Consider the following 109,284-nt stretch of genomic DNA (forward strand, 5'->3'; position numbering starts at 1 on the left):
TCGCGAGCAACTCAGGTTCGAGGTGCAAAAGCCGACCGATCAACACCTCGGCACTGGGTTCAATCTCCGCCGGGGTTCGGCGAAAGTCACTGTTCGGCACGGCCCTACCGCGACGCTTGTCGAGGTCGACAGGCGCTTCACGCATAGGCTCCCGGGCATTCGAAAGATCGAGCGAACTGATCGTCACCATCTCGACTGAAGGGCTGCGGGGTGGCGGCGCGGGCACCTTCATCATGGTGGCGACGGGCCGAAAGGACGGAAATGACAAGCCTTCCGTCGACTCTTCTTCGGTAATAACCTCATATGATCCGGCCGGTAATAGTCGTTCAGCGCTTGCGATCCGGAATGGGTGCTTGAACACTACCGTTTCGCTCCGCGATCGGGTCATCACCATGATCATTCTCGCAGATTGGCCGCGAGGTGCCGCCGTAACCACTAGCACAGGGGCGATGTTGCCGGGTGCGAGCGACGCCATTCAGCTCTTCGGGCGAATGCGTTTTGATTGAAAACTCAATTGGCCTCCACAGTGAGTGGAGAGCGCTGAAGCTATTTTTCTTTTTCTACGCTTCGTCCCGCTGGAGTACAGCTCCGCGCCAGCGTCACAATCGAACACTCGCAACGGTGCGCTCTTTGTGCCCGAATAGCTATCTCTTTCTTTTTACTCTGGACCAAACCCAGTCGTGAACTGGCAGCCCCCATTACTGATTCCAATCGGCTCTGGCTCTCCAAGGCGTATGCTGTTGGGCTCGTGAGCATCATGTCGACGTGAGGCAGTTTACACGCAGATCTCAACGGCTGGGCCGCACTGCACGACGAAAAAGGGTCTCCATTCAGAGCCTTCGGCCCTGAAGATCACCCTGATCGCGAGAGGTTGGCGTAAACTGACGTCTTGAAGTGCGAATACGACCTCGGTGGGGTATCGCGATGAATTGCCCCGATGTGGAAGTTATTCATTAGGCGCTCGAACGGAAACGGCGTAGGCTTGTTGGCTTGGCCGAGCGGATTGCTTGTCCGAGAGAGCTGCCCAAAAACGGCGACACACCGAAGTCGCCGCTTCTACCAAATGGCAGCCCAGTGCCGTCGGTAGGCACACGTCATCCTGAACATTGATATTCAAATCGCATCACGATGCGCTCGGGTGGTGCCTGCGTGCGTTGGGCGAGCAATTGGAAAGCAAGAAAGGAGAATATCATGAAAATGAGCATTGCAGTCGTTCTTAGCGCTTTGGCGTTTGGGGAGAGAAAGTTGACGAAGTACGCCCGCGTCGCCACTACCGCATGGTTCGGCCGCTCCGTGCTGATCAAATTGGCGCACATTCTCGAAAGAATCGGACTTGCCATGGTTGGGGCCGCGGGCGGTCTGTACGTGGCCGTAGGAATGATGCGCATGGACAATGATTTTTTTCGAAACGAATGGATCGTCTTGTTGATGATGCTTTACGGGGGCTTTGGCTTCTACGTGGGCATCGATCTGCCTAGCCGTCTTGCGCAGACAGTAGAATCCACCAGATCGGGAGAATGGAGCTTTGGCACCGACGCGGCGGCGATAGCTAGCGGGGCCGGAACTTTCTTTGCCGCGAATGCGGTGTTTCTCTCCGTTGGCATCATTGTCTTTGACTACATCATGCGGGATGGATTCAGCGTTATGGTGGCATGCTGTTGGGCGATAGGCACTTCGTTTCAAATTGCTGCCGGCGCCATAGGCCGCAGCAAAGTCATCGTCGAGGATGGTCAGTGAGGAGCAAGATGTGGGGGAAAGATAAATCAATGTCGCTTTGGACGCCCGAGAAGCTAGGCGAGAAAGCCAAGGCAGACGCTGAGAACGACAACTACAATCCGCCACATTCATGGTGGCCCGGCCGATACAGCGTTGGTACCGAAGCCCGCAACAAGTACGACAAAACTTTTAATCTTCATCACAGCGACAAGGACGAGTGCTAGGCTGTCCCAATTCGCGTTCTGGCGAGATGGTCGAATTTGCTCAGATTCGGTACCGCCATAGGCGTTACAAAAACCCTGTCCCCGCAAGGCCCTGGGCGTCTATCGGTGATGACACCGCGATCAGTCGATCTCGTCTGCCTGCTTGTCTGAATAGCCCGAGCCCCTATGGTGCTTTTGCCACTCGAAAGCGGACAAGATCTATACAGACAATGCCATTGGTGCCGTGCTAGCGTTTCGGCATCACCGCAAGGCCAGTAGCATATATCGGTGATTGAGAGCGGATATACGCTGTATGGCCCACAGAATTCCCGCGAGGCGCATGCTTGAGGTGAGGCTGGACGCTCTTCTCCCGCAGAAGTGGGAGTGGCAGGTTTGGGAAGACGACGCCTTGCTGATGAGCGGCCATGAGACTTCGCGGGAAACGGCTCAGATAGAAGGGAATAGCGCCCTGTTTTACCTACTTCGTACGCCGAAGTGACAATTCGAAGCGCCCTAACTCTTTCGACGAAAATCCCTGATGGAAAAATTGGAACACGAACTCGTGGGCTTGCGTGCTCGCGCCGCGGCTCTTCACAGCCGTCATAAAGCTGCTGAGGCGGCCTCCGTTGACGCTGAAGCGAAGCTCCAGCAGCATTTGCTGGAAGCAGACCTCGATGCCGACGAAAAGGCCCGCAACAAGCTGGAGGCTACGGTCGCAGCATGCGCATTGACGCGCGACAACTTCGCCAAGGCGATCGCTGCACAGCAGGCGAAGATCGTCGAGATCGAAGACAACATCACAGCCGAGCGCGCGGCCGTCGAACGCAAGGCCGCGAGCGACAAGCTGGCGCGCGACCTCGATGCGGTCGAGCGAGCACTGCCGGACCATCTGTCGGCTGCTCAGCGCTTGGTCGATGCCCTGGAGAAACTTCACTTTCATTTCGAGAGCGGCGCAATGGCCCGCTTCGTCAGCAACACGACCACGCAGGTCGAAGTCGCTGCCGGCTTCGCTCTCGCCGAACTGCGCGGGATGGTGGGCCCGATCCGCGAGGGCGCCGCGCCGATCCCCGCGGCCAAGCCCGCTGACACGCCGATCGCGGCGGCTGAGCCGGCGCCGCCGACGCAGACGGTGTTCATGCTGAAGTCCGCGAAGTTCCGTGAGCACGACGGCCGATCGCACTTCGCCGGCCAATGGGAAGACGCCACCATGCCGGTGGCGACGGCACAGCGCGCGTTGGGCATGGGCATCGCGGTCCCGGTCACCGATCCACGTCGCGCTCAGCTCCGTGGTACTCGGGGTGGCGACTTCAGTCCGCAGGCGGCCGATGTCGTCGATCTTGACGCCATGCCGCAGGTTGAAACTGACCCGGTAGAATTGTTTTGTGCGAAAAAGTTGGTGGAGAGATGCCGCAAGAGAGCGGAACAATGCCGCTTGAATGCGAGGTACGCACGAAGCGACTTCGATGAAGCTGCGTGGCTGGACCTATCTGACGACTGGACGAAGTTGGCTGAAGCCCTCAAACACGAGGACGATCCCAAGTGGACGCACTAAAGGGCCAACTGAGGCCGCCTCGCTGGATGTCGCCTGGTAGCCCGAAGGCGAAGTGGTTCAATCGGCCGTTGAGATCCGCTGTTAGTGGCAGATCGGACCTGCCGCTCCGCCTCCCGCTCCATCGCTGGATGGCTACGGTTTTTTACCTTTACCCAATGCTTGCTCCGCCCTGCTTGATAAGGGCGATCTCTTCTCTTTGACACCAGTCCAGCCCCTCAAGACCCATGTTGCCCGGCCCGAAACAGATCAGGCCCCAAGTCACCGCGCTCGAAGGGATTGACGAACACACCTTCAGGACGGCGCGCCAGCAGGCGCTCCAAGTTCGCCTTCCTCATCGACATAGGGAGCATGCGGAGGTCGTCGCCGCGATCGGCGAGAATATCAAGGCGCAGAAATGGACTTCATGATCGTGCTTGTGCGAGTGAAGTGCGTTGAAATCAGAGACGCCATCGGTGCCGAGAACGACCGCTTCGCCGTCGAGGACGAAGTGCTTCTGGCGGACCTTACGAGCGGCTTCCAAGGATCCATGGATAACGGCTGGCCCAATTGTAGCCTCCGCGCGTGATCAGGCGCACGCGGTCTCTATCGCGCTCCAAGCGGAGGCGGTAGCCATCGTATTTTACTTCATGAAGCCAATCGAGGCCGTTCGGGACCGCAATGCCCTTCGTCGGCAGGCAGAACTCAAAGGTATGAGGCATAGGGCGCAGATAAGCATCCGCCGACGAACTTCCATGGAGCAGCCTCAGTCGTCATTTCGGTCGTAGGCATCGTGATGATGGTAATGCTCGTGCACTTCGTCACCATGACGAAGTCACAACCAAGCGCATCCCCCGGAGGTTTGCCCGGCGGACCTCGCCGCTCGCAGTCGCAGTCGGGGATTTCGAGAGGAGATGTTCCAACAGAACTAGTTCCCTGGTCCTCACCTCCAGTTGGGCAAGCGCAGGGGCTGCATTCTTTCCTTCACAGATCAGTGCGGCGACTAGCTCAATCTGCTGGGCTGCTCGATGCGTGTGTCCCGGCTCACCCGATGGCCCAAAAAGAATGAATCAGTAGCTTAACATACAATGAAGGGGGCGGGGGAACCTTCTAACCGCGACCCTAAGCCCGTTGCTGGACATTGGAACTCGTCTGAAATGGCGATGTTGTTCCATCATCATCGCCCGGGGGCATTCCGGTAGGCGTCGGTGGCTGAGAGACCAATCGCGCTCCCGCCTGCAAAAGGGGAAAGCAGCGTGCCATGAAGCAACCTGCCCACATTACGACCGCTGAAGAGCGCTTTGCCGACGAGGCGAAGCGATTGCGAGCACAAGCCGAAAAGCTACCGCCAGGGCATGAACGCGACGTCATCCTGCGAAAGGCCAGTTTGGACGAAGCAGCCTCCCACATGTTCGAGTGGCTGAATTCGACGGGCCCAAGACCGCCGACCTGAAACCGAGGACGCGAACGGGAGTTGAGCCATATGGATGACAAAGAGCTGCAAGCCCGCAGTGAACAGGCTCTCGTGGTTGTGACGTTCAGTACAGCAACACTGATCGCGTGCGTTACCTTGTTGGTTTCTCAATTGTAAGGCCGCCTCAGTTGGCGGTCTCTTTCTTGATTAGCCGCACATAGGTGCCGCTCTCGTGCAGTTCGAGCCAGCCGCGCTCGACCGCCATCTTGATGCCGGCGCCGAACTCCGGGCCGCTGCTGCCGTGTTGGTACATGAAGGGCGCGTTGATCTTTTCGATAGGGATGCGGCCATCTTGGACGGGGTCGATGGTGGCGGCGAGTTCGACGAGCTTGCGGGCGGCAGTTTCAGGGTCTGCGTAAGGACGCTTGTCGACATACTTCATGGGACTGTCGATATGCTGAGTCGCCCCAGTTGACTATGCCCAGCACGTTGCCGCCCAAGGTGGTCGTCCACCACATGCCCTTCTATCCACACCCACGACACGCAGTGTGCCGCTCCGGGAGCCTCCCCAACAGATTGACAATTGGCGTTTCAGCCGCCGCCGCTCTTTCATAAGCGCATGGGTAGCAAGTCCCGAGAGAGGATCTATGGCGGTTCAGTCCGGGCATCGGCTGAGCGGGCGGCGGAGGCGCGCAAGGTAGCCGACCGGCTCGCCTGCGAAGCCTGGAACAAACGCGTGCTTGCCTTCCAGGGACCGGCCCAGCCATCCCCAGCGCTCGGTGACGCTCTCAACGCAGGCTTCACGTATCTGGAAGTGAAGTGCCTCGGCTGCGACACCCATCAGACCGTCGCGCTCGATGTCGTGCGGCGGCCGAAGACGACGCCGATCCACGATCTGGAGCGGTATATGCGATGTAAGGACTGTTCGGAGGTGCGCGGTTATCCGTACAAGCGGAGCCATCTGGTTGCGCTGCGGCCGACAAAGATTTCGGCGAGTGATCCGCCGTCGCATCGGTGGCCGGGGGAGCGGTAGGCACTGCTGGAACCATCGGAGGTGCAGCACATTGAGCGGTTATATTAGAGGACCGCTCAATGAACGAAATCGCCGTCATCTTGATCTTACTCGTTGGCGGCTCTTCGCTCGCCTTGGCGCAGAGTGCGGGTGGATCGAGCAGCGGCGGCTCGGCGGCGAGTGGAACTGCGGCTGCCGGCTCTAAAGGCTATGCGGGCAGCACCTTATCAACCGGGCACACCATAAGCGGCACTGGAGGCTCCTCCGGTCCCAACCTCGGCAACGCGCTCAGCCACGCAGCGACCGGCGACGCGGATGCTTCGTCGGTTAGTCCGGCTCCAACTTCCCACGACAACGCGGTGGATACGCCCGCCGCCGAACGCGCCATAGAGAACTTGGGCAACACCGATATTGGCATTCTAAAGAAGAAGTAAGAGCCATGCTGCAGGTCGGCCTCGGTGAGGACGTGGCCTTCCGGAACTCTTGCAGTCCGCAATTAGTTACAGAGCCGCCGACACGATGGAGCATGAGCGGTCGCGTGCGCGGTAGCACGTGACGGTTTCTTGATCGCGCCGGTCGGCAGCACTTGAACAGAGAGAGGCGACAATGAAGGCACCACTTCTTCTTGCTGGCGCATTGATCATCGGATGCGCCGCCCCAGCACTGGCCGATGAGTACTATGTCGTGCAAGGTCCGAGCCGCCAATGCACAGTTACCACCACACGCCCGGCGGACAAGGAGGTCGTAACTCAGATCGGTCCGATGGCGTTCAAGAGCCGCGTGGAAGCCGAAGACCGCATCAAGCAGACCAAAGTCTGCGAGGAAGGGACAGTTGGCAGTAGCAGCAGTACGACTGTCATCAAAGAGAAGTAAGTAAACGCTCGTTCCCGATCGAGTTTGGTGTCGAGAAAAGTCGCGCCCATTTTCTGTCGGCGCGACTTTTTGTGTTTTCCAGACAACTGACCCTTGGGTTCATTCCGGCGGCCTTTACCGAATTCCGCCACACCTACGTGAACAAAACCACTGCTTTGATCGAGCGCTCTCGGCCCGCACGTTCGATACCGGCGCATGTTCTTTTTGTTGGAGGCAAGAACAGCCCTGCTTCCGGTGTTCTCCCGAATTACCCGGTTGCTGTAGAAGCCAAGGTCCGCTTTGCCGGGGCGGCCATTTTATCCCGAACCCGATTTCGAACCGGCAAGGGGTCGCTGCGAGGCGGCCCCTTTCGTTTTACGCGCGCGGCGCCGTGTCACACATGGGTCCGGTATTCTTCCGGATGGGCGTGCCCCTCAAAAAGAATATCTTGTTAACCACTAGATATGACGCTGAAGCCGAATTGTTTCGCGTGGGCGTTGCAGCTATGTCCGCTGACTGGAAAGAGCAGCTTCAACAAATCATCGAACTGTCCCGTGACCGCATCCGGCGCTTAGAAGCCGGAGCGCCCGACGATGCGCCATCACTGCGCATTGACGCGACCCGCCAGATCGAAGCCGAAGAGAAGACCATCGCCCGGCTGCAACGAACGATTGATGCTCTGAACTGACGCGCCACCACGTCAGATGAATCGCGGCATGGCGGACGACATCCGCCGATCGGACATTGAAGGCCGGTGTGTGGGGCGCGCGGCAGGCGTGGCGCGGAGGTGCGGCCGGATTTTTCGACGATCAAGCGGCGGTGATGATCGGGCCAACGTGATGGGCCGGCCGCGCTCGGCCCCCAGAAGCAAGTCCTCCATCGACGCCTGCCACTCCGGAGCGCCGTGCACCACCTTGGGCAGCGTCATGATGTAGAGCGCAGCCAGTCCGGCCCTCCTCAGCCATGCGGACTCACTGGCACGGGTTCGGCAGAAGCCCCCGCAATTTCCGGGGATCAATCTTCCTGTCGCAACTTTCTTCGGTTGATATTTCGGTTTCCCATTGTGTCGAGCGATATTCCTGTATTACATCGCCTTTATCGATTAAGCGGGCGATCCCGGACTGAAGACCGTGCGCCCGATTGATCCGACAGGCGCCACGGAATGGCTTTGCTTGAGTGCCGTCGTTGTTCGCGCGAAGTACGGCGGCGACATCAACGGTTGGGTGCGCTCAATACTTTCGACGGCGGGCGTTCAGAACCCCACCGACCTTTACTGGCGTAATCTTCCCGACTATCGGAAGCGCATCGTTGTGAATGAACTCGTGCAGCATCCGATCCGTGGGTTTGTCCAAACTGCCAGCTGTCGCCCAAATCCGCAGGGTCTGGCCTTCCTCTTTCCCTCACGGTTGTGAGAGCTGGCGAACGCTCGCTTTGTTCGAGATCTGTTCCGAACCTCGGAGAACTACGGTAACCGACGTTGAATACAGGCGCGGCTAGTGAACGAGGCAAGAACGACCTAAGATGCCGCTCATTCCTGTTGATTTTTTTCGAGACGGCGGATCGGGACACAACGGGGGACACTTCAACCGTGGCGCATTGATTTATCTGTTGTTTTTGGCACCTGCGAAGCCCTGCGCAGTGGTTTTACGGCTTATGCCGCGCTCTCCTGGGAGCCGAATTCGTTCTGGCCTCCCTCGCCCTCGTGGAAGTCACCGACACCGCGCCGGTTGACGCCAATGCCGCATCCGCAAGAGCTTGACCGTAGCAACGACGGCCAGGACCACACGGTTTTGCCGTACGCGCGACTCGCCTGCGCCGCAGGGTTCGACGGCGTTGTGCACTTTGCCCTCGACATGCTGGCGCGACGAACCTGACAGCGCCGTGGCGAAGCTCAAGGGCTCACGGAGAGCAATCCGCCCTGCCCTTGGCCTCTCGCGCCCGACGCTGCCGCGTCCACCGCAAGCCCGGCTCCGCGATCATCACGACACATGATCGCCCCTCTCGGATGAGCCGGATGGGCGATACATACGTCATTTCCGAATTTCGGGTAAAGCGGAATATTTTTGCGCGAGGGGATTGACAGGCAGGCGACACATGAGACGGCCGGGAGAGCCGAGACCCGAAACAACAAAGGGGTGCAAAGCACCGCCCCTTCTTCGCGCGTTCCAGAAGCTTGCCGCAGATTTGACCGATGGACGTGCCGATCGCACCCGCGGCCTATGGCGAAAACGATCGCTTAATATGGCTGGGAATAGTAGCGCGGACCGTAATAAGGACCGCCGCCGTAATAACCCGGGCCGCCGTAGTAAGGACCAGGGCCATAATAATAGCGGTTCTCATAGTATTCGCGGCGCTGGCTCTCGGCGATTGCTCCTCCGATCAGGCCTGCCGCCGCGCCCATGAAGGCGAGGCCCGCTGCGTTCGGGCCGCGCCGGTAATAGCGATGACGGCGAGCGGCGCTGAAATCGGTGGCGCCCGACACGGCCTGGCCAGCGACGTCTGCCCTGGCGGGCGGTGCCCCGGCCGAAGCGGCCACGGATGGCGAGGCGGAGACTGCGATCAGGGCGAGACTTGCGAACGCGGCGACGAGCGCGCTGCGGCCGGCTGCGGGAATCATGGGTCTAATGCTCATTTTGACCTTCCTCTGTTCTCGCCCAAAGAGCCATAAGCAAACGACACGTAACGCGCAAACCACTGAAATGGTTTCCTGATCGCGGCGATCTGCCACGCTTTGAACGATTGTAAACCGAACGACTACGCCCAGCTTGAACCATCCAACCTGAGCGGATAATGAACAGCCGCGCCGTTTTTCGGTCGCCGTAAGCGTTTGACGTGAACCAACGCATCAACCGACGCCGTCGGGATCGATGCCATCTAAGGGTTCAACGTGATCGACGCGTCCTTTTCCTCGAAAGAAATCAGATGATTGCGGTTCGCAAACTGCCGGCGCGCTATGCGCCGATCGTAATGCCCTTTGTGCTGTCCGTCCTCATGACGGCGGTGGTGTCGGTCATTTCGACGCTGCGGAGCCTCGGCGCAACGCCGGCGTTCCTGGCAACCTGGCCCGGCGCCTGGGCGCTGTCATGGCTCGTCGCGTTTCCGACGCTGCTCGTGGTGCTGCCACTGGTCCGCCGGATCGTAGCCTGCCTCGTCGCCTCGCCACCTCGACAAGGCCAATAGACTACGACAGCGCCCCCAAAACCCCGCGCGTCGCCTTGTCGATTTCCTCGACATAGCGGCGGCGGGCAAAGGTCTCGGTGAGGAAGCCGACCACCTTGCGGCTGTCGGTGGAATCAACCACCGCCAGCATCTCGGCTTCCGCCTCGTCGAACACCGCCATCGCCGACTTCACGTTCATTTCCGGGATCAGCACGATATCGGTCAGGCGCGCCAGCTCGACCACCTGGATGTCGTCGGCGATGGTGTCGAGGTCGTTGGAGAACAAGTCGGGCAGCATGACGAGGCCGACATATTCGTCGGCATTGTTGACGACGACGATTCCGGGCCGTGACCCCAGCGCGAATTCGCGGCGCACGGCCGCGATCGTCGTGGTCGACGGCACCTTGCCGACGTCGGAACGCATCAAGCGCTCGACGGTGAGGTTGCGCAGCCAGCCGACGTCGTTGGCGCTGCGGATGGTCTCGCCACGCAGATGCAGGCGCCAGGTCGAGAAAGAATGGCCGAACATGAAGCGGACGCAGATCGAGGTGACGATGCAGCCGGCCAGCACCACGGCGGTGACGTCGACATTGCGGGTCATCTCCAGCACCAGGAACGACATCGTCAAGGGACCGCCGACGATGGCGACGCCAAGCGTCGCCATGCCGGTCAGCATCGCGACCAGCGGATCGATCACGAAGTTCGGACTGATCAAGAGGAGCACCGCGGCAAAGAACTTGCCGATCAGGCTGCCGACGAACAGCGAGGCGAAGAACAGGCCGCCCCGGAAGCCCGAGGCGAGCGAGATCAGGCAGGCTGTCACCTTCAGGGCGATGATCAGTGCGATCAGGCCGATCGTCATGTCATGAAAGAGATCGAGCACCATGGCGCCGTGGCCGGCTGCGAGCACCTGCGGTGTGACAATCGCGAAGCCGCCGACGATGAGGCCGCCGATCACCGGACGCAGCCAGACCGGCATCCACGCGAACAGGCGCTCGAACGTCGGCGAGGAGCGCATCACGGCGATGCCGATGCCGCTGGTGACGAGCGCAAGTCCGATCAGGGCGAGGTACTGCTCGACGCCGACGGCGCTGACCTTCGGTATCTCCAGCGAGTACGGCGCGCCCCCCAGCCATTGCGCGGTCAGGGCGCCGGCGAGCGAGGCCGCCAGGATCGGAGCAGCGCTACCGACCGAATAGACGCCGACGATCAGCTCGCAGGCGTAGAAGGCGCCGGTGATCGGCGCGCCGAACGCCGCCGCGATTGCGGCGGCAGCGCCGCAACCGACCATCAGGCGCAGATCGTTGCGGCGGAGATTGAAGAACTTGCCGAGCAGCGAGGCGATGCCGGAGCCGATCTGGGTATAGCCGGCTTCGAGGCCGACCGAGGCGCCGCAGCCGTTGGAGATCAGAGTCTGGCTCGACACCACCAAGCTGTCCCGCATCGACAGATTACCGCCGCGCAGTGCGTTTGCCTCGATCGGGTCGACCGCATTCGAGATCTTCATGCGCCGCCGCGACCATTCCATAATGCCGAGCGCGAGCCCGCCGAGTGCAGGCGCGATCAGCGCCGCCCAGGGACTGACGCTCGCATTGGACGAGAGGCGGACATCGACGGGGATGCCGTAGATCACGACGTGCGCGATCTGGGCGATCTCGGCCATCAGCGTCACGATCGCGCCCGCGAGCGTGCCGATCACCAGCGCGAGCGGGATCAGGTAGAACTCGTTGCTGCGCAGCAGGGCACGCAGCCGAACCATGGTGCGGTTCGTCCCCTTGCGATCGACGAGATGTCTGATCCGCACGAACACTTTCTGCCCGCCCTATTCTTCCGACAGGCCGTAGCCTGCCATGCGCTGGCGGACCCGTTCGATCTCGGCGCTCGGCAGCAGCGGCGGTTGTCCGATCTGGAGACAGCCGTGATATTGCCGCGCAAGTGTCTCGACCTCGACGGCGAGCCACATCGCCTTGTCCAGCGTCTTGCCGATCGCGATCATGCCGTGATGGTCGAGCAGGCAGGCAAGCCGGCCCTCCAGCGCCCGCACCGCATGTTCGGACAGCTCCACGGTGCCGAAAGTGGCATAGGGCGCGCAGCGGATGCTGTCGCCACCGGCGGCCGCGATCATGTAGTGCACCGGCGGGATCTCCATGCCCATGATCGCCAGGATGGTGCAATAGGTCGGATGGGCGTGCACGACGGCGTTGACGTCGGGCCGGGACTTCAGGATGTCGCGATGGAAGCGCCACTCGCTGGACGGCTTCTGCCCAGGAGCATGCGAGCCGTCCATCGCCATGAACACGATCTGGTCCGGCGTCATAGCGTCATAGGGCACGCTGGTCGGGGTGACCAGAAGCCCGTCCACATGCCGGATGCTGATATTACCCGAGGTGCCCTGGTTGATACCGAGCGCATTCATGCGGCGGCAGGCGTCGATGATGGCCTGTCTCTTGGCGAGCTCGTCCGCTGTCATCGACATCTCGATTTCTTCTCGGCTTCTTGGCGGTTTGTCGGCGCTGGGCGTTTGCTAGACCGGAAGTACGTCAAAGCAATAAGGCAGCGCAAGAGAAAGCGACCCGGACCGGCCCATGTCTTGCCGGCACGGCCGCAACGTCTGGAAATACATCGCAAAATCAAAGAATTACCAGATCGTCGCAGCCTCGCCGAAAGCCCGGCTGGACTGCCGCAATCCCGTTGTCGCGAATGGAGCCGAGCGGCCTGCGAGCAGCATGCCGAGCATGCGCGAGCGCACGGCATCTCCGGTGCGCTCGAGGATGCGGGGGATCAGATGAGCGGAGGCGAAGCACAGCAGCAGAAGCAGGCCCGAGAGCACGACCACGATGATGATCGCGAGCTTCGCAGCATCACGAAGGCGGACAGGGAGATGTCAATCGCTGCCGTTTCTTCCGGCCTGGCTTCTTCAAGTGCCGCGCCATAACAAAAGTTAACCCGCGTGCTATGTAAAACGATCGGGCAGCTCGATCGGACAGCAACCATTCTGCACGATTGCCGTTTCACTCAGCATCGACACACGAATAGAAGCAGCCGCGACAATTGCACGAGCACCGTTCCACAATTGACCCGCACGATCCCGTTGCCTGCAGTCACTGGGCGCTTCGATTAGGGACAAACGTCAGAGAGCTCAAGGCTGCCATTCATCAATTCGGTAGCGCTGCGGATGCGGTGGCCTATGGTCTTCAGCAATGGAGGCACAGCGCATCGCGTGGCCATTGGCAAGCCCGCAGCGGCGCGCCGCAGGTCGGTATTCTCTCCGATTCCATGGTCACGCGCGGCGAGCAACTCGCCTCGGTCGCCTTGATCTGCGTCAACGCCGTCGGGCTCGTCGCGGGCGCGGTGCCACGGATCCTTCCGGCAGCGCCTGAAGCAGACATCGATGCTTACCTCGACGGCCTCGACGGCATTTTCATCGGCGGCGGACAGACAAACGTCCATCCCTCCCGGTATGGGCAAATGGCCGACGAGGCGCGCGACGGTCCTTTCGATGAATTCCGCGACGAGATTGCGCTTCGCCTGATCCCGCGTGCATTGGCGCGGGGCATCCCCGCTCTTTTCATCTGCCGCGGAATGCAGGAGCTGAACGTTGCTCTCGGCGGCACGCTGGCAAAGGAGCCGGACGATATGCCCGAGGACCAGCGTCATGGCACGCCCGAGGCGGACAATGAGGATGCGCGCTATCGGTTGCGGCAGAAGGTGACGCTGCGTAAGGGTGGCGTCCTGCAGCAGATCTGTAGCGCAGAGGCCATTCCGGTGAATTCGCTGCATAGTTTCTTGATCGCCGATCTGGCCCCGGGCCTCGTCGCGGAAGCGGTGGCCGAGGACGGCTCGATCGAGGCCGTCAGCGTCAAGGGCGCGAGCGCGTTTGCGCTCGGCACACTCTTTCATCCGGACTATTGGGCCAGCACGGATCATGCCTCGGCCCGCATCCTCTCGGCGTTCGGAGACGCGGTTCGCAAGCATGCCAAGCCGCAAGGGGCAGCGTAGGCCATGCACCGTTACCGCTTCGGCATCGAGGAAGAGTATTTTCTGGTCAATCGGCAATCGGCGGCGCCTAGATCCGAGCTGCCCAAGCCCTATATGGCGGCGGCCCAGAAGCGCCTCGGCGAACGGCTGACCACCGAAATCCTGCAATCGCAGATCGAGGTGGCGACGCCGCCGCTGGCGTCTTCGGCCGATGCGATCGCCGAGCTCACGCGCTACCGCTCGGTTCTCGCCGAGGTCGGCAAGGACCACGGGGTCGGCATCATTGCCGCGGGGACGCATCCACTGGCTCAACCGCAGCAGCAGCGCATGACGCGCAAGCGCCGCTACAGCAAGGTCATCAGCGATCTCGGAATGGTCGGCCTCGGCAATCCTATCAGCGGCCTGCACGTTCACGTCGAGGTGCCTGAGCCGGACCAGCGCGTCGAGATCATGCACCGCCTGGTGCCGTTCCTGCCGCTGCTGCTGGCGCTCTCGACCTCGTCGCCGTTCTGGTGCGGCTGTCCAACGGGACTGCTGGGCTACCGCAATGCCGCAAACGACGCCCTGCCCCGGACCGGTTTCCCGGAGATGTTTCGCAACCTCGCCGAATACGAGACCTATGTGAAGACATTGGTCGACGCGGGCATCGTCCCCAATGCCACCTATGTCTGGTGGGCGCTGCGGCCGTCGCTTCAGCATCCGACCCTGGAGCTGCGCATCACCGACTGTTGCACGGCAATTGCAGACTCGGTAGCAATCGCAGCCCTGTTTCGCGCGCTGGTCCGGCGTGTCGTGCACCATCCCGATCTGAATGCCACCTATTCGCCTGTGCACCGCGCGCTGATCGAGGAAAACCGCTGGCGAGCCCAGCGCTATGGAACCGACGGCACATATATCGATCTGGCGTCCTTTGAGCCGATCTCATTCAGGAGCTGGCTCGAGGCGGTGATTGCCATGCTGGCGCCCGACATCGCGCATCTCGGCATCGAAAGCGATATCCAGCATTTGAAGATGATCCCGAAGCGCGGCACTTCGGCGCATCTTCAGCTCGAATATTTCCGTAGTTTGCGGAAATTCGGTCGCTCGCCGCGGGAGGCCATTGCCGACGTGACGAAATGGCTGCGGACTTCGACCGAGGCCGGCGACTTCACGGCGCGCGGCAGTGAGCCGAAGGGCACGCCGGTGCGGCAGCCTCTGGCGCATCTCGTCTGACATCTCCCGAGCGCGGCCGCATGGAACGACGTTTCGGCAGCCGACTTAGCTCAGCATGCCCGTAATGGACATCGGTGGAGACCAACTATGAGCGACAGCGGAGTTAGCATGCTGCTGGGTCACGCCTCGGCCCAGATGCTTTGGCTCTGGTTCATCGGCGCGTTCGTGCTCGGCGGCGTCCTCGTCTACGGAGTGATGAAGGCCGGCCGCCTGCGCCGCAGCGAGCGTGCGCGGCTCGATCGCGCGACCGAAGAGCGACAGCGCCAGGAAGACCCCTATAAGCGCCTGACCTGAGCGATCGCCACGAACCCCGGTTGCCAGTTTGGAACTTTCGTTCTCGAAAGGGTTTTGATCGCCTGAGGATTGAGGAAGGCGACGCCTTCCCGTGTCACCTCAAGAGGAGGACGTATGGCTAAACGAGCGAAGAAACGGACAACCAAGAAGACCGCGGCGCGGCGACCGCGTCAGGCGCCGAAGATGCTCAGTGACCTGTTCCTGGAGACGCTGAAGGACATCTATTTCGCCGAGAACAAGATCATCAAGACGCTGCCCAAAATGGCAAAGGCCGCAAACTCGAAGGAGCTTGCGGCGGCGTTCAACAAGCATCTGCGCGAGACCCAGGGCCAGGTCAAACGTCTCGACCAAGTCTTCAAAATGCTGGGCAAGCCGGCGCGCGGCAAGCCCTGCGAGGCCATCAACGGCATCGCGGACGAGGGCGCCGAAATCATGAAAGAGTTCAAGAACGCTCCCGCCCTCGATGCGGGCCTGCTCGCCTCGGCACAGGCGGTCGAACATTACGAAATCTCCCGCTACGGCACGCTGCGGACCTGGGCCGAGGAGCTCGGCATGCAGGATGCGGCAAGGCTGCTTCAGGAGACGTTGGACGAGGAAGAGGCGACCGACCGCGCGCTGACCGAGCTCGCCACCTCCGTGATCAACCTCGAAGCGGAAGAGGAGTACCGCGCAGCGGCCTGACGCTGTGCGTGGCCGATAACGGAACGCCGCGGTGCGAGCCGCGGCGTTTTCCTTTTCTGGATCGCAGGATCCGCATGGCACGTCCGCGCCGGCGGGCTGGAATTCTCGGGAACCAGCCCCATATGCAGCCTTTCCCATCGCCGAGTCCGCATCATGCAACCCAAAAATCCCCTCGACTGGATGCTGTCCGAAGCCCTGGACTCGTTGACCCGCGCCGAACGGCTGCGCCAGCAGTTCGGCCGCCAGGAAGCCTGCTGGGAGCCACCGATCGACGTGCTCGAAACCGAGCAAGAGCTCCTGATCCTGATCGCGCTTCCCGGCGTCAATCCGAGCAATGTCGAGACGGCGATCCATGACGGCGTGCTCGTGATCTCCGGCCAGCGCACCCTTCCCCCGGAGCTTCGCAACGCCCGCATCCACCGGCTCGAGCTGCCGCAGGGCCGCTTCGAGCGGCGCATCGCGCTTCCGCTTGGCCGCTATGCCATCAGCCGCTTCGTGATGGACGGCTGCGTCGCGCTGCGCCTCGCCAAATCCTGAGATTGATCATGGCTGCCGAACAGATGAATACCCAGCAAAACGGTTCCGACGTGAAGATTCCCGAGGACGCATTGATCATCATCCCCGTGCGCGAGATGGTGCTGTTTCCCGGTGCCATCGCGCCGATTTCGATCGGCCGCGCAAAGTCCATCGCCGCCGCGCAGCAGGCGCTGCGCGAGCAGCGGCCGGTCGGCATCGTCCTGCAACGCAGCCCCGAGATCGACGAGCCCGGCCCGGACGACCTCTACCGGGTCGCGACCATCGCCAATATCGTGCGCTACATCACCGCGCCCGACGGCAGCCACCACATCGTCTGCCAGGGCGTGCAGCGCGCCCGCATCCTCGACTTCCTGCCGGGCACACCTTTCCTGGCTGCGCGCATCCAGCAGATCCCCGAGCCGACCACGACCTCGCCTGAGATCGAGGCGCGCGCGCTCAACCTGCAGCGCCAGGCCATCGAGGCGATCGAGCTGCTGCCGCAGGCCCCGCCCGAGCTGGCCGCGATGTTCCAGGGCACCAGCGCGCCCGGTGCGCTGGCGGACCTCGCGACCTCGTTCATGGACATCAAGCCGCAGGACAAGCAGGAGGTGCTGGAGACCATTGACCTCGCCTTGCGGGTCGAGAAGGTGTCGAAGCACCTCGCCGAGCGGCTGGAGGTGCTGCGCATCAGCAACGAGATCGGCCAGAAGACCCGGGCCAGCTTCGACGAGCGGCAGCGCGAGGCGATCCTGCGCGAGCAGATGGCGACCATCCAGCGGCAGCTCGGCGAAGGCGACGGCAAGCAGGCTGAGGTCGCCGAGCTGACGGCTGCCATCGCCAAGGCTAACATGCCGCCCGAGGCGGACGCGCACGCCAAGAAGGAGCTGCGCCGCTACGAGCGCATGCCGGAGGCCGCCGGCGAAGCCGGCATGGTCCGCACCTATCTCGACTGGCTGATCGAGCTGCCCTGGGCCCTGCCCGCGGAGAAGCCGATCGACATCAAGGAGGCGCGCCGCATCCTCGATGCCGATCATTTCGGCCTGGAGAAGATCAAGAGCCGGATCATCGAATATCTGGCGGTGCGCAAGCTCGCCCCGCAGGGCAAGGCGCCGATCCTGTGCTTCGTCGGCCCGCCTGGCGTCGGCAAGACCTCGCTCGGCCAATCCATCGCACGCGCGATGGATCGCCCCTTCGTGCGCGTCAGCTTAGGCGGCGTGCATGACGAGGCGGAGATCCGTGGCCACCGGCGCACCTATATCGGCGCGCTGCCCGGCAACATCATCCAGGGCATCAAGAAGGCGGGCGCCCGCAACTGCGTGATGATGCTCGACGAGATCGACAAGATGGGCCGCGGTGTGCAGGGCGATCCTTCCGCCGCCATGCTGGAGGTGCTCGACCCCGAGCAGAACGGGACGTTCCGGGACAATTACCTGGGCGTGCCCTTCGACCTGTCGCGCGTGGTGTTCATCGCGACCGCCAATATGCTGGATCAGATCCCGGGTCCGCTCCTGGACCGCATGGAGTTGATCAGCCTCGCCGGCTACACCGAGGACGAGAAGCTGGAAATCGCGCGGCGCTACCTGGTGCGGCGCCAGCTGGAGGCCAACGGCCTCTCGGCCGAACAGGCCGAGATCGAGCCGGAGGCGCTGAAGCTGATCGTCAAGGGCTACACCCGCGAGGCCGGCGTCCGTAACCTCGAGCGTGAGATCGGCAAGGTGTTCCGGCATGCCGCGGTGCAGATCGCCGATGGCACGGCCGCAAAGGTCGTGGTGGGCCCGAAGGACATCGCCATCGTGCTCGGCCAGCCGCGCTTCGAAGGCGAGATCGCGCTGCGCACCAGCGTTCCGGGCGTTGCCACCGGCCTTGCGTGGACGCCGGTCGGCGGCGACATCCTGTTCATCGAGGCGACGCGCGTGCCCGGAAAGGGCGGGCTGATCCTGACCGGTCAGCTCGGCGACGTCATGCGCGAGAGCGTGCAGGCTGCGCTGACGCTGGTGAAGAGCAAAGCCGCCCAGCTCAGCATCGATCCGCAGCTGTTCGAGAAGAGCGACATCCACGTTCACGTTCCCGCGGGCGCGACCCCGAAGGACGGACCGAGCGCGGGCGTTGCGATGTTCACGGCACTGACGTCCCTGCTCACCAATCGCACGGTGCGCAGCGACACCGCGATGACCGGCGAGATCTCGCTGCGCGGCCTGGTGCTGCCTGTCGGCGGCATCAAGGAGAAGGTGGTGGCGGCCGCCGCTGCCGGATTGAAGCGCGTGATGCTGCCAGCGCGCAACAAACGGGACTACGACGAGATCCCGAAGAGCGCGCGGGACAACCTCGAATTCATCTGGCTGGAGCGCGTGGACGAAGCCATCGCCGCGGCGCTCGAGCCGGCTGACGCCAAGGTCGAAGCTGCGGAGTAACGGTGATGAGCGGATTGCTGGAAAGAGCGAAGCGATCGCGGACAACGCAGCGGCTGCGCCAGCTGCTCGATCGCGCCATCGACCGGGTGCGCGATGCGCTTGCGGCGCCAGGACCGCGGCTCGAGCCGGTCCCGGTCCGGGTGAAGCGCCGCAAGGGTTGAGCCCTCCGTCTCAAGCCCTCGCGGCAGCCCCAAATAAAAGGCCCCCTCGGACTGAGGGGGCCTTTGCGTTGTCAGGCCACGGCGTCCTTGGCAGCCTTGACCGGGCGGGCGCGGACGATCTTCCGGGCCGGCTTGGCCTTGAACATCATCTCTTCACCCGTGAACGGGTTGGTACCCTTGCGCGCCTTGGTCGCGGGCTTTTTGATGACCACGAACTTGGCGAAGCCCGGCACCAGGAACAGGCCGTTCTTCTTGAGCTCCTTGTGACCGACGTCGGTCAGCGTCTCCATAACGCTCTTGACGTCACGCTTGGAAAGCTCGGTGGCGGTCGCAATCTTTTCGATCAGCTGCGATTTCGACATTTGGGTTGGCATCGTGTCTCCTCTGATTCGTTGCCGGTTGCATATTAGACCAACCGGCGAAGGCCTATAGCCTTCTGCACAGTTTTGTCTCGGTTTTTACGGGCTTTTTTGGCCCTCTGTGACAAAAAACCCTGCATTTTAGCTGCTTCCGGAGCGAAAGGAGCCTCAGGCAGCGGTTTTTGCCTTGTTTCAAAGGCCCGCAAGCCACCTTGCTAAAGCTGATTCGATGCTTTCGACAAGCGACGACCGGCCTCTTTGCCGGAGGCCGGTCGCGATTCACCGTGAAATATAAGGGCTAGACGCGCTCGATGATGACCGCCGGCGCCATGCCGCCGGCGGCGCACATAGTGACGAGACCGCGCTTGAGGTCGCGCCGTTCGAGCTCGTCGAGTACGGTGCCGATCAGGATCGAGCCGGTCGCGCCGATGGGATGGCCGAGCGCGATCGAGCCGCCATTGACGTTGACCTTGGCGCGATCGAGCCTGAGATCGCGGATGTATTTTTCCGCAACCACCGCAAAGGCCTCGTTGATCTCGAACAGGTCAATGTCATCGACAGTCAGCCCCGCCTTCGCCAGCACCTTGCGCGTCGCCGGGACCGGCGCGTTCAGCATCAGGGTCGGCGAGTCCCCCATGTTGGCCATCGCCACGACGCGGGCGCGCGGTTTGAGGCCATGTGCCTTGGCGTAGGCCGGCGAGGCCAGCAGGATTGCGGCGGCGCCGTCGACCACGCCGGACGAGTTGCCGGCGTGGTGCACGAAGTCGATTTCGAGGTCGGGATATTTTTGCAGGATCAAGCCGCGATAGGTCGTGCCCTTATCGTCGAGCGCATAATCGGCGACGGCGGAGAACGCCGGCTTCAGGCTGCTCAGCCCCTCCATCGTGGTCTGCGGGCGCGGATATTCTTCATGGTCGAGCGCAAGGCTGCCGTCCTCGCGCTGGACGGGCACGAGGCTCTTCTTGAAGTGGCCGTTCGCGATCGCATGCGCTGCCCGTTTCTGGCTCTCCAGCCCGAGCGCGTCGACGTCCTGCCGCGTGATACCTTCCAGCGTCGCGATGGCATCGGCGCAGACGCCCTGATGCGACTGCGGGTGCCGCGCCCGCAGGCGAAGATTGCCGCTGTCCATCATCATCGGACCAGAGCCGCGCCGCCCCTCCATCGACATCATCTCGCAGCCGCCGGCGATGACGAGGTCTTCGGCGCCCGCCATGATCGAGCTGGCGGCCATGTTGACGCTGGTGATGCCGGAGCCGCAGAAGCGGTCGAGCGTCACCGCGCTCGCGCGCACGTCATAGCCGGCATCCAGCGCCGACATCCGCCCGAGATCACCGCCTTGCGTCGCGACCTGCGCGCTGCAGCCCCAGACGATGTCGTCGACATCGGCGGTATCGATGCCGGTGCGGTCGGCAAGCGCGCGCAGCACGGTTGCACCCAGTTGCTGCGGATGAATGCCCGAGAGTGCTCCCTTGCCGGCCTTGCCGACGCCCCGCGGGGTGCGGCAGGCATCGATGATGAGCGCGTCAACCATTGGCGTTGTCCTCTTGTTTATGGGTGTTGAGAGGCGTTGTGAATTAGGGGGCCAGGTGAGTCAATCCGTGGCGTGTGCACCCCTCCCCCGGATTTTCCGCTACGCGTAAAATCGGGCTAGGGGCATGCGATCTGAGCGATGGCGCGCGAAAGCCTCAGCGACGTCATGGACCTACACGGGAAGAAGGCGCTCACACACCCGCCGCGTTGTTCGCGATCACGTTGCGGTAGAAGCTGGCGCTGAGCTTTGGGGTGCGGACCTGGGTGTCGAAATTGACGTGATAGAGGCCGAAGCGCTTGTTCAACCCGTACACCCATTCGAAGTTGTCCATCAGGCTCCAGAGGAAGTAGCCGCGCACCGGCACACCCTCAGTGGTGGCGCGCTGGAGCTGGGCGAGATAGTTGCGCAGATACATGATGCGATCGGTGTCGTAGATCTTGCCGTCCGCCGTGACGACGTCATCGCTGGAGGTGCCGTTCTCGCTGATATAGATTGCGTCGGTCTTCCAGATCTTCGCAGCCAGCTTCGGGACCCAGTAGATCGTCTCGGGACCGACGCGCAGCCAGTCCGAGTTCATGTGCGGGAACGATTTCGGGATCGGCAGCGGCATGAAGCCGGCACCCTGGTCGGAAGCCACCACATAGTTCTGCGGGGCGTAGATGTTGAGGCCGAGGAAATCGACCGGCGAGGAGATGATCTTCAGCTCCGCATCGGTGTATTTCGGCGCGTTGGGCCCGGCGAATTTCAGGAAGGCGTCGGTATACTTGCCCGTCATGATGACGTTGAGATAACCGGCATTCATCTCGCGCAGCGCGATTCCCGCGGCGCGGACGTTCTCCGGCGTGTCGATCGCGGGCGCGCAGGCGTCGATGTTCTCGGCCGGCCCTACGCGGGTGCCGCGGCGGCCATGGGCGCGCACCGCCTGCACGGCGAGCCCGTGCGCGAGCGCGCTGTTGTGCCTGATCTGGTTGACCTCGGCCTGGGGCAGCGTCAAGCCCGGCGCGTCGATGCCGACGCCATAGCCAAAATAGACGAAGCGGCCGCTCTCGTTCAGCGTGAACACGTTCTTGACCCGGTCGGTCAGATGCTTGGCGACATAGGCGGCATAGTCGCCGAAGATCTTGCAAGTCTCGGTCGAGCGCCAGCCGCCAAAACGGTCCTGAAGCGATTGCGGCAGGTCCCAATGATAGAGTGTCAGCCACGGCTCGATGCCGTTCTTGAGGAGCTCGTCGATCAGGCGGTTGTAGAAGTCGAGCCCCTTCGGATTGGGCTTGCCGTCGCCGTCCGGAAACACCCGCGGCCAGGCCACCGAGAAGCGATAGGCCTTGCAGCCGAGCTCCTTGATCAGCGCGACATCCTCCTTGTAGCGTTGATAATGCTCGTTGGCGCGGTCGCCATTGGTGCCGTCCTCAATCTTGCCGGGGATGCGGACAAACTTGTCCCAGATCGAGGCCCCTCGCCCATCCTCGTTGACCGCACCCTCGACCTGATAGGACGACGTCGCCGTGCCCCAGAGGAAGCCTGCGGGGAAGCCGTTTCCGCGCGGCGGCGATGCCGGCTTGACCTCGAGAGCTTCAAGGGGACTCGCAACTCCGGCTGCGGACAATCCCGCCAGCTTGGCAAACTGGCGACGCGAGACCTTGTCCGACATTGATGCTGCTCCGCTTCTTCGTTTCGGCCCGGCACAATGAACAGTTCCGGGCCGTTTGAGAAGCGCATGCGGGAGGACCCAGATCCGGCAAGCGTTGGTGACGCAGCAGGCACGATGCCGTCCATTTTCCTGCGTCGGATGAACACCTCTCGTGTTCAGGGCCGGCGATTTTAGGGCCTGGCTGTTCCGACTGAACCGACCACAATCTGCATCAGCCAGGCGATGCCGGGGTCTCTCATCGCTGCCTTGGTTGCGATGGCCCGGATCGTATCCGGTTTGCGCGCGAAAGGCAGCTCGACAAATACCAAGCCGAAGCGGCCGGCATGGTGCTCCACCAGTCGGCGCGGCAACGCTGCGATCAGATCAGACCCAGAAAGCTGGACAAGCGCCATCATGAAATTCGGGACCGTCAGGGCGATGCGGCGTTCGAGGCCACGCTTGGCCAACATCTCGTCGACGAAACCACGCGGTTCACCGCTGAGAGACACCAGCAGGTGCTGTGATTGCGAGAATGCAACACGGGGTGAAGCTCTTTCCAAAGGATGTCCCCTGCGCATGGCCAGCACGAACTCCTCGTCATAGAGCCTGCGCGCCTCGAAACGCGGTGATACCGCCGGCAGCGGCAGCATTGCGATATCGAGCTCGCGTGTTTCGAGCATGTCGAGACTTTGGTGCCAGGGCTCTCCGATCGCGCCGCCGCGCGGCGCAGGCATCAAGTGGATCAGCCCGATGTCAATGTGAGGTGCCGCAGTCGCGATCGAACGCAAGATCGGAACGGTTGTGGAGACCAGGACGGCGTCGGGGGCGCCAATCGTGAACCGACGGCTGCTTTTCACAGGGTCGAACGGCGCAGCCGACCCGATCAGCTGTTCGACGCGAGCGATGATCTCGGCCACCGGCTCCCCAAGCTCCAACGCCCGCGCCGTTGGAACGACGCCCTTCGGTGTCCGCAGGAACAGCGGATCGTTCAGCAGAAGACGGAGCCGGCCAAGCGCATGACTGACGGCCGACGGCGTCAGGCTCAGCCGAGCGGCTGCGCGCGCGACATGACGTTCTTCCAGAACGACGCGGAAGAGCACGAGCAGATTCAGATCAATCCTGGATAGATCAATTTTCTTCAGCATATTGCTGAAATCATATCGCTGGATTCATCAAGATCAAGGCCGCATGGATTGGGCTCGCTCGTCGTTCGATCAGGAGTCCTGAAATGACCAAGAGACCGCCCGGGCTGAACAAATCGCCAGGCTCGCCGGAGACGATGTCGCGGCGCTCGATGATGACCGCTACGGCTGCGCTTCCTCTGTCCGTTCAGCTTTCGGCCGATGCCGCCGCCGGGAACGACGCGATAGCCAGCCTCATCGAACGCGCCCGCGAGAAGAATGCCGCCTTCATGCGTGGCGACATGGATCGCTGGTTCCAGCTTGTCCGCATTGCGCCGGATTTCACGCTGATGCAGCCCTTCGGCGGTCCTGCAAGTCGCGGATTCGACGCCAGCCCCAAGCGCTTGGCTGACCTATCGCGATACTTCAGGGAAGGCGAAACCGAACTCGAGGTTTTGCAAACCTATGCATCGAACGAGCTCGTCGTTCTCGTCATGGTCGAACACCAGCGGGCCGAGGTGGGCGGGTTGGCGGCTCAAGACTGGTCGCTGCGCGTGACTGAAGTCTACCGCAAGGATGGCACGGATTGGCAACTCGTGCATCGTCATGCGGATCCGCTGGTCCGAAGCATCACCTTGCAACAAGCGGCGATACTCGCCCGGGGTTGGAGGGAGGAAAAATGATTTTGCCTCGCCTCGCTGGAGCAGCCAACTGACTCAGGACGTCGCCGCATTCAGCGCGAAACGTCTCCCCCTGGTTGGTGAGCGCGGGGGATTCTGCGTCGCCATTCCTGAAGTTTGCAGGGCGTTAGGTGGCAAGGCTTCGACGAGCGGTTTCGTCGCGATGGCGCATGCGCTCAGCGCGAGCGCTTCGGCAACTTCGGCAGCTTGTCGGGATTGAACTCCGGCATCTGCCCGGCTCGTTCTCGTTCAGGTGCCGGTGGCTGCTGTTCGGTCAGGATGAGCGTGCCCTGGAGGATCATTCCCGGGACTTGTACGGCCGTCGCCGTGTAGCTCGCGATCTTGCCAGGGCAGCTTCCTTCGATGTGCAGCGTGAGCTCATCGTCGTTGCCGAAGACCGTTACACGGCCGTCGGTATGGCGCTTGGTCGATACGGTAGCGGTGAAGCGATCGCCATCGACGTGACAGGAGCCATGATACGTCATCAGGCTGTCGCGGCCCCAGATTTGTCCGTCTGCGACATGGACGATGCCGGTGCCCTGGTCCAGCGGCGTCTTGTACCAAGCCGCGTAGGTGCCGTCCTTCAGCATGGGAGCCATTTCCCCCTGGTATTCCCGAGGGGATAGTCCGCAGCATTAGTGCTAAGAAAGGGTTAATCGCGCGGCCCGTGCAAATCCGGTTGGTCCCTCCGCAGCTCGGCCTCGAGCTCCTCGATGATGCTGTGAAGCAGACATGCGGCGAGCGGATCTGTCACTTCCCGCTCCAGGCGCCGATAGCGCGCGATCTGGAACTCCTGCTCTCGCAACTGGTGCTCTGTCATCGGACGGGCCCTCCGACGAAACGACGCAGAACCGGCCGGGGAGTTTCGTTAAAATTTTCGGATCATTCGCGATGGTTTCTGCTTGGTTAAACATCAATACGGCGGCGATGAATTCAGGGTGGCGATCTTGTGCCGTCCGGCCGAAACCGGCGGCCGCTCTCGATTTCCAATCAAGCGATGTCACTTGGGAAGAGCAGACATGGAACGCCGACGCGCCGTCCGCTATGGACGAACAGGCGACATCAGAAGTTGCGAGTTAATTAGGAGAGTCAATCGGGCGGCGCCTCGAGCGCTCGCCCGTTCGCCTCGTTTCTCGCTACTTCTTTTTCACCGTCCCGAAATCCGGCTGCCAAGCGGCTTCCTTGCGGTTCGGCGCCGCAGCGATCACCTTGGCCTTTTCCTTCTTCGGCTTCTTGGCTTCGCGATTGCCGCGTTGCTGGCCCTTCGCCATGTCGCTCTCCTTTGGTGGTTTGAGTTCGTCGAGTTCGTTCGACTGCAGCACCCGTCCACGCGGAGTGCAGACCCTGACGTCCATGTAGCCTTCGCGCAGCAGTTTTCGCGCGAGCCGCAGCGCGACCGTTGCACTACCGCGGCCGAAATTGGAGCTGCCGTATTCGTTGGTTCCGCTGACCAGATATGGCACGCGGGTTGTCCTAGCCATTGAGGACGGCGGCTCCGCATACGAGAAGCAGCAAAAACAACGGAACGACCACCGGCGGCACGATCCATTCCGAGATGCGAACGCGCGACATCGAATGCTCCTGCGAGGCCTTCGGCGGGAGCACACGTGACCCTCAGTCACCGGTCGAAGCCGTTGAGATGTGCGGTGATGGTGGCGAGGCTACGCCCGCGCCGAGCCAATAGCGAGCGTTAAATGCCACGCGGGCGACGGCTCCGCCGCGACATCTTCATTTGCCGGCTGGTCACGATAGTGCTGGCTATTGCCATGCGAAGGGCGCATGGTCGCGACAGCCAGCATCGGTTGGGGCTTCACTTGCGAAAGGCAGGCGTGCATGACCATCCGCTCGCGGCGAGAAACCGTCAAGTTCAAGCATCCGTTCCGCATCCGCGGCATCGAGCGCACCTTACCGGCCGGCGCCTATGAGGTCGTCACAGACGAGGAGACGATCGAGGGCCTGACCTTCTCGGCCTATCGCCGCATTGCCACGATGATCACGGTGCCCGCCGAAGGCGCTTGCGGCGCCACGGAGATGCTGTCGATCGGCTCGATCGATCTTGCGAACGCACAAGCCGCGGACGCGAGCATCACCAATGACTGACCGGCCGGTCGATCTCGATAAGCATCGCGGCATGGCCGCGCAGAAGGCAACCGACCTGCGCCGTGCGTTGGCTGACGTCGAGGCGCATCTCCGCGAGCTGCGCGAGCGTGAAGCCGATCTCGAAAACCGCATGATGACGGTGCCAGCCGCGTCCTGGCCAGAGGCGGCAGTGAAGGCGCGCCATCTGCTCAACCTCTATGCTGCAAGTCTGCCTTCCGAGGATACGCGCCATCGCGCGCTAGTGGCAGCACTGTTCGACGATTTCGCCCGGCTGTCGGGCGAGGTCTGAGGCGAACGACGGCCGCCCCGCATTCTCGACATGCCGCAATCAGGTAACGGAGCAAGCCATGACATTGACCAGCGGCCGCTTTATTAGCCACGAATACGACCGAATGATCGTCCGGTTCTCGATGCATGACGGTGCCCGGGAGATTCCTTGCGCGATCTCGACTTCTGCGATGGACGACCTCGAGCGCGGCCCGCAAGTCAAACCCGAGCAGCGGGAGGCCCAGTTCAGCCGATTGCGGGATCGCATCGAAGCATGCGCGGCGAGCAAATATCGCGCGACGGAGTTCGAGGGCACGCCGCCAGGCATTGTGCTGCGAGGCATCGATTTCAGGTCATAAGCAACGACAGCACCGCGACCGGCCTTCTTGCGACGTCACAGGTGACGCCGCCATTATGTTATGAGACCGGACATGCCGTTGCTGCGGAATCTCCGGAACGAGATTCTTTCTACTCCGCGCGCGCCTTGATCTCCGGCAGTGGCGCCTTGCGCTCGAACGGCTTCTTCTTGGGCGGCGCGGGCAGCAAGCCCTCCCTGATCGCCTGCTTGCGAGCGAGCTTGCGGGCCCGGCGGATGGCCTCGGATTTCTCGCGGGTCTTTCGCTCCGACGGCTTTTCGTAGGAACGCCGCTGTTTCATTTCCCGGAAGACGCCCTCGCGTTGCATCTTCTTCTTGAGAACGCGGAGCGCCTGGTCGACGTTGTTGTCTCTGACAAGTACGTGCAATTGATCATCCTCGCGGGGGCTGCGAATGCGACACGTCCTGCAGGGCAGCCAATTGCGCAGGAGCTTCATTGCGATTTTTGAGGATAGCGGCGGCGACATTCGTCGCGGCTTCGGACGAGCCGATCTGCTTGTCACAGCGATGCAGCTTGGTGACACCAACGTGACCACTGTCGTGCTGTGCTGTCAATCGCTAACGTCTTGCTTGCAGGCCGGCAGACACACACGAAGTGCTGCGATCGGAACACCCGAGGAGCCTCGCAGAAACAAATTGGCTTGCTCCTTGCGAAATCGCGAATGTGATGTATATTGACCTTGTTCGATTAGCCGCTGTGCCTTGTTGAATGCGCCCGCGGGCTCCTTTTCCAAAGACATCGACGAAGTTGAAGATAACCGCGTGATTGTCGCGCGGAACGCGTTCGCGCGCTTTGGAGAAGAAAATGACGACAGGTACTGTGAAGTGGTTCAACGGCCAAAAGGGCTTCGGTTTCATTCAGCCGAACGATGGTAGCAACGATGTGTTCGTTCACATCAGCGCCCTCGAGCGCGCCGGTCTGGCGGGCCTCGGAGAAGGCCAAAAGGTCAATTTCGAGGTCAAGACCGACAAGATGCGAGGCAAAGTCAGCGCTGAGAACCTCTCGCTGGCTTGATATCGTGGCGCCGTTTCACGGATGTACTGAAACGGCCCCCCTGCCCGCTCGATCTTCTGATTGAGCGGGTTTTGTCGTTTGCCAGGCCGGGTGAGCAATGAGCGCCAAGAAATCGGCAGACCTGTCACCCGAAGGCATCGCGCGCCTAAATCGTAAGCAGCTGGCCGCCGAAGAGGGAGCGCGCGCATTGGCGGACGCCGAAAGACAGGCTATCGAAATTCGCAAGAACATGGCGCGGCTCCGCGAGGTGCGCGAGGCCAAAGAAGCGGCCGATGAAGCTGTTCGAATAGCTTTGCCGGCACCCAAGAAGCGTTCGAGGAAGCCGGCAAGATAGTCGCCCTCAACGCCATCGCCGAAACTTAAAGACGATCGCATGCCGGAAGTGCAGGTCGTGCCTAGAATCACGCCAGAACGATCACTTTCTTTCTCGCTTCCGGCGCAAATCGGCAGATGTGCCGGCTCGCGACGACATTTAACACGCGGAAGCAGGCCTTGCTATCTCCAGAAGCATCGAACGGAGTTCGAGCGCATGGCGCCGAGCGCGACATCGTTCTGTCAGGGCTTCGAGGGCTTTTGATCCCACGGGCGCTTGCCGTCCGCGTCACGATCCCAGGGCCGCGTTGTGGGTGCACTCTTTTCGGCCTCGGCCGCTTTCGCGCGGTCATGTTTAACCTGTTCGCGATCGGTAAAGGGCGGGTTTTGAGTGGAGCTGACTTGAGCGAGGACCGGAACTGTGGTGACCAGCGCAATCATAAGGAATTTCATCATCCCCGTGTCTAGCACCGATCTCGGAACGCGTCCGATTTAGTTTGTCCGCTCGCCGTTTTCAGGCTGCAGAGCTTGGCCTCTCTTCTCTTGGCTGTCGGCCCAGCGCCGGTATTCCTCCGCCAATTCCCGGAGAGCCGCAGTGCCGGTGCGAGTCCGCCTCAGGCCGTAGCGGAAGGCAGTGCATCGAGCACGCCTAGAACGTCACCCGCATGCCCGCATAGAACGCCCGCGGCCTTGCCGGGCTGAGCGAGCGCGGGTCAGTGAATTCTGCGCCGCCATTGGTGAAATTGGGCACGGCCTCGCGGTCGAAGAACTGTCCGTAGGTCGCGTAACGCTTGTCGAAGACGTTGTCGATGCGGCCGTAGAGCTGGACGTTCTTTGCGACCTGATAGGAAGTGTGGAGGTTAAAGACCGTATAGGACGGCAGCTTCGCGTATTGGTTGGACTCGTCGCCGACCAGATACTGGCTGGAGACGAACAGCGCGTTGCCGCCGACCTTCCAGACGTCGGTCACGGCGTAATCGACGCCGACCTTGACGCGATGGCGCGGGACCGCGGGGATCTGGTTGCCGGGCAGGACCCGGATGGTCTCGGTGGCCGGATCGGAAAACGGGCTTTCCGAGCCGAGTTCGAGCGGGTCAAGGAAGCGCGCGTCGACGAAGGCGTAGCTCGCCTGGACCTGGAGCGTCGGAGACTTGATGTTGACTTCGGCTTCGAGCCCCTGGCGCCGCGTCCGGCCGACATTGGAAAAATAACCGAAGCCTGTGCGCCCGACGGCGGGTACCGCAAGGATGTCGTCATGATTGGTGGCTCGGAAGCCGCCGATCTTCCATCCGAGCGTGCCGATGTTCAGCTCCCTGGTGCCGCGCAGGCCCGCTTCCACGGTCTTCGACACGACCTGGTTCAGCGGCGGATCGGAGACGAGAAACGCTGCGATCAGGCAGGGACGGGCTGGATCGGAGCAGCCGAGCTCGAGCGGCGTCGGCACGCGGTTGGCCTCGGAATAGCCGGCATAAGCAGTCAGCTCGGGCGTGATCTTGTAGGTGCCGCCGATCACCGGGTTGAAGCGGGTGAAGGTGTGATCGCCGTTGAGCGCAGTGCCGAGCTGATCTTCCAGCGTGATGCGCGCCACGTTGAAGCGACCGCCGCCGGTGATGGCGAAGGCATCCGTGACGTTGAACGTGTCCATCGCGTAAAGGCCGTTATATTGGTTGACGGTCCGCAGCGAGACAGGACCGGCAACGGGATTTGGTAAGCCGGTCGGCCCCAGGAAGACACCGCCGCCGCTGACGGCGTAATTTTCTGCAATCGAGCCGATCTCGGCGGTGGCGTTGTAGCGCGTGACACCGGCGTCATAGGTTGCGCCCATCACGAAGCGGTTGTCGTGCCCGAACAGCTGATCGGTGTTGGTGGCCTGTCCCGAAACGCCGAAGCTGCTCGAACGGATCGTGCCCCGGTCGATCTCGCCGAGGATCGTTCCCGGCGCAAACGGATTGGCAAGCTGCACGCCGTTCACGCCGTTTGCGGGCGTGGTGTCATCGCCGAAGCACAGCAGCGTCGGATCTGCACCGCACTCCTGCGCATCGGTCGGGTTTCCGTCGACGATCTTCTGCTCGTAGCGGCGCACATGCGCGGTGCCTTCGAGCGTCCAGGTCGGCGTCGCATCGACCTTTCCGGTCAAGTTGAGATAGCCAACGCGGTTCGAGGTGGTCTGCGGTGTGGTGTAGGTCGCGCCCCAATATTTTTCGAGCAGCTCGGCGGGAACAGTGGCGCTGGCGCCGAAATCGTTTTTGGCCACTCCCATGTTGGCGTGAAATTCGCTGTCGCCCGCCTTGTAGCCGACATCGCCGTAGAAGCGCCGCACGTCCGATCGGGAGAAGTTGCGGAAGCCGTTGTCGTGCAGGCCTTCGAGCGCGCCGTAGACGGCGTAATTCTTGTCGACCTGCTTGCCCCATTGCGCCGAGCCCTGGATGCGGCCGAACGAGCCCCCCATGACATCGAGCTCCGCACCCTGATAGGTGAAGCCGTCCTTCATTTGCAGGTTGATGGCACCGCCCAGCGCATTGAGACCGAAGGCGGGATTGTTGGTTACCAGCGTCACGGACCTGATCGCGGCGGTGGGGATCAGGTCCCAATTGACGGCGTCGGAGAAGGCTTCGTTGATGCGGACGCCGTTCTGGTACACCGCAAGGCCTTGCGGCGTGCCGGTCACGGGCGAAGCGACGAAGCCGCGGAATTCGACGTCGGGCTGAAACGGATTGCCGGTGACTTCGCTGATGTTGACGCCGGCGATGTTGTCGCGCAGTGCGTCGGTCACGTTCAGCGAGCCGGTGCGCTTGATCTGGCTGGCATCAACAGCGTTGATCGCCGACGGGACCTTGTCGACATCAAGACCTCTGCCGGTGCCCGGCGCGGTCGGATAGACGTAAATGCGCGTCCTGGGGCTGGCGGACCCCGGCGTCCCGATGCGTGCGACCGGTCGCGACGGCGTCGTGCGCCTCGTCGCCGACGGTGGCGCGGTCACCTCGACCGGTGGCAGGTTCTGAACGTTGGTCTCCTCGTCCTGCGCGGCCGCGGCAGGGTGCGCGAACAACCCGGACACCAGCCCCGTCGAGATCGACGCCATCAATAAACGACGCTTGAACCAGAGACCCTTGCCCATCCCCGCCTTCCCATCCGTGACGACCGGCTGTTGTGATTTTCCGCCGTTCGGTCGAGATGAGTGTATTCGGCCGCAATGAGTGCGCCAGCCACAAAAGATCGGACGATATCCGCTCTCGTTTTCCCGATGAAATCGGGAATTTTTCCCGATCGTTTTTCGGGCGCGATCAGGCCGCCGCCGTCGGAACCAGCGCCTCCACGGTCAAACCGTTCTCGCCAGAGACGACATTGAGGGTGCCGCCCAGCGCCAGGATCCGCTCGCGCATGCCGACGAGACCGAAGCCGAGCTTCTGACCCGGCTCCATGCCGTGGCCATTGTCGCTGACCCGTACCCGGGCGCAGACGCGGCCGTCGCGCCCGTGCTGCCCGGCCGGCTCGATGATGACGTTGACCGCGGTCGCGCCGGCATGGCGGAACACGTTGGTGAGCGCCTCTTGCACGATGCGGTAGATGGTGAGGTCGGCAGTCTCGCCCGTCGCGCCCAACGCCGGCGAGATCGAGGTCTCGATGCTGACCTCGGGATGCGACTCCCGCCATAGCCGCGATAGCGATTCGAGCGCCTGGCGCAGGCCAAGCTCGGCGAGGCCGACGGGCCGGAGGCGCTCCAGCACGCGGCGGGTGAACTGCTGGAGCGCGTTGATCTGCTCCAGCAAGGCGCTGCCGTGCTTTCGCACCGCCTCCGCACTCGGCGCCCGCCCGTCCGCCAGCTTCGCCAGCGCGCTGGCATGCGCGCGCAGCGAGAACAGATACGGTCCGAACTCGTCATGCAGCTCGCGCGCGATCTCCTTGCGCTCGACGTCCTGGAGCGACACCGCACGCTCGGCAAGGCGCCGCTTGTCCTCGACCGCCTCACCCAGCGCTGCTGCGAGATGATTGAGCTTGCCGCAGATCGCGGCGAGTTCGGGCGCACCGCCTGGGGTGACCCGCGCGTCATAATGCCCTCCCTCGATCTCGGCCATTGTCTCGGCCAACGTCTGGAGCGGCGCCAGAGCCCGGCCGACCACATTCATCATCACCAGGAACAGCACCACCGCGATGACCGAGCCGACCTCGAGCTGGGTCACGATGCTGTCCCAGATCTCGGCAATCTCGTCGTTCGGATGCGAGGTGATCACGAGCGAGCCGGGCTTGCCATGGATCGAGACGGGCACGCTGACCGCGGTCTGCTCGGGATGAACCAGGCTGACGAACCAAGCCGGCGGTCCGCGCGTATCGGCGTCGGCATCGGCCCGGGGCGGCGTCAGCGGATTTCCGCCGGCGTCATGGAGCGCGATGCTGACATGGCGCAGACGACTGAGATCGCGCGCAATCTGTTTCAGCCGGGCGTCCGGATCGGGCGCCTCGTTCAGGTCCGCCACAATCATCTCGATGAACTCGCGTGCGAGCCGGATCACGCTCTGGTCCTCGGCCTGCACGCGCGGCCCCGCCTCCGCGACTTGACGGCCGATATTGACGGCCAACCCCAGCGCCAGCAGCAGCGCCAGCAACAGGTTGATGCGCCCGCGCAAGGAAAGATTTTGCCACATTGGTATCGCTCGTGCCCCGCGAAGGTTCTGCCCCGCCTCTCCGATGACGTTGACAGAGGCGAAGCGGCGGATATCTAATCGGAAGCGTACAGCAATCCCGGCCGGGTTGCATGAGGCGACATGAGACGCGCGCGTCTTGCCTGGTCGGCCTCATGCGGCGCAGAACAGGCAGTTTCTATCAGGGAGAACGCGCTGTCGCGGGGAACGCCTATGCGCATTCTGATCGTCGACGATCATCCCATCGTCGCCTCCGGCTGCCGTGCCGTGCTGGCCGACGAGGGCGAGATCGAGATTTTGGAGGCTGCCGACGCGGAAGACGGCGAGTGCGTGTTCATCGTCGAACGCCCCGACCTCTGCATCATCGACATCAACCTGCCGACCGTCTCCGGCTTCGAGCTCGCGCGCCGCATCCTCGAGCGCGCGCCCGAGGCCCGCATCATCATGTTCAGCATGAACGACGATCCCGCCTTTGCCGCGCGGGCGATCGAATGCGGCGCCAAGGGCTACGTCTCCAAGACCGGCGACCCCGACGACCTCGTCGAGGCGATCCGCGCCGTCGGCGGCGGCGGCACGTACCTCCCGAGCGCGATCGCGCGCAGCATTGCCTTTGCGGGACCGGCGCTGGCGCAAAGCCCGCTGTCGAAGCTGAACGCACGCGAGATGGAAATCCTGCGGCTGCTCAGCGCCGGAAAAAGTCTGTCCGAGATCGCCTGGCTGGTGCAATCGTCCTACAAGACGGTGGCCAACACGTCCTCGATTATGCGCCAGAAGCTGGGCGTGAAGACCTCGGTCGAGCTGGTGCGGCTGGCGATCGACAGCGGCGTTGCCTGACATCGCCACAAATTTCGGTCACACAAGCGTTGCAAATCTTGATGTGGCGAGATGCCACGGAGCTTTGGGCATGACGATTCAGACTGTCTCGACCAACAAATCCTATGGCGGCGTCCAGGGTGTCTATCGCCACGCGAGCCAGACGACCGGAACGGACATGACGTTCTCGGTCTATATTCCGCCGCATGCGGACGGCGCCAAGCTGCCCGTGGTCTGGTATCTTTCCGGGCTCACCTGCACGCATGCCAATGTCACCGAAAAGGGCGAATTCCGCAAAGCCTGCGCCGAGCTCGGCCTGATCTTCGTCGCGCCCGATACCAGCCCGCGCGGGCCCGACGTGCCGGGTGATGCCAACAACGCCTATGATTTCGGCCTGGGCGCCGGCTTCTACGTCGACGCGACGCAAGAGCCGTTCTCCCGCAACTATCGCATGTGGAGCTACGTGACGGACGAGCTGCCGAATCTGGTGGCGGCGAATTTTCCGGTCGACGCCAAGCGGCAGTCGGTGATGGGCCATTCGATGGGCGGCCACGGTGCGCTGACGGTAGCCTTGCGCAATCCGCACCGATTTCGCGCGGCAAGCGCTTTCGCCCCGATCGTGGCGCCCTCGCTCGTGCCCTGGGGCATCAAGGCGTTGACCGGTTATCTCGGGCCGAACAAGGACGCCTGGCGCAGCCACGACACGGTGGCGCTGATCGAGGACGGCGCCAAGTTTTCTGGCTTCCTGGTCGATATCGGGGAAGCCGACAATTTCCTGAAAGAGCAGCTCAAGCCGGAACTGCTCGAAGCCGCCTGCACCAAGGCGAGCATCCCGCTGACGCTGCGGCGTCAGGCGGGCTACGACCACAGCTATTATTTCATCTCGACCTTCATGAGCGATCATCTGCACTGGCACGCGGAGAGATTGACGGCGTGATCCTTCTTACCCTCCCCTGGAGGGGCCCTGGAGGGGAGGGTAAGAGCCCTTACTCCGGCTTGCCGTAATTCGGCGCCAGCAGGCGGTTGCGGATCAGATAGCTCATCGTGCGCGTCCACGCTTCGTCGCTGTTGCCGCGCATGTCGGCGCTGGCAACCGTGACCATGTTGCCGGTCTTCACGTCGCGCAGATAGATGTTCAGGTTGATGATCAGGTTCGAGACCTTCTGCACCAGGCCGGTGATCTCGAGATCGGCACCGAGCTGGCCGGCGAGCTTGAGGTCGCAGCCGCCGCAGGCCTGCAAGTTCGCGTGACGGGCGGCATCCCTGATTGGCCCGATGTCGAGCAGCTGGAACTTGCCTGAGTCAGCCAGTTCCTTGCGCAGCTGCTCGCTGATGCGCTCCAGCCGCGCCTCTTCAAGCCGCGAGCCGTAGAACTCGCCAGGCAGGCTGGTGTCGATCAGCTCGAAATCGAACACCGCCAGTTTCGGCGGGTCGGCAAGCGCGACCGACCCCATCAACAACAATGCAGCGAGACATAGCAGCGCTCGCAGGATCGTGATTCCAGTCCCCGCGCGTGCGAGGACGAAATGCGGGGTTGCATGCCCTGACAAATCGGTCATGCTTTAGCAGAGACAATTCTCCACCGGCGGTCAAGCCGGAGAGATCGTCCGGAGGAAACATGATCCGATGGTTGGTCGGCCTGATCGGCTTGGGTGTCGCCGCGACGAGTGCGCTCGCCGCTGACCCTGTTACGATCGGCGTCGGCTATCTCGGCGTCGCCGGCACCAGATCGACACTGTCGCTGGTCGAGCAGCCCGCGGAGAATGACGGCGTCGCCGGCGCCCGCCTCGCCATCGAGGACAACAACACCACCGGGAAATTTCTCAACCAGCGTTTTATGCTGGAGGAGCGCCGCATCAAGGAAGGTGAGGATCCGGTGCAGGCCGCTACCGCGCTCGCCGACAAGAACGGTTTCATCATCGCCGACCTGCCGGCCGATATGCTGCTGAAAGTCTCGGACGCCCTGCGCGCGCGGGGCACGCTGCTGTTCAACGTCGGCGCAGTCGACGAGCGGCTGCGCGAGGCCGATTGCCGCGCCAACGTCGTCCACACCGCGCCGACGCGCGCCATGCTGGCGGATGCGCTCGGTCAGTACCTGGTGTGGAAGCAGTGGAAGCGCTGGCTGCTCGTGGTCGGCTCGCATGACGAGGACAAGCTATTCGCCGACGCACTGCGTCGCACCGCGACCCGGTTCGGCGCCAAGATCGTGCAGGAGCGCACGTTTGAAGACAAAGGCGGCGCACGCCGGACCGACTCCGGCGTGACGCTGATCCAGCGCCAGATGCCGGTGTTCACGCAACAGGCGCCGACCTATGACGTGCTTGTTGTCGCCGACGAGAGCGAGGTGTTCGGCGCGTACCTGCCCTATCGCACCTGGGATCCGCGGCCCGTCGCGGGCTCGGCCGGTCTCGTGCCGCGCAGCTGGGACGCGGCGCAGGATCAATGGGGCGCAATCCAGATGCAGAACCGCTTCGTCAAGCTGAACTCGCGGCGCATGACCGCGCTCGACATGCAGGCCTGGACCGCGGTGCGCATGATCGGCGAAGCCACCTCACGCACCAATTCCGGCGAGGTCAAGAAAATCGCCGATTTCATCAAGGGCCCGGATTTCTCGGTCGCCGCCTTCAAGGGGACGCGGCTTACCCTGCGCGACTGGAATCTCCAGCTTCGCCAGCCGATCCTGCTGGTCGACGGCCGCATGGTGGTGTCAGTCTCGCCGCAGGAGGGATTCCTGCACCAGGTCTCCGAACTCGACACGCTCGGCTACGACCGTCCGGAGAGCAAATGCAAGCTGAAATGAGCAATTTGAGATGAGTTCGAGCATCCACCGCGACGACGCTGCGCCCCCTCCGCCGCTTGCGGGGGAGGGTTGGGGAGAGGGTGTCTCAGTAAGGAAGACTCCCCAAGAGGAGCGAGCCCTCTCCCGCATCGCATCTGTCGATGCGATACGACCTCCCCCGCAAGCGGGGGAGGTGAAGGCAGCCCGCGCACAACCTCAGCGCATCGAAGAGCAACGACGCTTGCATACGCTGATGTTGCCCCTCTCGCTGTTTGCCGGACTAGCGCTTGCCACCGCACCCGCGCATGCATTCATCGCTTATGTCTCGAACGAGAAAAGCAACACGGTGTCTGTGATCGACACCGACAGTTGGACCGTGACCAAGACCATCAAAGTCGGCCAGCGTCCGCGCGGTATCGATTTCACCCGTGACGGCAAGTTCGTGATGGTCGCGGTCGGCGACGACGACACCATCCAGGTGATCGACGCCAAGACGCAAGGCGTGGTGGACAGCTTGCCCTCTGGGCCCGACCCGGAATTGTTCGCTCAGGATGCCGCGGGGAAAATCCTCTACGTCGCCAACGAGAACGACAACACTGTGACCGTGATCGACCTCGAGAAGCGCGCCCGGCTCGGCGACATCCAGGTCGGCGTCGAGCCCGAGGGCATGACCATCAGCCCCGATGGCAAGACGCTGATCAACACGTCCGAGACGACCAACATGGCGCATTTCATCGACACATCGTCGCGCCAGATCATCGCCAACGTGCTGGTCGACGCGCGGCCGCGCTTTGCCGAATTCAAGCATGACAGCTCGGAAGTGTGGGTCTCCTCCGAGATCGGCGGCACCGTCTCGATCATCGATCCCAACAAGCATGAGGTGATCGGCAAGGTCACCTTCGACATCCCGGGCTTGCGGAAAGAGGCGATCCAGCCGGTCGGCATCGGCATGACCAAGGACGACAAGACCGCCTTCATCGCGCTCGGCCCCGCCAACCGCATCGCCGTGGTCGACGTCGCGACCCGCAAGGTGCTGAAATATTTGCTGGTGGGGCAGCGGGTCTGGCACATGGCGTTCACGCCGGATGAAAAATACCTGCTCACCACCAACGGCGTGTCGAATGACGTCTCCGTCATCGACGTCGCCGCGCAAAAGGTGATCAAGACCATTCAGGTGGGCGAACTGCCCTGGGGCATCACGATCGCGCCATGACCAGCCCTGCCCCCATCGCCGAACCGCGTGAGACGCCGAGGCTGGAATTGGCCGCAGTGCCGGCGCTATCGATCGACGGCGTCAGTCATTCTTACGGGCCACGGCGGGCACTGACCGACGTCTCCTTCAACGTGCAGCCCGCGAGCTTCACCGCGCTGCTCGGCCTCAACGGTGCCGGCAAGAGCACGCTGTTCTCGCTGATCACGCGCCTGTTCGGCATCCAGGCTGGCCGTGTCGCCATCTTCGGTCACGACATCAGCAAAACTCCAGGCGAGGCGCTGCGGCTGCTTGGTGTCGTGTTCCAGCCGCGTACGCTCGATCTCGACCTTTCGCTGACGCAGAACCTGCTCTATCACGCCGCGCTTCACGGCATCAGCCGGCGTGAGGCGGCTTCACGTAGCGCCGAGCTGCTCGGACGCATCGGGCTCTCCGAGCGCGCCGGCAGCAAGGTGCGCGATCTCTCGGGCGGGCAGATGCGGCGACTAGAGATCGCACGGGCACTGCTGCACCGGCCGCGGCTGCTGTTGCTGGACGAGCCGACCGTCGGGCTCGATGTTAAGGCGCGCGCCGACATCATCGGCCATGTCCGCCAGCTCGTGACCGAGCAAGGCATCGGCGTGCTCTGGGCGACGCATCTGTTCGACGAGGTCATGCCCAATGACGATCTCGTGGTGCTGCACCAGGGCAAGGTGCTGGCGCAGGGGCCGATGAGCCGCGTCCTCACGGAAGTCGGTGCGCAGGACGTCAACACCGCCTTCATGCGCCTGACCGGTGCGCAAGCGATGCCGGGAGGCATCGCATGAGCAGCATCACAACCCGCGAGGCGCCGCGCGGCTTCTCGTTCGCGGAGTACATGACCTGCCTCTCCGGCATCGTCTGGCGCGAAGGCCTGCGCTTCCTGCATCAGCGCGAGCGCTTCGTCTCGGCGCTGGTGCGGCCATTGGTGTGGCTGTTCATCTTCGCTGCCGGCTTCCGTCAGGTGCTCGGCATCTCCATCATCCCGCCCTACGAGACCTACATCCTCTACGAGGTCTATATCGCGCCCGGCTTGATGGCGATGATTCAGCTCTTCAACGGCATGCAGTCCTCGCTGTCGATGGTCTATGACCGCGAGATGGGCAACATGCGCACGCTGCTGGTCAGTCCACTGCCGCGCGGCTTCCTCTTGTTCTGCAAGCTGCTGGCAGGCACCGCGGTGTCGCTGCTCCAGGTCTATGCGTTCCTCTTGATCGCCTGGTTTTGGGACATCACGCCGCCATCCTCGGGCTATCTCACCGTGCTGCCGGCCCTGATCCTGTCCGGCCTGATGCTGGGCTCACTAGGCATGCTGATCTCCTCCGGCATCAAGCAGCTGGAAAACTTCGCCGGCGTGATGAATTTTGTTATCTTCCCGATGTTCTTCGCCTCCTCCGCGCTCTACCCGCTCTGGCGGGTCCAGGAGGGCAGCCCTTATCTGTATTACCTCTGCGAGGCCAATCCGTTCACTCATGCGGTCGAGCTGATACGATTTGCGCTATACGGGCAGCTCAACTGGATCTCGCTGGCGGTGGTCGCAATCTGCACAATCGTGTTCATGATCGGTGCGATTTTCGCCTATGATCCGTCGCGCGGGCTGGCGCGACGCGGGCCTGCGGGAGGCGAAGGATGAGGGTTCTGGTCCTGGCTGTCATGGCAATTGTGCTGTCCGGCATGGCCGCGCGCGCGGCCGATCCGCACTATCCCGACTGGCCCTGCACCCAAGCCAAGGTGCCGGAGATTTCGCTCGCGGCCGTCTGGGCCGGCCCGCCGCTCGACGACGTGCAGAACAAATGGAAGGACGATGCCAAGATCAGCGCGCTCGTCGCAAAGCTGTCGGCGCGCAAGACGCCGCTCGACGAGGCCGAGAAGTTGGTGAAGGAGTTTCTGGCCGCCTCCGCGTCGGACAAGACGGCGAACGCCAAGCTGCTGTTCGCCGGCCTGTTCGACACGCTTAACGCCCAGCGCTCCCAGGTTATGAACGGCCTCGAACGCGTCAGCCGCAAGCAGCGCGAGGCCGCCGACAAGATCCGCGAGGAAACGCTGGCGCTCCAGGCGCTCCAGGGCGTAACGCCCCGCGACGATGCCAAAATCGAGGCGCTCAGCAACGAACTGATCTGGAAGACCCGGATCTTCGAGGATCGTCACAAAGTGGTGCGATTTGTCTGCGAGGTTCCGACCATGATCGACCAGCGCCTGTTCGCGCTCGGGCGCGTGATCCAGCAGGAAATGGAATAGCGTCAGGCTCGCTGACAGCTCACGAAAGTTCCCGCGACATCGCCGCGATCGTTAACCTTCCGGCGCGCTATCTGGCGGAACCAAATCGCTCTAGGATGTCTTGTCGAAGTCAATCCAGGACATCCAAGACATCGGGAGGCCTCGATGGGAACAACGAAATTCATCTTCGCGAGCGTTGCGGTCATCACCATGTTCGCATCCAGCGCCTTTGCCGACGATCTGACCGGAATGATCACGCGGATCGATCGGCTCAACGGCACGATCTCGATCCAGCAGACGCAGAAGGGCACCGTCGGCGCCAGCTCAGGAAGCGCCGGCGCGCTCCAGGAGTACAAGGCAAAGGACGCTGCGATGCTGGATGCCGTTCATGCCGGCGACAGGGTGACCTATACCGCCACCGAGACCAACGGCACGGGCACGCTGACGAAGTTGCAGAAGCAGTAGGTGCGGTCTTCGCCTTCACTTCTCCAAGCTGCGACACAGCGTCATGGCCGGGCTTGTCCCGGCCATCCACGTCTAGCCACGCGCAACGAAGAACGTGGATGCCCCGACCTTCGCGCCGACGCGGCTTCGGCGCGCAGGCGGGACAAGCCCCGGCATAATTGTGTGTCGTTACGGCTCCGGGCGCGGCTCCGGCTGCGCTTCCTCGGTCGGGAGTTTTGCGCCCTCCCAGCCGTCGGTGCCGTCAGGGTACCAGGCGATGTTGGAGTAGCCATACGCCAGCGCGCGCTTGGCGGCGTTCCACGACATCCAGCAATCGGCCAGGCAATAGATCACGAGCAGCGCGGCCTTGTCGCCGCGCGAGGCACGCGCGAGGCCGCGCTGCAGGTAATCGTCCACGGCCGGCGGCAACGCGCCGTAGCCGGTGTCCGGCAACCACAGGCTGCCCGGAATGTTCCTGCGCGGTGCATCTCGCCACACGGTGCCTGCGGGAAGGTTCTTCGGCTTCGGCGGCCGCGGCATCACGTCGACGAAGGCACCGCTTTTCGCCCGCCAGATCGCCTCGGCTTGCGCCGTCGTCAGCACGCGGGCGCCGGCGAGCGTCGCCGGCACCGGCGCGCGGTAATTGTCGGTGCGGTAGCCTTCAGGCTCGAACGGCTCCTGCTGCTGTGCCAATGCCGGCCCTGTCAGAACAGCGGCGAGCAGCGCAACGGCAAGATGCCGTTTCATGGCGTCTTCTTGGCCGTCTCCGCGCCGAGCGGCCGATTGTTCTCGTCCAAAAGAGGTACGCCGAAGTCGAGCAGGATCTTGTTGATCTCGCCCTGGTTCTCCTGGATTAGCTTGTTGAGCTGCCGCTTCCAGTTCTGATCGGCCGGGCGCACGCCCATGCCGATGCGATAGACCAGCTTCGGCCCGGTGGTTTCTTTGACCAATGGCGTAACGTGAAGCGAAGCGCCGGCCTTTTTTGCATAATAGCCGGCCATCGGGCCCCACAGCACGCCGGCGTCGATCTTGCCGGCGGCGAGGTCGTCGATCATGGCCTGCGCCGAATTGTCGAAGCGGGTGTCGATCATCAGCGGATAGGGCTTTGCATCGCCCATCAGACCGGCTATCGCCATGTTGGTCGCCGGCGGCGTGCCAGCGACGATGCCGACATGCTTGCCCTTCAGCCGCGCGTCCTCCAGCGTATCGACGTCCTCGAGTCCGCTGCCGACCTTGGCGACCAGCGCATAAGTCGTGCGGTAATAGGGATTGGTGCCCTGAACGAGGTCGTCGCCCTGCGGGAAGCCCATGATGACGTCGCAGCGATGCGCACCCAGCGTCATGCGCACGAAGCCGGTGGCCTGCGGGAAGAAGACGTAGTCGAGCTTCTTCTGGAGCTTGTCCGCCAAGAACTCGGCGAGCTTGTTCTCGAACCCCTCACCCTTCTCGTTCGAGAACGGCAAATTGCGCGGGTCGGCGCAGACGCGCAGCACCTTTGGATCGACCAATTCGAAGGAGAGGTCGCCGGTCTCGTTGGTCTGCGCGATCGCAGCATTGCCGAACGCGCAGGACGCCACCAGGATCCACAGTGAAAACAACCAGCGACGATGTCGTCCGGCCTCCGTCATCGCGCTTCCTCCTCGTTTTGTTTGAATGTATCCATGCAACGCATGACGCGCCATGTCTTGCCAGCTTTGTGTTGGTGTTGCTTTGTTGCAGCGCAATGCAGCAAACACTCTGAACTGAGGCGGAAAAGTGTCTCACATCGCTTCAACAATCGCAGTCCTGTTCCTGCTGGGGTTCGTCACGCTAGCACGCGCCGAGGCATCCGAATTGCCTGTGAGCGAAGTCGCGCCGGGAATCTTCGTACACTCCGGGACCATCGCCCTCATGACCCGCGAAAACGAGGGCGACATCGCCAACGTCGGCTTCATCGTGGGCGGTGATGCGGTGGCTGTGATTGATACCGGCGGGAGCTACCGCGAAGGCAAGGCGCTGCTGGCGGCCGTGCGGGTGAAGACGCCCAAGCCGATCCGCTACGTCATCAACACCCACGGCCATCCCGATCATGTTTTCGGCAATGCGGCCTTCGCCGATGGAAACACCATCTTCGTCGGCCATCACAAGCTTCCCCAGGCGCTCGCGACGCGCGGGCCTTTCTATCTCGACAATTTTCGCCGCATCATGGGCAATCAGCTGATCGATCCCGTGAACATCATTGCCCCTACCCTGCTCGTTTCGGACACGACGACGCTCGATCTCGGGTCGCGCCGGCTGACCCTGCGGGCCTGGCCGGCCGGGCACAGCGACAATGATCTGACTGTGTTCGATGAGACGACCAAAACCTTGTTCGCGGGCGATCTCGTCTTTCTCCGCCACATTCCGGTCGTGGACGGCAGCATCCGCGGCTGGCTAGACACTTTGAAGGAATTGCAGGCCATTCCGGCGCTGCGCGTCGTTCCTGGTCACGGCCCCGTGAGCGACTGGCCTGCCGCGCTGACCGATGAGCGACGCTACCTGTCAACGCTGCTGTCCGACGTCCGCGCACTGAACAAGAAGGGCGAGCCGATCCGAACCGCCGCCGACAAGGCCGCCGGGTCGGAACGGCCGCGCTGGGCGTTGTTCGAGGACTACAATGCCCGCAACGCAACCGCAGCATTTTCAGAAATTGAATGGGAGTAGCGGGCGCGCTACGATGGGCGAAACGCCCGCAGGACCATGACCATGTTGGGATGCACACGCCGCCTGGCCTTGACCGCCGTACTGCTTGGCATCGCGTTCGCGATGCCGGTGCAGGCGGAAGAGGCCGACGACCCCTGGCCGGGCTTGGTGCAGGACATCTTCAGCAACCGTCCGATGAACGACGGCAGCACCGTCATCGGCATCGAAATGCCCTATCGCGCCGAGGATGCGGCCATCGTGCCGGTCACGCTGCGCAGCAAGCTGTCGCCCGGCGATGCGCGGCGCATCCGTTCGATCACGCTGGTGATCGACCGCAATCCCGCTCCGATGGCAGCGAAGTTCGAACTCGGACCGGATGCCAATGTGACGGAGATCTCGACGCGCGTGCGCGTCAACAATTACACCGACGTGCATGCGGTCGCCGAGCTCAGCGATGGCCAGCTCTATGTCTCCAAAGTCTATGTCAAGGCCTCTGGCGGTTGCTCTGCGCCGGCGGCAAAGAACGTCGAGGAGGCCAAGAACCGCCTCGGCCAGATGCGCTATCGGCAATTCGCGCGCGAGGACGCGCCGGCGAGCCGCGTCCGCGAGGCGCAGATCATGATCGGCCATCCCAACAATTCCGGCCTGCAAATGGACCAGGTCACGCAGCTCTATATCCCGGCCTTCTTCATCAACCAGCTCAAGCTGACGCAGGACGACAGCCCGGTGCTGTCGATGGAAGGCGGCATCTCGATCTCGGAAGATCCCAATCTGCGCTTCACCTACGTCTCCAACGGCGCCAAGCGCTTTCGCGCGGAGGCGAAGGACACGGATGGGCACGTGTTCCGCAATGAGTGGGACGTGGAGAAGCCGGGGACGTAAGGCGAGGAGCACCCTCCCTTGGAGGAGACCGGGACGAGCGTAGCTCGCCCGTGGGTCGGCTCCCATGGAGCGCAGCGGAATGTGAGACGGGGTGGGGTGACGGTCTCTCCACACCCAACAGTGCCCGAGGTGGAGAGATCACCCCCCGCTCGCGCTGCGCGCAATCGACCCTCCCCCTCCATTGCCGCACAACTCAAAAGCACCTCACCTCGGCTTCGGCCTGCGCGCGCCGGAGATCATTCACCGCCGAGTTCGCCTGCTCCGAGGTGCGGAACTGGACGCCGAGATTGCCGCGGACCTGGGACATGCTGAGCGCGGTTTCCGCGGTGACGTAGCGCTCATAGGGCACGATCGAGGCGACTACGTCGATCGAGCACGAACATTGCTCGATCGCAGACCGCGTCTCGCCATTGGCTTTCATGCAGCCGTAGACGTACTCCGCGCGCGCCGATGTCGGATAATCATTGGCGTCCTCGGCCCGCGCCGCGCACGCGGTCACTGCCAATACGGTCAATGCGGCGACAATCGGTCGTAGCTGTCCCGCCAGTTTCATACGCATCCTCCCGCTGGTTGCGACCAAAGCTATGCTATGCGTATTGTCCTGAAAAGCACTCCGTCAGAGGAAACGGCTCACAAGGTGATGAGAGCACGTGGTGTGATAAGAGCACTCGGTCGAACATTGGTGCTCGCAGTGACGCTGGCGTCGACGCTGGCCGTACCCGGCCGCGCCGCCGAGACCATCCGCCTTGCGGTGCAGAAAACCGGAACATTCTCCTGGGAGCTGGCCGCGATCCGCGCGAACGGTCTGGACAAGGAGGCCGACCTCTCGCTCGAGGTCACCGAGCTCGCGAGCACGGAAGCGGGCAAGATCGCGATGCGCGCAGGTGGCGCCGATATCATCCTGTCGGACTGGCTATGGGTGTCGCGCGAGCGCGCGCTCGGCGCCAAGCTCACTTTCTATCCCTATTCCAGCGCGCTTGGCGCGGTGATGGTGCCGGCGGCTTCTCCGATCAAGACGCTCGCCGACCTCAGGGGACGCAAGCTCGCGATCGCCGGCGGAGCGATCGACAAGAGCTGGCTGCTGCTCCAGGCCCGCATGAGGCAGGATGGCATCGACCTGAAGTCTGCGGCGACCATCGTCTATGGCGCACCACCCCTGATCGCGGCCAAGGCGCTCGACGGCGAGATGGATGCGAGCCTCAATTTCTGGAATTTCTGCGCGCAGCTCGAGGCCAAGGGCTTTCGCCGCCTCGCCGGCATCGAGGACATCCTGCCAAAACTCGGTGCCAAGGGCCCGGTCGCCGCGGTCGGCTATGTCTTCGACGAGAGCTGGGCGGCAAGCCATCGTGACGCCATCGCGCGCTTCATCGCAATGACCCGAAAGGCCAAAGAGCTGCTGGTGACCTCGGACGCGGCCTGGGACAAGGTCGCGCCGCTCACCGGCACTGCCGATCCGGTCCTGCTCAAGACCTATCGCGACCGCTATCGCGACGGCATCCCGCGCCGGAGCATCGCCGACGAGGAGGCGGATGCGCGCGTGCTCTACCGCGTGCTCGCCGAGATCGGTGGCCGCGATCTCGTCGGGCCGGCGGCCGAGCTCGATCCCGGCACCTTCTATCACGCAGTCCCCGGAGACTGAGGTGCTGCGTCTTGTCTCGTCTGTCCTGTTCCTCGCAATCTGGTGGATCGCCGCGCTGTTCGTCGGCGGCGCAAAGCTGCCCTCCCCGCCTGCCGTGCTCGAGGTGATGATCGCGGAAGCCGCGAGCGGCGCGTTGTTCCTGCATCTCGGCGTCACGCTGGCCCGCGTCACACTCGCCTTCGTGCTGGCAATGTCGCTCGGCAGCGCCATCGGCTATCTGATGGGACGGGTGAAGCTTGCCGACCGGCTCGGCGATCCCTGGCTGATCCTGCTGCTCAATTTGCCGGCCTTGGTCGTGATTGTGCTGGCCTATATCTGGGCTGGCCTGACTGAAGCCGCCGCGATCGCAGCGATCGCCATCAACAAGCTGCCGACCGCCATCGTCACCTTGCGCGAGGGCACCCGCGCGCTCGACCGCTCGCTCGACGAGATGGCGAGCGTGTTCGCGATGCCGCGCTGGCGCGCCTTCCGCCACGTCGTGCTGCCGCAACTCGCGCCCTATATCGCAGCCTCCGCGCGCTCCGGGTTGTCTCTGGTATGGAAGATCGTGCTGGTCGCCGAGCTTTTGGGCCGCCCTAACGGCGTCGGCTTCGAGATCGGCGTCGCTTTCCAGCTGTTCGACACGCCGCGGCTGCTCGCCTATTCGCTGACCTTCGCCGCCGTCGTGCTCGTCATCGAAACCTTGCTGGTGCAGCCGTTCGAAGCCCGCGCAACACGGTGGCGGCCCCGTGCGGCTTGAGGTCGAGATCACAGGCAAGACGTTCAGGAGTGCCGCGGGCGGGACGCACGAGGTGCTGGCGCCCGTCAAATTCGCGCTTCAATCCGGCGAGGTCGGCGTGCTGATCGGCCCCTCCGGCTGCGGCAAGAGCACGATGCTGCGCATCATCCTCGGGCTCGATCATGAATTTCAGGGGCGCATCGCGCGGCCGCCGAAGGCGCGGATCGGCATGGTGTTCCAGGAGCCGCGGCTGCTGCCGTGGCGCTCGGTCGAGCAGAACGTGCGCTTGGCTGCGTCCGGTGTGACCGAGGCCAAACTATCCGAGCTTTTCAGGATCCTGGAGCTTCAGGCGCATCGCGACCATTTCCCCGGCGAGTTGTCGCTGGGCCTTGCCCGGCGCGTGGCGCTGGCCCGCGCCTTCGCGGTCGAGCCCGATCTGCTGGTGCTCGATGAGCCACTCGCCTCGCTCGACGACGCGCTCGCCGGCCGCCTGCGCGACGAGATCGCAACGCTGGTGGCGAGCCGTCCGGTGATGACGCTGCTCGTCACCCATAGCATCGACGATGCGATCCGGCTCGGCGACCGACTGCTCTTCCTGTCGCCCAGGCCGGCGCGCATCGTGCAGGAGGTGCCGATCGCGATCCCGCGAGCGGAGCGCAGCGAAACCGATCTCGGCAGGATCAAGGCCGAGCTCGCGGCGCTGCAGCTTGAATCGAAATGAACACTCGTGGTCAACTGGGGCCAAACAAGACCGTCGAGGGAGGTTTCACGATGCGACGTCAGCTGATTGCGATCGGCATCCTGTTGGTCGCGATGCCGGGCGCGGCGCTCGCGCAGACCAAAGGCAAGGGCATCCGGCTCTGGAATCTCACAACGGAGACGATCTCCGGCTTCCAGCTCGCTCCGGCCGGCAGGACCGACTGGGGTCCGAACCAATGCTTGAACGACAAGGACAAGGAGGTCGACCACGACGAGCGGCTGCGCATTACCGGCGTCGAGCCGGGCCGCTATGATGCCAAGGTCAGCTATGCCAATTCACGGCAGTGCATCGTCCGCGACATCGAGATCAGGGCGGATGCGGTGTTCTCGATCGCCGACAAGGATCTGAAGGACTGCACCAAATAGCGAGGCCGGCTTACGCCTTGTCGTTCGGGTGCGGATATTCGCAGCGCCATCGCACCGCATGCCACTTCGGATGCTCGCCGACCCATTGCGCGATATAGGGCGGCGCGGCCATCGCGCATTGCCGTGGCGACCCGGAATAGTTGAACACCAGATGCTGCTCCTCGCAGGTCGCGGGCGAGAGCACCGCACAGACAGTCACCACCAGGTCAATCGGGTTCATGCCGGGATCCTCTCGCAAAGGGGCGATGGAGACTAGCACGAAAGGTTACGTGCAAAGGAGCGGGAAGTTTCAATCCGGCGTGAGAGAAAATGGGGCTTCTTTCTCCTCTCCGCGCGGGCGAACAGAGGGGAACATGGCTGCGTTAAAAGTTAACCCCGAATACAACCCTCGCCTGGTGACGCTCGAAATTGACGAGGTCGAGATTGGCGGATGATCCGGCCGGACGTCCCCAAGCCTGCATGCTCCAGCTCAAGGTCAGCCGCGAGCGCTCGGAGAGCTGAAAATATGCGGTGGGGCCGACGAACAGGGCGTGGCCCGAAAACTCGCCGAGGCCGATGCCGTCGTATTGCCGGAAATAACGCATCTCCCCGCCGAGCAGCACATTGGGCCGCACGCGCACCATGCCGGCAACCGCCGCCCCGATCGTCGAGCTCTTCTCGGACAGTCCCGCCATCTCGAAGCGCGCCCATTCCGGCTGATAGATCAGATTGAGCGCGGCGATGGCGAAGTTCGGAACGAGCTCGCGGTCGAACGCAAGCGTGAAATCGGTGCCGTACGTCCGTCCCTTCGCGCCGCTGGTCTCGTCGATGCGGTCGCCATGGAGCTCGGCGGCGACAGTCAGGCCGAATGGCGCGTGCGCGCGGTCGAGCAGACGATAACGCAGATCGAGCGAGGCGCCCTGGAAGTTGAACTGGCGGCGATCGTCGGTGTCGGGGACGCCGGTGATGTCGTGCAAGCTGGCGGTACCGCCGACCTCGATACGCAAGTTCGGCAGCGGCACCACCTCGATCTCGACCTCCTTCGTGAGCGCGCGATAGGTCCCACCGCCCTTACCAAATCGTCCCGTCGTCTCGCTCTGGAATTCGCGCTCGCCGACGCTGCCGACATCGGTGCCGATCATGAAGCCGAAGATATGCTCGGTATCAAAGCCTTCTTCGGCGCTGACGCATACAGGTAGAAGCGCGACTGTGCAGGCAGCTATGGTCCAGAAGGGATTGGCTCTCGCGCGCATTCCTGACACTACCACGGCTTCGACGGCGTTTGCCATCGAAGCCGCGGCAGGTCGTCAGTCTTACTTACGCGAAGCGCAGGCGTACATGTTGATTTCCATGCCGACCGGCACTTCCACGATCTTCGGAGCTTTCCAAGCCATTCGGGGTCTCCCAAGGTATTCAGCGCGACATCGCGCGGGGCAAAACCTAGGGCTGGGTCCCCTGTAGTTCAAGCGCCGATTCGAAGGCCGCACGCGTCTGTGTCGATTCTTCGCGGCCGCATTTCGCTCTCGGGCAAAGTCAGTTCTCTCTTGGTCAATTACAGATCTTGGGGACATTGCCCTGCGCGAGAAACCGCGCCTCGAACCGACACCAACAGTGCCGCGTCGTCAGCAGTCCTTACCTGCCGTTTGCGTGTTAGGCTTAGCACCTTCCGCCCGCTCCGCCGCAGTTGGCTGGCTCTGCATCTGCCGCTGCGCATCTTCGGACGAGGCAGCTGCGCCGCTGCTGGCACGATTCATCGTGCTGGTCGGCGGATGCTGCCCCGTTTCGCTGGACGAACTCTGCGACTGCGCCGAGCCCACGGTGACTGGACCGGAACCGGCATCCTTGTCAGTGCTGGCGCTGCCGGTGTTGCACGGACCGGCCATGGCGACGCCCGCGCTCAACGTCAGGATCGCGCAGGCAGCAAAAACGGAATGTTTCGTGTTCATCTGCTTCTCCTCTTCTCCTGCCGCGCTGCCCCGGCGCGGAGCAGGACATCGCGAAGAGAACAGGCCGAATAGCCCGATGTTCCGGGCTTCCGATCGGAATTAAGTTCCTGCCGGGAGCGGACCTCAGCGCAGCAGCCGCAGCAGTGCACGGCCGGCCCGCGTGTTCAGCTCTTTTGCGTCGAGCGTCCCGTCCTTGTCCGGATTGGCCGCATTGAAGCGCTGCTCCACCACGGACAGGTATTCATCGAGCGTAAGCGTCCCATCGCGATCAGGATCGGCGGCGGCGAGCTCTTTCGCCGACAGCCGCCCCCGCAATTCGCGAGCGTCGAGCGTGCCGTCGTGATCAGGGTCGAGCTTGGCGAACAATGCGCTGGCCGCCTTCTTCACCTCGGCGAGATCGAGCGTTCCGTCATTGTCAGTATCGAACATCTTGACCGCGTTGCCGGATGCCGCGAAGGCCGGACCGGACAGCAATGCAATCGTGAGCGCAAGCGCGACTGAGCGACGTGACATCATCGAAACCTCCTGAGAATCTCGATTCGAGCGGGATCGAAATGAGATAAGGCCACAAATGTGACCCGGTTCAAGCCGGAAATTACAACCTGCGCGCGCCACGACTCGCGCAAGCGGGCCGCGCCGACCCGGCCCGCTTGCGGCCCAGCGCTTCGCGTCGCGGAATTTTTCCAGCGTCTGCGCACAAGTGGGGGGGCTGAGCTGTCAGGTCTCCGTCAGGTCACCGGCATCCGGCGCCAGCATATCGGCGCCGGACTTGCGACTTTCGTATTGACGCGTTTTGTATTCGGGCGGAGTGTTGCTCCTGCAGCGTCAAAAGGCGCGCACATTGGGAGGAACGGATGAAACGCTTTGCGATGGCCGCGAGCCTCGTCATGCTTGCATCGACTTGTGCAAGCGCACAGACCACCGAGCAACTGGTCAAGGGCGCGACCGATACATCGAATGTTCTCAATTACGGGATGGGCTACAATCTGCAGCGTTTCTCGACGCTGAACCAGATCAATAAGGACACCGTCAAGAACCTCGTCCCGGTCTGGAACTACTCTTTCAACGATGATCGCAGCGAGGAATCGCAGCCGCTGGTGTACCAGGGCGTGATCTACGTGACCTCGCACAATGCGACCATGGCGGTGGACGCCAAGACCGGCAAGCAGATCTGGAAAACCAAGGTCGAGTATCCCGCCGAGACGCCGCGCATCGTCTGCTGCGGCATCATCAATCGCGGCGCCGCGCTCTACGACGGCAAAGTATACCGCACCACCCTCGACGCCAACGTGATCGCGCTGGACGCCAAGACCGGCAAGGAGTTGTGGCGGCAGAAGGCCGCCGACATCAAGGAAGGCTATTCGATGACTGTGGCTCCGCTGGTCGCCGACGGCGTCGTCATCACCGGCATCTCGGGCGCAGAATTCGGCACGCGCGGCTTCATCGACGGCTGGGATCCGGCGACGGGCAAGCATCTCTGGCGCACCCATTCGATCCCTTCCCCTGACGAGCCCGGCGGCGACACTTGGAAGGGCGACACCTGGAAGCTCGGCGGCGGCTCGACCTGGATCACGGGGTCCTACGATCCCGAGCTGAACACCGTCTATTGGGGCATAGGCAATCCCGGCCCGTTCAATTCGGCGGTCCGCCCCGGCGACAATCTCTACACCTGCTCCGTGCTGGCGATGGATCCCAAGACCGGCAAGATCAAGTGGCACTATCAGTTCTCGCCGAACAATCCGTTCGACTATGACAGCGTGGCCGAGATGGTGCTCGCCGACATGAACATCGAGGGCAAGCCGACCAAGGTGCTGATGGACGCCAACCGCAACGGCTTCTTCTACGTGCTCGACCGCACCAACGGCAAGCTGCTCGCGGCCAACCCCTACGTGAAGGTCAACTGGGCCACCGGAATCGATATGAAGACCGGACGTCCGATCGAGACCGACATTTCGAAGGACGCGCGCGAGGGCAAGAAGGTCACCGTCTATCCGTCGATCCTCGGCGGCAAGAACTGGGAGCCGATGTCGTTCAATCCGCAGACCGGCCTGGCCTATGCCAACACGCTCGCCTTCGGCGGCAGGTACAAGACCGAGCCCGTCACCTTCAAGCAGGGTGAATGGTATCTCGGCATGGATCTGACCGATCTCTGGGAGTACGGAGACGGCCCGCGCGGCCATCTCAAGGCGATCGATCCCCTGACCGGCAAGGCGAAATGGGAGGCACCTGTCGACATCCCGCGCTTCTCCGGCGTGCTGTCGACCGCAGGTGGCGTCGTGTTCACGGGCGCGCTGACCGGCGAGTTCGAGGCCTTCGATGCCGACACCGGCAAGAAGCTCTGGCAGTTCCAGACCGGCTCCGGCATCGAGGGGCAGCCCGTGACCTGGCAGCAGGACGGCGTGCAGTACGTCGCAGTGACAAGCGGCTATGGCGGCGTCTACTCGCTGTTTTCCGGCGACGAACGACTGGCCCAGATTCCGCCCGGCGGCTCGCTATGGGTTTTTGCGGTCAAGCAATAACCACGACACGATGCTGAAGCAGATATCTCACAAGACGGCGGCGATGTTCGCCGCCGTCGCGGTGTTGACGGTCGCGCTTGCGGCGACCGTTCGCGCCGCGGACGATGCAACCGGCAATCCGCTGCAGGCGCAGATCGACCATGGCAAGTCGACCTATGCGGAAAAATGCTCGCACTGCCACGGCCCGAACCTGATGAACTCCGGCACCATTACGCCGGACCTGCGCACCATTCCCGACGACAAGACGCGCTTCGTCACCACGGTGAAGAATGGCAAGAACAACAAGATGCCGCCCTGGGGCGACATCCTCAGCGACGACCAGATCGGAGACCTCTGGGCCTTCATCTCGAGCCGGAGGAAGCCATGAGGGGCCGGCTTGCCGCGTGGAGCGTTGCCGCGATCCTCGCCGCGGCGCCTACGGTCGCGCACGCGGCGGAGGATCCGCTGAAGGTCTGTCTCGACGAGGACCGGCCGCCGCTCTCGGTGCATCAAAAGGGCAAGCCGGATGCGGGCTTCGACGTGCTGCTGGCGCAGGCGATCGCGGAACGGCTGAGACGGCCGCTCACGATCCAGTGGTTCGAGAGCAAGCTCGATGAGGATTCCAGCCCACAGCTCGAGGCCAATGCGCTGCTCTCGGACGGGCGCTGCGCACTGGTCGGCGGCTACGCACTGACGCAGGACTCGCTCGTCAAGCCCGGCATGAAGACGGCGCGTCTGCCGGATTTCGCCGGCGCCACGCGTGACGACCGGCGCCGCCGCGTCGCGATCGGCGTGCTCGCGCCGAGCCGGCCCTACCTCTATTCGCCGATGACGGTGGTGCTCGGGCCGAAGGCGAAGGGCCGCAAGATCGGCGACATTGGCGATCTTGCCGGCCTTCGCCTCGTGATCGAAAGCGGCTCGCTCGGCGATGCCATCCTGATGACCTTCGACAAGGGGCGCCTGATCGACAATATTACCCATCTCGTGCCCGGCCGCGACGACCTGCTCGGCGCGCTCCAGCGTGGCGATCATGATGCGACGCTGATCGACCTTGCGCGCTTCGACGCCCATCGGGCCGCGCACCCCGATACGGCGCTCACCGCATCCGGCTACTATTATCCGATCGGCGTCAATCGCGGCTATGTCGGGCTTGCCGGCAATCCCGCGCTGATCGAGGCCGTCAACACGGCGCTTGGCCAGCTTGCTGCCGAAGGCAAGATCGCCGAATTCGGCAAGCAGGCCGGCCTCACCTATCTGCCGCCGCGCGAGCCTGCGATCCTCGGCGATGTCTGGATGAAGATCATTCAGCGGTGATTGCCCGTCATTCCGGGCGTCCGAACGGCGGGCCCGCAATCCATCTCTCGGCAGTGCAGCCCGATGGATGCCAGGCCGGCGAGCCGCGCTCGCATCCAGGAACGACTGGTGATGCGACCAATGCGCCAATCTGTCTCGGCTGTCGCGGATGGCAGAGACGACCCGATGCAGTACCCTCGATGAAAATGCTGGAGGGAATCATGTCCGCAAAGCTCGATCGCCGCCACTTCGTCGCCGCCGGCGCCAGCGCATTCGCGATGCCTTTCGTCTCGCGCGGCGCCTCGGCGCAAGCTGCATGGCCGTCGCGGCAGATTCGCATGATTTGCAGCTATCCCGCCGGCGGACAGACCGACCTGCTGGCGCGCGCCTATGGCGAATTCATCGCCAAGCAGATCGGCAAGACCGTCGTCATCGAGAACAAGCCCGGCGCCTCCGGCGCAATCGGCACGGCGGAGGTCGCCCGCGCCGAGCCCGACGGCCACACCGTGCTATGCTCGATCTCGACCACCTACATCATGAACCGGGTGGTGATGAAGAATCCCGGCTACGACATGGACAGGGATCTGACCCTCGTCAGCGTGATTCCCGGCGCCGGCCTGTTGCTGGTCGCGAACCCCAAAACCGGCGTCAAGACGTTGGAGGATTTCGCCGCCTTCGCGCGCAAGAGCGGCAAGGTGAATTTCGGCACCTACAGCGCGGGATCGGCCCCGCACATGACGATCAACGAGCTCAACAAGCAATACGGTCTCTCCATCGAGCCGGTGCACTACCGCGGCGAAGCCCCGATGTGGACCGGCATGCTGGAAGGCACGCTCGATGCCGCGATGGGCAGCTATACGGCGGCGCAATCGGTCCTGCAAAGCGACCGCGGCACCGTGTTCGCGGTGCATTCGAAGAAGGTCGACGCGATCCCGACCGTGAAGACGCTCCCCGAACAGGGCGCGACGTCGAAATTCTTCACCGTGAGCGGCTTCACCGGCTGGGCGGTGCCGAAGGCGACACCGCAGCCGGTCGTCGACCGGCTAGCCGAGCTCTGCGTCGCGGCCAACAAGGATCCGAAGGTGAAGGAGGTTCTCGCGACCTTCGTGCTCGAACCGGCCCTCGGATTCAAGGAAACCAATGCGCTGTATCAGCGCGAATTGCCGGTCTGGATCGAGAGCGCAAAGTCGCTCGGCCTCGAGCCGGCCTGAATCGGAGGCAAGGCGCGGTCGCGCTCACGGCGCTGGCGTCCGACCAAAGCCTAGCTAGTGTCGGAAATGCACTTTCGCGCTATGATTGTGCGGCGCCAGCTCGCCGGCGCCAACGAGAAGGGCCGATCCTATGACACCGGATGGCGTCGCCGTAGCTGTCATGATCATCCTGCTCTTTCCGATGGGCTATTTCACGTTGGCTTCGCCCGCCTTCCTGCTGGTGAAGCTGGATATTGCGCCCGTCGCCCAGCTGCTGCGCGGAATGTTCAATGCCCACTTTCTGGTGATGCGTGTTGCCGGAATCATCGGAACGATAGCTTTCCTGCTCGACGGTCGCCTGGTCGCCGCGGCGGGCGTTGGTCTGCTTGCAACCTTGGCGATGTGGGGACGTCGCTGGTTCCTGCAACGGATGGACGATCAGCTCAGCGCGACGGAAGCCGGCGATACCGAGGCCCCGCGTCGCTGCGCCGGCTGCATTGGAGCGGAATGCTGGCGAACGCGGTGCTGCTTGCCGTTCTGCTGGCCAGCATTCCCTATATCGCCGTGTCGGCTTGACCGACGTCGCATCACGGCACAACATTGCCGGCGACGGCCGCAGCGCGCCTAATGCTCGCCCGAACTCGCGGTGCCCTGCTGCGCCTTGTGGATCGAGGACGGCACCACGCCAAAGTATTTCCGGAACACGCGGCTGAAATGCGATGAGCTGGAGAAGCCCCAGGAGAACGCAACGTCTGTGATGGTCTTGCCGGCGTGGGCCTCGAGCTCCTGACGGCAGTTCTGCAGGCGGGCCTGCCAGATGTAGTCGCTCACCGTGGTGCCGCGCTCGGAGAACAGCATGTGCAGATAGCGCTTGGAGCAGCCGAGCTCGGCTGAGATCTGGTCGATGCACAGATCCGGATCGCGCAAGTGCTCGCGGATGAAGAACTGAGCCCGCACATACATCGCCTCCGGCCCGACACGGTCCAACATCGTGTCGGCCTCGCGCAGCGGTAGCAGCAGGAGGTCGATCAGTGAATCTGCAACGCCAACCGCGCTGTTCGCCGACAGCTTTGCCGCCTCGTCGAAAGTCGCGTGAACGAAATCATGGGCGATCCGCCCCGTCCCGGTCTTCGCCGACAATTTGCACGCCGGCATCCGCTGCGAGGGAAAGCCGCGGTCGCGCAGCAGTGCCTTGGGCACAATCACCACGTCGTGGCGCGTGAAGGCCGGGCTGATGATCGAATGCGGGCAGGAGACGTCGTAGGCGATGATGTCGCCCGGGTTGATTTCGATGTGGCGGCCTTCTTGCTCGAAATAAGACACGCCGTAGGTTTGGAAGTGGATCTTGATGTAGGGGTGTTCATTGGCCTTGGCACGCGCCAGCGTATGCGCGATGCGATGCTGGCTCACCTCGATCTGGCAGAGCTTCAGGCGCGAGACGGTGGTGTAGTCGATGCGACCTTCAAGCGAGGACGCCTCCAGCGGATCGACGTCGAAATGGCCGCACAGGCTCGTCAGACCATCGATCCAGCTCTGGATCTGCCGCTTCGGCGTGAGCCCCGTCGTCGAGAGCGTGTGAATGGTGTCGGACATTGATCCAGCCACTGGTTTGATCCGGAGATTCGACGCGAATCGCGACCAGCGCTGCGGAGCCCTCAGCCGTGATTGCGTGACGTTTACCTCAAACTTGGGCGGTCTATTGGAACTGCACCTCCGTTCCATTGCCACCTTTGAAACTTAATCCTCCGCCTTAGTTGCAGCGCCGTCAAGGGGAACCTAGGCGCAGACCGCGGCGCGGGCCCGCGCGGAAACCGCTGAATTCGCTACTGCAAAATCAAAATCTTCGCGCCCGTGCGCTGTCGAGCAAACCGGCTTCTCTCTTGGGCAAGTTTCCCGTCGACGAAGTCGTTAGGGATTGCGGCAGGAACAACAAGAACGGGCCGCTCCTGCACGCGGACCCGTGGCTCTCATCAGGAGGAGGAAACAGCACAGCATCGTTTCTGGTCTCGATCGTGACCGCCCTGCACGAGCAGACGCCGGACGAAAAGCCCGGTGATTGAGCAATGCTTCGGAAACAATAAACGACCAACGGAGGAATTAACTATGCGCAAGGTGCTACTGGCGACCTATCTTGGCTCCGCGGCGGCTCTCGCCGTCGGCAGCGCCTCAGCCAATGACGAGCTGATCAAGATGTCGCAGAACCCGAAAGACTGGGTGATGCCCGCGGGCGACTATGCCAATACCCGCTATTCCAAGCTGAACCAGATCAACGCACAGAACGTCGGCAAGCTCCAGGTGGCCTGGACCTTCTCGACGGGCGTGCTGCGTGGCCACGAAGGCGGGCCGCTGATCATCGGCAACATGATGTACGTCCACACCCCGTTCCCGAACAAGGTCTACGCTATTGACCTTTCGAACGAGAACAAAATCGTCTGGAAGTACGAGCCGAAGCAGGATCCGAATGTCATCCCGGTGATGTGCTGCGACACCGTCAATCGCGGCCTGTCTTACGGCGACGGCAAGATCATCCTGCATCAGGCCGACACCACTCTCGTGGCGCTCGACGCCAAGACCGGCCAGGTGGCTTGGTCGGCGACCAACGGCAATCCTGCGAAGGGCGAGACCGGCACATCGGCCGCGCTGGTGGTCAAGGACAAGGTTCTGGTCGGCATCTCCGGCGGCGAGTTCGGCGTGCAGTGCCACGTCACCGCCTACGATCTCAAGAGCGGCAAGCAGGTCTGGCGCGCCTACTCCGAAGGTCCGGATGACCAGATCAAGTTCGATCCGGCCAAGACGACGTCGCTGGGCAAGCCGGTCGGACCGGACTCCAGCTTGAAAACCTGGCAAGGCGATCAGTGGAAGATCGGCGGCGGCTGCACCTGGGGCTGGATCTCCTACGATCCCGCTCTGAACATGGTCTATTACGGGTCGGGCAACCCCTCGACCTGGAATCCGAAGCAGCGTCCGGGCGACAACAAATGGTCCATGACCATTTTCGCGCGCGACGCGGACACCGGTATGGCCAAGTGGGTCTATCAGATGACGCCCCACGACGAGTGGGACTATGACGGCGTCAACGAGATGATCCTCACGGATCAGCAGATCAATGGGCAGCCTCGCAAGCTCCTGACCCATTTCGACCGCAACGGTCTCGCCTACACCATGGACCGAGAGAACGGCGAACTGCTGGTCGCCGAAAAGTACGATCCGAAGGTGAACTGGACCTCCGGCGTCGACATGAACAAGAGCTCGCCGACCTATGGCCGCCCGAAGGTGCTCGACGCAGCTTCGACCGACAAGGCGGGCGAGGACGTCAACGTGAAGGGCATCTGCCCGGCCGCGCTCGGCACCAAGGACGAGCAGCCGGCAGCTTACTCGCCCGACACGCAGCTGTTCTACGTTCCGACCAACCACGTCTGCATGGATTACGAACCGTTCAAGGTGAGCTACACCGCGGGCCAGCCCTATGTGGGTGCGACGCTCTCGATGTATCCGCCGCAGGGTGAAAGCCACATGGGCAACTTCATCGCCTGGGACGGCAAGACCGGCAAGATCGTCTGGTCGAACAAGGAGCAGTTCTCGGTCTGGTCGGGCGCACTCGCAACCGCCGGCGGCGTGGTGTTCTACGGCACGCTCGAAGGCTACCTGAAGGCGGTCGATGCCAAGACCGGCAAGGAGCTCTACAAGTTCAAGACTCCCTCCGGCATCATCGGCAACGTCACCACCTATGAGAACAATGGCAAGCAGTACGTTGCCGTGCTCTCCGGCGTGGGTGGCTGGGCCGGCATCGGCCTGGCGGCAGGTCTGACCGATCCGACCGCCGGTCTCGGCGCCGTCGGTGGCTACGCGGCTCTCAGCAACTACACGGCGCTCGGCGGCACGCTGACCGTGTTCGCGCTGCCGAACTAGGCCCGCTCAGCATCGCTCCGGCGCGTGGATCAACTCCACGCGCCGGCTCGTCTCCACCGAACGCCTTCGAGGACAATCTCTTGCGTAAAATCTGCTCTGTCATTGCTGTGATGATCTTCGTTGTGTCCGGAGGAGCTGCGGTCGCGGAAGGTCCGGGTGACCCGACCGCGGTGAAGAAGGAAGACGACGGGAAGTGGCTCGATAAAGAAGGAAACCCGACTTACAAGATTTCAGCCGACGGCACCGTGGACTGGTTCACCTATTCCGGATACCGCCGCTATCATTCAGACTGCCACGTGTGCCACGGGCCGGACGGGATGGGATCCACCTACGCACCGGCGCTGAAGGATTCCGTCAAGTCGATGAGCTATGGCGACTTTCTCGGCGTGATCGCCTCCGGCCGCAAGAACATCTCGACGGCGCAGGAGAACGTCATGCCGGCCTTCGGCGACAACCCGAACGTCGCTTGCTACATGGACGATCTCTACGTCTATCTGCGCGCCCGCTCCACCGAAGCATGGGGCCGCCAGCGTCCCGCCAAGAAGGAAGAGAAAACGGACGCCTACACCAAGGCGGAAGATGCCTGCATGGGCAAGAAATGAACGTTGCCAGGATTGCCAAGACGACTTCCTGGCGTCCTACGAGGATTTGAGGAGTTTACGATGAAGACACGTGCCGCCGTCGCTTTCGAAGCCAAGAAGCCGCTCGAGATCGTCGAGGTCGACCTGGAGGGACCAAAGGCCGGCGAAGTCCTGGTCGAGATCAAGGCTACCGGCATCTGCCATACCGACGCCTACACGCTCGACGGCTTCGACAGCGAAGGAATCTTCCCGTCGATCCTCGGCCATGAGGGCGCCGGCATTATCCGCGAGATCGGTCCCGGCGTGACCTCGGTGAAGCCGGGCGACCACGTCATCCCGCTCTACACGCCGGAATGCCGGCAGTGCAAAAGCTGCCTCAGCCAGAAGACCAATCTCTGCAGCGCGATCCGCGCGACGCAGGGCAAGGGCGTGATGCCCGACGGCACCAGCCGCTTCTCCTACAAGGGCAAGCCGATCTACCATTACATGGGCTGCTCGACCTTCTCGAACTTCACCGTGCTGCCCGAAATCGCCGTCGCCAAGATTCGCGAGGACGCGCCGTTCGACAAGAGCTGCTACATCGGCTGCGGTGTGACGACCGGCGTCGGTGCCGTCGTCAACACTGCGAAGGTCGAGCCGGGCGCCAACGTGGTCGTGTTCGGACTCGGCGGTATCGGCCTCAACGTGATCCAGGGCGCCAAGATGGCCGGCGCCGACAAGATCATCGGTGTCGACATCAACGATTCCAAGGAAGATTGGGGCCGCCGCTTCGGCATGACCCACTTCGTCAACCCGAAGAAGGTCACCGGCGACATCGTCCAGCACCTCGTCGGCCTCACCGACGGCGGCGCCGACTACACCTTCGACTGCACCGGCAACACCACGGTGATGCGCCAGGCACTGGAAGCCTGCCATCGCGGCTGGGGTACCTCGATCATCATCGGCGTCGCCGAAGCGGGCAAGGAGATTGCCACCCGCCCGTTCCAGCTCGTCACGGGGCGCAACTGGCGCGGCACCGCTTTCGGCGGCGCGCGCGGCCGCACCGACGTGCCGAAGATCGTCGACTGGTACATGAACGGAAAAATCCAGATCGACCCGATGATCACCCACACGCTCAAGCTCGAAGAGATCAACAAAGGTTTTGACCTCATGCATGAGGGCAAATCCATCCGTTCCGTCGTCGTGTTCTAGCTCACAGCCATCACCCAGGAGGATCGACCCATGACTGTTGCACTCCATCCATTGATCGACAACGGCATCAAGCAAGGCAGCGGCAACTTCGCCGGCGGCACGCTGGTCTGCAAATGCAAGGACCAGCCGGTGAAGGTCGGCATCAAGGGCGACGTCGCGCACAACCACGCCTGTGGCTGCACCAAGTGCTGGAAGCCGCAGGGCGCGACCTTCTCGGTCGTCGCCGTGGTGCCGCGCCAGAACGTCACCGTGCTCGAGAACGGCGACAAGCTCCAGATCGTCGATCCCTCCGCGGTGATCCAGCGCTATGCCTGCAAGGCCTGCGGCACCCACATGTACGGCCGGATCGAGAACAAGGGCCATCCGTTCTACGGCCTGGACTTCATCCATCCCGAGCTGTTCCAGGAGGAGGGCTCACAGGCGCCGCAATTCGCCGCCTTCGTCTCCTCGGTGATCGAATCGGGCGTGAAGCCGGAGCAGATGGCGGGCATCCGTTCGCGGCTGAAGGAGATCGGACTGGAGCCCTATGACTGCCTGTCGCCGGCACTGATGGACGCGATCGCGACCCACGTGGCGAAAGCCAAAGCCGCCTAAGCAAGGCGCCTGAGCAGGGCCGCCGCGCCTTCGCCCAGACTTCTGTCGGTTCGCTGGCGTCCACCAACGCCAGCGGGCCGGCCGGTCCCTTCCGGGACCATCACGGCGATCCCGCCGCTTCTGCACCACGCGTATGTGAGGGCCATCAGCTCCTCAGTCCTGGTCTCTGAATGACTGCGCAGGGCCGCCGGCTTCCTGTTTGAAATTCGCGGTACTTGCGTTTCTCCCTCCCTCGACTGAGGCACCCTGCTTCGTCCGTACAGTCTTCTGGCGGACGAAGCTTTTTTTGGTTGCGCCCGTTTCGCAAGCGCGCGGCATCAAGCCGCGCCCTGCTTTTGACAAACCATCGATGCAATCTTTTCCCGGTGAGAACACTCGGCTGTGAACGCCGGGCCGGCGCGACCTCTGCTACGATCGCGTCGTCACGATGCCGCGCGAAATGCAATCAATTAAGAACAAAACGGGAGGTATCGAGCACATCCGGACATTGCGATTCGTATTCCTGCCGCCCGCTGGGATCTGCCCGTGCGGGATGACGGGCCGGGATGCGGCGGCACGACGCAACCGGCATTGCGCTCCGGCGGCGTCAATGGGTTTTGAATTGAACATGCTTATGAAGAGCGAGGGACAATCATGATCAAGGTGAAGATCAACGGCCAGGAACAGAGCTGGGACGGCGACCCGGATCTCCCGCTACTCTGGTTCCTGCGTGACGAAGCCGGACTGACCGGCACCAAATACGGCTGCGGCCAGGCCCTGTGCGGCGCGTGCACCGTCATCGTCGACAAGGAGGCCGTCCGCGCCTGCATCACGTCGATCAACGACGTCGCCGGACGCGAGGTCACGACGATCGAGGGACTGCACACTAACGGCGATCACCCGGTGCAGAAGGCCTGGCGCCAGCTCAACGTGCCCCAATGCGGCTTCTGCCAGGCCGGCCAGATTATGCAGGCCGCGGCACTGTTGATGGACAACCCAAAACCCTCGCACGACCAGATCCGCGAGGCGATGTCCGGCAACATCTGCCGCTGCGGCTGCTACCAGCGCATCGAGAACGCCGTCCATCTCGCATCGACGGGAGTGTGACATGAATTTCATCGACAATCCCCGCAAGCTTCGCGGCTTCGAAAAGCACGTCAGGGTCGAGAAAGTCTCGCGCCGCAGCATTCTCAAAGGCCTCGGTGTCACCGGCGGCTTCGTGCTTGCCGCCCCCGTGATGTCGCGCCAGGCCTTCGCCTACGAAACTGGTGCCGGAAAGATGCCGCATGGCGTCGTGGTCGATCCGCGCGTGTTCGTTTCGGTCGCGCCGGACGGCATCGTCACCATCGTCGGGCACCGTTCGGAAATGGGCACTGGCGTGCGCACCAGCCTGCCGCTGATCGTGGCCGAGGAGATGGAAGCCGATTGGACCAGGGTCAAGGTGCAGCAGGCCCATGGCGACGAGGTCAAGTACGGCAACCAGGACACCGACGGCTCGCGCAGCACGCGGCATTATTTGATCCCGATGCGTCAGATCGGCGCCTCCGCCCGCACCATGCTGGAGCAGGCCGCGGCGAAGCGCTGGGGCGTACCGGCGACCGAGGTGAAGGCGGTCAATCACGAGATCGTCCACAGCGCCAGCGGCCGCAAGCTCGGCTTCGGCGAGCTCGCCGCCGATGCCGCCAAGGAGTCGGTGCCGAGCATCGAAGGCCTCAAGCTGAAGGACCCCAAGGACTTCCGCTATCTCGGCAAGGGTCAGATCGGCATCGTCGATCTCCACGACATCACCACCGGCAAGGCAGTTTATGGTGCCGACGTGCGGCTGCCCGGCATGAAATATGCCGTGATCGCCCGCCCGCCGGTGACCGGCGGCAAGCTGGTCTCGTTCGATCCCGACGCGGCGCTGAAGGTCCCCGGCGTCGAAAAGGTGATGCAGGTGCGCGGCTGGCCGTGGCCGTCGAAGTTCCAGCCGCTTGGCGGCGTCGCCGTGATCGCGCGCAACACCGGCGCCGCGATCAAGGGCCGCGACGCGCTCAAGCTCGTGTGGGACGACGGTCCCAACGGCAAATACGACTCCGTCGCCTACCGCAAGGAGCTCGAGGAGGCGTCGCGCAAGCCCGGCCTCGTCCTGCGCAAGGAGGGCGATGCGGACGCCGCCTTGAAGAGCGCCGACAAGGTCATTGTCGGCGAGTACTACATCCCCCATCTCGCCCATGTCGCCATGGAGCCGCCGGTGGCGGTCGCCGACGTCAAGGGCGACAAGGCGGAGATCTGGGCGCCGGTGCAGAGCCCCGGCGGCACCCGCGAGGACGTCGCCAAGACGCTCGACATTCCCGAGCAGAACGTGACGGTCAATGTCACGCTGCTCGGCGGCGGGTTCGGACGCAAGTCGAAATGCGACTTTGCGCTCGAGGCCGCGCTGCTCTCCAAGGAGCTCGGTGCACCGGTCAAGGTGCAGTGGACGCGCGAGGATGACATCCATAACGGCTTCCTGCACACCGTCTCGGTCGAGCGGATCGAGGCCGGCCTCGACAAGAGCGGCAAGGTGATCGCCTGGCGCCATCGCAGCGTGGCACCCAGCATCGCCTCGACGTTTGCCGCCGGCACCGTGCACCAGGCGCCGTTCGAAATCGGCATGGGCCTTGTCGACATGCCATTCGAGATCGCCAACATCTCCTGCGAAAACCCGGAGGCGGCCGCGCATACCCGCATCGGCTGGTTCCGCTCGGTCTCGAACATCCCGCGTGCCTTCGCGGTGCAATCGATGGTCGGCGAGATCGCGCAGGCGACCGGCCGCGACCAGAAGGAGACACTTCTCGCGCTGATTGGCAGCCCGCGCATCGTCAAGCCCGAGGTGAAAGACCTTTGGAACTATGGCGAGCCCCAGGACAGCTACCCGATCGACACCGCGCGCCTGCGCAAGGTGGTCGAGCTGGTCGCCGAGAAGGGCGAATGGGGCCGTCAGGTCCCGAAGGGCCACGGCCTGGGCATCGCCGCGCACCGCAGCTTCGTCAGCTACATCGCGACGATCGTCGAGGTCGCGGTCGACGACAAGGGCAAGCTGACGGTGCCAAGGGTGGACACGGCGATTGATTGCGGCACCTATGTCAACCCCGAGCGCATCGCCTCGCAGATCGAGGGCGCAGCGATCATGGGGCTGAGCCTTGCCAAATATGGCGAGATCACCTTCAAGGACGGCAAGGTCCAGCAGAAGAACTTTGACGACTTCCAACTCGTCAGGATCGACGAAGCTCCCGCAGTGACCAACGTCCACATCGTGCCGCCCGGACCCGACACGCCGCCCAGCGGCGTCGGCGAACCCGGCGTTCCGCCGTTCGCGCCGGCGCTGATCAATGCGATTTTCGCCGCGACGGGAAAACGTATCCGCTCGCTTCCGATCGGCAAGCAATTGGAGGCCTAGCGGGGAACGCAACACGGCTCACACCGTTGCCATCGATCTGACAGGAGCAGATCGATGACCAATATCTCAAAGGCGCTCGCAGTCTCGCTGTCGGGCGCCTTTCTTTTGACGAGCGCCGGCGCATTCGCCCAGAGCAGCACCAGCCCGCCGACAACAGCGACGCGCCCCACCACGCCGGACCAGAACTCGCTTCCCAACGCCAACGCCCCGCCCGCCTCGACCACCCAGACCACGGGGCAACACAATCCTGATCCGAAGGTTCGGGAGATGAACCAGAAGGAGAAGGACAAGGTCGAGCGCGAGGGGAAGTAGTTATCTGACGGCTGCGCATGGATCCCTTTGCGGAGAGGGCAGCGACGCTGGCCATCACGATCTCGCTTGGATGAGGGGTTTGTCTCCACGCAAATCTCGCGATGAGTGCGCGTGAATAGAACCCCTCATCCCGGCGCGCGCAATTCGCGCGCCACCTTTTCCCACAAGGGGAGAAGGAAGATGCAAAATGCGGCGGACGTTGCCGTCCGCCGCATTCGCCACCCCCCCGCTGCTCCGCTTTTTCGATCCGCCCGCGGAGCTATTTCTTGAGCGCGAACACCCAGATCACGCCGCCCTGCGGGACGTTGGCTTCGATGCCGATGTTGTTGGTCGCAAGCGCATCCTGGATGCGCTGAGCGTCCACGCCCCATCCGGACTGGATCGCGATGTACTGCGTGCCGTCGATCTCATAGGAGACCGGCATGCCCATGATGCCGGAGTTGGTCTTCTGCTCCCATAACAATTCGCCGGTCTTGGCGTGGAAGGCGCGGAAGTTACGGTCGTTTGTGCCGCCGACGAAGACGAGATCGCCTGCGGTCGCCGTCACCGAGCCGAACAGCTGCGACTTCGGGAAGTTGTGCTGCCACACCTTCTTGCCCGTCGCGGGATCCCAGGCCTGGAGCTCGCCGAAATGATCCGCGCCGGGCTTCGTCTTGAGGCCGATATCCTCCGGCTTGGTGCCGAGCCAGAGCTCGCCAGGCTTCAGCGCGACCTTCTCGCCGGTGAACCCGCCGCAGAAATTCTCGTTGGCAGGCACATAGACGAGGCCGGTCTTCTGGCTATAGGCCGCCGACGGCCAATCCTTGCCGCCCCACAGTGAGGGGCAGAACTCCACGCGCTTGCCGATCACCGGCTTGTGCGCGGGATCTACGATCGGCTTGCCGCTCTCTGGTTCGATGCCCTTCCAGACATCGGTGGAGACGAACGGCCAGCCGGCGACGTAGTTGATCTTGGTCGGCGTGCGCTCGAGCACCCAGAAGATCGCGTCGCGTCCCGGATGGACCAGGCTCTTGATGTTGCGGCCATCGCGCTGCAGGTCGATCAGCATCGGCGCCTCGACCTCGTCCCAATCCCAGGAATCGTTCTGGTGGTACTGGTGATAGGTCTTGATCTTGCCGGTGTTGGGATCGAGCGCGAGCACCGAGGAGGTGTAGAGATTGTCGCCGGGATGGGTTTCGCCAGGCCATGGCGCGGCATTGCCTACACCCCAGTAAATCGTCTTGGTCTCCTTGTCGTAATTGCCGGTCATCCAGGCCGAGCCGCCGCCGTTTTTCCAGTCGTCGCCCTGCCAAGTGTCGTGACCGGGTTCGCCTTCGCCGGGAATGGTGTAGGTCCGCCACAGCTCCTTGCCGTCCTTGGCATCGTAGGCGGCGACATAGCCGCGCACACCGAACTCGCCGCCGGAGCCGCCGACGATGACCTTGCCTTCGACGATCAGCGGCATCAGGGTCATGTACTGGCCCTTCTTGTAATCCTGCACCTTGGTGTCCCACACCACCTTGCCGGTCTTGGCGTCGAGCGCGACGACGTGGTCGTCGGTGGTGGCGAGATAGAGCTTGTCCTCCCATAGGCCGACGCCGCGGCTGGTCGGATGCAGCTGGAACAAATCGTCGGGGAGTTGCCGCTTGTAACGCCAATATTCGTCGCCGGTCTTCGCGTTCAGCGCGATCACCTGGCCCATCGGGGTCGCCACGAACATCACGCCGTTGTTGACGATCGGCGGCGCCTCGTGGCCTTCGACCACGCCCGTAGCGAAGGTCCAGACCGGCGTGAGGTTTTTCACATTCGAGGCGTTGATCTGGTCGAGCGGACTGTAGCCGTGCCCGTCATAGGTGCGCCGGTAGAGCATCCAGTTGCCGGGTTCAGGATTTTCCAGCCGTTGCGCGGTGACTGGAGAATAATTCTCGATCGGGCCTGATACAGCGGCGGTCGAGGCAAGACACGTGAAGGCGACGAAGCCGGACAGTAACCATTGCTTCCTGGTCATGGACGTTCCCCTTTTCAGCCATTTGAATTCTTGTTGTGAATTCTTGTTGTTCGTCCCGTCGTCCGCCCATCGGCGGATGCGGCCTCTCCTGGCGCGGGCACGGCCCGCACTGTCCCTCATCCCGGCTGCGCGCCTCCTACCTTTCCGATGAAATTCCCGGAGACACTGAGCGAACCGTCAACGAGCGCCAGCGGCAGCGCCGCAAGCCGTCGCGGTGCCGGCCCGAACACGACCTGCGCGCCCTCGCGGGGATCGAATTCGGAGTTGTGACACATGCACTTGAACACCTCCTTGTCGCCGGCATCGCTCTTCACCCAGGCGGTGACGGGACAGCCCGCATGCGAGCAGATGGCCGAATAGGCGATGATGCCGTCGACGGCACGCGCACGAGTCTTCTCGTCGAACTCGGCGGGATCGAGCTTGATGATCAGGATCTCGTTGAGGCGCGAGGCGCTCCGCACCACCGACGTGTTGGGATCCTTCGGCCAGGCATGGACCGGGGGCCCGCCGGCCGGCACATCGGCCGCAGTGATGAGTTTTCCCTCCTTGTCGCCTTCGGAGAAAACGAGCACATCGCCCTTCTGGGGCCGCTCGTCCGAGCCAGGTGGATCTTCACCTGCGCGCGCCGCTTGGGAACAGCCGAGACACGCGGTGGTCGCGAGCGCGGCAAGCAGCAGCGTTCGCCGCGTTTGCTCGATGCCCGCGTCGGCTTCAGGTTCCGCAATGGGTTTGGAGGGTGAGGAATGGGCGGTGGACGGTGCGCGCGACATGTCTATTAGCAGGCGCTGGAACTCTGCCAAAAACAAGGCAAAGAATTGGCACTGCAGTGCATCAATATGGCTTTACTCGCTTTGATTGCGCGATCATCAGCCCATTCAAAGGGATTTTCGCGATTTCAACGTCACACCGCGCGATCTGCATGATGATTTTGCAGATCAGACCAATGATGCTGGAATTGGTGCACCGCGCTCTTCGTTGCGGAGCGCAAACGCGGAGCAGATCGCTCTAGGACCGGAGCACGTGGCGCGGCGATGCGATACGCCCTGCGACCGTCGCCGACGCCATTTCGAAACTGTCGGCGATGCGCCGCGCCTTGTCTATGAAGAGCGCGGCCGCCGCCGGCGGGCAGATCTCGCGCGCAGTCTGTTCGAACAGGTCGAGCCAACGGTCGAAGTGGTCGCCACTCAGGCTCAGCGGCAGATGCGCCCGCATCGGCGAACCACGATAGCGGCCGCTCATCAGAACGACCGATGACCAGAAATCGGTGAGCTTGGCGAGATGCTCGTCCCAGTTCTGGACGATCGCAAAAACCGGACCGAGCAGTGCGTCCTCGCGCACCCGTCCATAGAAACGGGTGACGAGTTCCCCAATCATCTCCTCGGTGATCCCGGTGCGCTCGATCGCATCCTCGGTCAGCAGGTTCCGCCGCGCAGCCGCCGCGTCGCGCTCGGCCTTCAGTCGATCCGACATGTCCTTCGTTGTCCGTTCCGTTGTTCCCGCGAGCCCCCGTTCGACATTGTCGGGCCAATTGCGCGGCGTCTTTGTCGCAGCGCAAATTGCGGGATCTAGCGGCGGACGCTGAACGCCCGCCGCTGATGCCTTCATCAGGCGCTATAGGTGTAGAAGCCCTGCCCGGTCTTGCGGCCGAGATGACCGGCATCGACCATCTCTTTCAGCAGCGGGGCTGGCCGATATTTAGGGTCGTTGAAGCCTTTGTAAAAGACCTCCATCACCGAAAGCATGGTGTCGAGGCCGACGAGATCGGCCAGCGCTAGCGGCCCGATCGGATGGTTGCAGCCAAGCTTCATGCCGGCGTCGATCTCTTCCGCCGTCGCGATCCCTTCCTGAAGCGCGAAGATCGCCTCGTTGATCATCGGACAGAGGATGCGGTTGACGGCGAAGCCCGGGCTGTTCTTCGCCGTGATCGCCACCTTGCCGACCCGCCTGGCGAAATCGAGCGCCTTGGCGTGGGTGTCGTCGGAAGTCTGCAAGCCGCGGATCAGCTCCAGCAGGGCCATCACCGGCACCGGGTTGAAGAAGTGCATGCCGATGAAGCGGTCAGGGCGGTCGGTCGCGGCGGCGAGCTTGGTGATCGAGATCGAGGAGGTGTTGGTCGCAACCAGCGTGCGCGGCGACAGCGTCGCGCAGAGATCCTTCAGTATCTTGACCTTGAGCTCCTCGTTCTCGGTCGCCGCCTCGATGACGAGGTCGCAATCCGACAGCTTCGACCGGTCCGTGGTGCCGGTGATGCGCTTGAGCGTCGCCTCGCGATCGGCCGCCGACATCTTCTCCTTCTTGACCAGCCGCTCGAGGCTGCCCCCGACGGTCGAAAGTCCGCGGTTCACCGCAGCATCAGAAATATCGACCATCACGACCGAGAGCCCGGCCGCCGCGCAGACCTGCGCGATGCCGTTCCCCATGGTGCCTGCCCCGATGATGCCAACGGTTTGGATCATTGCGTCGTGTCCTTCATGCTTGGGCGGCGCCAGGACGGCTCAGCCCCGTTGTTTCTGCATCAGGGTCTAGCACCCCCACCGGGCGCGTGCGACCTGATCGTGCCACTCCTTAAAGCATCCATCGCCGGAATAAAGTCGCCTACCGCTGAATGCTGCGACCGACCGTCAATTCGAGACTGGGTAGACCCCCTACGCTCTCGATTGACAGCCGTCCATTATTTCCATAATCGTTGAAATATGGAAACGAACGATGCCGTCGCGGCGCTCGCCGCGCTTGCACAGGACAACCGTCTCGAGGTCTTCCGCCTGCTGGTGCAAGCCGGGCCCGACGGCATGACTGCCGGCGCTGTCGCCGAAACTTTGGATCTCGCCCCCAACACACTGACTTTCCATTTCGACCGGCTGCGGACGGCCGGACTCGTGACCGTCCGGCGCGAGGGACGCTCGATGATCTACGCGGCGCGCTTTGAGACCATGAACGCGCTCCTCGGTTTTCTGACCGATAACTGCTGCGGCGGCGTGTCGTGCGCTCCGGCCACGCCTTCGAAATCCGCGCGAAAGCACAGCAGAGTGCCAGCCTGAAAGGACCGACCATGAAGCGCCTGCATGTTCACGTGTCCGTCGAAAATCTCTCTCACTCGATCGGATTCTACTCCGCCTTGTTCGCTAGCGAGCCCTCGGTCGTGAAATCCGACTATGCCAAATGGATGCTGGACGATCCCCGGGTGAATTTTGCGATCTCGACGCGCGGACGCGCGGCCGGCCTTGACCATCTCGGCATCCAGGTCGAGACCAGTGAGGAACTCCAGGAAGTCTATACGCGGCTGCGCCAGGCCAGCGGCAACGTGGTCGAGCAAGGACAGACCACCTGCTGCTATGCCAAGTCGGAAAAATCCTGGATTGACGATCCGGCCGGCATCGCCTGGGAAACCTTCTACACCAGGGGCGAGAGCACCGATTACGGCGACGGCAGCGGCGAGAACCGGGCGCGGGTCGCTCACAAGAAGCGGGAGCAGCAATCGGCCTGCTGTGCGCCGCAGGCAGCGCCCACAGCCTCGCAGGCGTGCTGCTGAGCACGAGGACTCCCCATGGATGCGATCATCTATCACAATCCCGATTGTGGCACCTCGCGCAACACGCTGGCGATGATCCGGTACGCCGGCATCGAGCCGCACGTGATCGAATATCTGAAGACGCCGCCATCGCGCGCGCTGTTGCAGCAGCTCATCGCGCGCATGGGGATTTCGGTGCGCGAGGCCGTTCGCGAGAAGGCGGCGCCCTATGCGGAGCTCGAGCTCGATAACGCGGCGCTGACTGACGACGAGCTGCTCGACGCGATGATGGCGCATCCAATCCTGATCAACAGGCCGATCGTGGTGACGCCGAACGGCGTCAGGCTCTGCCGTCCCTCCGAACGGGTGCTCGATCTGTTGCCGGCGCAACAGGGCGAATTCGTCAAGGAAGACGGCGAGCGCGTCAGGCTCGATCGCGGCGCCTGATGTCGGGCCTGCGACAGCGCGCCTTCGCCGAAACGCTTGGGACAGCGTTCCTGCTTGCCGCCGTCGTCGGCTCGGGGATCATGGCGCAAAAGCTCGCCGCCGGAAACGTCGCGCTGGCACTGCTGTGCAATACGATTGCCACGGGCGCAATCCTCGTCGTGCTGATCCTGATGCTCGCTCCGATCTCGGGTGCGCATTTCAATCCAGCGGTGACGCTGGCACTAGCTTGGCGCGGCGAAACGTCATGGAGGGACGCCGCGATCTATCTTGTCGCTCAGATCACCGGTGGCATCGCCGGGGTTGAGATCGCACACCTTATGTTCGAGCTTGCAGTCCTCCAGCATTCGCTCACGGAACGCGCCGGCGCCGGACAATGGCTGGCCGAGGCCGTGGCGACCTTCGGTCTGCTGTCGACGATCCTTGGCGTCCGGTATCGGACACCCGCCGCGGTTCCTTATGCCGTCGGCCTTTATATTACTTCGGCTTACTGGTTCACGTCATCCACGTCGTTCGCTAATCCCGCGGTCACCATCGCCCGCGCGCTGTCTCATACGTTCGCGGGTATTGCCCCGCGGGACGTGCCAGCTTTCATCGCCGCTCAATTCGTAGGGGCAGTTCTTGCCGTTGTGGTGGCGCGCTGGCTTTGGAGCCCAGCCTCTGTAAAGCCGAACGCCGCCGAGATCACATCGGGAACGCCTGCATAACGCGGCATTTGACGGTTATTTTGCGCTAAATCGCCTGTCCAAATCATCTCGCCCGAGTATTCTGTCGGACTCGCAGAGACCAATCCCGTGATTCGATTGCGCGATATCGACGATCCCGAGGCATCCTCCCCGGCGCAACAGCGTCCGGCCGGATGAACGAGTTCGCGCAATCCATTGTTGCCGCCTTCACGCTGATCGGCGAAGTGGACGCCGAACTGCTCGGCATCGTCGCCTTGTCGATTCGTGTCAGCCTGACCGCCAGCATCGTCGCGTTGCTGATCGGTGCCCCATTCGGGGCCCTGCTTGCGATCACGCGCTTCCGCGGACGTCAGGTCATCATCATTCTGACCAATGCCTTGCTCGGTCTTCCGCCGGTCGTGGTCGGGCTCGCGCTCTACCTCCTGCTGTCGCGGTCCGGCCCGTTTGGGCCCGCCGGCTTGCTGTTCACGCCAACTGCCATGGTGATTGCGCAGACGCTGCTCGCGACGCCGATCGTGGTGGCACTGGTGCACCGGCCGGCCAGCCTGCTGTGGGCGGAGTATGGCGATCTGGCGCGGATCGACGGACTGTCGGCGCTGCGCAGCATGGCACTCCTGTTCGCGCTGGGACGGACCTCGCTGCTGACGGCCTTTCTCGCGGCCTTCGGCCGCGCCATCGCTGAAGTCGGCGCCATCATCATCGTCGGCGGCAATATCCGGGGCTTCACCCGCACGATGACAACGGCGATCGCGCTGGAGACCAGCAAGGGCGACCTGCCGCTGGCACTGGGGCTCGGACTGATCCTGCTCGCGCTCAGCGTCGCGGTGTCAACCATCGCGTTCCTGCTAGTGGGACGCGTTGGGGAAAAATAGCTGCTCGCCGCCCACCTTGTAGCCTGCGATCGCGTCCTGCCCCTTGGATGAGATGAGCCAGTCTATGAAGGCCTGCCCGTCCTTCACCTTGACGTTCGGATGCAAGGCCGGATTCACCAGCATAACGCCATACTGGTTGAACAGCCGCTTGTCGCCCTCGGTCAGGATGGCGAGCTCACCCCGGTTCTTGAACGAGAGCCAGGTGCCGCGGTCCGAGACAAGATAGGCATTCGACGACGACGCCATGTTCAGCGCTGGTCCCATGCCCTGGCCGATCTCCCGATACCAGCCGTCCTTGGCCGCACTGAGATCGACGCCTGCCTCCTCCCATAGCCTCAGCTCGGCCGCGTGCGTGCCGGACTTGTCACCGCGCGAGATGAACGGCGCCTTCGCCGCCGCGATCTTGCGCAGCGCATCAGTGACGTCCTTGCTGCCGGCGATCTGCGCCGGATCGCTCTTGGGACCGACGATGACGAAGTCGTTGTACATGACGTCGAAGCGCTTCACGCCCTGCCCCTCGGACATGAACTTGTCTTCGGCAACCCTGTCATGAACGAACACCACATCGGCGTCGCCGCGCCGCCCGATGTCCAGCGCCTGGCCGGTGCCGACGGCAACGACCTTCACGTCGATCCCGGAAGCCTTCGAGAACAATGGCAGCAAATAGCCAAACAGCCCCGACTGCTCCGTCGACGTCGTCGAGGCCACGGTGATTGTGCGATCCTGCGCCAACGCGATGGTGGACCAGAGCAGAAGCGCTCCGATCGCGGCGATCTTCCTCATACGTATCCTCGAACAAGCAACGGGCTTCCTGAATAGCCACGAACGGACGAGACGGGAACCGTCAAATTTGGGTGCAACGCGAATTGATCCGAGGCGGACGCCGACAGGCCATCGTCCAGGAACGTCGCCAGCATCGGCATGTTGTCTTCGAGGTGAAAGGCAAGGAGACTGCGATGAAGAAGATCATTTTGGCATCCGCGTGCGTCATGGCGCTGGCGACCGGGGGCGCATTCGCGCAGACACAACACGCTCCAGGCGCATCCGGCCAAGGCGACGTCGGTCCCTCGTCGCGGGGGCCCGCGACCAAGGGCATGACGACGGGCCGTTCGTCGAACATGCAGAACGAGGCCAGCGACAGCAAGGGCACCCAACAGCCATCCGCAGGAGGCACCAATACGAATAACATGGGCAGCCAAGCCGGTGGCGGCGCTGGCTCCGGTGGCGCTGGCTCCGGCGGCGGTGCAGGCTCCGGCTCCGGGCGATAGCCGCGAGAGGACGTTACAGCTTCGCCTAGCCTGAAGATTCCCCGGGAGTTCGCTGCTACGCCGCGCCCCGGCTGATGCCGATCGTAGCTATGCCAATGACCGCTCGCGCTGTTCAGTGAAATCAGCGATAGCGCAGGCTTTGAGATACCGCCGACAATCACAATTACAAAAGCACGGGCGGTTTCCGCCTCGTGTGTGAGCGCACCGATGTTCTGCAATTGGTCCCGTCTCGATTGACATCGGTGCGAGGGCCGGGGCAGTTTTTTACATTGCTGGCGAATCAGCGATAGCCTCACGCCGGGTACCTCTTGGATAACTCCAGTGCTTTCGAGACTGATATCGTTGCTGCGCCGCCTCCCTGCGGTGAATTGGGCGTTCACCCGGCTTCGGCCCCCGCCGCACAGCCGCAGCGTTGACGTTGCACCGAGTGCCGTAGATGGCCCAGCCGCCCTCATCGACGTTGCGGAAGCCGCTCCGGCTCGCGTCACCGACGTCAGCGCGGAGCCTTTGCATGACAATTCCGACCTCGCGGTCACGGCTCCGGTAGCCGAGAATGACACGGCTGTCTCTGTCGATGCGGAGAGCCCCTCGACCGAAATGCGCGTGGAAGACGCTTCAACTCCGGAGACACTGATAGGAGCCGAGGCGGCCTCGACATACCCGGCCGTCGAGGACGTTTCTGCTTCATCGCCCCACGTGGAGCACGATCCGGTTTTGGTTCCTGATCTCGTCATCGTCAGCGAGACGGGCTCTGAAGTGCCGGCGGCGGTTGAAGCCGTCGCAGCGAAGGTCTCGCTTTCGTCTGGAGAGGTCGAGACCCCTCTCACCAGCGACAAATCCTCGCCCAGCGCTTCCGCGGCCGTCGCCGATCAAATTCCCGCCGTTGTCGTCGATACCATCAGCGTTGCTGCGGACGTGCCTGAAACCAGCTCCGGCAGCGCCCCATATGGCAGCGCCGAGATCGCGCCCGCCACCGCAAATGATGCGCCGCTCGCCAAAGCCGTCGCTACGGGTGTTCCCTCTGCCTATTCGCTCGGCGCCATCACGAATATCGAGCCGGCTCCCGCTGTCGTGTCTGCTTCTCCGGAGATTCGCAGCACACGGAAAGTTCGCGCTAGACCCACAGAGCCGACCGATCGTGCCGCGCTGATCCGGCAGCGCTGGGCCGAGACCGGGATCAGGATGTGGAATCCGCGCCTGCACGGCACCGGCGATGCCACGCTCAACATCCAGGGCAGTGTCGGACTGCTGCCACCCGCGACCGGCGAGACGATGCCGCGCTACGACAAGCTGGAATTCAAGATGCTGGGCGGGCAAATCGTCTGCGAGGGCGTCATCGTCGAGGCGCCTGCGCATGCAAGCCAGCGCAGCTTCACCCGGCTCGCAGAGCCCGGGAAACACGACCGGGTCCGCGAGCCGGTGCGGGAGCGCCAGGCCGCTCTCGCCTGATCCTTTCTTCTGCGGCCACTGGCGATGTGCTAGGTTGATGTCCCAACATGGGAGATCGCATATGCGCGCAAGGTCATTGTCTGTGGTCCTGCTCGCCGCCTTCTGCATTGGGCAGCCCGCTCTCGCGGCCGGGAAATGGCCGCGTCACGCGGCTGCTCCCGTCGCCGATCCGGCCACACTCTACAAGGCCGATCGGCTCTCGTCCTCGCGCAGCGAGACGATCCTCAACACGCCCGGCCAGACCACCGTGCTGACGCGGCAGGTCCTTGACGACATGAACGCGACGAGCCTCCGGGGCGCCATGCGCGCGACCGCCGGGGTGACGATCGGGCGCTAGGCTCTTGTGGCCTTCGGCCGGCCTGGCGCTATTGCCGCGCGGCAGATCAAATTTTCCAGACACGAAGCAGTTGCCCGCAACGCCGATCGCGACGTAACTTGCGCACCGGTCGAGCACACGATTTCCGCGCCCGATCGAGACGACAAGAAAACTAATGGGAGGCAGACTATGAAGAAGCTCGCGGCCGCGCTGTGCGCGCTGGCATTGTTCGCAACTGACGCGCAGGCGCAGACCATCAAGGATTTCCTGGCCGCGGTCATGCAGAAGTGGACAGCCCCATTCGAGCCGTTCCAGCTCATCGGCAACATCTACTATGTCGGGACCGAAGGCATTGCCGTCTACGTCATCAAGACCCCGCAGGGCCTGATCCTGATGGACACGGCGATGCCCCAGTCCACCGGCATGATCAAGGACAACATCGCCAAACTCGGCTTCAAGGTTTCAGACATCAAATACATCCTCAACACGCATGCGCATCTCGACCACACCGGCGGTTTTGCCGAGATCAAGAAGGAAACCGGCGCGCAGCTCGTGGCCGGTGAGCGCGACAAGCCGCTGCTCGAAGGCGGCTACTATCCCGGCGACGAGAAGAACCAGGACCTCGCCTTCCCTGCGGTGAAGGTTGACCGCACGGTGAAGGAAGGCGACAAGGTCACACTGGGCGACGTCACGCTGACGGCGCATGCAACGCCCGGCCATTCGCCGGGCTGCACGAGCTGGGAGATGAGTGTCAAGGACGGCAAGGAGGACCGCGAGGTGCTGTTCTTCTGCAGCGGCACGGTCGCGCTGAATAGGCTGGTCGGTCAACCGACCTATCCCGGGATCGTCGATGATTATCGCGCGACATTCGCCAAGGCCAAGGCGATGAAGATCGACGTGCTGCTCGGGCCGCATCCGGAGGTCTACGGCATGCAGGCCAAGCGGGCGCAGATGAAGGACGGCGCGCCGAACCCGTTCGTCAGGCCGGGGGAGCTGGCGACCTACATCACCGGCCTGTCCGAGGATTTCGACAAGCAGCTGGCCAAACAGACCGCGGCACTGGAGAAGAAATAGCGGCCGTCTAGCATTGCCTTCGCCTCATCCGGCACGGCGTTCGGCGAAGCAGAGACGGAGCCGCAGCCAAGGTCGCGATCTGATCGCACTAGGCCAGGCTCGGCAGATCGAGGCCGTTGGCGTGAGCGCAGTCGATCGCGGTCTCATAGCCTGCATCGGCATGGCGCATCACGCCGCTGGCGGGATCGTTCCAGAGCACGCGCTCGATCCGCTTCGCGGCTTCCGGCGTGCCGTCGGCCACGATCACCATGCCGGCATGTTGCGAATAGCCGATGCCGACGCCGCCGCCGTGATGCAGCGAGACCCAGGTCGCACCGCTGGCGCAATTGAGCAACGCGTTGAGCAAGGGCCAATCCGACACCGCGTCCGACCCGTCCTTCATCGCCTCGGTTTCGCGGTTCGGGCTTGCCACCGAACCGCTGTCGAGGTGATCGCGGCCGATCACGATCGGCGCTTTCAATTCGCCGCGCGCCACCATCTCGTTGAAGGCAAGGCCCAGACGATGGCGATCGCCAAGGCCGACCCAGCAGATCCGCGCCGGCAGGCCCTGGAACTTGATGCGCGCCTTCGCCATGTCGAGCCAATTGTGCAGATGCTTGTCGTCAGGCATCAGCGCCTTGACCTTGGCATCCGTCTTGAAGATGTCCTCGGGATCGCCCGAGAGTGCGGCCCAGCGGAACGGCCCGACGCCGCGGCAGAACAGGGGACGGATATAGGCGGGAACGAAGCCCGGGAAATCAAAGGCATTCTTCAGGCCCATGTCCTGCGCCATCTGGCGGATGTTGTTGCCGTAGTCGAGCGTCGGAATGCCCTGTGCGTGGAAATCCAGCATGGCCTTGACGTGCTCGACCATCGAAGTCTTCGAGGCACGCTCGACCGACTTCGGATCGGACGCGCGCTTCGCCTCCCACTCGGCCAGCGTCCAGCCTTTCGGCAAGTATCCATTGATCGGGTCGTGCGCGCTGGTCTGATCGGTGACGATGTCGGGCTTGACACCGCGGCGCACCAGTTCCGGGAAGATCTCGGCGGCATTCCCGAGCAGGCCGACCGAGACCGCCTTCTTAGTGTTTCCCGCCTCTTCGATGATCGCAAGCGCTTCGTCGAGCGTTGCGGCCTGCCGATCGAGATAGCCGGTGCGCAGCCGCATGTCGATGCGGCTGGGCTGGCATTCGACCGCGAGCATCGAGGCGCCGGCCATGGTTGCGGCCAGCGGCTGCGCGCCGCCCATGCCACCAAGGCCGGCGGTGACAATCCATTTACCAGCGAGGCTGCCGCCATAGTGGCGACGGCCGACCTCGACAAAGGTTTCGTAGGTGCCCTGCACGATGCCCTGGCTGCCAATATAAATCCAGGAGCCCGCGGTCATCTGGCCGTACATCATCAAGCCCTTCCGATCGAGCTCGTTAAAATGATCGAGCGTCGCCCAGTGCGGCACGATGTTGGAGTTCGCGATCAGCACGCGCGGTGCGTCGGCATGGGTACGGAAGACACCGACCGGTTTTCCGGACTGGATTAGCAAGGTCTGGTCGTTTTCAAGCTTGCGCAAGGCCGCCGTGATCCGATCAAAACTCTCCCAGTCGCGCGCGGCTCTGCCAATGCCGCCATAGACGACGAGCTCGCTCGGCCGCTCCGCCACGTCGGGATCGAGATTGTTCATCAGCATGCGCAAGGGCGCTTCCGTCAGCCAGCTCTTGGCGCTGATGTCGCTGCCGCGCGGCGCGCGGATGGTGCGGTCGTTGTCCAGTCGGCGGTTCATGCGGACCTCTTAATCAAGTCTCGGAAACGGATCGGATGGAAGTGCGGCAATCGCGTTGGCCGGCAACGCGTCGGCCTCGATCAGTGCAGCTGCCTTGGCGAGATCGCCGGCCATGTAGCGGTCGGCACCGAGTGCGGGCACTTGCTCACGAAGCGTGGCAATGACGGCAGCGAGCGGCGCGCTGGTCGCATGCGGCGCACGAAGCGTGATGCCTTGGGCGGCGACCAGAAGCTCGATGCCGAGAATGGCGGCGAGATTGTCGGCCATGTCGGACAGGCGCCGCGCGGCATGTGCGGCCATCGAGACGTGATCTTCCTGGTTGGCGCTGGTCGGGGTCGAGTCGATCGAGCAGGCGAGCGCCCGCTGTTTATTTTCGGCATAGAGCGCGGCCGCCGTGACCTCGGCGATCATGAAGCCGGAATTGACGCCGGGGTCGGGCGTCAGGAACGGCGGCAGGCCGAAATTGAGTGCAGGATCGACCAGCGTCGCGATGCGCCGCTCGCTGATCGCGCCGATCTCCGACAGCGCGAGCGCAATCGCATCGGCGGCAAAGGCCACCGGCTCGGCGTGAAAATTACCGCCGGAGACGATCTCGCCCGTCTCGACCAGCACCAGCGGATTGTCGGTGACGGCGTTGGCCTCGATCATCAGCGTGCGCGCCGCCTGCGTGATCAGGTCTAGTGCTGCGCCCGCGACCTGCGGCTGACAGCGCAGGCAATAGGGGTCCTGCACGCGCTCGTCGCCTTCGAGATGCGACAGGCGGATGTCGCTGCCGTCGAGCAGCGCCGTCAGCGTCGCCGCCGCGGCGATCTGCCCGGCGTGGCCGCGCAGCGCCTGGATTTCAGGGCGGAACGGCGCCGTCGAGGCCATCGCCGCATCGACGGACAGCGCCCCCGTGACGAGCGCGGCGCGAGCGAGGCGAAATGCGCGCAGCACGCCCGAGATGGCGTAGGCGGTCGAGAACTGCGTCCCGTTGATCAGCGCGAGCCCTTCCTTAGGCCCGAGCGTCAGCGGCGCGAGTCCGGCGGCCTTCAGCGCTTCGGCGCCAGATACAATTTTCCCGTCAACGATCGCCTGCCCTTCGCCGATCATCACGGCCGTCATATGCGCAAGCGGTGCAAGATCGCCGGATGCGCCCACGGAGCCCTGCTGCGGCACCAGCGGATAGACACCTCGCGCCAACATGTCCTGCAGCTGCTCGATCAGCTCGCGACGGACGCCGGAGGCGCCGCGGGCGAGCGAGACGATCTTCAGCGCCATCATCAGCCGCACGATCGATTCGGGTGTCGCCGGGCCGACTCCGCAGCAATGCGAGACGATCAGGTTGCGCTGGAGCACCGCGGTCTGATCCGGCGGAATGCGCTTCGACGCAAGCTTCCCGAAGCCGGTGTTGATGCCGTAGACGGGGACATCCGCGCGCGCGGCTCTTGCGACGATCTCCGCCGCTGCTTCGACGCGCGCCCAAAACGAGGGATCGAGCACGACGGGCGCACCATCGAGCACACACCCGAGATCGTCGAGACGGACCATCCCCGGTCTGACGACGATCGCTGCGTCCCGCTCCGTCACTGGCCCCTCCATATCCGCCCGTGCAGCGGATTGAAGCCGATCCGGTAGACAAGCTCGGCCGGCCGCTCGATGTCCCAGATCGCGAGGTCGCACCATTTGCCGGCCTCTAACGTACCGCTCTCATCCAGCACGCCCAGCGCCCGCGCACCTTCGCGCGTCACGCCGGCGAGGCATTCGGCCACTGTCATCCGGAACAGGGTCGCCCCCATGTTCATCGCGAGCAGCAGCGAGGTCAGCGGTGAGCTGCCGGGATTACAGTCGGTCGCCAGCGCCATGTGGACGCCAAGCTTGCGAAACGTCTCGACCGGCGGCTTTTGCGTCTCGCGGATGAAGTAGAAGGCACCGGGCAGCAGCACGGCTACCGTTCCGGCCTTGGCCATCGCGACGGCGCCGGCTTCATCGGTGTGCTCGAGATGATCGGCCGAGAGCGCGGAGAATTTCGCGGCAAGCGCAGCACCGCCGAGATTCGAGAGCTGGTCGGCATGGAGCTTGACCGGCAGTCCAAGTTCCCGCGCTGTCTCGAACACCCGCGCGGTCTGCCCGGCGGAGAACGCGATGCCTTCCATGAAGGCATCGACGGCATCGGCAAGTCCCGCCTTTGCGATCGCGGGCAGCATCTCATGGCACACGAGATCGATGTAACGATCCTTGTTGTCCTCCGCCTCCGGCGGCAGTGCATGCGCGCCGAGGAAGGAGGTGCGGATCGCGACCGGCCGCCGACCACAAAGGCTGCGCGCGGCGGCAAGCTGACGCATCTCAGTCTCGGTATCGAGACCATAGCCGGACTTGATCTCGACCGTGGTTGCGCCCTCGGCGATCAAGGCGTCAAGCCGCGGCAGCGCGCCTACGACGAGCTCGGCCTCGCTCGCCTGCCGCGTCGCAGCCACCGTCGAGACGATGCCACCGCCGGCGCGCGCGATCTCCTCGTAGCTCGCCCCCTTCAGGCGCAGCTCGAACTCGTGCGCGCGGTTGCCCCCATAGACCAGATGGGTGTGGCAATCGACGAGACCGGGCGTGATCCAGCGTCCCGCGCAATCGATCTTTTCCACCGCATCGGCATCCGCCGGAAAATCGGTCTGCGCGCCCGCATAGACGATACGGCCGCCGCGCGCGGCGATGACGCCCCGCTCGATCTCGCCAAGGTCAGGACGGTCAGCCCGCATCGTGGCGAGCCGGGCATTGTGCCAGATCCGGTCGAAGCGCTCTGCCATGCAACGGCCCCTTCGTGGGATGCTTGACTTATATGTCTAGACATATAATCGTGGGGCGGTTCTGTCCAGCCGGCGTGTAATCATGACCCGACTGCATTTCGCCTCCGCGCTCTTGCCCTCGGGCTGGGCCAATGACGTGCAGGTGGTCGTCACCGCCGGCACGATCGCGGCGGTGACGCCGAATGTGACGCCGGCAGCCGGGGACGAGCGCCACGCAATCGCGCTTCCGGGATTGGCGAGCCTGCACAGCCACGCGTTCCAGCGCGGCATGGCGGGTCTCGCCGAGCTGCGCGGCGACAGCACCGACACTTTCTGGACCTGGCGCGAGACGATGTATCGCTTCGCGCTGGCGATGACGCCAGATGACGTGACCGCCGTCGCGACGCTGCTCTATGTCGAAATGCTGGAGCAAGGTTTCACCCGCGTCGGCGAATTCCACTATCTCCATCATGATCGAGACGGCTCGCCTTATGCTGACGTCGGCGAGATGGCCGCGCGCATCGCACAGGCTGCCGAAGCTTCAAGCATTGCGCTGACGCTGTTGCCGAGTTTTTATGCGCACGGCTCCTTTGGAGGCGCACCGCCGCATGCAGGCCAACGCCGCTTCATCTGCTCGGTCGATCAGTTCGCCGCGCTAATGGCCGCCTCGCGCAAGGCGATCAGCGGGTTGCCGGGCGCGAATATCGGCATCGCGCCGCATAGTCTGCGCGCGGTGACGCCTGACGAGCTCAAGTCGATCATTCCGCTTGCCGATGGCGGGCCGGTGCACATTCACGCCGCCGAACAGGTGAAGGAAGTCGAGGATTGCCTCGCATGGTCGGGACGGCGACCTGTGCAATGGTTGCTGGAGCACGCGCCGGTCGATCAAAGCTGGTGCCTCATCCACGCCACCCACACGACGAATGAGGAAGTCACCGCATTCGCCAAGTCCGGCGCGGTCGCGGGTCTCTGCCCGATCACCGAAGCAAGCCTCGGCGACGGCATCTTTCCGGCACGCGAATTCCTCGATGCCGGCGGCGCGTTCGGTGTGGGCACCGATTCCAACGTGATGATCGGCGTCGCCGACGAGTTACGCCAGCTCGAATATGGCCAGCGCCTCAAGCATCGCCAGCGTAACGTGCTCTCCAGCGGCGCCGGGCGCTCGACCGGACGCACGCTGTTTGATCATGCGCTCGCGGGCGGCGCACAGGCGATGGGGCAGACGACCGTCGGCCTCGCGTCAGGAGCGCGCGCTGACATCGTCACGCTCGACACGGCACATCCGTCACTGGCGGGACGCGCACGCGACGCCGTCATCGACGGCTGGATCTTTGCGGCTGGCAGCGGCGCGGTCGATTGCGTCTGGGTCGGCGGCGACAAAGTGGTTGAGGGCGGCCGGCACAAGCTGCGCCAAGCCGCACGCGAGCGCTTCAACGCCTCGGTCCGGAGGCTCGTCGCATGAGCCTAGCAACCGATGCGGCCGACAAGCCGACGCTCTACAAGCGAATCCGCGCCGATATCGAAAAGTGCATTTTGACCGGCGAATGGCCGCCCGGGCATCGCATCCCCTTCGAGCACGAGCTGGTCGCGCGCTACGGCTGCTCGCGCATGACGGTGAACAAGGCCTTGTCGGAGCTGGCGCAAGCCGACCTGATCGAACGGCGGCGGCGCGCCGGATCCTTCGTGCGCCGGCCGCAGCATCAGTCTGCCGTGCTCAAGATCGCCGACATCCGTGCCGAGATCATCTCGCTCGGCCGCAGCTACGGCTACGAGCTGATTGGCCGCAAGCTGCGCACGGCGACCGCCGCTGACCGCGCCCGCCTGGGCGTCAAGAAGTCCGGCAAGGTGGTCGCGATCGCCTGCCGGCATAGCGCCGACAATGTGCCGTTCGCCGTCGAGGACAGGCTGATCGACCTTGCGTCTGTGCCGAACGCTGCGACCGCGGATTTCTCGCGCGAGCCGCCAGGCTCGTGGCTGCTCCACCATGTCCCGTGGACGGAGGCCGAGCATACCATCAGCGCCATTGTTGCGGATGATCGCGCGGCGAAGGCGCTCGACATCGCGGTTGGCGCGCCTTGCCTCGTGATCGACCGCTATACCTGGCGCAGCGCGCGCACGATCACCGCGGTGCGCCTGCTCTATCCGGGTGACTCTCACCGCCTTGTCGCCCGATTCAAGGGAGGCTGAGAGAATAATGGCGGCACAATTCGTGCAATGCTTCGGGCAGCGGTCCAAATGGACAGACAAGGATCAACAGGACGTTCAATCCATCGATCGGCAGGAGGACGACAATCATGCGTAGTTTGAAAGTATTTTTGACAATCATTGCCCTCGCGGTCTCCACTCCGGTGCTCGCCGACGACGTCAAGGTCGGCATCGGTATCTCCGGATGGACGGGCTTTGCGCCGCTGACGCTGGCGAAGGAAGCCGGCATCTTCAAGAAGAACGGCCTGGACGTCACCATCAAGAAAATCCCGCAGAAAGACCGTCACCTCGCGATCGCCTCCGGCGACGTCCAGTGTGCGGCAACGACCGTCGAGACCTGGATCTCCTGGAACGCCAACGGGGTTGCCACCAAGCAGATCTTCCAGCTCGACAAGAGCTACGGCGCCGACGGCATGGCCGTCCGCAACGACCTGGCCTCGATCAAGGACCTGAAGGGCAAGACCGTCGCGGCCTCCGCGCCCGGCACCTCGCCGTATTTCGCGCTGGCCTGGATGCTCAAGAAAAATGGCCTGTCGGTGAAGGACGTCACCGTCGTCAATCTCGAGCCGGCTGCGGCTGCGCAGGCCTTCGTCTCCGGCCAGAACGATGCCGCGATGACCTATGAACCCTATCTTTCGACCGTGCGCGCCGCGCCGGACAAGGGCAAGATCATCGCGACCACGCTCGACTACCCGATGGTCATGGACACTTTTGGCTGCACGCCGAAGTTCCTGACGGAGAACCCCAAGGCCGCCAAGGCGCTCGCCGACAGCTATTTCGAGGCGCTCGACATGATCGCCAAGGATCAGGCCAAGGCCTACGAGATCATGGGCGCCGATGTGAAGCAGACCGGCGAGCAGTTCGGCAATTCGGCGAAATATCTGCGCTGGCAGGACAAGGCCGCGAACCAGAAGTTCTTCGCCGGCGATTTCCTGACTTTCAACAAGGAGGCCGCCGACCTCCTGCTCGAAATCGGCATCATCAAGGCCGCCCCGAAGGTCGAGGATCTCTTCGACGCGAGCTTCATCAAGTAAAGCTCTGCAAGTTGCCGGTTCCGCTGAAGCGCGGGACCGGCGCATGATCGGCTATTCGGATAGACAGTTTGATGCGTCCCCTGGATCCCGTGACATCGAAGCAGCGCATGGCGTACGGCTTTGCGTTCTTCGTGCTGTTCGTTGCCCTCTGGTCGTGGGCAACGCTCGGCGGCCATGTGTCGAAGACCTTCCTCGCCAACCCGCTGACCATGGTGCAGGAAGGTTATGACCTGCTGGCCAAGCAGGGCTTCGTCTACGACATCGGCATGACGATCTGGCGCGTCGTCGGCGGCTTCGCTCTCGCCGCGATCATCGCGGTGCCGCTTGGCGTGCTCATGGGCGCCTACAAGCCGGTCGAAGCGTTCCTCGAACCGTTCGTCTCATTTGCGCGCTACTTGCCTGCCTCCGCATTCATTCCGCTCCTGATCCTGTGGGCCGGCATCGGCGAGTTGCAGAAGCTGCTCGTCATCTTCATCGGCTCGGTGTTCCAGGTCATCCTGATGGTCGCCGTGACCGTCGGCGCGACGCGCCGTGACCTGGTCGAGGCGGCCTATACACTCGGGGCCAGCGACCGCGGCATCATCCGCCGCGTGCTGCTGCCTTCCTCCGCCCCTGAAATTGCGGAGATCCTGCGGCTGGTGCTGGGCTGGGCCTGGACCTACGTCATCGTCGCCGAGTTGATCGGCTCGTCCTCCGGCATCGGCCACATGATCACCGACAGTCAGGCGCTGCTCAACACCGGCCAGATCATCTTCGGCATCATCGTGATCGGATTGATTGGCTTGATCTCGGACTTCCTGTTCAAGGCGTTCAATGCCTGGCTGTTCCCATGGAAGCTCGCATGACGACGCTCAAGATCGAACAGGTTTCGCGCATCTTCCCGGCACGCCACGGCAACGCGCCGACCAAGGCGCTGGAGCCCACCGATCTCATCATAGGCAACAACGACTTCGTCACCATCCTCGGCCCCTCCGGCTGCGGCAAGTCCACGCTGCTGCGCATCGTTGCGGGCCTGGATCGCCCGACCAGCGGGCGCGTCACGCTCGATGGGCGCGAGGTGACCGGCCCCGGCGCGGATCGCGGCATGGTGTTCCAGTCCTACACGTTGTTCCCCTGGCTGACCGTGCGCGAGAACATCGCCTTCGGCCTGCGCGAGCGCGGCGTGCGCGAGGCGGAGCGCAAGCGGATCGCCGATGCCTTCATCCGCCAGGTCGGACTATCCGGCTTCGAGAACCACTGGCCGAAGCAACTCTCCGGCGGCATGCAGCAGCGCACCGCGATCGCCCGCGCGCTCGCCAACGACCCGAAAATCCTGTTGCTCGACGAGCCGTTCGGCGCGCTGGACAACCAGACCCGCGCCTTGATGCAGGAAATGCTGCTGGCGATCTGGGAGCGCGACCAGAAAACGGTGCTGTTCGTGACCCACGATATCGAGGAGGCGATCTTCCTCGGTAGCCGCGTCGTCGTCATGAGCGCGCGCCCGGGCCGGATCAAGGCCGAGATCCATGTGGACCTGCCGCATCCGCGCTCCTACAAGATCAAGACCACGCCGGAATTCGTCCAGCTCAAGGAGCGGCTGGTCGAGGAGATTCGCAGCGAGGCGCTGAAGGTTGCCGAACATGCCTGACACTCCGCCCTGCGCCGACGGGAAGCGCGTCCTCGCCGACCTCAACGCACTGCGCGCCATCGGCGCCTACAAGACCGGCGTGCACAAGCCGACCTTCTCCGAGGCGCACAAGTTTTCGCTGGACTGGCTGATCCGGAAGCTGCCCGACGCCGGCCTCTCCGCTGCCATCGACGGCATCGGCAACGTCTTGGGTACCAGCGCGAAGCCGGGACCGAAGCTGCTGGCGGGATCGCATCTGGAGAGCCAGAACTACGCCGGCTGGCTCGACGGTCCGCTCGGCGTCGTCTATGCGCTCGAGGCGGCACGCGTCCTGAACGCCGATCCCTCGTTCGAAGGCGCGGTCGAGGTTGCCGCCTGGTGCGATGAGGAAGGACATTTTGGGCATTTCCTCGGCTCACGCTCCTATGTCGGTCAGGTGACCGAGGCCGACATCGATGCTGCCCGCGACCGCACCAGCGGCCGCACCATGCGCGACGCACTCACCGACATGGGGCTCGCAGGACGTCCGCGCATCACCGCGCCGCCGGGACGACACGTCGGATATATCGAGGCACATATCGAACAGGGCGACACGCTCGAAAGCGGCGGCCTCGCGATCGGCGTCGTGACCTCCATCGTCGGCATCTGGCAATACCGGATCAACTTCGTCGGCGAGCAGAACCACGCCGGCACCACGCGCATGGCCGTGCGAAAGGATGCGGGGCTGGCGCTGGCCAAATTCTGCGTCGCGATCGACGAGCGTTTCCCTGATGCCTGCGGCCCGCGCACGGTGTGGACCACCGGTCGCATCACGCTCGATCCCGGTGCACCCAGCATCATTCCTGGCGGCGCGGAAATGCTGTTCCAGATCCGCGACGACGACCCGGCGGTCATCGCGCGGCTGGAGCGGTTGCTGCGGACCATGACGGACGAGGTCAATGCGAAGGGCCCCTGCACCGTCACGGTGGAGAAACTGCGCACCGGCGCGCCGGCCATGATGAACGCCGGCTTTCAGGATGCGATCGAAGCCGCAAGCAAGGCCCTGGCCGGCGGGCGGTCGGTTCGCATGCCCAGCGGCGCCGGGCACGATGCGCAGATGCTGGCAACGATCATGCCCGCGGGGATGCTGTTCGTACCGTCCATCGGCGGCATCAGCCACCACTGGACCGAGAACACCGCCGATGCCGACATCGTCACCGGCGCGCAAGTGTTCGTCGATGCCTGCCGCCGCATCCTCGGCGGCTAGACGAGATTCTGCCCGCGAAAGCGGAGAATCCACTACGCCACGGCCTCTCGATTGATCCACAACGGTCTCGGAGTACTGGATCGCCAGGTCAAGGCCGCGCGAAGACAGCGCGTGTGGTCGCACACACGCCTTCGCATCCTCGCGGCGCGTTTCGCCCGAGCTTTGCTTCGTCGCTCCACCCTCTCAAGCCAAGAGGGCGCAGGGAAGGCCGGGTGCTGACCTGGCACCCACGGACCGCTGTGCGAAAGGCACACGCAGAAGAACTGCACAGCGGCATACAGGTGAAGCCCAACACACGGCCTTCCCTGCGCAGTGGTTTGACGGCTTATGCCGCGCTCTCCCGGGAGCCGAGTTCGTTCTGGCCTCCCTCGCCTTCGTGGAAGTCGCGGACACCGCGCCGGTTGGCGCCAATGCCGCATCCGCAAGAGCTTGACCGTAGCAACGACGGCCAGGACCACACGGTTTTGCCGTACGCGCGGCTCGCCTGCGCCACAGGGTTCGACGGCGTTGTGCACCTGGCCATCGACATGCTGGCGCGACGAACCTGACAGCGCCGTCCGTCTGCGCGAAGCTTAAGGGCTCACGGAGAGCAATCCGCCCTGCCCCTGACTTTTCGCGCCCGACGCTGCCGCGTCCACCGCAAGCCCGCTCCACGATCATCACGACACATGATCGCCCCTCTCGGATGAGCCGGGATGGCCGATACATACGTTATTTCCGAATTTCGGTAAAGGAGAATATTTTTCCCGCTTAGGGCTTGACACACATGTGGAAACGGTCGGGTGTTTTGCCTGACGGACCCGCGCCGGCCTGGCTACGTCTGTTTACATCCATCCACATTTCACCAGCCGGGCGTCTAGTCCCGCCTCGCCCAGCCGATGCGCGGGGCCATGGGCACCTTCCCCTGCGCGCCGGCGCCAGCTTGCATTTTTCACAAGCTGCCTGCGACAATTCGTGCACCGTTCGGACATAATGGTGCGGCAATCCTGGGGCTTGTCGGCCGCCCGCCCATGCTCCCCCGGAGTTCCCATGCTTTCTGCCGACCGGCCGGCAACACGCCTTGCGACCCGGCTCGCCTTCCTCGTCGCGGGCTTTGGCATCGCGTGCTGGGCACCGCTGGTGCCGTTCGCGAAGACGCGCCTCGGCGTCGATGACGGCATGCTCGGATTGCTGCTGCTCAGCCTCGGCATCGGCTCGGTCCTCGCCATGCTTCTGACCGGCGTGCTGAGTGCGCGCTACGGCAGCAGACCGATCATCATCGCCGGCGGGCTCAGTCTCGCCCTGGTGCTGCCGCTGCTTGCGATCGCGAGCTCGCCCGCAGCGCTGGCGCTGGCGCTCTTTGCCTTCGGGGCCGCGCTCGGCTCGATCGACGTCGCCATGAACATCCATGCGGTGGAGGTGGAGCGCGCCGCGGCCCGTCCGCTGATGTCCGGCTTCCACGCGCTGTTCAGCATCGGCGGTTTCGCCGGCTCTGCGCTGATGACGGCACTGCTCTCGCTGCAATTCGGCGCGCTCACCTGCGCGCTGGTCTGCTCTATCCTGATGCTGATCGCGATGTTGGTGATGTGGCCGCGCCTGCTCCGCTCAGCGCAGGTGCAGGGGGGACCTCTGTTCGTGCTGCCGCACGGATCGGTGCTCCTGCTCGCGCTGCTTGGCGCCATCACTTTCCTGGTCGAAGGCGCGATGCTCGATTGGGGCGCTCTGCTCGTCATCGGCGCGGGTCTCGTCTCGGAGGCGCAAGGCGGCGCCGGCTATATGGTGTTCTCGATCGCGATGACCGTGGGGCGGCTCGGCGGCGACGCCGTCGTCGCACGCATCGGAGACCGCGCCACGCTGTTGTGGGGAAGCCTCATCGCCATCGCGGGCTTCGTGGTCCTGCTCACGGCTCCCGTGGCGGCGGTTGCCATAGCCGGCTTCCTGCTCATCGGCCTCGGCGCATCGAATCTGGTGCCCGTGCTGTTCCGCGGGGCGGCCAAGCAGAAAGCCATGCCCACGGGCCTCGCCGTCGCGGCGATCACGACTGCCGGCTATGCCGGCGTGCTCCTCGGTCCCGCCGGCGTGGGCTTCGTTGCTCGCGCCAGTGGGCTGCCAACGGCGTTCTGGCTGTTGGCCGCGCTGATGGGTCTCGTCACGCTGTCGGCAGGCATCGTCACGAAAGAGCAGCACCGGACAGCGCGCGCCCGGGCGTGAGCGGCCGATGCTGGACGAGCGGTCACGGATTACGCTCGCGCTCCATCCGGGCTTCGACGAATACCCTACACCGGATCGAACGCCCGGATCGGTGGCAGATTGCCCGTGAACTTTTCCACCTCGACCGCTGTCAACTGTCCCGTGCAACCCTGCGCCAGGGACGAGGTGCCGATGTCGCGGGTGAGCACGTTCGGATTGCCGTGCACGCAGAGCGGCGCGTCGTCCTCGGGATCCATCGGGTCATACCACGCGCCGGTCGGCAGTTGCACCACGCCGGGCGCGATGCCGTCGGTGACGTGGACTGCGGCAAGGCAGGCGCCGCGGTCGTTGAACAGGCGGATGATATCGCCATCCCTGATGCCGCGCGCTTCAGCGTCACGCGGATTCATGCGCGCGACCTCGCGGCCGCGATGTTTAGCGGCCAGCGAATGTCCGCCGAAATCGAGCTGGCTATGCAGGCGCGTCACCGGCTGGTTGGCGACGAGGAAGCACGGCGCATTGGGCTTCGGTGTGTCGGTCTTCTCCAGCCAGACCGGATGACCAGGACAATCCGCATCACCATGGCCTGCGATCTTCGCCGAGAAGATCTCGATGCGGCCGCTCGGCGTCGGCAACGCGTGACCTGTGGGATCCTCACGGAAGCGGCGCAGCCTGCCGCCGTCATCGGGCTGCTGCGGCACGATCAGGCTGCCGCGTTGCCAAAATTCATCGAAGCTCGGCGCCTCCAGGCCACGCTTGGCCAGCGAGGCGCGGGTCGGCTCATACAGATGCTCGAGCCACTGCCGCGAGCTGCGGCCTTCAGTGAAAGGTTCGCGCGCACCGAGACGCTCGGCGAGATCGGCGAAGATCTCGTAGTCGTCGCGCGAAAGGCCAAACGGCTCGGCGATGCGGTGCATAGCGACCATGAGGGGATCGTTGGTGGAATAGCCGATGTCCTCGCGCTCAAGCGTCATGGTTGCGGGCAGCACGATGTCGGCATGCCGGGCCGTCGCGGTCCAGCCGAGCTCGTGCACGACCAGCGTGTCCACTTGCGCAAACGCCTTGCGCAGACGGTTGATGTCCTGGTGGTGATGGAAGGGATTGCCGCCTGCCCAGTAGACGAGGCGGACGTCCGGATAGGTGCGCGTCTCGCCATTGTAGCGGTAGGTAGCGCCCGGGTGGAGCAGCATGTCTGCGATGCGCGCGACCGGAATGAAATCGGCAACGCCGTTGCGGCCCTGCCCCAGCGTCGGCCCCGGCACGTCGTTGACGCGGCGGCCGTAATAGCCGATCGCACCTAACGAATAGGCATAGCCACCGCCGGACAAACCGATCTGGCCGAGCGCTGCCGCCAGCACCAGCCCCATCCACACTGGCTGCTCGCCATGTTCGGCGCGCTGCAGCGAATGCGATACGGTGATGAGTGCGCGCTTTCCGGCGAGCCGGCGCGCCAGCGCACGGATATGGTCGGCGTCGACGCCGCAGATCGGGGCGGCCCATTCGGCGTGCTTCGCTTGCCCATCGCTTTCGCCGGTGAGATAGCGCAGGAAGATCGGCCACCCCTCCGTATAGCGATCGAGGAAGGCCTGATCGTGCAAGCCTTCGCTCACCAGCGTGTGGACGATGCCGAGCATCAGCGCGGTGTCGGTGCCGGGCACGCAGCTCAGCCATTCGGCGCCGGCTTCGACCGGAAGGTCGTCGCGCAGCGGGCTGACCAGGACGAACTCGCAGCCGCGCCGGCGCGCCGCTGCCATGGCGCCGCGCTCGACATGCTTGCTGATCGAGCCGCCGGCGACCATAGAATTCTTCAGCGCCATGCCGCCGAAGGCCAGCACGATCTCGGTGTCAGCCGCGATCTGCTCCCAGGTGACGTTGCGCTTGGTGATATCCTCGTATCCCGCCAGGATCTGCGGCAGCAGCACCGAGGACGCGCCGGAAGAATAGGTGTTGACCGAACGCACATAGCCGCCCAACGCGATGTTGAGGAAGCGATGCACCTGGCTCTGGGCGTGATGAAAGCGGCCCGCGCTCGACCAACCATAGGAGCCGCCGAACACGGCGCCCGGACCGTGCGTGTCGCGGACGCGCGCCAGCTCGTCGCCGAGCAGATCGAGCGCCTTCTCCCAGCTCACGGTAACAAATTCGTCGCGGCCGCGGCGATCGTCCGGGCCGGGACCGCGCTCGAGCCAGCCGCGGCGGATCGCCGGCCGGGCGATGCGGGCCTGATGGCGCAGTGCGCCCGGGAAATTGTCGATGATACCGTTCGGATCGGGATCCCCCGCATAGGCCCTCACCTCGAGTCCGGCCTTGCCTTGGCGCGCGGAAAACACGCCCCAATGCGAAGTATGCGGCTTGAAGCCGTCGGACAGGTCGAGGCCGGGGTCGGGGAAGCCAATCGTGTCGTCCATTAGATCGTCCTTGTTCCGATACGTGGTGGCAGTATAGCGATCCGCATCCCGATGTCATCGAGATCCGGGCTGATGCAAACGCCGGGCTCCCGTGTGTGAAAAGCAAGGCGTCGAGCGGAGCACGAGCGCGGTACGGGGCTCGTGTTGGTCGTGGACATGTGCGATATGCGTCCCTCCCCTCAAGCCACAACGGTCTCATCATGATCAAGCGCGTCTCGCCTTACGAAGGTCTGCTGCACGAAGTGGTCGAGCACAATGGCGTGCTTTACATCGATGGAATCGTTCCCGAGGACACGAGCCTCGATATGTCGGGCCAGGCAAACGACGTCCTCCGGCAACTGGCGCAGCTGCTGAAGACCCTCGGATCCGATCTGGCCAACATCTTGCAGGTGACCATTTACATGACCGACCTGAAGGAGAAGGCCGAGTTCAATGCGGCCTGGAAGGCGCACTTTGCAGAAGCTCATCTGCCGGCGCGCGCCGCAATTGGCGTCGCCGATCTCGGCCCGGGCGTCAAGCTCGAGATGACCGCCATCGCTGCGCGGCAATAGTGGTGCAGGCCGATCCGCTGTGCGGATTCGCGTCGCGGCCTGCGTGGCGGTCGCAAAGCGCCGCTTCCCTCAGGGGATTCTGCGCTCGAAGGATACTGATGTAGATCTCTTGCATTAGAATGGCTGCGGGCGTTGGGACCTGTGTTGTTTGACTGGGATGATCTCAAGTACCTGACGGCGATGGCCTGTCGCGGCCAGCACGCTCGCGCCCGCAGAATTTCATAACGGCTGCAATACGCTCCCTGCATCACATCTCCCAAGGCTCGGAGCGTTCTTTGGCTTCATGGCGCCGGCGGGCCGCTAACGCCGCCGTGGCTAGGACCTCCGGCTCCAGCGTTTCGCCCGAACGGCGTGAAAGCGCGCGTTCGTCTGCGGCTTGATGAACAGGGCCGCGACGCTCGGATGATGCTTGCGGATTTCACTCTCGAGCGAGATCACGCATTGCTCGATATCGTCGGCGCGCTTCTCGTCGGCGAACTCGACGCTGAGGGCGGCGACGATCTCGTCGGGGGATAGTTGTACTGTCAGGAGCCCGTTGGCTTGTAGCACACCCGGCGAGCGCCGCGCGATCTCGAGGATCGATCGCGCAAGCTCAGGGTGCGCCGGCTCGCCGATCAATAGACTCTTGCTCTCGCGGGCGAGCCCGACGGACGTGATCCCCAGGAGAATCCCGATCAGGATCGAGCCGACGCCGTCCCACACCGGCTGCGCCAGCCATACCGCCGCCGCCGTTGCCGCGGCCGCAATGACGATGCCGACCAGCGCCGCACTGTCCTCGAGCAGCACCATGAAGGCGGGCGGGTCCTTGCTGCGGACAAAGGCCTGATAGTAGCCAAACCGCGCCGCGTCCGAGCGGAAACGGCGCAGTGCGACCAGCCACGAGGCGCCCTCGAACAGGAACGACAGCCCGAGCACGATGAAACTGACGATGGGATCCTCGATCGGATCAGGCGCGACGACATGCACGACGCCCTGATAGAGCGAGACGCCCGAACCGAGCGCAAAGATCAGCAGGGCGACGATGAAGCTCCAGAAATACAATTCGCGCCCATAGCCGAGCGGATGGGATTCGTCCGCTGGACGGCTGGCGCGACGGTAGCCGTAGAGCAGCAGGACCTCATTGGAGGTATCGACCACGGAGTGCACGGCCTCGCTGGTCATCGCCGAGCTTCCCGTCCATATGGCGGCGCCGATCTTGGTGACCGCGACGAGCAAATTGCCGGCAAGCGCGGCATAGACGGCGGTCTTCGATGATGATGCAGCGGCCATGTTCACCAACGCCAGTCCTCCTCTGCAGTCGTCGGCCCCGCCGGTTACGCAAAGGTCAGCGCTTTCGCCGGCACAGCGGAGGGAACCAGACGCCGTTTACGGCGAGCCGCGAGAGTTGGTGCACTCACGCGCTACGATTTTGCCGTGCCCGGCTCGGCCATCTTCCGATGCTGCTTGGCCAGCATCTCGTTCGGCGTGATGTTGGCGACCGTCGTCTGGATCTTGTTCTTCAACCCGGTGACGATATCGGCCTCACCCCGCAGCATTGCATCGAAGCCGGCCTTGGCTACGTCGTAGGCGCCATCCTTCTGCTCGGTGCCGACCTTGGTGTCCATCATTTCGGCCCGGCGGAAGAATTCGGTGTCGGTGGCGCCAGGCATCAGGCAAGTGACGGTGACGCCGCTATCGCGCAGCTCTTCGCGCAGAGCGAAGGAGAACGAGTCGAGAAAAGCCTTGGAGGCGTTGTACACCGCCTGGAAGCTGCCGGGCGTGAAGCCGGCGACCGAGCCCGTGATGAGAATGCGCCCGGAGTTGCGGCGCAGCATCGCATTGCCGACCCGGTGGATCAGGTCAAGCGTGCCGGTGATGTTGGTGTCGACGACGCGCCTGATGCGCTGGAAATCCTGATCGAGGAAGGCCCGGCCGAGGCCGATGCCGGCATTCGCCAGCAGCGCGTCGACCGGCCGGTCGGCAATCGCGGCGCAGAGCTTATCGATACCTTCAGTGGTGGCGAGATCGGTCTCGACCGGCTCCACGCTACCGCCGAGCCTACGCAGGTCGACGGCCACCCGCTCGATCGCGGGCTCGTCCGCGGCGATGACGAGATTGAAACCTGCCTGGGCGCAGCACCTGGCGAGTTCCAGGCCAATACCGGTTGAGGCGCCGGTGACGACGGCGAGTTGATTGGCGGGCATAGGGCATATCCTTGCGGATTGGGATGATGACGCCCAATCGCCCGACCGGCCACCCTGTTCCAATTTCCGCCCCCGGCTCGTGCAGTGCGAGGAATTTGCGCGTCGCATAGCAACCATCGTTCATTCCTGGACTTAGATGCCACGTGATTGATGGCGGAGGACGGAGATGAAGGCGCTGGTATGGCATGGCAAGGAGGACATCCGGTGCGACAGCGTCACCGACCCGGAGATCCAGGACCCGCGGGACGCCATCATCAAGGTCACGAGTTGCGCCATCTGTGGTTCGGACCTGCACCTCTTCCACAATTTCATCCCAGGCATGCTGCCCGGTGACATCATGGGCCATGAGACCATGGGTGAAGTGGTCGAGGTCGGCTCCGGCGTCGACGGCAAGCTGAAGAAAGGCGACCGCATCGTCGTGCCGTTCACCATCATTTGCGGCGAATGCGACCAGTGCAAGCGCGGCAATTTCTCCGTCTGCGAGACCACCAACCGCAAGCGTCATCTGGCCGAGAAGGTGTTCGGTCATTCCTGCGCCGGCCTGTTCGGCTACACGCATCTGACCGGCGGCTATCCCGGCGGGCAGGCGGAGTATCTGCGTGTGCCCTATGCCGATGCCACGCACATCAAAGTTCCCGCCGGCATCCCCGACGAGCAGCTGTTGTTCCTCAGCGACATCTTCCCGACCGGCTGGCAGGCCGCGGTGCAGTGCGACATCGAGCCGACCGACACTGTCGCGATCTGGGGCTGCGGCCCGGTCGGGCAGATGGCGATCCGCAGCGCCATCCTGCTCGGCGCCAACCAGGTGATTGCGATCGATTGCCTGCCCGAGCGGCTCAGCATGGCGGAAGCCGGCGGCGCCACCACGATCAATTTCGAGACCGAGAGCGTGGTTGAACGGCTGAACGAACTCACCGACGGCAAGGGACCGGAGAAGTGCATCGATTGCGCCGGCATGGAGGCGCATGTGATGGCCTCGCAACCGGACACGCTGCTCGACCGCGCCAAGCAGATGGTGATGCTGGAGAGCGACCGGCCCCACGTGTTGCGCGAGATGATCTATGTCTGCCGTCCCGGCGGCATCATCTCGGTCGCGGGCGTCTATAGCGGCTTCTCTGACAAGATGCCGATGGGCGCATTCATGAACAAGGGGCTGACGATGCGGACCGGCCAGACCCACGTCAACCGCTGGACCGACGACCTGCTCCGCCGCATCGAGGAAGGCGAGATCGATCCGTCCTTCGTCATCACCCATACCGTGCCGCTCAGCCAAGGGCCCGAGATGTACCAGGTGTTTCGCGACAAGCGGGACTCCTGCGTCAAGGTCGTGCTGAAGCCCTGAGGAAGTCCGCCATGTTTCACTTCTCCAACATCGTCCGCACCAAGGGTGATCCGAAAATCCTCGAGGGCGGGCCGAGCCTGAAGCGACCCGAAGACCAGCTCGCCCGCGCGCTCGGCTGGTTCAGTATCGGTCTCGGCGCCGTGGAATTCCTTGCGCCAAGGCGCATCACCGCGACGCTGGGCATGGAAGGCCATGAGACGCTGGTCCGCGCTTTCGGCGTGCGGGAGATCCTTGCCGGGATCATGTCACTGTCCGTGGACAAGAACGCCGGCCTCTGGGCCCGCGTCGGCGGCGACGGCCTCGATGCCGCCGCGCTGCTCTCCGGACTGACATCCGACAATCCCAAAAAAGGCAATATCGCGCTGGCGCTCCTGATGGTCGGGGGCATCGCCATGCTCGACTATCGCGCCGCGCAGGACACCAGGCCGCGGCGGCCGCCGCGCGAAGCGAGGCGCAAGCTCTATCCGAACCGCAGCGGCTTCCCCAAGGGGCTGGAAAACGCCAGAAGCGGCGCGAAGCAGATCGCTGCGCCCCCCATGCCCGAGCGATCCTGAGCTCGCGCGAGAGACACACTGTCAAACTGTCACGAGGTGAATCGAGGCAATGACCGAATCCCGTGACGAACGCGCGTGGTGGCAATCCGCAGTCGTCTATGAAATCGCGCCGATCTCGTTCCAGGATTCCAATGGCGACGGCAAAGGCGACCTCGCCGGCTTGATGTCGCGGCTCGACTACCTGAAATGGCTCGGCGTCGATGCGGTGTGGCTCACGCCGATCTACCGCAGTCCTTTTCGCGACCTCGGCTATGATATCTCCGATTATTGTTCAATCGACCCGAGTTTCGGCACGCTCGACGCGTTCGATCGCCTCCTCAGTGCCCTGCACGCGGAAGGCATCCGGATCATTCTCGACCTCGTCCCCAATCACACCGCCGACGACCACGCCTGGTTCGTCGAGAGCAGCAGTTCGCGCCACAGCGCGAAATCCGATTGGTACATCTGGGCCGATCCGGCCGAGAATGGCGGGCCGCCGAACAATTGGCTCAGTCGTTTCGGCGGCAGCGCCTGGGAATGGTGTGAGGCGCGGCGGCAGTATTATTACCATTCCTTCCTGGTCGAGCAGCCCGACCTGAACTGGCGCAATCCGGACGTGAGAGCAGCGATTGCCGACGTCATGCGCTTCTGGCTCGACCGCGGCGTCGACGGCTTTCGCGTCGATGCCAGCGCCGTGCTGATCAAGGACGATCTCTTGCGCGACAATCCACCGAACCCGAAAGCCAAGGACAAGCCGCCGCCGCAACGCCATACGCCCGTATTTACCGACGACCGGCCGGAGACGATGTCGTGCATCGAATTCATCCGGGAGGTGATCGATGCCTATCCGGACCGGGTGTTGTGCGGCGAAGTTCAGGGCAAGACCGACCGGATCGGGCACTTCTACGGCAACGATCGACCTCGCCTGCACCTGCCGCTGAATTTTGCGCTGCTGGACTCGCAATGGGACGCGCTGTCGCTCCAGGCGACCATCGACGCCTATCTCAACGCCATCCCCAAGGGCGCTTGGCCGGTGTGGGTGATCGGCGGGCATGACAAGCAGCGGATCGCCAGCAAGATCGGTGCGGCGCAGATGCGCGTGCTCGCGATGCTCTTGATGACCCTGCGTGGAACGCCATTCTTCTTCATGGGCGACGAGATCGGCCGCAAGCGCGTTCCCATTCCGGCCGATTGCGTTCACGATCCCTTTGAGAAGCTCGTGCCGGGCTATGGACTTTGCCGCGACCCCGAGCGCGCGCCGATGCGCTGGGATGACGGCGAGAGCGGCGGATTCACCACCGGCAGCCCGTGGCTGCCGCTGGGGCCTGGCGATGCGCCAAACGTGGCGCAACAGAGACGGGACGAGCGCTCCATCCTGGCGCTGTTTCGCGCGCTGATCGCGCTACGGCGCGAGCATGCCTGTCTGCGCGAAGGCAGCCAGGCGCCGCTGCGCTCGCAAAACGACGTGCTCGCCTTCAAACGCCTGGCGGGCCCAAGCGAAGTGCTGGTCGCGCTCAACATGGCCGCCGAGCCGCGAAGATGGCACTGGCAGGGCCGCGGGCGCCTGCTGATGTCGACCGACCTGGACCGGCCGCGCGAACCATTGCCGGATGCATCGATCCTGCTTCGGGGCAATGAAGGCGTGATCATCGAACTCGCGCGGCGATGATCGGAGGAACCATCGGCGCGCCGAGGAGTCTGATCAACGCCTCCGGCATCTTCCCCCATGCTGCCGGACGCATTTTGGACGAAACCGCTAGCCCCGGCGCTCATTCCCCCCTTTGGGGGCCGGGGCGGCGGCGTGAGCTTGGAGGCTGCGATGGGCAAGGTGAAGGGTCTTAAGCAGCGGATCGCCGGCAAGGCGAAACAGGCTGTCGGCGAGATCGTCGGGGATCAGGAGCTCCATGAGGACGGCAAGGCCGAGGCGGAGCGCGGCCGCGACGAACAGGACAAACCGAGCGAGCTCAATCCGCTGAAGAAGCTCCATCAGCTGACGTGAACGCGCCATCTGAGCCGGCGCTTTCCGTCAGCAGGAGGCGACGTCGCTCGCGCTGGACCGCGGCCATCGCGCTCGGCCTCATCAGCAGCACCTTCTCGACCATCGTCAGCCAGCTCTTCGCCGCGCGGATCGGCCGCGATGCAGCGGTCGACTGGATGATTGTCGCCACCATTCCGGCGCGCGACTGGGCGATCAGCGCCGATCCCTCATGGAGTGCGGTCGCCACCGGCATCGCGTTCCATCAATGGGCGGACTTTTCCTGGGCGGTCGTCTTCTTCGGCGTGCTGGGACGCTGGACGGCGGACTTGCGGCCGCTGACGATCCTGCTGCTCGCGCTGCCCTGGGCGGTGTTTTCCTCAGGCATGGAATGGTTCGTGCTGGTACCGCTTTTTCCGTTCTGGCAACCCCTGTTCACACTGCAGCAGCCCTACTGGATCGGGCTTCTCGTGCACGGCTCGTCGGCCGTGATGTATCCCCTGTTCGCGCGGCTGCGCTGGGCCCACGGCAATACGCCCGCCCGCGATCTGCGCTTCACCAATGCCTGGATCACCGGCGCCCTGATCGTGATCGCCCTGCTCGGGACGATCGCTTTTTTCGGCCGCCATGGCTACGAGCTGCCGTGGATGGGACGCGACAGGGATGTCGACCAGGCCTATATCCGGCACATGACCACACACCACGCGCAAGGCATCGAGCTTGCGCGGATCGCAGCCGAGCGCGCGCAAGACCCGCATTTGCAGAAGCTCGCCATGCTGATGATCGCAAGCCAGGCCGGCGAGAAAACAATCTTCGAGAACTGGTGGCTGAGCTGGTTCGACACGGAGATGCCGGACTGCACCGCGCAGGAGCGCTCCGCCATGCCGGGCTTTCTGACGCCGGCCGAGATGCGTCAGGTCAGGATCGCCGCGCCGGAGGCGTTCGCCCGCCTGTTTGTCGAGATGATGACGTTGCATCATCGGGGTGCGGTGAAGATGGCGGACCAGATGTGGCACAGCCGTGGCGATCCGCGCCTGCGCATCATGGCTCATGCCCTCCGCCATGAGCAGCAAGGTGAGATCGCGCTGATGCAAGGCGTGAGCGGCGTCGCCGCGGTGGCGACGGCCTTTCGCAACATGTTCGGCGACAACGTCAATTGAGCGCGAGCAAGCTTGGCTCGCATCGATGCGGCAGGCCAGGAAGTCTCTTTGCGGCAAGACCGTCTTCAAGACTCATCAGACGCACTCGTGGGAGTGCGCTGCTCGATCCAGAAAAAGCCGAGTCGCTCGCCCCGGCTTCACGCCACCTTCAGCGCGGCCCCGCTGTCAGCGTCGAGAAATCCCGTAAGCCTGCCCCTGATCAGTCGCTCGGCATCCGCCATGATGCGGTCGACCAGCTCCTTCACGGTTGGAATGTCGCGGATGAGCCCCACGACCATGCCGCAGCTCCAGGCGCCCGCGTCCATATCGCCCTCGATCATCACCTTGGGATAGACGCCCGCCACCTGATCATGGATGTCGTCGATCTTGAGGCTCTTGCCTTTCTCCCGCTCGACCCCGAGCAGCTGCTCGACGCCCTTGTTGTTCAGGACCCGCTCGGTGTTGCGGAGCGCCCGCATGACCAGCCTTGTATCGAGCTCCGACGCCCGGACCAAGGCATTCTTGACGTTCTCGTGCACCGGCGCCTCCTTGGTGGCGATGAAGCGCGTGCCCATGTTCATGCCGGCGGCGCCCATTGCCAGCGCCGCAACCAGGCTGCGCGCGTCCGCCATACCGCCGGAGGCAACAAACGGGATGTTCAGTTCCTCGGCCGCACGCGGCAACAGGATCATGTTGGGCATGTCGTCTTCGCCCGGATGGCCGCCGCATTCGAAGCCATCGACGCTGACGGCGTCGCAGCCGATCTGCTCGGCCTTCAACGAATGCCGGACCGAGGTGCATTTATGGATCACCTTGATGTCGCCCGCGTTCAAGGCCGGCATGTACTGTTCGGGGCTGCGTCCGGCGGTTTCGACGATCTTGACGCCGCCTTCCCTGATCGCAGCGATGTATTCCGGATAGGGCGGCGCGCTGAAGGTGGGCAGGAAAGTCAGGTTCACCCCGAATGGCTTATCCGTCATGTCGCGGCAGCGCGCGATCTCCTTGGCCAGCAGTTCCGGCGTTCGCTGCGTCAGACCGGTGATGATTCCGAGCCCGCCGGCATTCGACACCGCAGCGGCGAGCTCGGCGAAGCCGACATAGTGCATCCCACCCTGGATGATCGGATGTTCGATGCCGAACAGTTCAGTGATCGCTGTCTTCACGAATGACCTCCCCGCGTTTCCGCTCAGTGAATGATTTCGAACAGTCCCGCCGCGCCCATGCCGCCGCCGATGCACATGGTCACCACGCCGTACTTCGCCTTGCGCCGCCGGCCCTCGAGAAGGAGGTGGCCGGTAAGCCGCGCTCCGGTCATGCCGTAGGGATGACCGATCGCGATCGATCCGCCGTTGACGTTGAGCTTGTCCGGGTCGATGCCGAGCTTGTCGCGGCAATAAATCACCTGCACCGCGTAGGCCTCGTTCAGCTCCCAAAGATCGATGTCGTCGATCTTGAGGTCATGCCGCTTGAGCAAGCGCGGGATCGCGACGACAGGGCCGACGCCCATCTCGTCGGGTTCGACGCCAGCGGCGACGAAGCCGCGGAAGATGCCGAGCGGCTTGAGGCCCTTCCTGGCCGCGATCCTGTCGCTCATGATAACGCAGGCCGAAGCACCGTCCGAAAGCTGGCTGGCGTTGCCCGCGCTGATCGTCTTGCCTTCGAACACCGGCTTGATCCTGGACAGGCCCTCGGCCGTGGTCTCGGGGCGTGGGCCTTCGTCCTTTGTCAGCGTCACCTCCTCGTAGGTGACCTCCTTGGTGTCCTTGTCGACAAGCGCCATCCTGGTCGTGAATGGCACGATCTCGTCGTTGAAGCGGCCGGCCTGCAAAGCAGCGCCGACGCGCCGTTGGCATTCGAGACTGTATTCATCCTGCTTGTCGCGGCCGATCTTGTAGCGCTCGGCGACGATCTCGGCGGTCTCGAGCATCGACATGTACATTTCGGGTTTCATCGCCATCAGCTCATCGTCGACGGCGTGGAACTTGTTCATGTGCTCGTTCTGCACGAGACTGATCGACTCGATGCCGCCGCCGATCGCGACTTCGACGCCATCGAGCATGACCGACCGCGCTGCAACTGCGATGGCCTGCAGCCCCGACGCACATTGGCGGTCGATGGTGGTGCCGGCGACGGTGACCGGCAGGCCAGCGCGGATCGCGCCCTTCCGGGCGACGTTCATCACCATGGTGCCTTGCTGCATCGCGCAGCCCATCACCACGTCCTCGACTTCGCCGGGCGCAATGCCGGCGCGCTTCACTGCTTCGGCCATCACATGCCCGGCCATGGTGGGGCCGTCCGTGTTGTTGAGCGCGCCGCGATAGGCTTTGCCGACGGCGGTCCGAGCCGTGGAAACGATGACTGCTTCAGTCGTCATGCTGGCCTCTCTGTTTACGCGGCTGTGTCCAGCTGCGCGTAGCGCAGCACGTGGAACGCGGGATCGCCGAACTGGATGTTGATGGAGGAGATTCGCTTGAAATAATGTCCGACGTTGAGCTCGTCGGTCATTCCCATGCCGCCATGAAGCTGTACCGCCTGCTCGGCGACGTACTTGCCGGCATAGCCGATCTTCGACTTGGCGCCCGAGGCGAGCCGCGAGAGTCCCACATCGCCCGCGGCGAGGCTGAGGTTGAGATGTTGCATCAGGGAGAGCGCCTCCTGATGCGCGATGAACATGTCGACCATGCGATGCTGCAGCACCTGGAAGGAGCCGATGGTGGCGCCGAACTGCTTGCGGGTCTTGGAATATTCCAGTGTGGCGGAATTCAGTTCGCCAATCGCACCGACGCCTTCCGCGCAGAGCGCGCCGATCGCGCGATCGCGGCAGGCCTCCAGCGCGGCAACGCCCTCGCCTTCCGGTCCGAGCAATTGCGCACGAGCCTCGCGCAGGCTGATCTCGGCGGCGCGGCGACCGTCGATGGTCTTGAAGCTCTGAAGATCGACGCCGGCGGCGCGGCGATCGACCACCAACAGGCTGACGCCGCCACGGTCACGGTCATCGCCGGAGGTCCGGGCCGAGACGATCAGATCGTCGGCCCACGGCGCGGCGATCACCATGGTCTTCGCGCCGCTCAGGATGTAGTCATTGCCCTCGCGCCGCGCTCTCGTCGTGACATTGCCAAGATCGAAGCGCGATTCCTTCTCCGTCCAGGCCAGAGCCCAGGCCTTTGTGCCGTCGATAATGCCGGGGATGAAGGCTTGCTTCTGCTCCGGCGTGCCAATCTGCTCGATCAGGCCGCCGGCCAGCACCACCGTTTCGACGAAAGGCTCGATGACGAGGTGCCGGCCGAACTCATGCATGATGATCATGGTCGACAAAGGACCACCGCCGAGACCGCCGACCTCCTCGGAGAACGGCGCCGCCAGCAACCCGAGCTCCGCGAAGGCCTCCCAATGCTTCCGGCTGAAGCCTTGCTCGCTCGCCACGATCTTGCGGCGCGTGTCGAAATCGTATTGATCGCGCAGCAAACGCTGGACGCTGGATCGCAGCATGTCCTGCTCTTCCGTGAACTGGATGTCCATCCGATCCTCCCGATGCGCCGCGTCTAAAGACCGAGCACTGCTTTGGCGATGATGTTTCGCTGGATCTCGTTCGATCCGCCGTAGATGCTGAGCTTGCGCGCGTTCAGATATTTCTCCGACGCGGTATGAGCGTACTCCGGGCCCGGCATGAAGTGGTTGGCGCTGACCGGATGCTCGCGGATCGCAAGGCCGTAATTGCCAATCGCGCGATGAGTGAGTTCGGTGATGCTCTGGAATATCTCGGTGCCGCGGATCTTGAACAGCGACGCCGCCGGCCCCGGGTCGATGCCCCGCGCCATCTGGCCGACGACGCGCAGTTCGGTCGCCTCCAGAGCCAGGACATCGAGCTCGATGCGGGCGATGTCCCGCAGAAACTCGAGATGTGCCGGATCGTGCGCTGGTATCTCGGCCTTCACGATCTGCTTCAGCTTCCCGATGTAGCGGGTCGACCGGCCGATGCCCGCCATGCTGGTCCGCTCATTGCCGAGCAGGAACTTGGCGTAAGTCCAGCCTTTGTTCTCCTCGCCGACCAGGTTCTCCACCGGCACGCGGACGTTCTCGAGGAAGACGTCGTTGACCTCGTGGCTGCCGTCGATCGTGATGATCGGCCGCACGGTGACGCCGGGCGACTTCATGTCGATCAGCAGGAAGGAGATGCCGGATTGCGGCTTCGCGTTCGGGTCGGTCCGCACCAGGCAGAAAATCCAGTCGGCGTGCTGCGCCAGCGTGGTCCAGGTCTTGTGGCCGTTGACGATGTAGTGATCGCCGTCGCGCACCGCCTTGGTCCTGACGGTTGCAAGGTCCGAGCCGGAGCCCGGCTCCGAATAGCCCTGGCACCACCAATCGTCGCCGGAGAGAATCCGCGGCAGGAAGCGCTTCTTCTGCGCCTCGTTGCCGAACGTGTAGATCACCGGCCCGACCATGGTCACGCTGAACGCGAGCGGCGGCAGCGTTCCGGCCCGGGAGGTCTCCTGCTCGAAGATGAAGCGTTGCCTGATCGACCAGCCCGGACCGCCATACTCCTTGGGCCATAACGGCGCGATCCAGCCCTTATTGTAGAGAATGCGATGCCAGAGCAGCGACTGCTCCTTGGTCAAATCGGTCTCAGGATTCGGAACGCGCATTTCCGCCGGATAATTCTCTGCGATGAAGGCGCGCACCTCATCGCGAAAGGCAGCATCCTCGCTGGAAAGGTTGAGCTCCATCGCAGCTGTCTCCGCTACCACTTCTCACCGAAGGGGCGGATCTCCAGCTCGAAGGTCCAGGCGCTGCGCGGCTGCTGATACAGCAGCCAATAGGATTCCGCGACCGACGACGGCGGCATCAAGAGATCGGGATTGTCGAGGGCGTCCGGACCGAGCGCCTCGACCCGCCGCTGCCGCACCCATTCGGTGTCGACCCCGGAGTCGATGATGAGATGCGCAACGTGAATGTTCTTCGGCCCCAGTTCGCGCGCCGCGGCCTGGGCAACGGCCCGCAGACCGAACTTGGCACTGGCGAAGGCGGCATAGCCGATGCCGCCGCGCAGGCTCGCCGTGGCACCGGTAAAGAAGATGTTGCCCTTGCCGCGAGGCAGCATCAGCCGCGCGGCTTCGCGGCCGGCGAGAAAGCCGGAATAGCAGGCCATCTCCCAGACCTTGCGGAAGACGCGCTCGGTCGTTTCCAGGATGGGGAACTTGACGTTGGCCCCGATGTTGAAAATGCAGACCTCGAGCGGCGCATGCTTGTCGGCGTCTCCCAGGAAGGAAATGATCTCCTCCTCCTTGCGCGCGTCGAGCGAACGCGCGTGGATTTCGCCGCCCGCCGCCTCTATCTCCTTGACGAGCGGATCAAGCTTGGCGCCGTTGCGGCGCCCGGCAAACACTGTGAAGCCCTCCGAGGCAAACTTCTTTGCGATCTCGCTGCCGATATAGTCGCCGGCACCAATCACGGCCACGGTTGCGTTTCTCTTCTGCAAGGGTCGTCTCCCGGATTAGGTTAGATCTGTTGAAGCTGCTCTGCCGGTGCCGGAGCATCCAGCATGATGCGCTGTCCGCGCACCGTGATCACCCGGTCGCCGGCGATATCGACCGCGCCTAAAAAACCGCGCCACTGCCAACCTCCCGAACCATGGGCCCGGTTCTTTTCGAGACCTATTCGAATTGGAGTTAACGTTCTTTTTTAGAACTCGTCAATTGCTAAATTGCCGTCTGGCGATTTCGCGCCGGAACGGCAGAGTAGCTGTCGCTTTGCGTTGGACTGACAGAACGTCGTTTACAACGTTACTGCGAACGGCTACTTGTAAGTATCAAATAAGAACTTATAGGGAGAAGCGATCATGATTGAGGGTCCCGGCGTGGCGATCCTGGTGGGCGCGGGCGATGCGATCGGTGCCGCCGTCGCCCGGCGCTTTGCCAAAGGCGGCTACACAGTCTGCATCTGTCGGCGTGACGCAACCAAATCCCAAGGGCTCGTGGACGAACTGACGGCTGACGGCCATCGCATCCATGCCTTCAGCGTCGATGCGCGGCAGGAAACCGAGGTCCAGAAGCTCTTTTCCGACATCGAAGAGAAGATCGGAGCCATCGAGGTCTGCCTTTTCAATGCCGGATCGAACGTCAACAAGCCTCTCGTGGAGACCTCCGAAAAGCTGTTTTTCAAGGCCTGGGAGCTGGCCTGCTACGCCGGATTTCTCGTCGGGCGCGAGGCCGCGCGCGTCATGCTGCCGCGCGGGCGCGGCACCATTTTCTTTACCGGTGCGACGGCCAGCATTCGCGGCGGCCAGGGGTTTGCCGCGTTTTCGTCCGCGAAGTTCGGACTTCGCGCGGTGGCCCAGGCCATGGCGCGCGAGCTTGGGCCGAAGAACATCCACGTCGTCCATCTCATCATCGACGCCGGCGTCGACAGCGAAGCCATCCACCAGCGCATGAAAGCGGCGAAGGGGATCGAGGCGAGCGAGATCCCGCCGGACAGCCTGACAAAGACCTCCTCTATCGCAGAAGCCTATTGGTTCACGCACCAGCAGAGCCGCGACGGCTGGACCCATGAACTCGATCTTCGCCCGTCGGTGGAGAAGTGGTGATGAGTACGATACCCGACCTCACCCTGTGGGGTGCTGGAACAAGCCGCACCATTCGTGCACATTGGGCAATGCACGAACTTGGCTTGTCCTACAAGGTCAAGCCGATCGGACCACGGACAGGCGAAACCAAGACCGCTGAATACACCCGGCTCAATCCCCGCCAGAAGATTCCGCTGTTGCAGGATGGTGACTTCTGCATCGGTGAAAGCGCCGCGATCGTCGCGTACCTGTCGCGCATGTATTCCACGCCGGAGGGCTCGCTGATTCCGGAAGCCACCCGCGACTATGCCGCGTGGCTCGAATGGTGCTTCTTTGTCGTGGCCGAGCTCGATTCGACGAGCCTCTATGTCATGCGCCGCCACCGGGCGGATGCGCTCGGACACATCTATGGCGTCGCCCCCGAGGTCGTCGCCCAAGCCGGCCAATATTTCCGACAACAATTGCGGCATGTGGAGGTCGCGCTGATGGACGGGCGCCAGTTCCTGATGGGGGACCAGTTCACCAGCGCCGACCTCCTGCTCGCGACGTGCCTCGATTGGGCCATCGCTTATGGGGTCGACATTTGCGACAATGCGCACCCATACCTTGAGCGCATTCACGGGCGGGACGCGTATTGCAGAGCCCAGGCGGCGAATGTTCCCGTGGCGCCAATTACGCCGGTATCGGCAACCGTTTGAGAGCAATCCCCGGTGCGCGCTTCCGTCTATACGGCCGCGCGCACGCTGCGCTCGGCGATCATCTTGTCGATGGCACGGTCGTCGTAGCCCAGATCGCGCAGTACCTCGCGCGAATGCTCGCCGACCCGGGGGGCCGGCCCGCCGATCGCGGCCTGGTTGACCTCGAAGCGGGCTGCCGGCCTCGGCTGGCGCACCCGGCCGACCTTCGGCTGATCGAATTCGGCGATGATGCCGCGGGCGAGGACCTGTTCGTTGTGGATGATCTCGGCCCGACGCAGGATCGGCGCGCAAGGCACATCCGCTGCGTCGAGGCGTTCCAGCCATTCGGCTGTCGTATTTTGGCTGATGTATTCCGCCATCTTGTTGATCCGCGCGGTGGCATTGACCGAGCGCGCCGCTGGCGTCGCAAAGCGGGGATCCGTGGCGAGCTCGGGGTCGCCGGAGGCACGGCAAAAGCCCTGCCATTCGGAATCGGAGATGGTGCCGGCGGTGATGTAGCCGTCGCTGGTCTTGAACACCAGGTCCGGCCGATCATTCGGATCGGCGGCGATTGCCTCGGCGCCGAGCACCGTGTACTGCATCATGCCTTCCGGCCAGAGGTAGGAGATCATCGCATCAAGCATCGCCACTTGGATGTGGTCGCCCTGCCCCGTCTTCTCACGGGCATAGAGCGCAGCCGCCACGGCTTGCGCGGTGAACACCGCGGTGGTCTTGTCGCAGACGATGGTGCGGATCATCTGCGGGCGGTTCGTGACGGGCTGCGACTGGATGTCGGCGAAGCCGGACAAGCCCTGAATGATGGGATCATAGACCCGTTTCTTCACGTAGGGGCCGCTATCACCGACGCCGCTGATCGACACGTAGATCAGGCGCGGATGGCGCTGGCGCAATTCCTCGACCCCCAGACCAAGGCGTTCCATGGTACCTGGTCGGAAATTCTGCACCAGGATATCGGACTGCGCGATCAGCTTGGCGAGCACCTCGCGCCCGGACGCGCTCTTGACGTCGATCGACAGCGAACGCTTGCCGCGGTTTGACGAGATGAACAGTGCGGAGAACTCGCCCTCCTTGTCGATGGTGGCACGGCTGCGGCGGGTGATGTCGCCGCCGATTGGCTCGATCTTCAGCACGTCGGCGCCCTGGTCCGCCAGAAACATGGTCGCGAACGGACCCGACACCACGCCGGTCAAATCGAGCACTCGAACGCCGTGAAGTGGGCCGGGCATGGGCATTCTCCCTGAATTTGCGTTTGCTTTGGGTCCGAGTGGCTTTCGCCACTCAACCTGGACAGTCGGCCCGTCAGGCCGTCTTGGAAACAGGTTGTCTGGTCTGCTCAAGGATCGACTCCTCGACATCGCGGATCTGGTCCTTGCCGAAGAACATCTCCTTGCCAACGAAGAATGTCGGTGAACCAAATGCACCGCGGCTGACGGCGTCATTGGTCAGATCGATCAGCCTCTTCTTGACGTCATCCTGCTGCGCGCGCGCAATCAGCCGGTCGATGTCGATCCCCGAGGACACGAACGCGCTCCGGAAGATTTCCGGATCATCCATCTTCTTGGGCTCTTCCCACATATGACGATAGGCGGCACGGAAGTAGGGCTCGAACATACCCTCGAGCTGGGCGGCGACGGCGCCACGCATCAGCATCAGCGTGTTGACCGGGAAGAATGGATTCTGACGAAACTTCGTGATGTTGTGGCGGCGGATGAACCGCTGGGTCTCCAACGCCTGGTATTCCGGCTTGTTTTTGATCCCGCGAAGCGAGTCGAACGGCGACATGTTGCCCGTCGCCTTGTAGATGCCGCCGAGCAGAACCGGGACATACGCGAACTTCACGCCGGTGCGCTGCTCGATGCCGGGAATGGCAACTTCCGCCAAATAGGCGTTCGGGCTGCCGAAATCGAACTGGAATTCAACCTTCAGGGTCATCTGGGCCTTCTCCCGGGAGCGAATGGCGGTCACCGGCGATCCGCTCGCCAGCTCGAGGTTCGGCCAAGCATATAGTTCTGAAATAGAACTGTCAAACATACCTGCAATCTGCTGGTTTCGCCTATTAAGGAGGGGTATTGTTTGGAATTCAGTACCTATCTAGAATGCGAGGGCCGGCGGCCGGCCTCCGTGACGATTCGAGACGGCCCATGCCGGGACGATTGGAGTGGCTGAATGAAGTGGAAAGAGCTCGAGGAAGAGCCCTGTTCGATGGCCCGAACCATCGGCGTGATCGGCGATCGCTGGACTCTTCTGATCCTGCGCGAATGCTTCCTGCGCACGCGCCGCTTCGAGGGATTTCAATCGGCGCTCGGGATCACGCGGCACTTGCTCGCCGAACGCCTGAAGAAGCTGGTTCGGCAGGGCATCCTGCGCCGCATTCCCTACCAGGACTCCCCCAAGCGCCACGAATATATCCTGACCCAGAAGGGCCTCGACCTCTATCCGATCATGATGGCGATCGTGCATTGGGGCGATACCCACATGGTCGACGAGCGCGGCCGGCCCTTGCTGCACCAGCACCGCAAGTGCGGAAAGGACTTTGATCCGGTCATGGTGTGCTCTGAATGCGGCGAGCCGCTCTCGGCCAAGGAGGTCCATACTCACCCTGGGCCGGGTGCGCGCAGCACTCCGGCGACGGCGGTGCCGGAGGTCCGAAAGACAAAGGCGCGCTCGCGCGCCGCTTGAGGCCTGCGCATCGAGGCCTCGTGCCAGAGATGCCAATACGAGGAGGAAAGCGGCGTCGGCGCCGATTGAACCTGCTGCCACACACTATGTCCTGATCTGGCGGCCCGCCGACGGCGGGCGTCTCGTTGAATGTCGCAGCGAAGCCGTCTTCCAAATGCGATTGCCCTGCCCTACACCCGCGCCACATCCCGGCATGGTTCGTTCATATAGAGACGTTCAACCTGCTCGGCGCGAGCTTTGAGCACCGCGCGCTGGTTGACATAGGCCTTGT

Annotated in this window: 120 protein-coding genes and 1 pseudogene (2 of these 121 running past the window's edge); 74 read left to right on the plus strand and 47 right to left on the minus strand. The window is 63.5% G+C overall.

The features are described from left to right. On the minus strand, window positions 1-394 hold the beginning of the coding sequence (locus IVB12_RS22205) for an OpgC domain-containing protein (protein ID WP_247301941.1). Its footprint begins 1,199 nt before the window's first position; the window shows 394 of its 1,593 coding nt (coding positions 1-394); the start codon lies at window positions 392-394; its stop codon lies off the left edge, out of view. A 797-nt stretch (window positions 395-1,191) separates the two neighbouring features. On the opposite strand from IVB12_RS22205, the gene IVB12_RS22210 reads away from it, so the two are divergent. The 4 genes from IVB12_RS22210 to IVB12_RS22225 all read left to right on the plus strand — a co-directional run bounded on the left by IVB12_RS22210 (window position 1,192) and on the right by IVB12_RS22225 (window position 4,900). Continuing rightward, the gene (locus IVB12_RS22210; protein WP_247301945.1) at window positions 1,192-1,737 is read left to right on the plus strand and encodes a hypothetical protein; all 546 of its coding nucleotides are present in this window, start codon (window positions 1,192-1,194) and stop codon (window positions 1,735-1,737) included. Window positions 1,738-2,457: 720 nt separating this feature from the next. Next, entirely contained in the window at window positions 2,458-3,471 is a 1,014-nt protein-coding gene (locus tag IVB12_RS22215; RefSeq protein WP_247301948.1) for a hypothetical protein, read from the plus strand. 394 nt (window positions 3,472-3,865) lie between these two features. Next, the gene (locus IVB12_RS38435) at window positions 3,866-4,036 is read left to right on the plus strand and encodes a hypothetical protein (protein WP_346015897.1); all 171 of its coding nucleotides are present in this window, start codon (window positions 3,866-3,868) and stop codon (window positions 4,034-4,036) included. 672 nt (window positions 4,037-4,708) lie between these two features. After that, window positions 4,709-4,900, plus strand: a complete 192-nt coding sequence (locus tag IVB12_RS22225; protein ID WP_247301950.1) for a hypothetical protein — start codon at window positions 4,709-4,711, stop codon at window positions 4,898-4,900. A gap of 145 nt (window positions 4,901-5,045) precedes the next feature. On the opposite strand, the gene IVB12_RS22230 is transcribed toward IVB12_RS22225, so the two are convergent. Further along, a complete protein-coding gene (locus tag IVB12_RS22230; protein WP_247301953.1) occupies window positions 5,046-5,303 on the minus strand; it encodes a hypothetical protein in 258 nt (85 codons plus the stop codon). A gap of 177 nt (window positions 5,304-5,480) precedes the next feature. Between IVB12_RS22230 and IVB12_RS22235 the strand changes: the two genes are divergently transcribed. The 5 genes from IVB12_RS22235 to IVB12_RS22255 all read left to right on the plus strand — a co-directional run bounded on the left by IVB12_RS22235 (window position 5,481) and on the right by IVB12_RS22255 (window position 8,137). Then, entirely contained in the window at window positions 5,481-5,894 is a 414-nt protein-coding gene (locus IVB12_RS22235) for a hypothetical protein (RefSeq protein WP_247302296.1), read from the plus strand. 59 nt (window positions 5,895-5,953) lie between these two features. Beyond that, complete coding sequence (locus tag IVB12_RS22240) at window positions 5,954-6,307, plus strand: hypothetical protein (RefSeq protein ID WP_247301955.1); 354 nt, start codon at window positions 5,954-5,956, stop codon at window positions 6,305-6,307. Window positions 6,308-6,479: 172 nt separating this feature from the next. Beyond that, window positions 6,480-6,746: a hypothetical protein gene (locus tag IVB12_RS22245; protein WP_247301957.1), complete on the plus strand. Its 267-nt coding sequence runs from the start codon at window positions 6,480-6,482 to the stop codon at window positions 6,744-6,746. 379 nt (window positions 6,747-7,125) lie between these two features. Continuing rightward, a complete protein-coding gene (locus IVB12_RS22250) occupies window positions 7,126-7,413 on the plus strand; it encodes a hypothetical protein (protein WP_247301960.1) in 288 nt (95 codons plus the stop codon). A gap of 484 nt (window positions 7,414-7,897) precedes the next feature. Then, the gene (locus tag IVB12_RS22255; RefSeq protein WP_247301963.1) at window positions 7,898-8,137 is read left to right on the plus strand and encodes a hypothetical protein; all 240 of its coding nucleotides are present in this window, start codon (window positions 7,898-7,900) and stop codon (window positions 8,135-8,137) included. An 824-nt stretch (window positions 8,138-8,961) separates the two neighbouring features. On the opposite strand, the gene IVB12_RS22260 is transcribed toward IVB12_RS22255, so the two are convergent. Further along, entirely contained in the window at window positions 8,962-9,357 is a 396-nt protein-coding gene (locus tag IVB12_RS22260) for a hypothetical protein (protein ID WP_247301965.1), read from the minus strand. Window positions 9,358-9,647: 290 nt separating this feature from the next. On the opposite strand from IVB12_RS22260, the gene IVB12_RS22265 reads away from it, so the two are divergent. Next, window positions 9,648-9,905 carry a DUF2798 domain-containing protein gene (locus IVB12_RS22265; protein ID WP_247280534.1) on the plus strand — a complete coding sequence of 86 codons (258 nt, stop codon included), beginning with the start codon at window positions 9,648-9,650 and terminating at the stop codon, window positions 9,903-9,905. A gap of 1 nt (window position 9,906) precedes the next feature. On the opposite strand, the gene IVB12_RS22270 is transcribed toward IVB12_RS22265, so the two are convergent. The 3 genes from IVB12_RS22270 to IVB12_RS22280 form a co-directional block, all read right to left on the minus strand. After that, the gene (locus tag IVB12_RS22270) at window positions 9,907-11,694 is read right to left on the minus strand and encodes a chloride channel protein (protein ID WP_247301968.1); all 1,788 of its coding nucleotides are present in this window, start codon (window positions 11,692-11,694) and stop codon (window positions 9,907-9,909) included. A gap of 12 nt (window positions 11,695-11,706) precedes the next feature. Continuing rightward, window positions 11,707-12,360 (minus strand): L-fuculose-phosphate aldolase, encoded by a 654-nt coding sequence (locus IVB12_RS22275; RefSeq protein ID WP_247301971.1) that lies wholly within the window; start codon window positions 12,358-12,360, stop codon window positions 11,707-11,709. Window positions 12,361-12,522: 162 nt separating this feature from the next. Further along, window positions 12,523-12,720, minus strand: coding sequence for a hypothetical protein (locus tag IVB12_RS22280; RefSeq protein WP_247301974.1), 198 nt, complete (start codon window positions 12,718-12,720; stop codon window positions 12,523-12,525). Between the two features lie 344 nt (window positions 12,721-13,064). Between IVB12_RS22280 and IVB12_RS22285 the strand changes: the two genes are divergently transcribed. From IVB12_RS22285 to IVB12_RS22315, 7 genes are all read left to right on the plus strand, one after another. Further along, complete coding sequence (locus tag IVB12_RS22285) at window positions 13,065-13,883, plus strand: gamma-glutamyl-gamma-aminobutyrate hydrolase family protein (protein WP_247280531.1); 819 nt, start codon at window positions 13,065-13,067, stop codon at window positions 13,881-13,883. Window positions 13,884-13,886: 3 nt separating this feature from the next. Continuing rightward, on the plus strand, window positions 13,887-15,074 hold the full coding sequence (locus tag IVB12_RS22290; RefSeq protein WP_247301977.1) for a carboxylate-amine ligase: 1,188 nt from the start codon (window positions 13,887-13,889) through the stop codon (window positions 15,072-15,074). Window positions 15,075-15,161: 87 nt separating this feature from the next. Continuing rightward, window positions 15,162-15,368 carry a hypothetical protein gene (locus tag IVB12_RS22295; RefSeq protein WP_247301980.1) on the plus strand — a complete coding sequence of 69 codons (207 nt, stop codon included), beginning with the start codon at window positions 15,162-15,164 and terminating at the stop codon, window positions 15,366-15,368. A 114-nt stretch (window positions 15,369-15,482) separates the two neighbouring features. Next, window positions 15,483-16,049: a ferritin-like domain-containing protein gene (locus IVB12_RS22300; RefSeq protein WP_247280528.1), complete on the plus strand. Its 567-nt coding sequence runs from the start codon at window positions 15,483-15,485 to the stop codon at window positions 16,047-16,049. 153 nt (window positions 16,050-16,202) lie between these two features. Beyond that, complete coding sequence (locus IVB12_RS22305) at window positions 16,203-16,586, plus strand: Hsp20/alpha crystallin family protein (RefSeq protein WP_247301982.1); 384 nt, start codon at window positions 16,203-16,205, stop codon at window positions 16,584-16,586. Between the two features lie 8 nt (window positions 16,587-16,594). Continuing rightward, on the plus strand, window positions 16,595-18,976 hold the full coding sequence (gene lon / locus IVB12_RS22310) for an endopeptidase La (RefSeq protein ID WP_247301997.1): 2,382 nt from the start codon (window positions 16,595-16,597) through the stop codon (window positions 18,974-18,976). A 5-nt stretch (window positions 18,977-18,981) separates the two neighbouring features. Further along, window positions 18,982-19,137: a hypothetical protein gene (locus IVB12_RS22315; protein ID WP_247302000.1), complete on the plus strand. Its 156-nt coding sequence runs from the start codon at window positions 18,982-18,984 to the stop codon at window positions 19,135-19,137. Between the two features lie 71 nt (window positions 19,138-19,208). On the opposite strand, the gene IVB12_RS22320 is transcribed toward IVB12_RS22315, so the two are convergent. From IVB12_RS22320 to IVB12_RS22335, 4 genes are all read right to left on the minus strand, one after another. Next, the gene (locus IVB12_RS22320) at window positions 19,209-19,511 is read right to left on the minus strand and encodes an HU family DNA-binding protein (RefSeq protein WP_084805933.1); all 303 of its coding nucleotides are present in this window, start codon (window positions 19,509-19,511) and stop codon (window positions 19,209-19,211) included. Window positions 19,512-19,794: 283 nt separating this feature from the next. Further along, complete coding sequence (locus IVB12_RS22325; RefSeq protein ID WP_247302003.1) at window positions 19,795-21,027, minus strand: acetyl-CoA C-acetyltransferase; 1,233 nt, start codon at window positions 21,025-21,027, stop codon at window positions 19,795-19,797. Between the two features lie 190 nt (window positions 21,028-21,217). Then, window positions 21,218-22,678, minus strand: a complete 1,461-nt coding sequence (locus IVB12_RS22330; protein ID WP_247302005.1) for a GH1 family beta-glucosidase — start codon at window positions 22,676-22,678, stop codon at window positions 21,218-21,220. A 170-nt stretch (window positions 22,679-22,848) separates the two neighbouring features. Next, window positions 22,849-23,802 (minus strand): LysR family transcriptional regulator, encoded by a 954-nt coding sequence (locus tag IVB12_RS22335; RefSeq protein ID WP_247302008.1) that lies wholly within the window; start codon window positions 23,800-23,802, stop codon window positions 22,849-22,851. A gap of 83 nt (window positions 23,803-23,885) precedes the next feature. Here IVB12_RS22335 and IVB12_RS22340 point away from each other — a divergent pair, with 83 nt between their 5' ends. Further along, window positions 23,886-24,461 (plus strand): nuclear transport factor 2 family protein, encoded by a 576-nt coding sequence (locus tag IVB12_RS22340; protein WP_247302011.1) that lies wholly within the window; start codon window positions 23,886-23,888, stop codon window positions 24,459-24,461. 173 nt (window positions 24,462-24,634) lie between these two features. Here the strand turns inward: IVB12_RS22340 and IVB12_RS22345 are convergent, their stop codons facing one another. The 3 genes from IVB12_RS22345 to IVB12_RS22355 form a co-directional block, all read right to left on the minus strand. After that, window positions 24,635-25,048, minus strand: coding sequence for a hypothetical protein (locus IVB12_RS22345; RefSeq protein ID WP_247302014.1), 414 nt, complete (start codon window positions 25,046-25,048; stop codon window positions 24,635-24,637). Between the two features lie 62 nt (window positions 25,049-25,110). Next, window positions 25,111-25,278, minus strand: a complete 168-nt coding sequence (locus IVB12_RS22350; protein ID WP_247302016.1) for a hypothetical protein — start codon at window positions 25,276-25,278, stop codon at window positions 25,111-25,113. 316 nt (window positions 25,279-25,594) lie between these two features. After that, window positions 25,595-25,939 (minus strand): hypothetical protein, encoded by a 345-nt coding sequence (locus IVB12_RS22355; RefSeq protein WP_247302018.1) that lies wholly within the window; start codon window positions 25,937-25,939, stop codon window positions 25,595-25,597. A gap of 352 nt (window positions 25,940-26,291) precedes the next feature. Here IVB12_RS22355 and IVB12_RS22360 point away from each other — a divergent pair, with 352 nt between their 5' ends. Genes IVB12_RS22360 through IVB12_RS22370 form a run of 3 tightly spaced genes read left to right on the plus strand, consistent with a single transcriptional unit; the run spans window position 26,292 to window position 27,184 of the window. Next, complete coding sequence (locus IVB12_RS22360; protein ID WP_247280519.1) at window positions 26,292-26,558, plus strand: hypothetical protein; 267 nt, start codon at window positions 26,292-26,294, stop codon at window positions 26,556-26,558. Then, entirely contained in the window at window positions 26,551-26,847 is a 297-nt protein-coding gene (locus IVB12_RS22365; protein WP_247302020.1) for a hypothetical protein, read from the plus strand. The genes IVB12_RS22360 and IVB12_RS22365 overlap by 8 nt, the downstream gene beginning before the upstream one ends. 58 nt (window positions 26,848-26,905) lie before the next feature. Continuing rightward, complete coding sequence (locus IVB12_RS22370; RefSeq protein ID WP_247302023.1) at window positions 26,906-27,184, plus strand: DUF1488 domain-containing protein; 279 nt, start codon at window positions 26,906-26,908, stop codon at window positions 27,182-27,184. A 109-nt stretch (window positions 27,185-27,293) separates the two neighbouring features. Here the strand turns inward: IVB12_RS22370 and rpsU are convergent, their stop codons facing one another. Then, window positions 27,294-27,569 (minus strand): 30S ribosomal protein S21, encoded by a 276-nt coding sequence (gene rpsU, locus IVB12_RS22375; RefSeq protein ID WP_247280516.1) that lies wholly within the window; start codon window positions 27,567-27,569, stop codon window positions 27,294-27,296. Between the two features lie 4 nt (window positions 27,570-27,573). Beyond that, complete coding sequence (locus IVB12_RS22380; protein WP_247302027.1) at window positions 27,574-27,756, minus strand: hypothetical protein; 183 nt, start codon at window positions 27,754-27,756, stop codon at window positions 27,574-27,576. 250 nt (window positions 27,757-28,006) lie between these two features. Here IVB12_RS22380 and IVB12_RS22385 point away from each other — a divergent pair, with 250 nt between their 5' ends. Both IVB12_RS22385 and IVB12_RS22390 read left to right on the plus strand, forming a co-directional pair. Further along, window positions 28,007-28,216, plus strand: coding sequence for a cold-shock protein (locus tag IVB12_RS22385; protein WP_247302031.1), 210 nt, complete (start codon window positions 28,007-28,009; stop codon window positions 28,214-28,216). Window positions 28,217-28,313: 97 nt separating this feature from the next. Beyond that, window positions 28,314-28,550: a transcriptional regulator gene (locus IVB12_RS22390; protein WP_247302033.1), complete on the plus strand. Its 237-nt coding sequence runs from the start codon at window positions 28,314-28,316 to the stop codon at window positions 28,548-28,550. 221 nt (window positions 28,551-28,771) lie between these two features. On the opposite strand, the gene IVB12_RS22395 is transcribed toward IVB12_RS22390, so the two are convergent. The 3 genes from IVB12_RS22395 to IVB12_RS22405 all read right to left on the minus strand — a co-directional run bounded on the left by IVB12_RS22395 (window position 28,772) and on the right by IVB12_RS22405 (window position 33,171). Then, entirely contained in the window at window positions 28,772-28,984 is a 213-nt protein-coding gene (locus tag IVB12_RS22395; RefSeq protein WP_247302037.1) for a hypothetical protein, read from the minus strand. Between the two features lie 193 nt (window positions 28,985-29,177). Then, on the minus strand, window positions 29,178-31,646 hold the full coding sequence (locus IVB12_RS22400) for a TonB-dependent receptor (protein ID WP_247302039.1): 2,469 nt from the start codon (window positions 31,644-31,646) through the stop codon (window positions 29,178-29,180). A gap of 166 nt (window positions 31,647-31,812) precedes the next feature. Beyond that, the gene (locus IVB12_RS22405; protein WP_247302042.1) at window positions 31,813-33,171 is read right to left on the minus strand and encodes a histidine kinase; all 1,359 of its coding nucleotides are present in this window, start codon (window positions 33,169-33,171) and stop codon (window positions 31,813-31,815) included. A gap of 210 nt (window positions 33,172-33,381) precedes the next feature. Here IVB12_RS22405 and IVB12_RS22410 point away from each other — a divergent pair, with 210 nt between their 5' ends. Both IVB12_RS22410 and fghA read left to right on the plus strand, forming a co-directional pair. Continuing rightward, window positions 33,382-34,002: a response regulator transcription factor gene (locus IVB12_RS22410; RefSeq protein WP_157326983.1), complete on the plus strand. Its 621-nt coding sequence runs from the start codon at window positions 33,382-33,384 to the stop codon at window positions 34,000-34,002. A gap of 70 nt (window positions 34,003-34,072) precedes the next feature. Further along, window positions 34,073-34,918, plus strand: coding sequence for an S-formylglutathione hydrolase (fghA, locus tag IVB12_RS22415; RefSeq protein ID WP_247302043.1), 846 nt, complete (start codon window positions 34,073-34,075; stop codon window positions 34,916-34,918). Between the two features lie 49 nt (window positions 34,919-34,967). Here fghA and IVB12_RS22420 read toward each other — a convergent pair whose 3' ends face one another. Then, window positions 34,968-35,540 (minus strand): DUF3280 domain-containing protein, encoded by a 573-nt coding sequence (locus IVB12_RS22420; protein ID WP_247302045.1) that lies wholly within the window; start codon window positions 35,538-35,540, stop codon window positions 34,968-34,970. A gap of 59 nt (window positions 35,541-35,599) precedes the next feature. Between IVB12_RS22420 and IVB12_RS22425 the strand changes: the two genes are divergently transcribed. The 6 genes from IVB12_RS22425 (at window position 35,600) to IVB12_RS22450 (ending at window position 40,670) form a co-directional block, all read left to right on the plus strand. Then, complete coding sequence (locus tag IVB12_RS22425; protein WP_247302047.1) at window positions 35,600-36,781, plus strand: ABC transporter substrate-binding protein; 1,182 nt, start codon at window positions 35,600-35,602, stop codon at window positions 36,779-36,781. 232 nt (window positions 36,782-37,013) lie between these two features. Next, on the plus strand, window positions 37,014-37,973 hold the full coding sequence (locus IVB12_RS22430) for a YVTN family beta-propeller repeat protein (protein ID WP_247302049.1): 960 nt from the start codon (window positions 37,014-37,016) through the stop codon (window positions 37,971-37,973). Then, window positions 37,970-38,776 carry an ABC transporter ATP-binding protein gene (locus tag IVB12_RS22435; protein WP_247302050.1) on the plus strand — a complete coding sequence of 269 codons (807 nt, stop codon included), beginning with the start codon at window positions 37,970-37,972 and terminating at the stop codon, window positions 38,774-38,776. The genes IVB12_RS22430 and IVB12_RS22435 overlap by 4 nt, the downstream gene beginning before the upstream one ends. Then, complete coding sequence (locus tag IVB12_RS22440; RefSeq protein ID WP_247302063.1) at window positions 38,773-39,621, plus strand: ABC transporter permease; 849 nt, start codon at window positions 38,773-38,775, stop codon at window positions 39,619-39,621. Before IVB12_RS22435 ends, IVB12_RS22440 begins: the two co-directional genes overlap by 4 nt. Beyond that, window positions 39,618-40,226, plus strand: a complete 609-nt coding sequence (locus IVB12_RS22445; protein ID WP_247302066.1) for a hypothetical protein — start codon at window positions 39,618-39,620, stop codon at window positions 40,224-40,226. Before IVB12_RS22440 ends, IVB12_RS22445 begins: the two co-directional genes overlap by 4 nt. Before the next feature lie 144 nt (window positions 40,227-40,370). After that, window positions 40,371-40,670: a copper-binding protein gene (locus IVB12_RS22450; protein WP_247280501.1), complete on the plus strand. Its 300-nt coding sequence runs from the start codon at window positions 40,371-40,373 to the stop codon at window positions 40,668-40,670. Between the two features lie 168 nt (window positions 40,671-40,838). Here IVB12_RS22450 and IVB12_RS22455 read toward each other — a convergent pair whose 3' ends face one another. Both IVB12_RS22455 and IVB12_RS22460 read right to left on the minus strand, forming a co-directional pair. Further along, window positions 40,839-41,396: a PQQ-dependent catabolism-associated CXXCW motif protein gene (locus IVB12_RS22455; protein ID WP_247302069.1), complete on the minus strand. Its 558-nt coding sequence runs from the start codon at window positions 41,394-41,396 to the stop codon at window positions 40,839-40,841. Continuing rightward, on the minus strand, window positions 41,393-42,277 hold the full coding sequence (locus IVB12_RS22460) for a substrate-binding domain-containing protein (protein WP_247302072.1): 885 nt from the start codon (window positions 42,275-42,277) through the stop codon (window positions 41,393-41,395). Before IVB12_RS22460 ends, IVB12_RS22455 begins: the two co-directional genes overlap by 4 nt. Window positions 42,278-42,404: 127 nt before the next feature. On the opposite strand from IVB12_RS22460, the gene IVB12_RS22465 reads away from it, so the two are divergent. Both IVB12_RS22465 and IVB12_RS22470 read left to right on the plus strand, forming a co-directional pair. After that, a complete protein-coding gene (locus IVB12_RS22465) occupies window positions 42,405-43,331 on the plus strand; it encodes a quinoprotein relay system zinc metallohydrolase 2 (protein ID WP_247302075.1) in 927 nt (308 codons plus the stop codon). A 42-nt stretch (window positions 43,332-43,373) separates the two neighbouring features. Beyond that, window positions 43,374-44,192 carry a quinoprotein dehydrogenase-associated SoxYZ-like carrier gene (locus IVB12_RS22470; RefSeq protein ID WP_247302078.1) on the plus strand — a complete coding sequence of 273 codons (819 nt, stop codon included), beginning with the start codon at window positions 43,374-43,376 and terminating at the stop codon, window positions 44,190-44,192. 193 nt (window positions 44,193-44,385) lie between these two features. Here the strand turns inward: IVB12_RS22470 and IVB12_RS22475 are convergent, their stop codons facing one another. Further along, complete coding sequence (locus IVB12_RS22475; protein ID WP_247302080.1) at window positions 44,386-44,745, minus strand: hypothetical protein; 360 nt, start codon at window positions 44,743-44,745, stop codon at window positions 44,386-44,388. An 87-nt stretch (window positions 44,746-44,832) separates the two neighbouring features. Here IVB12_RS22475 and IVB12_RS22480 point away from each other — a divergent pair, with 87 nt between their 5' ends. From IVB12_RS22480 to IVB12_RS22495, 4 genes are read left to right on the plus strand one after another with little or no spacing between them, the layout of a single operon-like run. Further along, window positions 44,833-45,831 carry an ABC transporter substrate-binding protein gene (locus IVB12_RS22480; protein WP_247302083.1) on the plus strand — a complete coding sequence of 333 codons (999 nt, stop codon included), beginning with the start codon at window positions 44,833-44,835 and terminating at the stop codon, window positions 45,829-45,831. Between the two features lies 1 nt (window position 45,832). Beyond that, window positions 45,833-46,570 carry an ABC transporter permease subunit gene (locus IVB12_RS22485; RefSeq protein ID WP_247280494.1) on the plus strand — a complete coding sequence of 246 codons (738 nt, stop codon included), beginning with the start codon at window positions 45,833-45,835 and terminating at the stop codon, window positions 46,568-46,570. Beyond that, window positions 46,560-47,270, plus strand: a complete 711-nt coding sequence (locus IVB12_RS22490) for an ABC transporter ATP-binding protein (protein WP_247302086.1) — start codon at window positions 46,560-46,562, stop codon at window positions 47,268-47,270. The genes IVB12_RS22485 and IVB12_RS22490 overlap by 11 nt, the downstream gene beginning before the upstream one ends. A 50-nt stretch (window positions 47,271-47,320) precedes the next feature. Further along, window positions 47,321-47,674, plus strand: coding sequence for a hypothetical protein (locus IVB12_RS22495; RefSeq protein WP_247302089.1), 354 nt, complete (start codon window positions 47,321-47,323; stop codon window positions 47,672-47,674). Window positions 47,675-47,684: 10 nt separating this feature from the next. Here IVB12_RS22495 and IVB12_RS22500 read toward each other — a convergent pair whose 3' ends face one another. From IVB12_RS22500 to IVB12_RS22520, 5 genes are all read right to left on the minus strand, one after another. Further along, a complete protein-coding gene (locus IVB12_RS22500) occupies window positions 47,685-47,894 on the minus strand; it encodes a hypothetical protein (protein ID WP_130211758.1) in 210 nt (69 codons plus the stop codon). A 142-nt stretch (window positions 47,895-48,036) separates the two neighbouring features. Next, window positions 48,037-48,942 (minus strand): hypothetical protein, encoded by a 906-nt coding sequence (locus tag IVB12_RS22505; RefSeq protein ID WP_247302092.1) that lies wholly within the window; start codon window positions 48,940-48,942, stop codon window positions 48,037-48,039. A gap of 24 nt (window positions 48,943-48,966) precedes the next feature. Beyond that, window positions 48,967-49,047 (minus strand): pyrroloquinoline quinone precursor peptide PqqA, encoded by an 81-nt coding sequence (gene pqqA, locus IVB12_RS22510; RefSeq protein ID WP_008562446.1) that lies wholly within the window; start codon window positions 49,045-49,047, stop codon window positions 48,967-48,969. Between the two features lie 228 nt (window positions 49,048-49,275). Beyond that, window positions 49,276-49,599: a hypothetical protein gene (locus IVB12_RS22515; protein WP_247302094.1), complete on the minus strand. Its 324-nt coding sequence runs from the start codon at window positions 49,597-49,599 to the stop codon at window positions 49,276-49,278. Between the two features lie 123 nt (window positions 49,600-49,722). Then, window positions 49,723-50,115, minus strand: a complete 393-nt coding sequence (locus IVB12_RS22520; RefSeq protein WP_247302097.1) for a calcium-binding protein — start codon at window positions 50,113-50,115, stop codon at window positions 49,723-49,725. 338 nt (window positions 50,116-50,453) lie between these two features. On the opposite strand from IVB12_RS22520, the gene IVB12_RS22525 reads away from it, so the two are divergent. The 5 genes and pseudogenes from IVB12_RS22525 (at window position 50,454) to IVB12_RS22545 (ending at window position 55,156) form a co-directional block, all read left to right on the plus strand. Then, window positions 50,454-52,118 (plus strand): methanol/ethanol family PQQ-dependent dehydrogenase, encoded by a 1,665-nt coding sequence (locus IVB12_RS22525; protein WP_247302101.1) that lies wholly within the window; start codon window positions 50,454-50,456, stop codon window positions 52,116-52,118. Between the two features lie 10 nt (window positions 52,119-52,128). After that, window positions 52,129-52,485, plus strand: a complete 357-nt coding sequence (locus IVB12_RS22530; RefSeq protein ID WP_247302104.1) for a cytochrome c — start codon at window positions 52,129-52,131, stop codon at window positions 52,483-52,485. Then, the gene (locus tag IVB12_RS22535; RefSeq protein WP_247302106.1) at window positions 52,482-53,411 is read left to right on the plus strand and encodes a transporter substrate-binding domain-containing protein; all 930 of its coding nucleotides are present in this window, start codon (window positions 52,482-52,484) and stop codon (window positions 53,409-53,411) included. The genes IVB12_RS22530 and IVB12_RS22535 overlap by 4 nt, the downstream gene beginning before the upstream one ends. A gap of 200 nt (window positions 53,412-53,611) precedes the next feature. Then, window positions 53,612-54,601, plus strand: coding sequence for a tripartite tricarboxylate transporter substrate binding protein (locus IVB12_RS22540; RefSeq protein WP_247302109.1), 990 nt, complete (start codon window positions 53,612-53,614; stop codon window positions 54,599-54,601). 130 nt (window positions 54,602-54,731) lie between these two features. Then, a pseudogene (locus IVB12_RS22545) lies at window positions 54,732-55,156 on the plus strand (hypothetical protein). A gap of 48 nt (window positions 55,157-55,204) precedes the next feature. Here IVB12_RS22545 and IVB12_RS22550 read toward each other — a convergent pair. After that, on the minus strand, window positions 55,205-56,173 hold the full coding sequence (locus IVB12_RS22550; protein ID WP_247280483.1) for a helix-turn-helix domain-containing protein: 969 nt from the start codon (window positions 56,171-56,173) through the stop codon (window positions 55,205-55,207). A 510-nt stretch (window positions 56,174-56,683) separates the two neighbouring features. Here IVB12_RS22550 and xoxF5 point away from each other — a divergent pair. The 7 genes from xoxF5 to IVB12_RS22585 all read left to right on the plus strand — a co-directional run bounded on the left by xoxF5 (window position 56,684) and on the right by IVB12_RS22585 (window position 64,567). Beyond that, a complete protein-coding gene (gene xoxF5 / locus IVB12_RS22555) occupies window positions 56,684-58,489 on the plus strand; it encodes a lanthanide-dependent methanol dehydrogenase XoxF5 (RefSeq protein WP_247302112.1) in 1,806 nt (601 codons plus the stop codon). Window positions 58,490-58,599: 110 nt separating this feature from the next. Continuing rightward, on the plus strand, window positions 58,600-59,091 hold the full coding sequence (locus IVB12_RS22560; RefSeq protein ID WP_247302298.1) for a c-type cytochrome, methanol metabolism-related: 492 nt from the start codon (window positions 58,600-58,602) through the stop codon (window positions 59,089-59,091). A 60-nt stretch (window positions 59,092-59,151) separates the two neighbouring features. Then, entirely contained in the window at window positions 59,152-60,261 is a 1,110-nt protein-coding gene (locus IVB12_RS22565; protein ID WP_247302114.1) for an S-(hydroxymethyl)glutathione dehydrogenase/class III alcohol dehydrogenase, read from the plus strand. A 30-nt stretch (window positions 60,262-60,291) separates the two neighbouring features. Further along, window positions 60,292-60,855 (plus strand): S-(hydroxymethyl)glutathione synthase, encoded by a 564-nt coding sequence (gene gfa, locus IVB12_RS22570; RefSeq protein ID WP_247280480.1) that lies wholly within the window; start codon window positions 60,292-60,294, stop codon window positions 60,853-60,855. A 633-nt stretch (window positions 60,856-61,488) separates the two neighbouring features. Beyond that, window positions 61,489-61,941, plus strand: a complete 453-nt coding sequence (locus IVB12_RS22575) for a (2Fe-2S)-binding protein (protein WP_247302116.1) — start codon at window positions 61,489-61,491, stop codon at window positions 61,939-61,941. Window position 61,942: 1 nt separating this feature from the next. Further along, the gene (locus IVB12_RS22580; protein ID WP_247302118.1) at window positions 61,943-64,255 is read left to right on the plus strand and encodes a molybdopterin cofactor-binding domain-containing protein; all 2,313 of its coding nucleotides are present in this window, start codon (window positions 61,943-61,945) and stop codon (window positions 64,253-64,255) included. A 54-nt stretch (window positions 64,256-64,309) separates the two neighbouring features. Next, a complete protein-coding gene (locus IVB12_RS22585; protein ID WP_247280477.1) occupies window positions 64,310-64,567 on the plus strand; it encodes a hypothetical protein in 258 nt (85 codons plus the stop codon). A gap of 259 nt (window positions 64,568-64,826) precedes the next feature. On the opposite strand, the gene IVB12_RS22590 is transcribed toward IVB12_RS22585, so the two are convergent. The 4 genes from IVB12_RS22590 to IVB12_RS22605 all read right to left on the minus strand — a co-directional run bounded on the left by IVB12_RS22590 (window position 64,827) and on the right by IVB12_RS22605 (window position 69,010). Next, a complete protein-coding gene (locus tag IVB12_RS22590; protein ID WP_247280476.1) occupies window positions 64,827-66,554 on the minus strand; it encodes a methanol/ethanol family PQQ-dependent dehydrogenase in 1,728 nt (575 codons plus the stop codon). A gap of 116 nt (window positions 66,555-66,670) precedes the next feature. After that, window positions 66,671-67,324, minus strand: a complete 654-nt coding sequence (locus IVB12_RS22595; RefSeq protein ID WP_247302121.1) for a Rieske (2Fe-2S) protein — start codon at window positions 67,322-67,324, stop codon at window positions 66,671-66,673. A gap of 235 nt (window positions 67,325-67,559) precedes the next feature. Then, entirely contained in the window at window positions 67,560-68,024 is a 465-nt protein-coding gene (locus tag IVB12_RS22600) for a group III truncated hemoglobin (protein WP_247280627.1), read from the minus strand. Between the two features lie 134 nt (window positions 68,025-68,158). Further along, on the minus strand, window positions 68,159-69,010 hold the full coding sequence (locus IVB12_RS22605) for a 3-hydroxybutyryl-CoA dehydrogenase (protein WP_247302122.1): 852 nt from the start codon (window positions 69,008-69,010) through the stop codon (window positions 68,159-68,161). Between the two features lie 237 nt (window positions 69,011-69,247). On the opposite strand from IVB12_RS22605, the gene IVB12_RS22610 reads away from it, so the two are divergent. The 5 genes from IVB12_RS22610 to IVB12_RS22630 all read left to right on the plus strand — a co-directional run bounded on the left by IVB12_RS22610 (window position 69,248) and on the right by IVB12_RS22630 (window position 72,064). After that, entirely contained in the window at window positions 69,248-69,592 is a 345-nt protein-coding gene (locus IVB12_RS22610) for a helix-turn-helix transcriptional regulator (protein WP_247302124.1), read from the plus strand. Between the two features lie 11 nt (window positions 69,593-69,603). Next, window positions 69,604-70,083: an ArsI/CadI family heavy metal resistance metalloenzyme gene (locus IVB12_RS22615; RefSeq protein ID WP_247302126.1), complete on the plus strand. Its 480-nt coding sequence runs from the start codon at window positions 69,604-69,606 to the stop codon at window positions 70,081-70,083. A gap of 15 nt (window positions 70,084-70,098) precedes the next feature. After that, window positions 70,099-70,509: an arsenate reductase (glutaredoxin) gene (gene arsC, locus IVB12_RS22620; RefSeq protein WP_247302128.1), complete on the plus strand. Its 411-nt coding sequence runs from the start codon at window positions 70,099-70,101 to the stop codon at window positions 70,507-70,509. Further along, window positions 70,509-71,213 carry an MIP/aquaporin family protein gene (locus tag IVB12_RS22625; protein WP_247302131.1) on the plus strand — a complete coding sequence of 235 codons (705 nt, stop codon included), beginning with the start codon at window positions 70,509-70,511 and terminating at the stop codon, window positions 71,211-71,213. Before arsC ends, IVB12_RS22625 begins: the two co-directional genes overlap by 1 nt. Before the next feature lie 152 nt (window positions 71,214-71,365). After that, window positions 71,366-72,064: an ABC transporter permease gene (locus IVB12_RS22630; RefSeq protein WP_247302134.1), complete on the plus strand. Its 699-nt coding sequence runs from the start codon at window positions 71,366-71,368 to the stop codon at window positions 72,062-72,064. Here IVB12_RS22630 and IVB12_RS22635 read toward each other — a convergent pair. Beyond that, window positions 72,038-72,847 (minus strand): substrate-binding domain-containing protein, encoded by an 810-nt coding sequence (locus tag IVB12_RS22635; protein ID WP_247302137.1) that lies wholly within the window; start codon window positions 72,845-72,847, stop codon window positions 72,038-72,040. The two genes, IVB12_RS22630 and IVB12_RS22635, sit on opposite strands and share 27 nt — an antisense overlap. 173 nt (window positions 72,848-73,020) lie before the next feature. On the opposite strand from IVB12_RS22635, the gene IVB12_RS22640 reads away from it, so the two are divergent. From IVB12_RS22640 to blaBJP, 4 genes are all read left to right on the plus strand, one after another. Next, window positions 73,021-73,332, plus strand: coding sequence for a hypothetical protein (locus IVB12_RS22640; RefSeq protein WP_247302140.1), 312 nt, complete (start codon window positions 73,021-73,023; stop codon window positions 73,330-73,332). Window positions 73,333-73,935: 603 nt separating this feature from the next. Then, window positions 73,936-74,781: a hypothetical protein gene (locus tag IVB12_RS22645; RefSeq protein WP_346658517.1), complete on the plus strand. Its 846-nt coding sequence runs from the start codon at window positions 73,936-73,938 to the stop codon at window positions 74,779-74,781. 61 nt (window positions 74,782-74,842) lie between these two features. Then, window positions 74,843-75,118 carry a Plug domain-containing protein gene (locus IVB12_RS22650; protein ID WP_247302148.1) on the plus strand — a complete coding sequence of 92 codons (276 nt, stop codon included), beginning with the start codon at window positions 74,843-74,845 and terminating at the stop codon, window positions 75,116-75,118. 168 nt (window positions 75,119-75,286) lie between these two features. Then, complete coding sequence (blaBJP, locus tag IVB12_RS22655) at window positions 75,287-76,171, plus strand: BJP family subclass B3 metallo-beta-lactamase (protein ID WP_247302150.1); 885 nt, start codon at window positions 75,287-75,289, stop codon at window positions 76,169-76,171. An 88-nt stretch (window positions 76,172-76,259) separates the two neighbouring features. Here the strand turns inward: blaBJP and hutU are convergent, their stop codons facing one another. Genes hutU through hutI form a run of 3 tightly spaced genes read right to left on the minus strand, consistent with a single transcriptional unit; the run spans window position 76,260 to window position 80,707 of the window. Continuing rightward, the gene (hutU, locus tag IVB12_RS22660; protein ID WP_247302153.1) at window positions 76,260-77,927 is read right to left on the minus strand and encodes a urocanate hydratase; all 1,668 of its coding nucleotides are present in this window, start codon (window positions 77,925-77,927) and stop codon (window positions 76,260-76,262) included. Between the two features lie 9 nt (window positions 77,928-77,936). Next, complete coding sequence (hutH, locus tag IVB12_RS22665; RefSeq protein WP_247302156.1) at window positions 77,937-79,496, minus strand: histidine ammonia-lyase; 1,560 nt, start codon at window positions 79,494-79,496, stop codon at window positions 77,937-77,939. Beyond that, the gene (hutI, locus tag IVB12_RS22670; RefSeq protein ID WP_247302158.1) at window positions 79,493-80,707 is read right to left on the minus strand and encodes an imidazolonepropionase; all 1,215 of its coding nucleotides are present in this window, start codon (window positions 80,705-80,707) and stop codon (window positions 79,493-79,495) included. The genes hutH and hutI overlap by 4 nt, the downstream gene beginning before the upstream one ends. An 82-nt stretch (window positions 80,708-80,789) precedes the next feature. Between hutI and IVB12_RS22675 the strand changes: the two genes are divergently transcribed. The 7 genes from IVB12_RS22675 to IVB12_RS22705 all read left to right on the plus strand — a co-directional run bounded on the left by IVB12_RS22675 (window position 80,790) and on the right by IVB12_RS22705 (window position 88,967). Further along, window positions 80,790-82,148, plus strand: a complete 1,359-nt coding sequence (locus tag IVB12_RS22675; protein WP_247302177.1) for a formimidoylglutamate deiminase — start codon at window positions 80,790-80,792, stop codon at window positions 82,146-82,148. Further along, window positions 82,145-82,873, plus strand: coding sequence for a histidine utilization repressor (gene hutC, locus IVB12_RS22680; protein ID WP_247302179.1), 729 nt, complete (start codon window positions 82,145-82,147; stop codon window positions 82,871-82,873). The genes IVB12_RS22675 and hutC overlap by 4 nt, the downstream gene beginning before the upstream one ends. A gap of 107 nt (window positions 82,874-82,980) precedes the next feature. Further along, complete coding sequence (locus IVB12_RS22685; protein ID WP_247302181.1) at window positions 82,981-83,925, plus strand: ABC transporter substrate-binding protein; 945 nt, start codon at window positions 82,981-82,983, stop codon at window positions 83,923-83,925. Between the two features lie 71 nt (window positions 83,926-83,996). After that, entirely contained in the window at window positions 83,997-84,770 is a 774-nt protein-coding gene (locus IVB12_RS22690; RefSeq protein ID WP_247302300.1) for an ABC transporter permease, read from the plus strand. After that, window positions 84,767-85,552, plus strand: coding sequence for an ABC transporter ATP-binding protein (locus tag IVB12_RS22695; protein WP_247302184.1), 786 nt, complete (start codon window positions 84,767-84,769; stop codon window positions 85,550-85,552). Before IVB12_RS22690 ends, IVB12_RS22695 begins: the two co-directional genes overlap by 4 nt. Then, a complete protein-coding gene (locus tag IVB12_RS22700; protein ID WP_247302186.1) occupies window positions 85,545-86,777 on the plus strand; it encodes a Zn-dependent hydrolase in 1,233 nt (410 codons plus the stop codon). Before IVB12_RS22695 ends, IVB12_RS22700 begins: the two co-directional genes overlap by 8 nt. 1,029 nt (window positions 86,778-87,806) lie before the next feature. Continuing rightward, entirely contained in the window at window positions 87,807-88,967 is a 1,161-nt protein-coding gene (locus IVB12_RS22705) for an MFS transporter (RefSeq protein ID WP_247302189.1), read from the plus strand. A 65-nt stretch (window positions 88,968-89,032) separates the two neighbouring features. On the opposite strand, the gene IVB12_RS22710 is transcribed toward IVB12_RS22705, so the two are convergent. After that, a complete protein-coding gene (locus IVB12_RS22710) occupies window positions 89,033-91,354 on the minus strand; it encodes a molybdopterin guanine dinucleotide-containing S/N-oxide reductase (RefSeq protein WP_247302192.1) in 2,322 nt (773 codons plus the stop codon). A 200-nt stretch (window positions 91,355-91,554) separates the two neighbouring features. Between IVB12_RS22710 and IVB12_RS22715 the strand changes: the two genes are divergently transcribed. After that, window positions 91,555-91,905: a RidA family protein gene (locus tag IVB12_RS22715; protein ID WP_247302196.1), complete on the plus strand. Its 351-nt coding sequence runs from the start codon at window positions 91,555-91,557 to the stop codon at window positions 91,903-91,905. Between the two features lie 315 nt (window positions 91,906-92,220). Here IVB12_RS22715 and IVB12_RS22720 read toward each other — a convergent pair whose 3' ends face one another. Together IVB12_RS22720 and IVB12_RS22725 are read right to left on the minus strand one after the other, a co-directional pair. After that, a complete protein-coding gene (locus IVB12_RS22720) occupies window positions 92,221-93,174 on the minus strand; it encodes a cation diffusion facilitator family transporter (RefSeq protein WP_247280456.1) in 954 nt (317 codons plus the stop codon). A gap of 131 nt (window positions 93,175-93,305) precedes the next feature. Next, window positions 93,306-94,088, minus strand: a complete 783-nt coding sequence (locus tag IVB12_RS22725) for an SDR family NAD(P)-dependent oxidoreductase (RefSeq protein ID WP_247302199.1) — start codon at window positions 94,086-94,088, stop codon at window positions 93,306-93,308. A 166-nt stretch (window positions 94,089-94,254) separates the two neighbouring features. On the opposite strand from IVB12_RS22725, the gene IVB12_RS22730 reads away from it, so the two are divergent. The 5 genes from IVB12_RS22730 (at window position 94,255) to IVB12_RS38440 (ending at window position 99,098) form a co-directional block, all read left to right on the plus strand. Continuing rightward, window positions 94,255-95,430 carry a zinc-dependent alcohol dehydrogenase gene (locus IVB12_RS22730; protein WP_247302202.1) on the plus strand — a complete coding sequence of 392 codons (1,176 nt, stop codon included), beginning with the start codon at window positions 94,255-94,257 and terminating at the stop codon, window positions 95,428-95,430. A gap of 11 nt (window positions 95,431-95,441) precedes the next feature. After that, entirely contained in the window at window positions 95,442-95,984 is a 543-nt protein-coding gene (locus IVB12_RS22735) for a hypothetical protein (RefSeq protein WP_247302204.1), read from the plus strand. A gap of 49 nt (window positions 95,985-96,033) precedes the next feature. Continuing rightward, window positions 96,034-97,632, plus strand: a complete 1,599-nt coding sequence (locus IVB12_RS22740; protein WP_247302207.1) for an alpha-amylase family glycosyl hydrolase — start codon at window positions 96,034-96,036, stop codon at window positions 97,630-97,632. Window positions 97,633-97,782: 150 nt separating this feature from the next. Next, window positions 97,783-97,962, plus strand: coding sequence for a CsbD family protein (locus IVB12_RS22745; protein ID WP_247302210.1), 180 nt, complete (start codon window positions 97,783-97,785; stop codon window positions 97,960-97,962). Further along, the gene (locus IVB12_RS38440) at window positions 97,959-99,098 is read left to right on the plus strand and encodes a DUF305 domain-containing protein (protein ID WP_247302213.1); all 1,140 of its coding nucleotides are present in this window, start codon (window positions 97,959-97,961) and stop codon (window positions 99,096-99,098) included. The genes IVB12_RS22745 and IVB12_RS38440 overlap by 4 nt, the downstream gene beginning before the upstream one ends. 137 nt (window positions 99,099-99,235) lie before the next feature. On the opposite strand, the gene IVB12_RS22755 is transcribed toward IVB12_RS38440, so the two are convergent. Genes IVB12_RS22755 through IVB12_RS22775 form a run of 5 tightly spaced genes read right to left on the minus strand, consistent with a single transcriptional unit; the run spans window position 99,236 to window position 104,553 of the window. Next, window positions 99,236-100,240 carry a nitronate monooxygenase family protein gene (locus IVB12_RS22755; RefSeq protein WP_247302214.1) on the minus strand — a complete coding sequence of 335 codons (1,005 nt, stop codon included), beginning with the start codon at window positions 100,238-100,240 and terminating at the stop codon, window positions 99,236-99,238. A gap of 23 nt (window positions 100,241-100,263) precedes the next feature. Beyond that, window positions 100,264-101,451 (minus strand): acetyl-CoA C-acyltransferase, encoded by a 1,188-nt coding sequence (locus tag IVB12_RS22760; protein ID WP_247302216.1) that lies wholly within the window; start codon window positions 101,449-101,451, stop codon window positions 100,264-100,266. Between the two features lie 14 nt (window positions 101,452-101,465). Beyond that, entirely contained in the window at window positions 101,466-102,596 is a 1,131-nt protein-coding gene (locus IVB12_RS22765; RefSeq protein ID WP_247302218.1) for an acyl-CoA dehydrogenase family protein, read from the minus strand. A gap of 23 nt (window positions 102,597-102,619) precedes the next feature. Further along, the gene (locus tag IVB12_RS22770) at window positions 102,620-103,801 is read right to left on the minus strand and encodes an acyl-CoA dehydrogenase family protein (protein WP_247302219.1); all 1,182 of its coding nucleotides are present in this window, start codon (window positions 103,799-103,801) and stop codon (window positions 102,620-102,622) included. Window positions 103,802-103,815: 14 nt separating this feature from the next. Next, window positions 103,816-104,553, minus strand: a complete 738-nt coding sequence (locus IVB12_RS22775; RefSeq protein WP_247302222.1) for an SDR family oxidoreductase — start codon at window positions 104,551-104,553, stop codon at window positions 103,816-103,818. A gap of 360 nt (window positions 104,554-104,913) precedes the next feature. On the opposite strand from IVB12_RS22775, the gene IVB12_RS22780 reads away from it, so the two are divergent. Beyond that, on the plus strand, window positions 104,914-105,657 hold the full coding sequence (locus tag IVB12_RS22780) for an SDR family NAD(P)-dependent oxidoreductase (RefSeq protein WP_247302224.1): 744 nt from the start codon (window positions 104,914-104,916) through the stop codon (window positions 105,655-105,657). Next, window positions 105,657-106,334, plus strand: a complete 678-nt coding sequence (locus IVB12_RS22785) for a glutathione S-transferase family protein (protein ID WP_247337288.1) — start codon at window positions 105,657-105,659, stop codon at window positions 106,332-106,334. Before IVB12_RS22780 ends, IVB12_RS22785 begins: the two co-directional genes overlap by 1 nt. 26 nt (window positions 106,335-106,360) lie before the next feature. Here the strand turns inward: IVB12_RS22785 and IVB12_RS22790 are convergent, their stop codons facing one another. Together IVB12_RS22790 and IVB12_RS22795 are read right to left on the minus strand one after the other, a co-directional pair. Then, complete coding sequence (locus IVB12_RS22790) at window positions 106,361-107,560, minus strand: CoA transferase (protein ID WP_247302226.1); 1,200 nt, start codon at window positions 107,558-107,560, stop codon at window positions 106,361-106,363. 73 nt (window positions 107,561-107,633) lie between these two features. Then, entirely contained in the window at window positions 107,634-108,266 is a 633-nt protein-coding gene (locus IVB12_RS22795) for a 2-hydroxychromene-2-carboxylate isomerase (protein ID WP_247302227.1), read from the minus strand. Between the two features lie 234 nt (window positions 108,267-108,500). On the opposite strand from IVB12_RS22795, the gene IVB12_RS22800 reads away from it, so the two are divergent. Further along, window positions 108,501-109,013, plus strand: coding sequence for a helix-turn-helix domain-containing protein (locus IVB12_RS22800; protein WP_247302229.1), 513 nt, complete (start codon window positions 108,501-108,503; stop codon window positions 109,011-109,013). A gap of 170 nt (window positions 109,014-109,183) precedes the next feature. Here the strand turns inward: IVB12_RS22800 and IVB12_RS22805 are convergent, their stop codons facing one another. After that, on the minus strand, window positions 109,184-109,284 hold the 3' end of the coding sequence (locus tag IVB12_RS22805) for an AMP-binding protein (RefSeq protein ID WP_247302231.1). It continues 1,738 nt past the right edge of the window; the window shows 101 of its 1,839 coding nt (coding positions 1,739-1,839); its start codon lies off the right edge, out of view; it ends in the stop codon at window positions 109,184-109,186.

It is taken from the genome of Bradyrhizobium sp. 179 (assembly GCF_023073535.1).
In the GTDB taxonomy this organism is placed as follows: Bacteria; Pseudomonadota; Alphaproteobacteria; order Rhizobiales; family Xanthobacteraceae; genus Bradyrhizobium.

What these genes read in the sequence shown, in the direction of transcription:
- IVB12_RS22480 (WP_247302083.1), top strand. Translation starts at nt 44,833, where the DNA reads ATGAGAGCACGTGGTGTGATAAGAGCACTCGGTCGAACATTGGTGCTC.
- arsC (WP_247302128.1), top strand. Translation starts at nt 70,099, where the DNA reads ATGGATGCGATCATCTATCACAATCCCGATTGTGGCACCTCGCGCAAC.
- IVB12_RS22425 (WP_247302047.1), top strand. Translation starts at nt 35,600, where the DNA reads ATGATCCGATGGTTGGTCGGCCTGATCGGCTTGGGTGTCGCCGCGACG.
- IVB12_RS22475 (WP_247302080.1), bottom strand. Translation starts at nt 44,745, where the DNA reads ATGAAACTGGCGGGACAGCTACGACCGATTGTCGCCGCATTGACCGTA.
- IVB12_RS22240 (WP_247301955.1), top strand. Translation starts at nt 5,954, where the DNA reads ATGAACGAAATCGCCGTCATCTTGATCTTACTCGTTGGCGGCTCTTCG.
- IVB12_RS22675 (WP_247302177.1), top strand. Translation starts at nt 80,790, where the DNA reads ATGACCCGACTGCATTTCGCCTCCGCGCTCTTGCCCTCGGGCTGGGCC.
- IVB12_RS22540 (WP_247302109.1), top strand. Translation starts at nt 53,612, where the DNA reads ATGTCCGCAAAGCTCGATCGCCGCCACTTCGTCGCCGCCGGCGCCAGC.
- IVB12_RS22225 (WP_247301950.1), top strand. Translation starts at nt 4,709, where the DNA reads ATGAAGCAACCTGCCCACATTACGACCGCTGAAGAGCGCTTTGCCGAC.
- IVB12_RS22515 (WP_247302094.1), bottom strand. Translation starts at nt 49,599, where the DNA reads ATGAACACGAAACATTCCGTTTTTGCTGCCTGCGCGATCCTGACGTTG.
- IVB12_RS22785 (WP_247337288.1), top strand. Translation starts at nt 105,657, where the DNA reads ATGAGTACGATACCCGACCTCACCCTGTGGGGTGCTGGAACAAGCCGC.
- IVB12_RS22790 (WP_247302226.1), bottom strand. Translation starts at nt 107,560, where the DNA reads ATGCCCGGCCCACTTCACGGCGTTCGAGTGCTCGATTTGACCGGCGTG.
- IVB12_RS22350 (WP_247302016.1), bottom strand. Translation starts at nt 25,278, where the DNA reads ATGACAGAGCACCAGTTGCGAGAGCAGGAGTTCCAGATCGCGCGCTAT.
- IVB12_RS22525 (WP_247302101.1), top strand. Translation starts at nt 50,454, where the DNA reads ATGAAACGCTTTGCGATGGCCGCGAGCCTCGTCATGCTTGCATCGACT.
- IVB12_RS22290 (WP_247301977.1), top strand. Translation starts at nt 13,887, where the DNA reads ATGCACCGTTACCGCTTCGGCATCGAGGAAGAGTATTTTCTGGTCAAT.
- IVB12_RS22725 (WP_247302199.1), bottom strand. Translation starts at nt 94,088, where the DNA reads ATGCCCGCCAATCAACTCGCCGTCGTCACCGGCGCCTCAACCGGTATT.
- IVB12_RS22740 (WP_247302207.1), top strand. Translation starts at nt 96,034, where the DNA reads ATGACCGAATCCCGTGACGAACGCGCGTGGTGGCAATCCGCAGTCGTC.
- IVB12_RS22400 (WP_247302039.1), bottom strand. Translation starts at nt 31,646, where the DNA reads ATGGGCAAGGGTCTCTGGTTCAAGCGTCGTTTATTGATGGCGTCGATC.
- IVB12_RS22295 (WP_247301980.1), top strand. Translation starts at nt 15,162, where the DNA reads ATGAGCGACAGCGGAGTTAGCATGCTGCTGGGTCACGCCTCGGCCCAG.
- IVB12_RS22395 (WP_247302037.1), bottom strand. Translation starts at nt 28,984, where the DNA reads ATGATGAAATTCCTTATGATTGCGCTGGTCACCACAGTTCCGGTCCTC.
- hutC (WP_247302179.1), top strand. Translation starts at nt 82,145, where the DNA reads ATGAGCCTAGCAACCGATGCGGCCGACAAGCCGACGCTCTACAAGCGA.
- IVB12_RS22450 (WP_247280501.1), top strand. Translation starts at nt 40,371, where the DNA reads ATGGGAACAACGAAATTCATCTTCGCGAGCGTTGCGGTCATCACCATG.
- IVB12_RS22210 (WP_247301945.1), top strand. Translation starts at nt 1,192, where the DNA reads ATGAAAATGAGCATTGCAGTCGTTCTTAGCGCTTTGGCGTTTGGGGAG.
- IVB12_RS22630 (WP_247302134.1), top strand. Translation starts at nt 71,366, where the DNA reads ATGAACGAGTTCGCGCAATCCATTGTTGCCGCCTTCACGCTGATCGGC.
- IVB12_RS22575 (WP_247302116.1), top strand. Translation starts at nt 61,489, where the DNA reads ATGATCAAGGTGAAGATCAACGGCCAGGAACAGAGCTGGGACGGCGAC.
- IVB12_RS22335 (WP_247302008.1), bottom strand. Translation starts at nt 23,802, where the DNA reads ATGCTGAAGAAAATTGATCTATCCAGGATTGATCTGAATCTGCTCGTG.
- IVB12_RS22250 (WP_247301960.1), top strand. Translation starts at nt 7,126, where the DNA reads ATGGGTCCGGTATTCTTCCGGATGGGCGTGCCCCTCAAAAAGAATATC.
- IVB12_RS22650 (WP_247302148.1), top strand. Translation starts at nt 74,843, where the DNA reads ATGCGCGCAAGGTCATTGTCTGTGGTCCTGCTCGCCGCCTTCTGCATT.
- IVB12_RS22530 (WP_247302104.1), top strand. Translation starts at nt 52,129, where the DNA reads ATGCTGAAGCAGATATCTCACAAGACGGCGGCGATGTTCGCCGCCGTC.
- IVB12_RS22615 (WP_247302126.1), top strand. Translation starts at nt 69,604, where the DNA reads ATGAAGCGCCTGCATGTTCACGTGTCCGTCGAAAATCTCTCTCACTCG.
- IVB12_RS22430 (WP_247302049.1), top strand. Translation starts at nt 37,014, where the DNA reads ATGTTGCCCCTCTCGCTGTTTGCCGGACTAGCGCTTGCCACCGCACCC.
- IVB12_RS22365 (WP_247302020.1), top strand. Translation starts at nt 26,551, where the DNA reads ATGACTGACCGGCCGGTCGATCTCGATAAGCATCGCGGCATGGCCGCG.
- IVB12_RS22700 (WP_247302186.1), top strand. Translation starts at nt 85,545, where the DNA reads ATGCCTGACACTCCGCCCTGCGCCGACGGGAAGCGCGTCCTCGCCGAC.
- IVB12_RS22235 (WP_247302296.1), top strand. Translation starts at nt 5,481, where the DNA reads ATGGGTAGCAAGTCCCGAGAGAGGATCTATGGCGGTTCAGTCCGGGCA.
- IVB12_RS22640 (WP_247302140.1), top strand. Translation starts at nt 73,021, where the DNA reads ATGAAGAAGATCATTTTGGCATCCGCGTGCGTCATGGCGCTGGCGACC.
- IVB12_RS22720 (WP_247280456.1), bottom strand. Translation starts at nt 93,174, where the DNA reads ATGGCCGCTGCATCATCATCGAAGACCGCCGTCTATGCCGCGCTTGCC.
- lon (WP_247301997.1), top strand. Translation starts at nt 16,595, where the DNA reads ATGGCTGCCGAACAGATGAATACCCAGCAAAACGGTTCCGACGTGAAG.
- xoxF5 (WP_247302112.1), top strand. Translation starts at nt 56,684, where the DNA reads ATGCGCAAGGTGCTACTGGCGACCTATCTTGGCTCCGCGGCGGCTCTC.
- IVB12_RS22360 (WP_247280519.1), top strand. Translation starts at nt 26,292, where the DNA reads ATGACCATCCGCTCGCGGCGAGAAACCGTCAAGTTCAAGCATCCGTTC.
- IVB12_RS22590 (WP_247280476.1), bottom strand. Translation starts at nt 66,554, where the DNA reads ATGACCAGGAAGCAATGGTTACTGTCCGGCTTCGTCGCCTTCACGTGT.
- IVB12_RS22565 (WP_247302114.1), top strand. Translation starts at nt 59,152, where the DNA reads ATGAAGACACGTGCCGCCGTCGCTTTCGAAGCCAAGAAGCCGCTCGAG.
- IVB12_RS22470 (WP_247302078.1), top strand. Translation starts at nt 43,374, where the DNA reads ATGTTGGGATGCACACGCCGCCTGGCCTTGACCGCCGTACTGCTTGGC.
- IVB12_RS22705 (WP_247302189.1), top strand. Translation starts at nt 87,807, where the DNA reads ATGCTTTCTGCCGACCGGCCGGCAACACGCCTTGCGACCCGGCTCGCC.
- IVB12_RS22690 (WP_247302300.1), top strand. Translation starts at nt 83,997, where the DNA reads ATGCGTCCCCTGGATCCCGTGACATCGAAGCAGCGCATGGCGTACGGC.
- IVB12_RS22735 (WP_247302204.1), top strand. Translation starts at nt 95,442, where the DNA reads ATGTTTCACTTCTCCAACATCGTCCGCACCAAGGGTGATCCGAAAATC.
- IVB12_RS22585 (WP_247280477.1), top strand. Translation starts at nt 64,310, where the DNA reads ATGACCAATATCTCAAAGGCGCTCGCAGTCTCGCTGTCGGGCGCCTTT.
- hutI (WP_247302158.1), bottom strand. Translation starts at nt 80,707, where the DNA reads ATGGCAGAGCGCTTCGACCGGATCTGGCACAATGCCCGGCTCGCCACG.
- IVB12_RS22420 (WP_247302045.1), bottom strand. Translation starts at nt 35,540, where the DNA reads ATGACCGATTTGTCAGGGCATGCAACCCCGCATTTCGTCCTCGCACGC.
- IVB12_RS22215 (WP_247301948.1), top strand. Translation starts at nt 2,458, where the DNA reads ATGGAAAAATTGGAACACGAACTCGTGGGCTTGCGTGCTCGCGCCGCG.
- IVB12_RS22405 (WP_247302042.1), bottom strand. Translation starts at nt 33,171, where the DNA reads ATGTGGCAAAATCTTTCCTTGCGCGGGCGCATCAACCTGTTGCTGGCG.
- IVB12_RS22605 (WP_247302122.1), bottom strand. Translation starts at nt 69,010, where the DNA reads ATGATCCAAACCGTTGGCATCATCGGGGCAGGCACCATGGGGAACGGC.
- IVB12_RS22580 (WP_247302118.1), top strand. Translation starts at nt 61,943, where the DNA reads ATGAATTTCATCGACAATCCCCGCAAGCTTCGCGGCTTCGAAAAGCAC.
- IVB12_RS22320 (WP_084805933.1), bottom strand. Translation starts at nt 19,511, where the DNA reads ATGCCAACCCAAATGTCGAAATCGCAGCTGATCGAAAAGATTGCGACC.
- IVB12_RS22410 (WP_157326983.1), top strand. Translation starts at nt 33,382, where the DNA reads ATGCGCATTCTGATCGTCGACGATCATCCCATCGTCGCCTCCGGCTGC.
- IVB12_RS22330 (WP_247302005.1), bottom strand. Translation starts at nt 22,678, where the DNA reads ATGTCGGACAAGGTCTCGCGTCGCCAGTTTGCCAAGCTGGCGGGATTG.
- IVB12_RS22460 (WP_247302072.1), bottom strand. Translation starts at nt 42,277, where the DNA reads ATGACGGAGGCCGGACGACATCGTCGCTGGTTGTTTTCACTGTGGATC.
- IVB12_RS22385 (WP_247302031.1), top strand. Translation starts at nt 28,007, where the DNA reads ATGACGACAGGTACTGTGAAGTGGTTCAACGGCCAAAAGGGCTTCGGT.
- IVB12_RS22260 (WP_247301965.1), bottom strand. Translation starts at nt 9,357, where the DNA reads ATGAGCATTAGACCCATGATTCCCGCAGCCGGCCGCAGCGCGCTCGTC.
- gfa (WP_247280480.1), top strand. Translation starts at nt 60,292, where the DNA reads ATGACTGTTGCACTCCATCCATTGATCGACAACGGCATCAAGCAAGGC.
- pqqA (WP_008562446.1), bottom strand. Translation starts at nt 49,047, where the DNA reads ATGGCTTGGAAAGCTCCGAAGATCGTGGAAGTGCCGGTCGGCATGGAA.
- IVB12_RS22325 (WP_247302003.1), bottom strand. Translation starts at nt 21,027, where the DNA reads ATGGTTGACGCGCTCATCATCGATGCCTGCCGCACCCCGCGGGGCGTC.
- hutU (WP_247302153.1), bottom strand. Translation starts at nt 77,927, where the DNA reads ATGAACCGCCGACTGGACAACGACCGCACCATCCGCGCGCCGCGCGGC.
- IVB12_RS22745 (WP_247302210.1), top strand. Translation starts at nt 97,783, where the DNA reads ATGGGCAAGGTGAAGGGTCTTAAGCAGCGGATCGCCGGCAAGGCGAAA.
- IVB12_RS22315 (WP_247302000.1), top strand. Translation starts at nt 18,982, where the DNA reads ATGAGCGGATTGCTGGAAAGAGCGAAGCGATCGCGGACAACGCAGCGG.
- IVB12_RS22355 (WP_247302018.1), bottom strand. Translation starts at nt 25,939, where the DNA reads ATGGCTAGGACAACCCGCGTGCCATATCTGGTCAGCGGAACCAACGAA.
- IVB12_RS22445 (WP_247302066.1), top strand. Translation starts at nt 39,618, where the DNA reads ATGAGGGTTCTGGTCCTGGCTGTCATGGCAATTGTGCTGTCCGGCATG.
- IVB12_RS22340 (WP_247302011.1), top strand. Translation starts at nt 23,886, where the DNA reads ATGACCAAGAGACCGCCCGGGCTGAACAAATCGCCAGGCTCGCCGGAG.
- IVB12_RS22505 (WP_247302092.1), bottom strand. Translation starts at nt 48,942, where the DNA reads ATGGCAAACGCCGTCGAAGCCGTGGTAGTGTCAGGAATGCGCGCGAGA.
- IVB12_RS22710 (WP_247302192.1), bottom strand. Translation starts at nt 91,354, where the DNA reads ATGGACGACACGATTGGCTTCCCCGACCCCGGCCTCGACCTGTCCGAC.
- IVB12_RS22500 (WP_130211758.1), bottom strand. Translation starts at nt 47,894, where the DNA reads ATGAACCCGATTGACCTGGTGGTGACTGTCTGTGCGGTGCTCTCGCCC.
- IVB12_RS22625 (WP_247302131.1), top strand. Translation starts at nt 70,509, where the DNA reads ATGTCGGGCCTGCGACAGCGCGCCTTCGCCGAAACGCTTGGGACAGCG.
- IVB12_RS22455 (WP_247302069.1), bottom strand. Translation starts at nt 41,396, where the DNA reads ATGAAACGGCATCTTGCCGTTGCGCTGCTCGCCGCTGTTCTGACAGGG.
- IVB12_RS22370 (WP_247302023.1), top strand. Translation starts at nt 26,906, where the DNA reads ATGACATTGACCAGCGGCCGCTTTATTAGCCACGAATACGACCGAATG.
- IVB12_RS22265 (WP_247280534.1), top strand. Translation starts at nt 9,648, where the DNA reads ATGATTGCGGTTCGCAAACTGCCGGCGCGCTATGCGCCGATCGTAATG.
- fghA (WP_247302043.1), top strand. Translation starts at nt 34,073, where the DNA reads ATGACGATTCAGACTGTCTCGACCAACAAATCCTATGGCGGCGTCCAG.
- IVB12_RS22595 (WP_247302121.1), bottom strand. Translation starts at nt 67,324, where the DNA reads ATGTCGCGCGCACCGTCCACCGCCCATTCCTCACCCTCCAAACCCATT.
- IVB12_RS22610 (WP_247302124.1), top strand. Translation starts at nt 69,248, where the DNA reads ATGGAAACGAACGATGCCGTCGCGGCGCTCGCCGCGCTTGCACAGGAC.
- IVB12_RS22715 (WP_247302196.1), top strand. Translation starts at nt 91,555, where the DNA reads ATGATCAAGCGCGTCTCGCCTTACGAAGGTCTGCTGCACGAAGTGGTC.
- IVB12_RS22795 (WP_247302227.1), bottom strand. Translation starts at nt 108,266, where the DNA reads ATGACCCTGAAGGTTGAATTCCAGTTCGATTTCGGCAGCCCGAACGCC.
- IVB12_RS22800 (WP_247302229.1), top strand. Translation starts at nt 108,501, where the DNA reads ATGAAGTGGAAAGAGCTCGAGGAAGAGCCCTGTTCGATGGCCCGAACC.
- IVB12_RS22730 (WP_247302202.1), top strand. Translation starts at nt 94,255, where the DNA reads ATGAAGGCGCTGGTATGGCATGGCAAGGAGGACATCCGGTGCGACAGC.
- IVB12_RS22245 (WP_247301957.1), top strand. Translation starts at nt 6,480, where the DNA reads ATGAAGGCACCACTTCTTCTTGCTGGCGCATTGATCATCGGATGCGCC.
- IVB12_RS22550 (WP_247280483.1), bottom strand. Translation starts at nt 56,173, where the DNA reads ATGTCCGACACCATTCACACGCTCTCGACGACGGGGCTCACGCCGAAG.
- IVB12_RS22760 (WP_247302216.1), bottom strand. Translation starts at nt 101,451, where the DNA reads ATGACGACTGAAGCAGTCATCGTTTCCACGGCTCGGACCGCCGTCGGC.
- blaBJP (WP_247302150.1), top strand. Translation starts at nt 75,287, where the DNA reads ATGAAGAAGCTCGCGGCCGCGCTGTGCGCGCTGGCATTGTTCGCAACT.
- IVB12_RS22685 (WP_247302181.1), top strand. Translation starts at nt 82,981, where the DNA reads ATGCGTAGTTTGAAAGTATTTTTGACAATCATTGCCCTCGCGGTCTCC.
- IVB12_RS22780 (WP_247302224.1), top strand. Translation starts at nt 104,914, where the DNA reads ATGATTGAGGGTCCCGGCGTGGCGATCCTGGTGGGCGCGGGCGATGCG.
- IVB12_RS22695 (WP_247302184.1), top strand. Translation starts at nt 84,767, where the DNA reads ATGACGACGCTCAAGATCGAACAGGTTTCGCGCATCTTCCCGGCACGC.
- IVB12_RS22635 (WP_247302137.1), bottom strand. Translation starts at nt 72,847, where the DNA reads ATGAGGAAGATCGCCGCGATCGGAGCGCTTCTGCTCTGGTCCACCATC.
- IVB12_RS22435 (WP_247302050.1), top strand. Translation starts at nt 37,970, where the DNA reads ATGACCAGCCCTGCCCCCATCGCCGAACCGCGTGAGACGCCGAGGCTG.
- IVB12_RS22305 (WP_247301982.1), top strand. Translation starts at nt 16,203, where the DNA reads ATGCAACCCAAAAATCCCCTCGACTGGATGCTGTCCGAAGCCCTGGAC.
- IVB12_RS22495 (WP_247302089.1), top strand. Translation starts at nt 47,321, where the DNA reads ATGCGACGTCAGCTGATTGCGATCGGCATCCTGTTGGTCGCGATGCCG.
- IVB12_RS22600 (WP_247280627.1), bottom strand. Translation starts at nt 68,024, where the DNA reads ATGTCGGATCGACTGAAGGCCGAGCGCGACGCGGCGGCTGCGCGGCGG.
- IVB12_RS22230 (WP_247301953.1), bottom strand. Translation starts at nt 5,303, where the DNA reads ATGAAGTATGTCGACAAGCGTCCTTACGCAGACCCTGAAACTGCCGCC.
- IVB12_RS22765 (WP_247302218.1), bottom strand. Translation starts at nt 102,596, where the DNA reads ATGGACATCCAGTTCACGGAAGAGCAGGACATGCTGCGATCCAGCGTC.
- IVB12_RS38435 (WP_346015897.1), top strand. Translation starts at nt 3,866, where the DNA reads ATGGACTTCATGATCGTGCTTGTGCGAGTGAAGTGCGTTGAAATCAGA.
- IVB12_RS22345 (WP_247302014.1), bottom strand. Translation starts at nt 25,048, where the DNA reads ATGCTGAAGGACGGCACCTACGCGGCTTGGTACAAGACGCCGCTGGAC.
- IVB12_RS22770 (WP_247302219.1), bottom strand. Translation starts at nt 103,801, where the DNA reads ATGGAGCTCAACCTTTCCAGCGAGGATGCTGCCTTTCGCGATGAGGTG.
- IVB12_RS22440 (WP_247302063.1), top strand. Translation starts at nt 38,773, where the DNA reads ATGAGCAGCATCACAACCCGCGAGGCGCCGCGCGGCTTCTCGTTCGCG.
- IVB12_RS22275 (WP_247301971.1), bottom strand. Translation starts at nt 12,360, where the DNA reads ATGTCGATGACAGCGGACGAGCTCGCCAAGAGACAGGCCATCATCGAC.
- IVB12_RS22390 (WP_247302033.1), top strand. Translation starts at nt 28,314, where the DNA reads ATGAGCGCCAAGAAATCGGCAGACCTGTCACCCGAAGGCATCGCGCGC.
- IVB12_RS22560 (WP_247302298.1), top strand. Translation starts at nt 58,600, where the DNA reads ATGATCTTCGTTGTGTCCGGAGGAGCTGCGGTCGCGGAAGGTCCGGGT.
- IVB12_RS22300 (WP_247280528.1), top strand. Translation starts at nt 15,483, where the DNA reads ATGGCTAAACGAGCGAAGAAACGGACAACCAAGAAGACCGCGGCGCGG.
- IVB12_RS22535 (WP_247302106.1), top strand. Translation starts at nt 52,482, where the DNA reads ATGAGGGGCCGGCTTGCCGCGTGGAGCGTTGCCGCGATCCTCGCCGCG.
- IVB12_RS22520 (WP_247302097.1), bottom strand. Translation starts at nt 50,115, where the DNA reads ATGATGTCACGTCGCTCAGTCGCGCTTGCGCTCACGATTGCATTGCTG.